Annotated in this window: 96 protein-coding genes, 6 pseudogenes and 1 other annotated feature (1 of these 103 only partly in view); of the genes and pseudogenes, 71 read left to right on the top strand and 31 right to left on the bottom strand. The window is 64.5% G+C overall.

All coding sequences use genetic code 11. From position 1 onward, the window contains the following. The first annotated feature begins 13 nt into the window (after positions 1-13). From phnD to PAA8504_RS09945, 5 genes are all read left to right on the top strand, one after another. Positions 14-928, top strand: a complete 915-nt coding sequence (phnD, locus tag PAA8504_RS09965) for a phosphonate ABC transporter substrate-binding protein (RefSeq protein WP_108894011.1) — start codon at positions 14-16, stop codon at positions 926-928. A gap of 67 nt (positions 929-995) precedes the next feature. Then, positions 996-1,871, top strand: a complete 876-nt coding sequence (gene phnE / locus PAA8504_RS09960) for a phosphonate ABC transporter, permease protein PhnE (protein WP_108894010.1) — start codon at positions 996-998, stop codon at positions 1,869-1,871. Beyond that, a complete protein-coding gene (phnE, locus tag PAA8504_RS09955; RefSeq protein ID WP_108894009.1) occupies positions 1,868-3,196 on the top strand; it encodes a phosphonate ABC transporter, permease protein PhnE in 1,329 nt (442 codons plus the stop codon). Before phnE (PAA8504_RS09960) ends, phnE (PAA8504_RS09955) begins: the two co-directional genes overlap by 4 nt. Further along, positions 3,196-3,816, top strand: coding sequence for an LbetaH domain-containing protein (locus PAA8504_RS09950; protein WP_108894008.1), 621 nt, complete (start codon positions 3,196-3,198; stop codon positions 3,814-3,816). Before phnE (PAA8504_RS09955) ends, PAA8504_RS09950 begins: the two co-directional genes overlap by 1 nt. Continuing rightward, positions 3,813-4,271, top strand: coding sequence for a GNAT family N-acetyltransferase (locus PAA8504_RS09945; protein ID WP_108894007.1), 459 nt, complete (start codon positions 3,813-3,815; stop codon positions 4,269-4,271). The genes PAA8504_RS09950 and PAA8504_RS09945 overlap by 4 nt, the downstream gene beginning before the upstream one ends. Here PAA8504_RS09945 and phnF read toward each other — a convergent pair. Then, positions 4,228-4,968, bottom strand: coding sequence for a phosphonate metabolism transcriptional regulator PhnF (gene phnF / locus PAA8504_RS09940; protein ID WP_108894006.1), 741 nt, complete (start codon positions 4,966-4,968; stop codon positions 4,228-4,230). The genes PAA8504_RS09945 and phnF overlap by 44 nt on opposite strands. Positions 4,969-5,049: 81 nt before the next feature. On the opposite strand from phnF, the gene phnG reads away from it, so the two are divergent. From phnG to phnN, 7 genes are read left to right on the top strand one after another with little or no spacing between them, the layout of a single operon-like run. Next, positions 5,050-5,505, top strand: a complete 456-nt coding sequence (gene phnG / locus PAA8504_RS09935; protein WP_108894005.1) for a phosphonate C-P lyase system protein PhnG — start codon at positions 5,050-5,052, stop codon at positions 5,503-5,505. After that, entirely contained in the window at positions 5,505-6,071 is a 567-nt protein-coding gene (gene phnH, locus PAA8504_RS09930) for a phosphonate C-P lyase system protein PhnH (RefSeq protein WP_108894004.1), read from the top strand. Before phnG ends, phnH begins: the two co-directional genes overlap by 1 nt. Further along, entirely contained in the window at positions 6,071-7,159 is a 1,089-nt protein-coding gene (locus tag PAA8504_RS09925) for a carbon-phosphorus lyase complex subunit (RefSeq protein WP_108894003.1), read from the top strand. Before phnH ends, PAA8504_RS09925 begins: the two co-directional genes overlap by 1 nt. After that, positions 7,156-8,007 (top strand): alpha-D-ribose 1-methylphosphonate 5-phosphate C-P-lyase PhnJ, encoded by an 852-nt coding sequence (locus PAA8504_RS09920; protein ID WP_108894002.1) that lies wholly within the window; start codon positions 7,156-7,158, stop codon positions 8,005-8,007. Before PAA8504_RS09925 ends, PAA8504_RS09920 begins: the two co-directional genes overlap by 4 nt. After that, entirely contained in the window at positions 8,004-8,774 is a 771-nt protein-coding gene (gene phnK / locus PAA8504_RS09915; RefSeq protein WP_108894001.1) for a phosphonate C-P lyase system protein PhnK, read from the top strand. Before PAA8504_RS09920 ends, phnK begins: the two co-directional genes overlap by 4 nt. Before the next feature lie 3 nt (positions 8,775-8,777). Continuing rightward, a complete protein-coding gene (gene phnL, locus PAA8504_RS09910) occupies positions 8,778-9,461 on the top strand; it encodes a phosphonate C-P lyase system protein PhnL (RefSeq protein WP_108894000.1) in 684 nt (227 codons plus the stop codon). Continuing rightward, positions 9,458-10,003, top strand: coding sequence for a phosphonate metabolism protein/1,5-bisphosphokinase (PRPP-forming) PhnN (gene phnN, locus PAA8504_RS09905; protein ID WP_108893999.1), 546 nt, complete (start codon positions 9,458-9,460; stop codon positions 10,001-10,003). Before phnL ends, phnN begins: the two co-directional genes overlap by 4 nt. Here phnN and PAA8504_RS09900 read toward each other — a convergent pair. Then, positions 9,985-10,656 (bottom strand): DUF1045 domain-containing protein, encoded by a 672-nt coding sequence (locus PAA8504_RS09900; protein WP_108893998.1) that lies wholly within the window; start codon positions 10,654-10,656, stop codon positions 9,985-9,987. The two genes, phnN and PAA8504_RS09900, sit on opposite strands and share 19 nt — an antisense overlap. Between PAA8504_RS09900 and PAA8504_RS09895 the strand changes: the two genes are divergently transcribed. From PAA8504_RS09895 to PAA8504_RS22285, 3 genes are all read left to right on the top strand, one after another. Then, the gene (locus PAA8504_RS09895) at positions 10,655-11,848 is read left to right on the top strand and encodes an alpha-D-ribose 1-methylphosphonate 5-triphosphate diphosphatase (RefSeq protein WP_108893997.1); all 1,194 of its coding nucleotides are present in this window, start codon (positions 10,655-10,657) and stop codon (positions 11,846-11,848) included. The two genes, PAA8504_RS09900 and PAA8504_RS09895, sit on opposite strands and share 2 nt — an antisense overlap. Positions 11,849-11,967: 119 nt before the next feature. After that, a complete protein-coding gene (locus PAA8504_RS22290; RefSeq protein ID WP_219928913.1) occupies positions 11,968-12,291 on the top strand; it encodes a hypothetical protein in 324 nt (107 codons plus the stop codon). After that, entirely contained in the window at positions 12,292-13,155 is an 864-nt protein-coding gene (locus PAA8504_RS22285) for a sensor histidine kinase (RefSeq protein WP_306419529.1), read from the top strand. Positions 13,156-13,297: 142 nt separating this feature from the next. On the opposite strand, the gene PAA8504_RS09885 is transcribed toward PAA8504_RS22285, so the two are convergent. Beyond that, complete coding sequence (locus PAA8504_RS09885; protein ID WP_245897581.1) at positions 13,298-14,542, bottom strand: mechanosensitive ion channel family protein; 1,245 nt, start codon at positions 14,540-14,542, stop codon at positions 13,298-13,300. A gap of 278 nt (positions 14,543-14,820) precedes the next feature. On the opposite strand from PAA8504_RS09885, the gene PAA8504_RS09880 reads away from it, so the two are divergent. Continuing rightward, positions 14,821-15,009, top strand: coding sequence for an ABC transporter permease family protein (locus tag PAA8504_RS09880; RefSeq protein WP_146190477.1), 189 nt, complete (start codon positions 14,821-14,823; stop codon positions 15,007-15,009). A gap of 470 nt (positions 15,010-15,479) precedes the next feature. Continuing rightward, a complete protein-coding gene (locus PAA8504_RS09875; protein ID WP_181375753.1) occupies positions 15,480-17,240 on the top strand; it encodes an ATP-binding protein in 1,761 nt (586 codons plus the stop codon). Between the two features lie 309 nt (positions 17,241-17,549). Here the strand turns inward: PAA8504_RS09875 and PAA8504_RS09870 are convergent, their stop codons facing one another. Next, a complete protein-coding gene (locus PAA8504_RS09870) occupies positions 17,550-18,431 on the bottom strand; it encodes an SDR family oxidoreductase (RefSeq protein WP_219928919.1) in 882 nt (293 codons plus the stop codon). 748 nt (positions 18,432-19,179) lie between these two features. On the opposite strand from PAA8504_RS09870, the gene otsB reads away from it, so the two are divergent. Together otsB and PAA8504_RS09860 are read left to right on the top strand one after the other, a co-directional pair. Further along, the gene (gene otsB / locus PAA8504_RS09865) at positions 19,180-19,905 is read left to right on the top strand and encodes a trehalose-phosphatase (protein WP_181375752.1); all 726 of its coding nucleotides are present in this window, start codon (positions 19,180-19,182) and stop codon (positions 19,903-19,905) included. Further along, complete coding sequence (locus PAA8504_RS09860) at positions 19,902-21,299, top strand: alpha,alpha-trehalose-phosphate synthase (UDP-forming) (RefSeq protein ID WP_108893991.1); 1,398 nt, start codon at positions 19,902-19,904, stop codon at positions 21,297-21,299. The genes otsB and PAA8504_RS09860 overlap by 4 nt, the downstream gene beginning before the upstream one ends. Before the next feature lie 142 nt (positions 21,300-21,441). Here PAA8504_RS09860 and PAA8504_RS09855 read toward each other — a convergent pair whose 3' ends face one another. The 3 genes from PAA8504_RS09855 to PAA8504_RS22450 form a co-directional block, all read right to left on the bottom strand. Next, on the bottom strand, positions 21,442-22,602 hold the full coding sequence (locus PAA8504_RS09855) for an alpha-hydroxy acid oxidase (RefSeq protein WP_108893990.1): 1,161 nt from the start codon (positions 22,600-22,602) through the stop codon (positions 21,442-21,444). A gap of 216 nt (positions 22,603-22,818) precedes the next feature. Beyond that, positions 22,819-23,421, bottom strand: a complete 603-nt coding sequence (locus PAA8504_RS22455; protein WP_306419528.1) for a LysR substrate-binding domain-containing protein — start codon at positions 23,419-23,421, stop codon at positions 22,819-22,821. A 15-nt stretch (positions 23,422-23,436) separates the two neighbouring features. Beyond that, positions 23,437-23,784 carry a LysR family transcriptional regulator gene (locus PAA8504_RS22450; protein ID WP_245897580.1) on the bottom strand — a complete coding sequence of 116 codons (348 nt, stop codon included), beginning with the start codon at positions 23,782-23,784 and terminating at the stop codon, positions 23,437-23,439. Positions 23,785-23,932: 148 nt separating this feature from the next. Between PAA8504_RS22450 and PAA8504_RS09845 the strand changes: the two genes are divergently transcribed. The 18 genes and pseudogenes from PAA8504_RS09845 to PAA8504_RS09760 all read left to right on the top strand — a co-directional run bounded on the left by PAA8504_RS09845 (position 23,933) and on the right by PAA8504_RS09760 (position 43,565). Next, positions 23,933-24,898, top strand: coding sequence for a VOC family protein (locus PAA8504_RS09845; RefSeq protein WP_108893989.1), 966 nt, complete (start codon positions 23,933-23,935; stop codon positions 24,896-24,898). 17 nt (positions 24,899-24,915) lie between these two features. Further along, positions 24,916-25,548: an alpha/beta hydrolase gene (locus PAA8504_RS09840; protein ID WP_108893988.1), complete on the top strand. Its 633-nt coding sequence runs from the start codon at positions 24,916-24,918 to the stop codon at positions 25,546-25,548. After that, complete coding sequence (locus PAA8504_RS09835; protein WP_108893987.1) at positions 25,545-26,612, top strand: maleylacetate reductase; 1,068 nt, start codon at positions 25,545-25,547, stop codon at positions 26,610-26,612. Before PAA8504_RS09840 ends, PAA8504_RS09835 begins: the two co-directional genes overlap by 4 nt. Positions 26,613-26,639: 27 nt before the next feature. After that, a complete protein-coding gene (locus PAA8504_RS09830) occupies positions 26,640-27,920 on the top strand; it encodes an ABC transporter substrate-binding protein (protein ID WP_108893986.1) in 1,281 nt (426 codons plus the stop codon). Between the two features lie 59 nt (positions 27,921-27,979). After that, a complete protein-coding gene (locus tag PAA8504_RS09825) occupies positions 27,980-28,702 on the top strand; it encodes an ABC transporter ATP-binding protein (protein ID WP_108893985.1) in 723 nt (240 codons plus the stop codon). Continuing rightward, positions 28,702-29,409: an ABC transporter ATP-binding protein gene (locus PAA8504_RS09820; protein ID WP_108893984.1), complete on the top strand. Its 708-nt coding sequence runs from the start codon at positions 28,702-28,704 to the stop codon at positions 29,407-29,409. Before PAA8504_RS09825 ends, PAA8504_RS09820 begins: the two co-directional genes overlap by 1 nt. Continuing rightward, positions 29,406-30,269 (top strand): branched-chain amino acid ABC transporter permease, encoded by an 864-nt coding sequence (locus PAA8504_RS09815; protein ID WP_108893983.1) that lies wholly within the window; start codon positions 29,406-29,408, stop codon positions 30,267-30,269. Before PAA8504_RS09820 ends, PAA8504_RS09815 begins: the two co-directional genes overlap by 4 nt. Further along, complete coding sequence (locus PAA8504_RS09810) at positions 30,269-31,333, top strand: branched-chain amino acid ABC transporter permease (protein ID WP_108893982.1); 1,065 nt, start codon at positions 30,269-30,271, stop codon at positions 31,331-31,333. Before PAA8504_RS09815 ends, PAA8504_RS09810 begins: the two co-directional genes overlap by 1 nt. Then, a complete protein-coding gene (locus PAA8504_RS09805; protein WP_108893981.1) occupies positions 31,326-33,113 on the top strand; it encodes an FAD-dependent oxidoreductase in 1,788 nt (595 codons plus the stop codon). The genes PAA8504_RS09810 and PAA8504_RS09805 overlap by 8 nt, the downstream gene beginning before the upstream one ends. Before the next feature lie 1,847 nt (positions 33,114-34,960). Next, positions 34,961-35,983 (top strand): LacI family DNA-binding transcriptional regulator, encoded by a 1,023-nt coding sequence (locus tag PAA8504_RS09795; protein ID WP_108893979.1) that lies wholly within the window; start codon positions 34,961-34,963, stop codon positions 35,981-35,983. Between the two features lie 138 nt (positions 35,984-36,121). Further along, positions 36,122-37,381, top strand: a complete 1,260-nt coding sequence (locus PAA8504_RS09790) for an ABC transporter substrate-binding protein (protein WP_219928911.1) — start codon at positions 36,122-36,124, stop codon at positions 37,379-37,381. 57 nt (positions 37,382-37,438) lie between these two features. Continuing rightward, positions 37,439-38,371, top strand: a complete 933-nt coding sequence (locus PAA8504_RS09785; protein WP_108893977.1) for a carbohydrate ABC transporter permease — start codon at positions 37,439-37,441, stop codon at positions 38,369-38,371. Further along, a complete protein-coding gene (locus PAA8504_RS09780) occupies positions 38,368-39,198 on the top strand; it encodes a carbohydrate ABC transporter permease (RefSeq protein ID WP_108893976.1) in 831 nt (276 codons plus the stop codon). Before PAA8504_RS09785 ends, PAA8504_RS09780 begins: the two co-directional genes overlap by 4 nt. A gap of 3 nt (positions 39,199-39,201) precedes the next feature. Beyond that, positions 39,202-40,842, top strand: coding sequence for a glycoside hydrolase family 43 protein (locus PAA8504_RS09775; RefSeq protein WP_108893975.1), 1,641 nt, complete (start codon positions 39,202-39,204; stop codon positions 40,840-40,842). Positions 40,843-40,927: 85 nt separating this feature from the next. Further along, a pseudogene (locus PAA8504_RS22950) lies at positions 40,928-41,257 on the top strand (ABC transporter ATP-binding protein); the annotation flags it as partial. A gap of 90 nt (positions 41,258-41,347) precedes the next feature. Next, complete coding sequence (locus PAA8504_RS22945; protein ID WP_442417779.1) at positions 41,348-41,845, top strand: TOBE domain-containing protein; 498 nt, start codon at positions 41,348-41,350, stop codon at positions 41,843-41,845. Beyond that, on the top strand, positions 41,842-42,912 hold the full coding sequence (locus PAA8504_RS09765) for a Gfo/Idh/MocA family protein (protein WP_108893973.1): 1,071 nt from the start codon (positions 41,842-41,844) through the stop codon (positions 42,910-42,912). The genes PAA8504_RS22945 and PAA8504_RS09765 overlap by 4 nt, the downstream gene beginning before the upstream one ends. Beyond that, positions 42,909-43,565 (top strand): ThuA domain-containing protein, encoded by a 657-nt coding sequence (locus PAA8504_RS09760; protein WP_108893972.1) that lies wholly within the window; start codon positions 42,909-42,911, stop codon positions 43,563-43,565. The genes PAA8504_RS09765 and PAA8504_RS09760 overlap by 4 nt, the downstream gene beginning before the upstream one ends. 103 nt (positions 43,566-43,668) lie before the next feature. On the opposite strand, the gene rarD is transcribed toward PAA8504_RS09760, so the two are convergent. From rarD to PAA8504_RS09715, 9 genes are all read right to left on the bottom strand, one after another. Next, complete coding sequence (gene rarD, locus PAA8504_RS09755; protein ID WP_108893971.1) at positions 43,669-44,580, bottom strand: EamA family transporter RarD; 912 nt, start codon at positions 44,578-44,580, stop codon at positions 43,669-43,671. Between the two features lie 267 nt (positions 44,581-44,847). Beyond that, on the bottom strand, positions 44,848-46,035 hold the full coding sequence (doeA, locus tag PAA8504_RS09750) for an ectoine hydrolase DoeA (RefSeq protein ID WP_108893970.1): 1,188 nt from the start codon (positions 46,033-46,035) through the stop codon (positions 44,848-44,850). Between the two features lie 3 nt (positions 46,036-46,038). Then, positions 46,039-47,031: an ectoine utilization protein EutC gene (gene eutC, locus PAA8504_RS09745; protein ID WP_108893969.1), complete on the bottom strand. Its 993-nt coding sequence runs from the start codon at positions 47,029-47,031 to the stop codon at positions 46,039-46,041. A gap of 5 nt (positions 47,032-47,036) precedes the next feature. Then, entirely contained in the window at positions 47,037-48,029 is a 993-nt protein-coding gene (eutB, locus tag PAA8504_RS09740; RefSeq protein ID WP_108893968.1) for a hydroxyectoine utilization dehydratase EutB, read from the bottom strand. Then, positions 48,026-48,802, bottom strand: a complete 777-nt coding sequence (locus PAA8504_RS09735; RefSeq protein WP_108893967.1) for an aspartate racemase/maleate isomerase family protein — start codon at positions 48,800-48,802, stop codon at positions 48,026-48,028. The genes eutB and PAA8504_RS09735 overlap by 4 nt, the downstream gene beginning before the upstream one ends. A 2-nt stretch (positions 48,803-48,804) precedes the next feature. Further along, entirely contained in the window at positions 48,805-49,248 is a 444-nt protein-coding gene (locus PAA8504_RS09730; RefSeq protein WP_306419527.1) for a universal stress protein, read from the bottom strand. Between the two features lie 5 nt (positions 49,249-49,253). Beyond that, positions 49,254-50,540, bottom strand: coding sequence for a TRAP transporter large permease (locus PAA8504_RS09725; RefSeq protein ID WP_108893966.1), 1,287 nt, complete (start codon positions 50,538-50,540; stop codon positions 49,254-49,256). A 3-nt stretch (positions 50,541-50,543) separates the two neighbouring features. Further along, entirely contained in the window at positions 50,544-51,170 is a 627-nt protein-coding gene (locus PAA8504_RS09720; RefSeq protein WP_370739684.1) for a TRAP transporter small permease, read from the bottom strand. Positions 51,171-51,231: 61 nt separating this feature from the next. Beyond that, positions 51,232-52,251 (bottom strand): TRAP transporter substrate-binding protein, encoded by a 1,020-nt coding sequence (locus PAA8504_RS09715; protein ID WP_108893965.1) that lies wholly within the window; start codon positions 52,249-52,251, stop codon positions 51,232-51,234. 343 nt (positions 52,252-52,594) lie between these two features. On the opposite strand from PAA8504_RS09715, the gene PAA8504_RS09710 reads away from it, so the two are divergent. From PAA8504_RS09710 to PAA8504_RS09700, 3 genes are all read left to right on the top strand, one after another. Beyond that, positions 52,595-53,089 carry an Lrp/AsnC family transcriptional regulator gene (locus PAA8504_RS09710; RefSeq protein ID WP_108894092.1) on the top strand — a complete coding sequence of 165 codons (495 nt, stop codon included), beginning with the start codon at positions 52,595-52,597 and terminating at the stop codon, positions 53,087-53,089. Positions 53,090-53,197: 108 nt separating this feature from the next. Further along, positions 53,198-54,682: an NAD-dependent succinate-semialdehyde dehydrogenase gene (locus PAA8504_RS09705; RefSeq protein ID WP_108893964.1), complete on the top strand. Its 1,485-nt coding sequence runs from the start codon at positions 53,198-53,200 to the stop codon at positions 54,680-54,682. 22 nt (positions 54,683-54,704) lie between these two features. Continuing rightward, positions 54,705-56,078: an aspartate aminotransferase family protein gene (locus tag PAA8504_RS09700; RefSeq protein ID WP_108894091.1), complete on the top strand. Its 1,374-nt coding sequence runs from the start codon at positions 54,705-54,707 to the stop codon at positions 56,076-56,078. A gap of 82 nt (positions 56,079-56,160) precedes the next feature. Here PAA8504_RS09700 and PAA8504_RS09695 read toward each other — a convergent pair whose 3' ends face one another. The 4 genes from PAA8504_RS09695 to PAA8504_RS09680 form a co-directional block, all read right to left on the bottom strand. Continuing rightward, positions 56,161-58,176, bottom strand: a complete 2,016-nt coding sequence (locus tag PAA8504_RS09695; protein WP_108893963.1) for a CocE/NonD family hydrolase — start codon at positions 58,174-58,176, stop codon at positions 56,161-56,163. Positions 58,177-58,239: 63 nt separating this feature from the next. Next, positions 58,240-59,538, bottom strand: coding sequence for an ATP-grasp domain-containing protein (locus tag PAA8504_RS09690; RefSeq protein ID WP_108893962.1), 1,299 nt, complete (start codon positions 59,536-59,538; stop codon positions 58,240-58,242). A 46-nt stretch (positions 59,539-59,584) separates the two neighbouring features. Further along, the gene (cphA, locus tag PAA8504_RS09685; protein ID WP_108893961.1) at positions 59,585-62,227 is read right to left on the bottom strand and encodes a cyanophycin synthetase; all 2,643 of its coding nucleotides are present in this window, start codon (positions 62,225-62,227) and stop codon (positions 59,585-59,587) included. Next, positions 62,214-63,074, bottom strand: a complete 861-nt coding sequence (locus PAA8504_RS09680) for a cyanophycinase (RefSeq protein WP_108893960.1) — start codon at positions 63,072-63,074, stop codon at positions 62,214-62,216. The genes cphA and PAA8504_RS09680 overlap by 14 nt, the downstream gene beginning before the upstream one ends. A 283-nt stretch (positions 63,075-63,357) precedes the next feature. On the opposite strand from PAA8504_RS09680, the gene PAA8504_RS22690 reads away from it, so the two are divergent. From PAA8504_RS22690 to PAA8504_RS09670, 3 genes are all read left to right on the top strand, one after another. Further along, the gene (locus PAA8504_RS22690) at positions 63,358-63,489 is read left to right on the top strand and encodes a hypothetical protein (RefSeq protein WP_281259940.1); all 132 of its coding nucleotides are present in this window, start codon (positions 63,358-63,360) and stop codon (positions 63,487-63,489) included. A 462-nt stretch (positions 63,490-63,951) separates the two neighbouring features. Continuing rightward, positions 63,952-66,120, top strand: coding sequence for a HAMP domain-containing methyl-accepting chemotaxis protein (locus PAA8504_RS09675; RefSeq protein ID WP_181375750.1), 2,169 nt, complete (start codon positions 63,952-63,954; stop codon positions 66,118-66,120). A gap of 640 nt (positions 66,121-66,760) precedes the next feature. Next, complete coding sequence (locus PAA8504_RS09670) at positions 66,761-67,081, top strand: hypothetical protein (protein WP_146190476.1); 321 nt, start codon at positions 66,761-66,763, stop codon at positions 67,079-67,081. Between the two features lie 502 nt (positions 67,082-67,583). On the opposite strand, the pseudogene PAA8504_RS09665 reads toward PAA8504_RS09670, so the two are convergent. Continuing rightward, positions 67,584-68,796, bottom strand: a pseudogene (locus PAA8504_RS09665) (transposase). A gap of 290 nt (positions 68,797-69,086) precedes the next feature. Then, a pseudogene (locus tag PAA8504_RS22445) lies at positions 69,087-69,224 on the bottom strand (IS110 family transposase); the annotation flags it as partial. A 97-nt stretch (positions 69,225-69,321) separates the two neighbouring features. On the opposite strand from PAA8504_RS22445, the pseudogene PAA8504_RS09655 reads away from it, so the two are divergent. Then, positions 69,322-70,624: pseudogene (locus tag PAA8504_RS09655) on the top strand (IS3 family transposase). Next, positions 69,643-69,766 (top strand) — a sequence feature (AL1L pseudoknot). It overlaps the preceding pseudogene by 124 nt. A 42-nt stretch (positions 70,625-70,666) precedes the next feature. Here PAA8504_RS09655 and PAA8504_RS09650 read toward each other — a convergent pair. From PAA8504_RS09650 to PAA8504_RS09620, 7 genes and pseudogenes are all read right to left on the bottom strand, one after another. After that, positions 70,667-71,579 (bottom strand): annotated as a pseudogene (locus PAA8504_RS09650) (IS110 family RNA-guided transposase); the annotation flags it as partial. Between the two features lie 182 nt (positions 71,580-71,761). Beyond that, positions 71,762-73,591 carry an AMP-dependent synthetase/ligase gene (locus tag PAA8504_RS09645; protein ID WP_245897579.1) on the bottom strand — a complete coding sequence of 610 codons (1,830 nt, stop codon included), beginning with the start codon at positions 73,589-73,591 and terminating at the stop codon, positions 71,762-71,764. Next, positions 73,579-74,388 (bottom strand): ABC transporter ATP-binding protein, encoded by an 810-nt coding sequence (locus PAA8504_RS09640; protein ID WP_108893957.1) that lies wholly within the window; start codon positions 74,386-74,388, stop codon positions 73,579-73,581. The genes PAA8504_RS09645 and PAA8504_RS09640 overlap by 13 nt, the downstream gene beginning before the upstream one ends. A gap of 1 nt (position 74,389) precedes the next feature. Next, positions 74,390-75,562, bottom strand: a complete 1,173-nt coding sequence (locus PAA8504_RS09635) for an ABC transporter substrate-binding protein (protein WP_108893956.1) — start codon at positions 75,560-75,562, stop codon at positions 74,390-74,392. Positions 75,563-75,585: 23 nt separating this feature from the next. Further along, the gene (locus PAA8504_RS09630; RefSeq protein WP_108893955.1) at positions 75,586-76,629 is read right to left on the bottom strand and encodes a branched-chain amino acid ABC transporter permease; all 1,044 of its coding nucleotides are present in this window, start codon (positions 76,627-76,629) and stop codon (positions 75,586-75,588) included. 4 nt (positions 76,630-76,633) lie between these two features. Beyond that, the gene (locus tag PAA8504_RS09625) at positions 76,634-77,515 is read right to left on the bottom strand and encodes a branched-chain amino acid ABC transporter permease (protein WP_108893954.1); all 882 of its coding nucleotides are present in this window, start codon (positions 77,513-77,515) and stop codon (positions 76,634-76,636) included. Beyond that, positions 77,512-78,333 carry an ABC transporter ATP-binding protein gene (locus PAA8504_RS09620; protein ID WP_245897578.1) on the bottom strand — a complete coding sequence of 274 codons (822 nt, stop codon included), beginning with the start codon at positions 78,331-78,333 and terminating at the stop codon, positions 77,512-77,514. The genes PAA8504_RS09625 and PAA8504_RS09620 overlap by 4 nt, the downstream gene beginning before the upstream one ends. 151 nt (positions 78,334-78,484) lie before the next feature. On the opposite strand from PAA8504_RS09620, the gene PAA8504_RS09615 reads away from it, so the two are divergent. From PAA8504_RS09615 to PAA8504_RS09555, 13 genes and pseudogenes are all read left to right on the top strand, one after another. Then, positions 78,485-79,156, top strand: a complete 672-nt coding sequence (locus PAA8504_RS09615; RefSeq protein ID WP_219928910.1) for a TetR/AcrR family transcriptional regulator — start codon at positions 78,485-78,487, stop codon at positions 79,154-79,156. A gap of 320 nt (positions 79,157-79,476) precedes the next feature. Continuing rightward, positions 79,477-80,583 carry a transporter substrate-binding protein gene (locus tag PAA8504_RS09610; RefSeq protein ID WP_181375749.1) on the top strand — a complete coding sequence of 369 codons (1,107 nt, stop codon included), beginning with the start codon at positions 79,477-79,479 and terminating at the stop codon, positions 80,581-80,583. Continuing rightward, complete coding sequence (locus PAA8504_RS09605; protein WP_108893951.1) at positions 80,580-81,167, top strand: ANTAR domain-containing response regulator; 588 nt, start codon at positions 80,580-80,582, stop codon at positions 81,165-81,167. The genes PAA8504_RS09610 and PAA8504_RS09605 overlap by 4 nt, the downstream gene beginning before the upstream one ends. Further along, the gene (locus PAA8504_RS09600) at positions 81,167-82,066 is read left to right on the top strand and encodes an ABC transporter permease (protein WP_108893950.1); all 900 of its coding nucleotides are present in this window, start codon (positions 81,167-81,169) and stop codon (positions 82,064-82,066) included. The genes PAA8504_RS09605 and PAA8504_RS09600 overlap by 1 nt, the downstream gene beginning before the upstream one ends. Beyond that, positions 82,066-82,986 carry an ABC transporter permease gene (locus tag PAA8504_RS09595; protein WP_108893949.1) on the top strand — a complete coding sequence of 307 codons (921 nt, stop codon included), beginning with the start codon at positions 82,066-82,068 and terminating at the stop codon, positions 82,984-82,986. The genes PAA8504_RS09600 and PAA8504_RS09595 overlap by 1 nt, the downstream gene beginning before the upstream one ends. Positions 82,987-83,006: 20 nt before the next feature. Further along, on the top strand, positions 83,007-84,620 hold the full coding sequence (locus tag PAA8504_RS09590; RefSeq protein WP_108893948.1) for an ABC transporter substrate-binding protein: 1,614 nt from the start codon (positions 83,007-83,009) through the stop codon (positions 84,618-84,620). Between the two features lie 6 nt (positions 84,621-84,626). Next, positions 84,627-85,568, top strand: coding sequence for an acetamidase/formamidase family protein (locus tag PAA8504_RS09585; RefSeq protein WP_108893947.1), 942 nt, complete (start codon positions 84,627-84,629; stop codon positions 85,566-85,568). Beyond that, a complete protein-coding gene (locus PAA8504_RS09580) occupies positions 85,565-87,349 on the top strand; it encodes an ABC transporter ATP-binding protein (RefSeq protein WP_108893946.1) in 1,785 nt (594 codons plus the stop codon). Before PAA8504_RS09585 ends, PAA8504_RS09580 begins: the two co-directional genes overlap by 4 nt. 64 nt (positions 87,350-87,413) lie before the next feature. Further along, positions 87,414-89,180 (top strand): dipeptide ABC transporter ATP-binding protein, encoded by a 1,767-nt coding sequence (locus tag PAA8504_RS09575; protein WP_181375758.1) that lies wholly within the window; start codon positions 87,414-87,416, stop codon positions 89,178-89,180. Next, positions 89,177-90,694, top strand: a pseudogene (locus PAA8504_RS22275) (ABC transporter substrate-binding protein). The gene PAA8504_RS09575 and the pseudogene PAA8504_RS22275 overlap by 4 nt, the downstream one beginning before the upstream one ends. 17 nt (positions 90,695-90,711) lie before the next feature. Next, complete coding sequence (locus PAA8504_RS09565; RefSeq protein WP_219928908.1) at positions 90,712-91,635, top strand: ABC transporter permease; 924 nt, start codon at positions 90,712-90,714, stop codon at positions 91,633-91,635. 4 nt (positions 91,636-91,639) lie between these two features. Then, a complete protein-coding gene (locus PAA8504_RS09560) occupies positions 91,640-92,482 on the top strand; it encodes an ABC transporter permease (RefSeq protein WP_108893944.1) in 843 nt (280 codons plus the stop codon). Further along, complete coding sequence (locus PAA8504_RS09555) at positions 92,479-94,197, top strand: M14 family metallopeptidase (RefSeq protein WP_108893943.1); 1,719 nt, start codon at positions 92,479-92,481, stop codon at positions 94,195-94,197. The genes PAA8504_RS09560 and PAA8504_RS09555 overlap by 4 nt, the downstream gene beginning before the upstream one ends. Positions 94,198-94,496: 299 nt before the next feature. On the opposite strand, the gene PAA8504_RS09550 is transcribed toward PAA8504_RS09555, so the two are convergent. Further along, a complete protein-coding gene (locus PAA8504_RS09550; RefSeq protein WP_108893942.1) occupies positions 94,497-95,981 on the bottom strand; it encodes a fused MFS/spermidine synthase in 1,485 nt (494 codons plus the stop codon). A 196-nt stretch (positions 95,982-96,177) separates the two neighbouring features. Between PAA8504_RS09550 and PAA8504_RS09545 the strand changes: the two genes are divergently transcribed. The 14 genes from PAA8504_RS09545 (at position 96,178) to PAA8504_RS09480 (ending at position 114,856) form a co-directional block, all read left to right on the top strand. Continuing rightward, on the top strand, positions 96,178-96,486 hold the full coding sequence (locus tag PAA8504_RS09545; RefSeq protein WP_146190475.1) for a hypothetical protein: 309 nt from the start codon (positions 96,178-96,180) through the stop codon (positions 96,484-96,486). A gap of 9 nt (positions 96,487-96,495) precedes the next feature. Beyond that, entirely contained in the window at positions 96,496-97,878 is a 1,383-nt protein-coding gene (locus PAA8504_RS22440; protein ID WP_108893940.1) for a methyl-accepting chemotaxis protein, read from the top strand. Between the two features lie 595 nt (positions 97,879-98,473). Next, the gene (locus tag PAA8504_RS09535) at positions 98,474-99,058 is read left to right on the top strand and encodes an ANTAR domain-containing response regulator (RefSeq protein ID WP_108893939.1); all 585 of its coding nucleotides are present in this window, start codon (positions 98,474-98,476) and stop codon (positions 99,056-99,058) included. Next, positions 99,055-100,227 carry an ABC transporter substrate-binding protein gene (locus PAA8504_RS09530; protein ID WP_108893938.1) on the top strand — a complete coding sequence of 391 codons (1,173 nt, stop codon included), beginning with the start codon at positions 99,055-99,057 and terminating at the stop codon, positions 100,225-100,227. The genes PAA8504_RS09535 and PAA8504_RS09530 overlap by 4 nt, the downstream gene beginning before the upstream one ends. 263 nt (positions 100,228-100,490) lie before the next feature. Continuing rightward, positions 100,491-101,858 carry a CmpA/NrtA family ABC transporter substrate-binding protein gene (locus PAA8504_RS09525; protein WP_108894087.1) on the top strand — a complete coding sequence of 456 codons (1,368 nt, stop codon included), beginning with the start codon at positions 100,491-100,493 and terminating at the stop codon, positions 101,856-101,858. Positions 101,859-101,934: 76 nt separating this feature from the next. Next, on the top strand, positions 101,935-103,017 hold the full coding sequence (locus PAA8504_RS09520; RefSeq protein ID WP_108893937.1) for an ABC transporter permease: 1,083 nt from the start codon (positions 101,935-101,937) through the stop codon (positions 103,015-103,017). 5 nt (positions 103,018-103,022) lie between these two features. Then, the gene (locus tag PAA8504_RS09515; RefSeq protein WP_108893936.1) at positions 103,023-104,693 is read left to right on the top strand and encodes an ABC transporter ATP-binding protein; all 1,671 of its coding nucleotides are present in this window, start codon (positions 103,023-103,025) and stop codon (positions 104,691-104,693) included. 5 nt (positions 104,694-104,698) lie between these two features. Next, positions 104,699-105,631 (top strand): GAF domain-containing protein, encoded by a 933-nt coding sequence (locus PAA8504_RS09510; protein ID WP_108893935.1) that lies wholly within the window; start codon positions 104,699-104,701, stop codon positions 105,629-105,631. 7 nt (positions 105,632-105,638) lie between these two features. Further along, positions 105,639-108,071, top strand: a complete 2,433-nt coding sequence (gene nirB, locus PAA8504_RS09505; protein WP_181375748.1) for a nitrite reductase large subunit NirB — start codon at positions 105,639-105,641, stop codon at positions 108,069-108,071. Beyond that, entirely contained in the window at positions 108,068-108,400 is a 333-nt protein-coding gene (gene nirD / locus PAA8504_RS09500; RefSeq protein WP_108893933.1) for a nitrite reductase small subunit NirD, read from the top strand. Before nirB ends, nirD begins: the two co-directional genes overlap by 4 nt. Beyond that, positions 108,397-110,997, top strand: coding sequence for a nitrate reductase (locus PAA8504_RS09495; protein WP_108893932.1), 2,601 nt, complete (start codon positions 108,397-108,399; stop codon positions 110,995-110,997). Before nirD ends, PAA8504_RS09495 begins: the two co-directional genes overlap by 4 nt. Further along, on the top strand, positions 110,994-111,965 hold the full coding sequence (locus tag PAA8504_RS09490; RefSeq protein WP_108893931.1) for a glycosyl transferase family protein: 972 nt from the start codon (positions 110,994-110,996) through the stop codon (positions 111,963-111,965). The genes PAA8504_RS09495 and PAA8504_RS09490 overlap by 4 nt, the downstream gene beginning before the upstream one ends. A gap of 12 nt (positions 111,966-111,977) precedes the next feature. Then, a complete protein-coding gene (gene cysG, locus PAA8504_RS09485) occupies positions 111,978-113,378 on the top strand; it encodes a siroheme synthase CysG (protein WP_108893930.1) in 1,401 nt (466 codons plus the stop codon). Between the two features lie 497 nt (positions 113,379-113,875). Then, positions 113,876-114,856 carry a chemotaxis protein CheB gene (locus PAA8504_RS09480; RefSeq protein WP_181375747.1) on the top strand — a complete coding sequence of 327 codons (981 nt, stop codon included), beginning with the start codon at positions 113,876-113,878 and terminating at the stop codon, positions 114,854-114,856. A gap of 116 nt (positions 114,857-114,972) precedes the next feature. Here the strand turns inward: PAA8504_RS09480 and PAA8504_RS09475 are convergent, their stop codons facing one another. Beyond that, positions 114,973-115,343 carry the end of a chemotaxis protein CheB gene (locus tag PAA8504_RS09475; protein WP_108893928.1) on the bottom strand. Its footprint extends 2,725 nt past the window's final position, so only the last 371 of its 3,096 coding nucleotides appear in the window; its start codon lies off the right edge, out of view; it ends in the stop codon at positions 114,973-114,975.

The raw sequence follows: 115,343 nt of genomic DNA, 5'->3' as shown, positions 1-115,343 counted from the left end.
AACGGAGAGACCGATGAAAAAGACCCTTGCCCTGGCGCTTGTCGCCACCACCGCCCTGGGCACCACCGCGTTCGCCCAGGAAGAGATTTCCGAGTTCCGCATCGGCATCCTCGGCGGCGAGAACGCCCAGGATCGCATGAACAGCTACCAGTGTCTGGCCGACTACACGACCGAGGCGCTGGGCGTGGAGACCAAGCTGTTCGCCCCCGCCGACTACAACGGCGTGATCCAGGGCCTGCTGGGCGGCACGATCGACATGGCGTGGCTGGGCGCCTCGGCCTATGCCGCCACCTTCCTGCAGGACCCCGAAGTAGTCGAGCCTGTGCTGATAAAGGTGAACCTCGACGGTTCGGTCGGCTATCACTCGATCGGGTTCGCCCGCGCCGACAGCGACATCGCCTCGCTCGAGGATATGGAAGGCAAGGTCTTCGGTTTCGGCGATCCCAACTCGACCTCGGGCTACCTGATCCCGTCGATCGAGATTCCGAAGGCGGGCGACGGAATTACGATGGAGCCGGGCGACTATTTCCAAGACGTCGTTTTCACCGGCGGTCACGAGCAGACCATCGTTGCGGTCGCCAACGGCGATATCGACGGCGGTGTGACCTGGGCCGACGGCCAGGGTAACTGGGAAGACGGCTATAACTCGGGTGCGCTGCGCAAGGCCGTGGATGCGGGTCTGGTCGACATGAACAACCTCGTCGAAATCTGGAAGTCCAACGTGATCCCCGAAGGCCCGGTCGTCCTGCGCTCGGCCCTGCCTGAAGAGGTGAAGACCACGATGACCGAGCTGGTCGACGGTCTTTACGACCAGGATCCCGATTGCGCCTACGGCGTCGCCGCGGGTGACACGCTGGGATTCCAGCCCGTGACCCACGAGATGTACGAAAGCATCATCGCCGCCCGTCAGTCCGTGATCGGCAACTGAACCATCTGACACCACCGACCGGCGGCCCGATCCAGGGCCGCCGGTTCTTCATTTTCGGGGGACGGGAATGACCGACGCAAGCCTCGGCTCCACGCCGCGCGGCCTGGACGCCATTCGCGACAGTTACATGGCGCAGGTCCACCGCCGCCGGCTGTATGGCGGTCTGGCGCTGCTGATCTTCGTCGTGCTGATGGCGTCGGGCTTCAACATCGCCGACGATCGCAACGCCGGCGGCTTCTGGAGTGGGCTGCACCAGATTGGCGACTATCCGGCCGATGTGCTGTCCGAGGCCTGGGAAAAGCGCGCGGAACTGCCGGGGCTGATCGTAAAGTTCTTCCCCGCCCTGGTGGAGACTGTCAACATCGCCGCCGTATCGACCCTGATCGGGGCCATCGGGGGGTTGTTCCTGTCGCTTCTGGGGACGCGGGGCCTGGCCAAGTGGCCGCGGCTGATCCCGCTGTTCCGCCGCATCTCGGACATGATGCGCGCGGTGCCTGAAATCGTGATCGCGCTTGTGCTGATCTTCGTGCTGGGGGGCGGGCCGGTGCCTGCGATGATCGCCATTGCGATCCATACCGCAGGCGCGCTGGGCAAGATGTTCTCGGAAGTGGCCGAGAACGCGGACCTCAAGCCCGTGGAGGGCCTCGCCTCGACCGGAGCCACGTGGTCGCAACGGATGCTTCTGGGCGTGCTCCCGCAGGTCGCGCCCAATTATGTCAGCTATGCCCTGCTGCGGTTCGAGATCAACATCCGCGCCTCTGCTATCCTTGGCTTCGTGGGCGCGGGGGGGCTGGGTTACGAGCTGCGCAACTCCATGGCCTGGGGGCCCGGCCGTTTCGACGAGGCCGCGGCGATCTTCATCCTGCTGTTCGGCACCATCGTCTTCTTCGACCAGCTTTCCAGCCGCTATCGCAATCGCCTTACGGAGGGGCAGGGCCAATGACCGCCATTGATCTGGGGGCCACCAATCTGGATGCCACCAAGCTGAACGCCGACAAGCTGTTCCAGCGCAAGCGGATGGGGGCATTCGCCATTCCGGTGGTGATCGCGATTTACCTCGTCTACATTTTCTTCGCCTTCGACGTTCCGGGCCTTGCCGGACGCGCCAACCTCAACAACGCCGTCACGCTGGCCTCGGACAGCTGGTCGTACAAGGTGCACGTGACGCGCGACAACCGCTCGGGCGACACCAGCTATGCGATCGAGGGGTCGCGCAAGGGGGCCTATCCCGAGGGTCAGCGCCCCGACTGGGTGTCGGGCGACGAGGTCATCACCATCGATCTGGGCGCGGACCATGTCGTGCGCTACCTGCCCGGCGCCCGGACCGAGATCGAGATCCCAGGCTTCCAGATGATCGAGGTGCGGGCTGAGGGGCGCAGCCTTGTCACCAACCTGCCCGAGGATGTGCCTGACTGGATTTCCGCCTCGGATCGGCGCATCGGCATCACCACGCCCGAGGGTCGCATCACGATGACCGGCGCGCGGACCGAGGTGTTCAACTATTTCCCCGGGTGGGAGCTGTTCTGGTTCACGCTCGACAGCCCCTATCACGGGAACGGGCTTGCCGCGATCCTGTTCGGCGACCGGATCGACCCGGACCGCCCCAACATCACTGGCGCGGTGTCGGACTGGTGGAACAACGCCATGTGGCGCCACAAGGACGTGGCCTGGGCGATCGGCGAGACTATCCTGATGGCGTTCCTGGGCACCATGGGGGCCGCCATCATCGCGTTGCCGCTGGCCTTCCTGGCCGCCCGGCGCTTCTCGCCCATCATGGTGTTGCGCGCCGCGACCCGCCGTCTGTTCGACTTCGTGCGGGGGGTAGACGCGCTGATCTGGACCGTGGTTCTGGCCCGCGCCTTCGGCCCCGGGCCGCTGACCGGGGCGCTGGCGATCCTGATCACCGACACCGGCACGTTCGGCAAGGTCTTCTCCGAGGCGCTGGAAAACGTCGACCAGAAGCAGATCGAGGGGATTTCCTCGACCGGAGCGAAGCCGCTTCAACGCTACCGCTTCGGCGTGATCCCGCAGGTCGTTCCGGTGCTGTTGTCGCAGATCCTGTATTTCCTGGAATCCAACACGCGATCGGCCACCATCATCGGTGCGATCACGGGCGGGGGCATCGGCCTGTTGCTGACCCAGGCGATCCAGACCCAGAACGACTGGGAGCAGGTGGCCTATTACATCGTGCTGATCGTGCTCATGGTGATGGTGATGGACTGGCTGTCGGCTTGGCTGCGGGGCAAGCTGATCGGACGCAGTACCTGATGGCACGGTTGAAAGAGGGGGCACCGTTCCTGCACCCGGACTGCGAGATCAGCGACAGCACGTTCGGCGCATATGTCGAAATCGGCCGCGGCAGCCGCGTGGCGCATTCGGTCTTCGGCGATTACAGCTATTGCGACCGCTACGCCGACGTCGCCAATGCGCGGATCGGCAAGTTCGCCAATATCGCGGCCTTCTCGCGCATCGGCGCGACGGACCATCCGTTGCACACCGCCGCGTGCCACCATTTCCTGTATCGCTCGGACGATTACTGGGACGACGCGGACCGCGACGACACCTTCTTCGACCACCGCAAATCCCGGATCGCGTGGATCGGCCACGACACCTGGATCGGCGCGGGTGCGATGATCAAGCCCGAGGTCACGCTGGGCCACGGTGCGGTCGTGGCTGCCGGGGCGATCGTGACGAAGGACGTTGATCCCTATACCATCGTGGCGGGCATCCCGGCGCGCCCCTTGCGTCCGCGCCAGCCGCCCGACATTGCCCGGCGCTTGATCGAGCTGGCATGGTGGGATTGGTCGCATGACGCCCTGCGGGACGCGTTACACGATTTCCGTACGCTGACGGCCGAAGCTTTCCTGGAAACCTACGAGGTCCGATGACCGGCGTCGAAACGACATTGCGTCCGGCCACGCGGGAGGATGCCGCGTATATCCTGCGCCTGGAAGACGCCGGAATGCGCAGCTATGCCAAAAAGCTTTGGGGCGCTTGGAAACCGTCAGCCACCCCCGAAACCCTGGCTCTGGCCGGGCATGAAGTGATCCGCGCGGCAGGGCGGGATGCGGGGTGCATCGCCTGCTCCTGGCACCCCGATCACCTGCGGATCCACAAGCTGTACGTTGCGCCCGCCTGTCGTGGTCAAGGGATCGGGGCCTCTGCGCTGGCATGCAAGCTTCGGGATGCCGCGGCGAAGAGACTGCCCGTCAGGCTTACGGTTCTGGCTACGAACCCCGAGGCCGCCCGGTTCTATGCGCGGGAAGGCCTGTGCGAGATCGCCCGCGATGCCGAGCGTATCATGTTCGAGTATCGTCCGGCCCCGCATCCAGGGTTAGAGTAACCCGATCCCCCGCGAACCACGTCCGGCCATACTCGACCGGCTGTCCCGCCTCGTCCACATTTACGCCCGACGTGCGAAGCAGCGGGTCGCCTTCGGTCAGTTGCAGGTGCAACGCCTGGGTTGCCGTGGCCCGGACGGCCGTCAGGCGGGTCGTGGCGCGGATGTAGTCGCGGACGCCCACCGCGCCCAGGGCTTCGGTCACGCTGCCGGTCTGTCGCAACGCGTCCCCAATTCTGGGCAGGCGGGTCAGGGGAAACAGGCTTTCGAATACGGCCATCGGCTGCCCATCGGCCAGCGACAGGCCGTGATAGGCGCAGACTGGATCTCCGGCGTCGATCTGCAGGGCCTTCGCCTCGCCCGGTGTGGCCGCACGCGCTTCCAGGTCCAGCACGCGCTTCTCGGGCCGGCGGCCCGCGGCGATGACGTTCTCGTGGAAGCGCACGCGCCGCCCGATGGGGTAGTCCGTGGGCGTGGCGGCGACGAACGCGCCGGAGCCGCGGCGGGTGCGGATCAATCCCTCGTCCACCAGGGCCGCGATGGCGTGGCGAACCGTGTGGCGGTTCACGCCGAACCTGTCGGCTAACGCCGCCTCGGTGGGCAGCTTGTCGCCGGGGCCATAGCGGCCTTCGGACAGGTCGGTGCGCAAGGCGTCCGCGATGGCCTTCCAGATCGGGGTCTTGGCTGAGCTGTCACGCAAGTATCACAAATCTCCTCTGTCGCGGGGCGGCGGATCTGGTAAGATGTGTATAGTTGTATAGTATACGGAAAAGTTGTCGAGATGAAAGACGGTTTCGACCAGAACGCCCCGCGAAAGTCCTGGATGGGGCTTCTTGCCAAGGCCCCGGAGGGGCGCGCGGCCGCCTTGCTGGACGGCGCGATGGCGCGCCCGTCCTTCACCTGGCTGCGCGCGCCGGAGATCGGCACCACCATGGTCCGCGCCCGCGCGGGCGGGACCGGCACGTCGTTCAACCTGGGCGAGGTCACGGTCACCCGCTGCGCCCTTACCCTGGAGGGCGGCCCGGTGGGCCATGCCTATATCCGGGGGCGGCGCAAGGCGGATGCCGAAGCTGCCGCGCTGATCGACGCGCTGATGCAGACGGATAGGGCAGGGGTCTTGCAGGCCGAGGTTCTGGACAGGCTGCACGCCGAGGCTGCCGCGGCCAAGGCCGACCGCGCGGGCAAGGCGGCGGCGACGAAGGTCGATTTCTTCACCATGGTCAGGGGAGAGGACTGATGCCCCAATCCCAAACGCTTTCCGGCGGCTTTGCCGATCCCGCACGCCAGTCGGCCCACGCGTTCCGCAGCGTGATGGAGGCGATGGCCCGCCCCGGCAGCCTGCACGACATAACCGGCGCGGAACCGCCCGCGTCGTTGTCGGTTGCGACCGGCGCGGTATTGCTGACGCTGTGCGACACGGACACGCCGGTCCACCTGGCCGGGGACGCGGATTGCGCCACGGTGCGCGACTGGATCGCCTTTCACACCGGCGCGCCCTTCTGCGGCCCCGCGGATTGCATGTTCGCCCTGGGCACGTGGCAGGCGCTGGCGCCCCTGTCGGCCTTTCCCACCGGGACCGCCCAGTATCCCGACCGGTCGGCCACCATGATCGTCGAGGTCCCGCAGCTTTCCGCGTCGGGCGCCACGCTGACCGGCCCCGGCATCAAGGACAACGCGTCCCTGTCGCTGCCTGAGACGCGGGCCTTCCGGGACAACCACGCGCTGTTCCCGTTGGGGCTGGACTTCATCTTCACAAGTGGCAGCCGCCTTGCCGCGCTGCCCCGTTCGACGGAGGTTCGCTGATGTATGTTGCCGTGAAAGGCGGAGAGCGAGCGATCGAGAACGCCCATGCCTGGCTGGCCGAGGAGCGTCGGGGCGATCCGGGCGTCGCCGAACTGGACGTCGCGCAGATCCGCCAGCAGCTCGGGCTGGCAGTCAATCGCGTCATGGCCGAGGGGTCGCTGTACGACCCCGACCTTGCCGCGCTGGCGATCAAGCAGGCGCGGGGCGACCTGATCGAGGCGATCTTCCTGATCCGCGCCTATCGCACCACGCTGCCCCGCTTCGGCGCGTCGACCCCCGTCGATACCGGGGCGATGGCCTGCGACCGCCGTATCTCGGCCACCTTCAAGGACCTGCCGGGCGGGCAGATACTGGGGCCGACCTTCGACTACACCCACCGCCTGCTGGATTTCAAACTCGCGGCCGAGGGCGAGGTGCCCGACGCGCCTAAGCGCGACGCGGATCTGGCCGACGTGCCCCACGTGACCGGGTTCCTGAACCGCGAGGGCCTGATCGAAGAGGCCCCGCAGGACGACACGCCGCCCCCCGACCTGACCCGCGAACCGCTTGAGATGCCCGCCGACCGCGCCCTGCGCTTGCAGGCCCTGGCGCGCGCGGACGAGGGGTTCACCCTGGGCCTGGCCTATTCCACGCAGCGCGGATACGCCCGCAACCACGCCTTCGTGGGCGAGCTGCGGATCGGGTCTGTCCCGGTCGAGATGGAGATCCCCGAGCTGGGCTTCGCGGTCGAGATCGGAGAGATCACCCTGACCGAATGCGAGACCGTGAACCAGTTCAAGGGCTCGAAGACCGAGCCGCCGCAATTCACTCGCGGTTACGGGCTGGTCTTCGGCCAGACCGAGCGCAAGGCGATCTCAATGGCGCTGGTGGACCGCGCCCTGCGGTGGGAGGAGCTGGGCGAAGACGATCAGGGTGCGCCCGCGCAGGACGCCGAATTCGTCCTTTATCACGCCGACAACATCCAGGCGACCGGGTTCCTCGAGCATATCAAGCTGCCCCATTACGTCGATTTCCAGTCCGAGCTTGAACTGGTGCGCAAGCTGCGCCGCGAGGCAGGGGCCCACCAGGTGCAGGAGGCCGCTGAATGACCGACTACAACTTCGCCTATCTCGACGAGCAGACAAAGCGGATGATCCGCCGCGCGATCCTGAAGGGGCTGGCGATCCCCGGCTACCAGGTGCCCTTCGCCAGCCGCGAGATGCCGATGCCTTATGGCTGGGGCACCGGGGGCATCCAGGTCTCGGCCGCGGTTCTGACGCCCGAAGATCGGTTCAAGGTCATCGACCAGGGCGCGGACGACACGACCAACGCCGTGTCGATCCGTACGTTCTTCGAACGCACCGCCGGGGTGAAGACGACCACCGCCACCGCCGAGGCGACGGTGATCCAGACCCGGCATCGCATCCCCGAGGCGCCCCTGACCGAAGGGCAGATCCTGGTCTATCAGGTGCCCATCCCCGAACCCCTGCGCTTTCTCGAGCCGCGCGAAAGCGAGACGCGCAAGATGCACAGCCTCGAGGAATACGGGCTGATGCACGTGAAGCTCTACGAGGACATCAGCCGCCACGGGCATATCGCCACCTCTTACGCCTACCCGGTGAAGGTCGAGGGGCGGTATGTCATGGACCCGTCCCCGATCCCCAAGTTCGACAATCCGAAACTGGGCGACATGGCGGCGATCCAGCTGTTCGGCGCGGGGCGGGAGCAACGCATCTACGCCCTGCCGCCCTACACGCAGGTCGTGTCGCTGGATTTCGAGGATCACCCGTTCGACCCTTCGCGCGCCGATCACCCCTGCGGCCTGTGCGGGGCCGAGGACAGTTACCTCGACGAGGTGATCGTGGACGACGCGGGCGGGCGGATGTTCGTCTGTTCCGACACCGACTATTGCAGTGCCCGCCAGGCCGCGGGCCATACCGGAAAGGATGCTGCATGACCCCGTTGCTGTCGGTTCAGGGCATCACCAAGCGGTACGGCGCGCATATCGGCTGCGCCGACGTGTCGTTCGACCTTTATCCGGGCGAGGTCATGGGGATTGTCGGCGAAAGCGGCTCGGGCAAGTCCACGCTTCTGAGTTGCCTTGCCGGGCACCTGACCCCGGACGCAGGGCAGGTGGTCTTCGACACCCGCGCGGACGGCCCGCGCGACACCGTCACCATGGCCGAGCCCGAGCGCCGGATGCTGGGCCGCACGGACTGGGCCTTCGTCCACCAGCACGCCCGGGACGGGTTGCGCATGGGCGTCAGCGCGGGCGGCAACGTGGGCGAGCGGCTGATGGCCGTGGGGGCGCGTCACTACGGGGATATCCGCAACAAGGCGACAGACTGGCTGGACCGTGTGGAGATCGACGCCGCCCGCGTGGACGACCGGCCCACGACCTTCTCGGGGGGGATGCAGCAGCGCCTGCAGATCGCGCGCAACCTGGTGACCGGCCCGCGGCTGGTGTTCATGGATGAGCCTACGGGTGGTCTGGATGTCTCGGTCCAGGCGCGGCTGCTGGACCTGCTGCGCGGGCTGGTCCGCGACATGGGCCTGTCGGCGATCATCGTCACCCACGACCTGGCAGTGGTGCGCCTACTGGCGGACCGACTGATGGTCATGAAATCGGGCCATGTTGTCGAGGCCGGGCTGACCGACCAAGTGCTGGACGATCCGCAGCACGCCTACAGCCAGCTTCTTGTCAGTTCCGTCCTGCAGGTGTGAGAGATGATCGAGTTAAGAAACGTGTCCAAGACCTTCACCCTGCACAATCAGGACAGTACGGTGATCGAGGTCGTCAACGATGTCTCCTTCACGGTCGGCCGGGGCGAATGCGTGGCGCTGACCGGGGCGTCAGGGGCGGGCAAGTCGACATTGATGCGGATGATCTACGGCAATTACCTGACGCAGGCGGGTGAGATCCGCATCGGCGATCTGAACCTTGTGCAAGCGAAACCGCGCGAGATCATCGCCCTCCGCCGCGAGGTGCTGGGGTATGTCAGCCAGTTCCTGCGGGTGGTTCCACGCGTGCCGACGCAGGACGTGGTGGCCGAACCGCTGCGTGCGGTCGGTGTGTCTGCTGAGGATGCGCAGGCGCGTGCGCAGGACTTGCTGACGCGCCTGAACATACCCGAACGGCTCTGGTCCCTGTCGCCCACCACCTTCTCGGGCGGCGAACAGCAGCGCGTGAACATCGCCCGGGGATTTGCCCATGCCTATCCTGCCATGCTGCTGGACGAACCCACCGCCAGCCTTGATGCTGCGAACCGCGAGGTCGTGCTGTCGCTGATCGAGGATGCCAAGGCGCGCGGGGCCGCGATCATCGGCATCTTCCATGACGAGGCCGCGCGGGCCCGTGTCTGTGACCGCGAGATCGACGTGGGCCGCTTCACGCCCGGACTAGCCGCATGACCGTCGGGCGCCTCATCGCGGTGGTCGGTCCGTCGGGCGTCGGCAAGGACAGCTTCATGGCCGGCCTTCGCGATGCGATCCCCGATCTGAACGTGGTGCGACGGGTGATCACGCGCGCGCCGGATTTGGGCGGCGAAGACTACGATGCCGTGACGGTGGACCAGTTCGACGAGATGGTCGCGAACGGTGATTTCGCGGTGCACTGGGGCGCGCACGGTCTGTATTACGGGATTCCGGATGCGGTGAGGACACGGTTGGCGGAAGGGGCCGATTGCCTCGTGAATTTCTCACGCCATTCCCTGACGGACGCAGCAGAGATCTTCCCGCGACTGACCGTTCTGAATATCACGGCTACGCCCGAAACCCTGATGCGCCGCCTGATCGCGCGCGGCCGTGAGCCCGAGGAGGAAATCGCCCGGCGGCTTGCGCGGGCCGAGAAACCCTTGCCCCAGGGGCTGGACGTGATCCACCTGTCCAACGATGGTCCCTTGAACCAGACGGTCGCCCGCGCGACCGCCTTGCTTCAGCCGGCTAGGGTGTAGCGATGGATCAGCTCGAACCGGCCGTCCTCACGCTCGCCGCACAGGGCGATCTGATCCACCACGAAGGGGTCGGGCAGCTTCGGCAAATGGCGCCCGGCCAGCTCCTTCCATGCCGAGATGGTGTCTTCGGGCAACTGTCCCGAGAGGGTCAGGTGGAAGCGGAATTCCTCCATCACGTATGGATAGCCCCACCGCGTCAGCAACACCTCCTGACGCTCGGTCAGGCCGGCGTTCCGCCGCCGGGCAAGATCGGCCGGGTCGGGCGAAGCGCGAAACGGGTCGAGGTCGCGAACGCAAGCCTCGGCCAGCCGTCGCAGCGGCCCCGCCTCGCCGCGCGGCGTCAGGGCCAGGAAGCGGCCGATCGCCGTCAGGTCCAGCCCAGTGCACGCGGCGGGTTCCAGCGACCCGGCAAGCGTCGAGGCCGCGGCCTTCAGATCCGCAACCGTTCGACCAGCCGCCAGGCGGAAGGGCGGCTTCAAAGTGCCATGGAACCCGTACTTGCGCGGTGTCATGGTGATGTCGCGCAAGGCGGGCAGATCGGGTTGGGGCACCTCGCAGCCGCGGGCGACGTCCCATCCCAGCCAGGTTCGGCCGAACGCCGCCAAGGGGCCCTCGGGCGGCACGTAATAGATTGCGAATCGAGAGTATGACATGAATTCCCTTTTTCCCGTTTCATCTGTGGCGAAGGCCCATGACAGCGATACGTCAGCCGATCTTTGCCTCGCCAATGCGCGACTGGTCCTGCCGGATCGGGTCATGACCGGCGCGCTGACGATCGAACGGGGCGTGATCTCAGGGATTGAGGAAGGGGACAACGTACCGACCGGTGCGGTGGATTGTGCGGGCGACCTGGTTTTGCCGGGCTTGGTGGAGCTGCACACCGACAACCTCGAGCGTCATATCGAACCGCGCCCCGATGTCGATTGGCCCCATCTGCCGGCCCTGATCGCCCACGATGCCGAACTGGCCTCGACCGGGATCACCACCGTCTTCGACGCCATGCGCGTCGGCTCGATCCACAGCGGCAAGGGACGCTATGTCGACTATGCCCGCAAACTGGCGGACGAGCTTCTGGCGGCCCGCGCGGCAGGTCTTCTGAAGATCAGCCACTTCCTGCATCTCAGGGCCGAGATCTGCTCGGAAACCCTGCTGGAGGAGCTTGCGGCGTTCGGGCCCGAAGACAGTGTCGGCATCGTCAGCCTGATGGATCACACCCCGGGCCAGCGGCAATTCCGCGACCTGTCTGCCTTGAAATCCTATGTCGCGAAGAAACGCGGTATGAATGACGCGGAGTTCGCCGAGCACGTGGAGGACCTGCTGAGCCTGCAACGGCGCTTCGGCAGCAAACACGAACAAGGCGCGGTCGCCGAGTCCGGCCGGCTGGGTGCCGTCCTTGCCAGCCACGACGACACCACGGCCGATCATGTCGCGACGTCCGCCGAAAACGGCGTCGGGTTTGCCGAGTTTCCAACGACGCTCGAAGCCGCCGAGGCCTGCCGCGCGCACGGGATTGCCGTGATGATGGGGGCGCCGAACCTGATCCGCGGTGGCTCTCACTCGGGCAATGTCGCGGCGGAACAGCTGGCAGGGGCGGACCTTCTGGACATCGTCTCGTCGGATTACGTCCCTTCGGCGCTGCTTCTGTCGGCCTTCCACCTGGCGGAAATATGGGGCGACCTGCCGCGCGCGATCAAGACGGTGACCAGCAACCCGGCCCGGGCCGCCGGCCTTGGGGATCGTGGCGCCTTGCAGGTGGGACGGCGAGGCGACGTCTTGCGACTGCGCCGGGTCGACCGGGCGCCGCTTCTGCGCGGCGTCTGGAGCCATGGTATTCGGGTCGGGTAACGCATGCCTGACGGCCCAGCTGGCGGTCCGGGGCACGGCTTGCGCCCCGACGGCATGCGTGGTTTGCGCATCCGAAGACTGAGGACTACTGTCCAGGCACGTCAAATCTGGAAAACTTGATGCTCGCCCCTGACGACCCCCATAGACTGGATATCCGGCAAATCAGCAGGATCCGCGAAGTGCCGGTGATCCTAGACGCATGTCGTGCGGCGACGGGCATGGGCTTTACGGCCGTCGCCCGCGTTACCGAGGATCGATGGATCACTTGCGCCTCTCTCGATCATGTCAGCTTCGGCCTGCTGCCCGGGGACGAGCTGGAGGTCCGGTCGACCATTTGCCAGGAGGTGCGCACCTGCCGCGATGCCATCACGATCCCGGATGTCGACGCGAGCGAGGTCTACAAGGACCACGACACCCCGCGCCGCTATGGGTTCAAAAGCTAGATCTCTGTCCCGATCTTCCGAACCGACGGCAGCTTTTGGGGCACGCTCTGCGCCATCGACCCGGAACCGCGGACGATCACACCGGAGACGCACACCACCTTCCGGCTTTTCGCCCAGCTCATCGCGCTCGAGCTGGACCGGAATGAAGAGCTGGAAGCAGGCCAAGCGGCTCTCGCAACCGAACGTGATACCGCCCGCCTGAGGGAGGAGTTCATCGCGGTCGTGGGGCACGATCTGAGAAATCCGATCGGCGCAGTCTCGGCCGGCTTGCGGATGCTGTCGCAGGACGGCACTGACGCCCGACGCGCAGCTATCCTGATCCCCGAGATGCAACGCTCGCTCACGCGGGCGAACCAGATCATCACTAACCTGATGGATTTCGCCCGCGGTCGGTTGGGCGGCGGGATCGAGATAGTGGCTCCGCGTCCGGTCGACCTTGACCCGGTCTTTCGCGGCGTCGCGAACGAGATCTCGCAGTTCTCGACGCAGCCCATCGAATGCATGATCGACCTGCCGCAGCAGATCCGCGCCGATCCAATGTGGCTCGGGCAGCTTCTGTCGAACCTTCTGGGCAACGCGGTCACCCATGGCGAGCCGGGTAAGCCGATCCGGCTTGAAGCTATGACCCGGGACGGAATGCTGCGCGTCGCCGTGACCAACCAGGGCGAGCCGATCGCGGACGCGGACAAGGCTTCGCTGTTTCAACCAGTCTCGCGCGGGCGCGACACGGAGAGCCTTCAGGGGCTTGGCCGGGGACTGTATATCGCGTCCGAAATCGCCCGCGCCCATGACGGGCGGATCGATCTGGAGTCCTCGGTTTCGGGCTCGACAACCTTCGCTTTCACGATGCCGGCACGGCGCTAGCTCCGCCCGGCCACCGACTTGCCGGCCGTATCGTTGGGACGTGGCCGGCAAACCGCCCCCGGGCGCCCTCAATCCTCAGAGCCGTATTCCCGATGATCGAGGGCGGGCCTTGCCGGTACCGTCGGACATGTGCCAATCGACGCTACTCGCGCGGAGCGTCCGGTTCGAGGAGGTCATCCCCACCCTGGCGTTCGGCCGCAACGAGGGGGATCAGCGCCTGTTCCTCGGATTGGCTTGCGGGTTGGTCGGCAATCTCGGCCGGTGGGGGTTTGGCCTCGGTCTTTGGTCGGCTCGGTGGTTCGGAGACTGCCGGGATGCCTTTTGTGCCTTCGAGGCGAATTCGGTAGGTCGTATCGGGGATCGACACGCCGGCCGCTTCGATGGCGTCCTTGACCAGACGGATGGCGTCACCGCGTGCAGAGAAGAAGCCGGTCGTCTCCTGGTCGATCCAGCCTGTCACACGCAGGATCGCGCCGGACTCGTTGACGTTTTCGATCCAGACCAGTTCCTCGGGTTTATCGAGAACGAAGGGCATTGCCCTGAGGGCGCCCTGCGCCAACAGCCGGGTCGCCTCGAGGTCGGCATCGGGGTCGATGCCGATGTCGAACGTGAACCGGCGCGCCGGGTTCTGGCTGTAATTCACGATGCGCCCCTTGAAGACCGAGGCGTTGGGAATCCGGATGTGGTTCCCGTCCAGCGATAGAAGGATCGTTGCCCGGGAGGTAAGCCGGATCACGCGCCCCAGATCGCCTTCGATCTCGACGAGGTCGTTGGGACGGAACGGCTGGCGCAGGCTGAGCATGATCGAGGAGACGAAGTTCTCGACCGTGTCTCGGACCGCGAAGCCGATCGCCAGCCCGACGATGCCTGCAGCCCCTAGAATGGTCCCGAGAAGGGCGACCGCGCCCAGAAGATCGAGGGCGACCACGATACCGGCGATCACGCAGGCGGCCCGGAAGGCCTGGCGATAGATCCCCGCGATGAATGCGTTCGGCGCCAGTCGATCCCAGAATTGGCGCCGCGACAGAAGAACGCCCAAGGCGACGATCGCCATGAAGATCACGGCGGCGAGAAAGAACAAGGGAAGACGCGCGAGGAACTGATCGGCCCTGGCGCGGAACCGCTGGAATGCCGGGTCGATCTGTTGGGACAGGTCGTCCAGCGCCGCAAGCTGGTTCCTGACGGCGACGACGCCTTCGATGCGTTCGGCAATGCCGACGACCTCCGCGCTCACCGAAGGATCCGCGATGTCGCCGTCCAGGGTGACGACGCCTGCCTGAACGGCCACCGCAATTTCGGAACGATCCAGCGCGGCCAGTATGGCTCTCAGGCGGTTGGCTATTGCCGCGTCCGACGGCGCATTCGCGACGGACAGGGTACTGGGCACCGGCCCGTCATCTTGCGCGAACACAGGGGCGCCCAGGGCGGCCAGGAGACAGATTAGAAGGAGAAAGCCCCGCACCATGAAACAGCGTTATCGAACCTTTGCGCCGTTATCCATCCGCTTCCGGCGCCTCATGCGGGACGCGCGATGGGCCTCGGCGGCGGCGATGATCCTGTTCACGATCATAGCGGTCATCGCCGTGCTCCAGTTCCGCCTGCTTCGGGAACGGGCGACGGGATCGCGTCCTGCAATATCTCGCGCTGGCTTTCGTGGCAGTCCTGATGCTGCTACCGTTCGGGGACATGTTTACCGGCGCACTGCGCGGGCGCGAAGACATCTTCGCCGCGCCGCCCAACTACTTCCCCGGCTACCCCCAATGGAACGTCTACGCTCGCGTCTTTGACAAGTTGCCAATGGGACGCTGGTTTTTCGACTTGATCGTTGTGACCACGATCATCACCGCGCTTTAGGTCGCCACCTCGGTCATGGCAGGCTACGCGCTGGCGAAATACGAGTTCGCGGGCCACGACGGTATCTTCCGCCTGGTGATCGGCGCGTAGATGTTGCCGTTCTCCTGTTCATCATTCCGATCTTCTTTCTGCTCGCTTCGTTCCCCTGACCGGCGACATCGGACTGACGCAGTTCTGCGACTGAGGTCTTCCGGGAACCTATGCAGCGCTCGTGCTGCCGTTCCTCGTCACGTGGTACGGCGTCTTCCTGATGCGCCGGTTCTTCGTTATCGCGCCGGACGACGTCATAGAAGCGCCCCGGCTGGATGGATTCGGCGCGTGCGAGACGGCGCATTTGTGGGAGGGCCGAACCGGGCCATGTCGCGACAAGGTGGGGCCGGCGGGCGGACGTTTATCCCGTTGATTTCCTTGGCCCCACAGACGTGTTGGCATTCACCGGATGTAAATGATTCCGCATGCATGTAAGCGGAATGTTCGCATCCATCCGCTCAGACGTGGCCCGAACCCAGGACGCACTGCTTCGGCAAGCGCGCCATCTCAACCATGATTTCGGACCACGTGCGGTCACGCTGTCGCTTTGTACCGTGCTGGCCGCGACGATCGTTTCTCTCCAGTGGCTCGTGGCGAGCCTGGGTGTGTTCCTGCTGACGGAACTCTCACAATACGCCCTTTATACCCGGATCTCGCGGGGCCGCGCGATGTGGGAGCGTCAAGCCTACGTCATCAACGCCTTTTTCGCGGGGATCATCTTCACCGGTTTTCCAATGGTGATCTGGTATAGCGGAACCGGTGCCGGTTACGTCATGGGGCTGGGGGTGATGGTGACGGCCATCATGCATTGCATGCTGATCAGAACCCATCACGTAGGCGTCTGTCTGGCGACCCTTGCCCCGCTTGTCACCGGGCTTGGGGTCATGGTGATTGCGCTGATCACAGATCTTGACCTCGCGCCTTCCACTGCGGTCGCGCCGATCCAGACCCAACAGAACCTTCTGGTCTCCGGGCTGTTCTGCTTTCTCTGTCTGGGCTACCTGACATGCACCGGCATCGATCAGAACCACATCCACCGGGGTATGGCGCAGGCCCTTGCCGAGGCCGAGGCTGCGAGCCGGACAAAAGACCGGTTCCTTGCATCCATGAGCCACGAAATTCGGACGCCCTTGAACGGGATCCTGGGAATTGCACAGGTGAACCGCGACGCTGCGCGAAATGCCCAGGACACGGAACTGGCCGAGACGCTTTTGTCTTCCGGCTTGATCCTGAAAAGCATGGTCGACGATATCCTGGATCACGCCAAGATCGAGGCGGGAAAGATGACCTTCGATCCTGCACCGATGGATATGCGACAGCTCTGCGCCGTGCTTGTGCGGCTGTTCCACGCAGAGGCGAAGGAGAAGGGGATCGACCTTGTCATCGACATTCCTGAAGATTTCCCCGCGACGATCGTTGCCGATCGGTTGAGGCTGCACCAGATCCTCGCCAATCTGGTGTCGAATGCGGTAAAGTTCACGCCCTCGGGCGAGGTCCGGATTGCGGTGTCCTTCGATCCTGCGGAGGACGGATCGGCGAACGTGAAAGTGGTCGTCAGCGATACCGGAAAAGGCCTGTCCGACGCCGAGATCGACGTCTTGTTCGACGCATTCACACAGATCGGGGACCAGACCGAGCTTGCAGTCAAGGGTACGGGGCTGGGCCTTCCCATTTCGCGCGGTCTCGCAACTCTGATGGGCGGCACTCTATCGGTCACGTCGCGCCAAGGCGATGGGGCGCAATTCACGCTGACCTTCCCAGCGAAATCCATGGCTGCCATGGCCCTTCGACCGGAACGCCAGAACACGGTTTCGTCCATGGCTCTGGACGGTATGTCGATCCTCGTTGCCGAAGATAATCGCACAAATCGTTTTATCGTGCGATCTTTCCTGAAAGACACCGGCGCCTTGCTGACCGAAGCCGAGAACGGGGCGATCGCTGTCGAGCTTGCCCAGCAGACACGTTTCGACGTGATCCTTCTGGACATGCGCATGCCTGTGATGGACGGGGAAACCGCGTTCCGAAGGCTTCGGGACGAAGGCATTTCTGCCCCGATCATTGCGCTTACGGCGAACGCGATGCCCGAACATCGCGCGCGGTATATCGAAATGGGGATGAACGACTATCTATCCAAACCGCTCAGCAAAAAGGCCCTCCTCGACGTCCTGATCCGGTCTCTGCCGGCCGAAGTTGCGGCCTGAAGTGCCAGTTATTCCATAGTCCTTCGGGCGATGCGTCCACTCCACGAACGACGAAAGGCATCGGGGTGGCCTGTCATTCAAATCTCGGCGTGTCACGCTGGCCCACCCATTTTCTGCGGCTGCGGCGAGCTAAGGCGCGTTGGAAGGCCAGGTCATCCAAGGCTGGGGCGGCGCAGCTATGAGGCGGTGGAACATGCGGCGCGGGTTTGTTCGGTAAACACCGGCTGATAAACCGGGCGTCCAAGCTCGGCGGCGGGCATCGTATGGCCGGAAGACGGCGCGGCGGCCGTCTTCCGGTTCCGAGCTGGGTCAGCTCGCTGGTTGCGGGCTGCCGCCCGTGGCCCCGAAGACCTGACCGGTCGAATAGCTCAGAGCTGGGTCCGCGGCCATGACGTAAAGCGGCGCGAGTTCCACCGGCTGGCCGGCACGGCCAATAGGGGTGCTTGAGCCGAATTCGACGAGGTTCTCCATCTTCTGCCCGCCTGCGACCTGCAGAGGTGTCCAGATCGGCCCCGGTGTCACCGAATTTACGCGGATCCCGCGCGACGCAAGCTGCTTGGCCAGCGTGTCCGTGAAAGACAGGATGGCCGACTTGGTCATCGAATAATCTATGAGGATTTCCGGCGGGTTTGCCGCGACAGTGCTCGAAGTATTGATGATCGACGCACCCGGATTCAGATGCGGCAGGGCCGCCTTGGTCAGCCAGAACATGGCATAGAGATTGGTCTTCATCGTCTGGTCGAATTGTTCGTCCGACAGCTCTTCAAGCCCCGGCACCCATTGCTGATATGCCGCGTTATTGACGAGGATATCGAGACCGCCGAGTTCCTCGACCACTTTTTCGGGCAGGCCGGTCGTATAGCCCTTGTCCCGCAGATCCCCGGGAAATGCCGCAAAGGCGCGACCTTCGCGTTCGACGACCCGCTTGACGTCCTGGGCATCGGGTTCTTCCTCGGGCAGGTATGCGATGGCGACGTCAGCGCCCTCTTTCGCGAAGGCGATCGCGGCGGCACGTCCGATCCCGCTGTCGCCCCCGGTGATCAACGCGCGCTTGCCGCTGAGCCGTCCGCTGCCTTGATAACTTTCCTCTCCGTGATCCGGACGCGGGTCCATTTCCTGCGCGAGGCCGGGCCAGGGTTGCTCCTGCCTAGGATAAGGCGGTCTGGGGAAATCAGCGGCTTGCCGCGTCATGGGCGCGCTGTCACTGCCGGATTGGTTGGCCTGGGCGAACGCCGGGCCAGAGGCAGCAGCAGCACCCGTTACGGCGGCGCCGGCCATAAGTGCGCGGCGGGTTGGATCAAACTCGGTCATTGGTTACTTCCTTACACTTCGAACTTATGAGGCCTCTGGCGCCCTTCGCTAGCGGGACGGATGAACACCCGAAACGGATAGAACCCCCAGCCCGGCATCCTGTGCCCAAGAACGTCATCGGTCGGTTGGGCAATGGACAAGCGCTCGCCCCGGTTCCGGACGGGAATGTCAAAGCAATCGTGAGGTGACGCGGGGGAGAAGCTTGCTATGCGCCGCAAGCCATAGGCTTATCCGCCGCCGTTTGGCGATCCAGATCAGACCCGTGCGGTATCGTACAGTCCGGCAAACGACCGTTGGACCCGTAACTTTTCAGCGGGTGGGGCGTTGTCGAACCAGACCGGAAAAGTGACGAGTGTTTTATGCGGTTGGTTCGGTTGTCAGGAAACGCGGCTGCGTGTCCAGCTGACGGAGCGGCGCGTTCCGAGGCCTGTGTTTCAACTCGGCTCGACCTGAATTCGTTGAAGAAAATGCCAATCGCAAACGCCGAACGCAGGCCTCTGACCACTGTCGGACTCTCGTGATCGTTCACGAGACGAGTCCGGCGGACGGGATGTGGGAAAGAAAAGTGACCTAAGGGAGAAGGATCATCACCCGTAGTAGCATGACCCATCAAAACGACGCGTCAGCGATGCCGGCCTTGGACCATGCTGCGCTGTTTCTCGATTTCGACGGGACGCTGGTGGATATCGCATCGCGACCGGACGGGGTCACGTTGGCCTCTGGAATGGAGGATGTCCTCGGCGCATTGCATCGCCGTACGAACGGGCGGGTCGCCATCGTGTCGGGACGCAGGCTGGATCAGCTGGAACAGATCATGCCGAGTTTCCAGGGCGTGTTGATCGGATCCCATGGTGCGGAATCGCGGATCGGCGGTGTCCACGAGATCGCCGCCGATGGCGACCGTGCGGCGTTTCTGGCCACGCGTGACATGCTGCGGGCCTGGGTCGGGTATCACGAGGGCGTCCTTCTGGAAGAGAAACCTGTTTCCCTCGTCCTGCACTATCGCCAGGCGCCGGAGGAGGAGGGCAATTGCACCGGTATCCTCGCCGCTCTGTCTCAGGTCCTGCCCGGGTTCGCGGTGCGTCCGTCCAAGATGGCCATGGAGCTGATGCCCCAGAACGTCTCGAAGAAAGAAGCGGTTTTGGGGCTTCTGAAGGACTGGACCGACAGGACCCCGGTCGCAATTGGTGATGACCGCACCGACGAGGACATGTTCGCCGCAGCCGAGTCGTGCGGTGGCTTCGGCATCAAGGTGGGCGAAGGGGAAACGTCCGCGCAGATGCGTCTGGACGGGGTCGAAGAGGTCCACGCGTTGTTGAAAAATTGGCTGGAAACGCCGGAGGATTTGTCATGACGGGTCGGCTGATCGTTCTGTCCAATCGCATCCCGACGGATAAGCCGCCCGCGGGGGGACTTGTCGTCGCCATCCACGAATTGCTGGCCGAGCGCGGCGGCCTCTGGATCGGATCGGGGGATGAATTCGTCCAGACGCCGTCGGACTCCTTCCGGCCCCTCGAAGGCGGAGAAGGTTACGACAAGGCGGCCTTCGACCTGACCGAGTCTGAGCACGAGACTTTCTATCTGGGATACGCGAACTCGGTCCTCTGGCCCCTTTGCCACCATCGGACCGACCTCATCGCGCTGGATCGCAAATATGCCGAGGGCTATGCGGCGGTGAACGCGCGCGTCGCCCGGATGCTGTCGGAAATCCTCACCCCCGAGGACGTCATCTGGGTCCACGATTATCATTTTCTGCCCATCGCACTGGAGCTGCGCAAGCTTGGCGTTGCTGCGCGGATCGGATTGTTCCTGCACATCCCGTTTCCTACGGGCCCGGACATCCAGGCTTTGCCCGAACGGGAGGCGTTTTATCACTGGTTTGCCGCCTTCGACCTGGTCGGCCTTCAGACGGAGGCGGACGTTGCCCGGTGCCTTGACGGATATCGCGCGCACCGATCCGGGGAAATGTTGATGAATGGCCGTATGAAGTTCCGCAGCCGGGTGTTCGAGGTTCGGTCCTTCCCCATCGGCATCGACGTCAAGACCTTCGCCGAGACGGCAGCGAAGCCCCTGACGCATGATCCGGTCCACATAAGGGCCGACGCCAAGCTCATCCTCGGCGTCGACCGGTTGGATTACTCGAAGGGCATCCCCCACCGTTTCCGCGGATTCGGAACATGGTTGGAAAAACGTGGTCCGGACTCGCCGCGGGGCACCCTGATCCAGATTACGCCGCCGTCCCGAGAGACGGTTCCGGCCTATCAGGCCATCGCGCGCGAGCTTGAAGCACTGGTCGGGAACCTCAATGGCCGCTACGGCGAGCTTGACTGGACGCCGATCCGCCTGATCGAACGCGGTGTCCCGCGCGAGACCTTGGCACCTCTCTACCGGCTGGCCGATATCGCCCTCGTTACTCCGCTGGCCGATGGAATGAACCTTGTCGCGAAAGAGTTCGTGGCCGCGCAGGATCCCGAAAACCCGGGCGTTCTGATCCTGTCCCGCTCGGCCGGGGCGGCGGAGCAGATGACCGAGGCCCTTATCGTGAACCCGCATGATGCCGAGGAAGTCGGGGATGCCATTGAACGTGCGTTCAAGATGCCGCTCGAGGAACGGAAGACCCGCCACGCGGCCCTCTTTCAGGTCGTGCAGGATAGCGACATCTTCGACTGGGGAACCCGGTATCTGGACCGTCTGAACAAGGTGGAACGGGCGTTGGATCCAGCCAAGAGGCTTCCCCCCGGGCCATGATCCGGGCTTTATCGGGAGGGCAGGTGGATCTGGAGCAGGCGCGAAAAGTCACCGGGTAGGGGTGGCGCCGAACCGGATCAGCAGATGCATCCTGGCCTGAACGCTGCGCAGCTTCTCGGCGTGAACCTGAATGGCGACGGGGCTACGGCAGGCCACCCTGACGAAAGCGTAGATTGTCCCGGTCCAACTGATCGATCCGCGTGCGACCCATCAGGCGCATGTCGCGGATCAACTCGTCCCGCATGAGGCCCATGGCGCGTTCCACCCCCTGTTGACCGGCGGCGGCCAGGGGGAAAAGGTAGTAGCGGCCAAGCCCGACGGCCTTTGCCCCGAGGGACAGGGCCTTGAGCACATGGCTGCCGCGTGTGACGCCGGAATCCAGCATGACGTCCAGCCTGTCACCCGCGGCCTGGACGATTTCTTCCAGTTGATCGAAGGGCGCGCGCGACCCGTCAAGCTGCCGCCCCCCGTGGTTGGAAATTACGACCCCGGCACAGCCGATCTCGGCCGCGCGTACGGCATCTTCCGCGGACATGATCCCCTTCAGGCAGAAAGGGCCACCCCACAGATCGACCATCTCGGCAACGTCGTCCCAGTTCATCGCGGGGTCCAGCATCTCGGTAAAATACTGGCCGATCGAGGCGGTGCCGCTGCCCATGTTCACGTGTTCGTCCAGTTGCGGCAGCGAGAACTTCTCGTGGCGCACATAATTGATCCCCCAAGCCGGCTTCAGCACGAACTGGCTGAGACCCTTGGCGTTGAGGCGGAAGGGGATCGAGAAGCCGGTGCGCTTGTCGCGCTCGCGGTTGCCGCCCGTTATGCTGTCGACGGTCAGCATCATGACCTCGACCCCGGCCTCCTTGGCGCGCTGCATCATGGCGCGGTTCAGGCCGCGATCCTTGTGAAAGTAGAACTGGTAAACCTGCGGGTTCGAATGCTTTTTCCGCAGTTCTTCCAGGCTGACGGTACCCAGGGACGACACACCGAACATGGTCCCGAACTTGGCGGCGGCCGCGCCCACGGCGCGTTCTCCGTCGTGGTGGAACAGGCGTTGCAGGGCGGTGGGCGAACAATATACGGGCAGGTCGAGTTTCTGCCCCATGACGGTCACCGAAAGGTCCACGTCCTTCACACCGCGCAGGACGTTGGGGATCAGGTCGACCTCGCCGAAGCTGGCGGCGTTGCGGGCATAGGTCGTCTCGTCATCGGCGGCGCCATCGATATAGTCAAAGATCGGAGAGGGCAGGCGCTTCTGGGCGAGGCGGCGAAAGTCCCTGAAGTTATGGCAGTCTTTCAGTCTCATTGCGTGCTCCCTCTCGAATCCTTCTGCGCGGTCTCAAAGCCCCCTAAGCCTTTCGGGATCTGGGGGCGTCATGACGTGGCCGGTTCGTTCCTGATACCCCTCCATCGACAGAAGGGCACGCCCTTGAAGTACAGATGCCCGTAGTCGACACCTCGACTGTGCCGCGCTGGGGTGACCTGCATGTCGGGCGCCAGGAAAACGGACCCGTCCTGCGCGCTAATCCCTGTTGTCATTGCGGCCCCAGACAATCGAGGTCTGATGCCGCTCGATCAGGAACCGCAGAAGGTCGAACTTGCGCATGATGTGCCTCGCGAGCTTGTCCGCCGCCGGGAGCGGGCTTTCACTGGCGGCGCGTAAAATTCCGAGAGAGCGTGGTGGCTGCGGGATCTGTAGCGGAAGGACCGTGATCTGCCGGTCCTTGCGGTGTGCGAAGACGACCGAGTGGGGCAGGATCGTGAGGGCATCGGTCTCTTCAAGGTAGTTGAAGACCGACAGCAACGAGCCGCCCGAGTATCGGATGCTCACCTCGGGCAGGCCGATGGAAAGCAACAGCGCGTGCAGATCCGCCAGCAGCGGAGAGCCGGGCAGGGGGGCGATCCACGGGAAGTCAAGCAGGTCGTCGGTGGACAGTTTCTTTCGTCGCAGAAGCGGGTGGCCGATCCGGCAGGCGATAATGTTGCGGGCGGCTAGGATAGGGGTGAACTGAAAGCCGCGCGCGGCATCCACGATGCCGAGCGGGCAGATCGCGAGGTCGAGCTGGTTCGAGGCGATGCCCTTCTCGAGATCATGAAGGTTGCCGTAGCCCTGTTCGATGCGGATCTCGGGTTCCAGCCGTTAGAATTCGCCGATCATGACGCTGATGAAGGCGTCCATGAAGAACGGCACGCCCGCGATGCGGATCGTTCCGACCGAGCCGGCGCGGAACTTGGCCACGGTCTCTGACGCCTGGCGGGAGGCTTCGAGGATGACGCGGCCATGATGCGCAAGTTGCGCGCCGATCAGGGTCGGCTCCAGTGGACGGCGGCCCGGTCGAAAAAGCGGCTCGCCCACGCGTATCTCCAGCGCCGAGAGCGTGCGCGAGACCGCCGGTTGCGACAGGCCCAACCGGGCCGCCCCGGCCGTGACGCCGCCCGCGTCGACGACGGCGGCAAGTTGGGCGAGGTGCTTCTCCTCCAGCTTCATAGCGATTTGCTATATTGATGGGCGAAATAATGATAGTTCTTTTGCCGGGTTCCCATAACGTCGGTGGCGGGAGGACATTGGTTGCGCCGCGCAGGTTCTGTGCGCGCAACCCGTGCCGGAGATCGAACGGAACGGGAGGGAGGCGAGCATGGACCAGATCAAGGGGTTCCATCATCTGACGATGAGCACCGACGGCGCTCAGGAGGACTATGATTTTTTCACAAAGACCCTGGCGCTTTACTCGATAAAGCGGACGGTCCTCTTCGACGGCACCATACCGGTATATCACTTGTATTACGGCTCGAAGGGGGGGGACGAGTCGACGATCATCACGACCTTCCCGTTCCGCAAGCCGGGCGTCTACGGGCGGCGCGGTACGAACCAGTCCAAGATCGTCCAGCAGGCGATCCCGGTGGGTGCGTCCGAGTTCTGGGTCAACCGTCTGGGCGAGCACGGGATCGAGGCGACGCGAAGCAACCGCTTCGGGATCGACCGCGTCGATTTCCGGCATCCGTCGGGGATCGAGTTGCAGCTGGTCGAGAACCCGAGCGATGACCGCCAGCCCATCGTGAACGAGGAGGCCGGTGTCGGCGCCGACCACGCGATCAAGGGGATCTATGGCGGGGTCGTGGCCGTGACGGATCGCACAGCGATGGACGATTTCCTGACCATCGCGCTGCCGTTGAAGAAGATGGCCGATGACGAGAACGGAATGGCCTACGAGGTGCCCAACGCGAACGGGCCCACCAGCGTTGTCGAGGTGACCGAGATCCGCGACGAAGCCCAAGGGACATGGACGCTTTCTGGCGGGACGATCCACCACTTCGCGCTGAACACTGGCGATGAGGAGAACCAGATGAACCTGCGCGCCCATATCGAGGGGCTGGGGTTCACCGACATCTCCGAGCAGAAGGACCGGATGTATTTCAAGTCCTGCTACGTGCGCAGCCCCGGCGGCGCGTTGTTCGAACTGGCGTGGACCGTGCCCGAGGGCTGGGCGCGGGACGAACCTGCCGACGCGATCGGCCAGACGCTGGTGTTCCCGCCCTGGTTCGAGGGCCGCAAGCAGGAACTGATCGAGGGGCTGGAGCCGGCCAGCTTCCAGGACGCCTGACTGCGGTGGCCAATCCAATGACATCGGGAGCCCAGGCCGATCGGGCCCGGGCAGTCGCCGTGGTGCTGCACGGCCGGGGTCAGGAGCCTGCGTACATGCGCGAAGCGCTCCTCTCGCGATTATCGGCGGAGTCCGTGCGCTATGTGCTACCCGATGCACCGGGACAAAGCTGGTATGATGCGAAGGCGGTCGACCCGCCGACGCCTGAAACCGAGACGCAGCTGAGCGATGCGCTGGGCCGCGTTGCCGAGGCGGTGGCGGTCGCGCGATCGGAATGTGCCGGTGTGCCGCTGGTTTTGATCGGGTTCTCGCAAGGGGCGTGCCTCGTGGCCGAGTATCTGATGCGCGGGGACAGGGCGGATATGGCGGCGATGCTGACGGGCTGCCGGGTCGGGGCTGTGAGCGATGCGCTTCCGACGGCGCAGCTCGACGGGATGCCGATCTATTGCGCGAACGGGAACACCGATCCGTGGATCCCGCCCTGGGCGTTCGACAAAGCCGTTGCGGGGTTCGTGGCGATGGGCGCGCGGGTGAGGAGCGACGTTTTCCCGGGCCGACCGCACGAAATATCAGCGGGCGAGATCGCCGAGATCGACAGGATGCTTGTCTCGCTCTGCGAGGGTCGGCCGGTGTTCGGGCCGGCGCCATGAGCGTGCGTCTTTCCGATTTCACTTTTCCCGGTATCCCGACCCGGGTGGTCTTCGGCAGTGGGACGCTTTCGCAGGTCGGCGACGAGATCGTGCGGCTCGGGCACGCGCGTGCGCTGGTCCTCACGACGGACGGTCAGGCCGAAGCGGGGCAGGCGCTGGCGGACGAGCTTGGGGGCCTCGCGGTCGGCACCTTCGCGCAGGCCCAGATGCACACCCCGGTGGCGGTGACGGCGCGTGCGCTGGAGGATGTCAAAGGCAGGGACGCGGATTGTGTCGTTTCGCTGGGTGGCGGATCGACCGTGGGCCTTGGAAAGGCCATCGCCAGCCGCGTGGGGTGCGGGCATGTCGCCGTGCCGACGACCTATGCGGGCTCGGAAATGACGGATATTCTGGGCGAAACCGAGAACGGAGAGAAGACCACCCGGCGGGACGCGTCTATCCGGCCCGATGCGGTTGTCTACGATGTCGATCTCACGCTGAGCCTTCCGGTTAATCTGTCGGTGACTTCCGCCCTCAACGCCGCGGCGCATGCGGTGGAGGGGCTTTACGCGCCGGACGCCAATCCGATCACGAGCCTGATGTCCCTAGAGGCACTGGCCGCGTTTTGCGATGCGCTGCCGAAGCTGCGCGACCAGCCGAAGGATCCGGACCTTCGGGCGCGGCTGCTCTATGCGGCGTGGCTGTGTTCCACGGTGCTTGGAAGCGTGTCGATGTCGCTGCATCACAAGCTGGCGCATGTGCTGGGCGGATCGTTCGATATGCCCCATGCAGAAACGCATGCGATCCTGTTGCCGCATAGCGCGGGCTTCAACGCGGGCGGAACCGAACTGCTTGACCCTGTCGCCGAGTTATTCGGCGGATCGGTAGGCGGCGGGCTGTGGGATCTGGCGCGGCGCAGCGGCGCGCCCCTGCGACTGGCTGATCTGGGGCTGAGAGAGGCCGATCTCGACCGCGCCGCGTCCATCGCGCTGAAGAACTCGTACGACAATCCCCGGCCCTTCGACGAGGCTGATATCCGGGACTTGCTGCAGGCCGCCTGGGAGGGGACACGGCCCGCCGCATAAATCGCACACTTTGGGAGGAGTAGAGACATGTTGACCAGAAGACGCCTGCTGAAATCCGCCGCCGCCACGGGGCTGGTGACGTCCGCGAGCGGGTTGGCCGCTCCGGCCATCGCCCAGAACGCGCCGGTGCGCATCGGCTATGTCAGTCCGCAGACCGGCCCCCTTGCGGGGTTCGCAGAAGCCGATGCGTTTACCATCGACACGTTCAACCGCATCGCGTCCGAACAGGGCCTCAATGTCGAAGTGATCGTCAAGGACAGCCAGTCCAACCCGAACCGCGCCGCCGACGTGGCGCAGGAGGCGATCATCGACGACGAGATCCACCTGATGCTGGTGGCCTCGACGCCGGAAACGACGAACCCGGTCACGACGGTGGCCGAGAGCGAGGGCATCCCCACGATCTCGACCATGGCGCCGTGGCAGCCTTGGTTCATCGGCCAGCAGGGCAATCCCGGTGATCCGGGCAGCTGGCGCCCCTTCGAATATGCGTTCCACTACTTCTGGGGGCTGGAGGACGTCATCGCCGTCTTCACCAACATGTGGAACCAGCTTGATACCAACAAGGTGGTGGCGGGGCTTTTCCCCAACGACGCGGACGGCAATGCCTGGGGCGATCCGAACACCGGCGTGGCGCCGGGCTTCGCACAGGATGGCTACGAGACCGTCGATCCGGGGCGCTATCAGAACCTCACCGACGATTTCACCGCGCAGATCAATGCGTTCAAGCAGGCCAACGCGGATATTGTGACTGGCGTGGTGATCCCGCCGGACTTCACCACGTTCCGAAATCAGGCCAGCCAGCAAGGCTTCAACCCGAAGGCCATCACGGTGGCCAAGGCGATCCTGTTCCCGCAATCGGTAGAGACGCTGGGAGAAGCGGGGCACAATCTCAGCTCCGAGGTTTGGTGGTCGGCGAACCACCCGTTCACCTCGTCGCTCACCGGTCAGGGTTGCAGGGAACTGGCGGACGCCTTCACCGAGTCGACGGGGCGGCCCTGGACGCAGCCGATCGGCTTCATCCATTCGCTCTTCGAGGTGGCCGCGGACGTGGTGCAGCGCGCGGAGGATCCGACGGAGTGGGATCAATTGGCGGAGGCCATCGCGGCAACGAACCTCGACACCATCGTCGGGCATGTGGAGTGGAACGGCGCGGGCGTGCCGGATTTCGCAGCACAGAACGTGTGCAAGACGCCGCTTGTCGGGGGGCAATGGCGGCGGGGCGACGACGGGACGTTCGAGCTGGTCGTGGTGGACAACGAGACGGCGCCCGACATCCCCACGCAAGGCGAGATGCAGCCGCTGAGCTGAGGCTGTCCGCCCGCCCGGAATGATTTCGGGCGGGCCACATTTTGGGGGGAAACTTTGGTATGTCTGCGATCCTGTCGCTTCAGAACGTCAGCAAGAGCTTTGGCGCCCTGACCGTGACCGACGACGTGACCTTCGAAGTGCCGCGGGGCCAAGCGCTCGGGATCATCGGGCCCAATGGCGCGGGCAAGTCGACGCTGTTCAACCTGATCACCGGCAACCTCGCGCCGGATTCGGGGCATATCTCGTATGACGGCCGCGACGTGACCCGGGTGCCACCCATGCAGCGCTGCCTGTCTGGGATTGGGCGGTCGTTCCAGATTCCACAACCCTTCGACCGGTTGACGGTGTTCGAGAATCTGCTGGTCTCCGCCACCCACGGGCGCGGCCGGTCGGAGCACGAGGTGGAACAGGATTGCGCCGCGGTGCTGGAGCGAACGGAGCTGATCAAGGTCGCCAACCGCGCATCGGGCACGCTGACCCTGCTTCAGCGCAAGCGGCTGGAGCTGGCACGGGCGATGGCGACGCGGCCGAAGCTGCTGCTCCTCGACGAAATCGCCGGCGGCCTGACCGAGGGCGAATGTGTGGCCTTGGTCGACACGATCCGCGCGATCCATGCCGAGGGAGTGACGATCATCTGGATCGAGCATGTGCTGCACGCGCTCAATCGCGTGGTGGAGCGGCTGCTGGTGCTGGATTTCGGGCGGATCATCGGCATTGGCGAGCCGGACGAAATCATGGCCAGCCGTGAGGTGCGTGAAATCTATCTGGGGATCGAGGTTTGATGTCACTTCTGGAAACCCGCGATCTGACCGGCTTCTATGGTGATTTTCAGGCGTTGTTCGGTGTCGATATCACCTTGTCGGAGGGGGAAACCGTAGCCGTGATCGGGGCCAACGGCGCGGGAAAAACGACGTTGATGCGATCAATCTCGGGCGTGATCACACAGGCGCCGGGCATGGTTCGGTTCGACGGGCGAGAGATCGGGGCCTTGCCGCCCGACGAGATCATGGCCCTCGGGATCGCAGTGGTGCCCGAGGGCCGCAAGCTCTTTCCTTCACTGTCGGTGGAGGAGAACCTGATGATGGGCTGTCACCGCCGCAAGGTTGCGGGCCCGTGGTCGCTGGACACTGTCTATGGGTTGTTCCCGATCCTGAAGGAGCGGCGGCATCAGCCCGGTACGGCGCTGTCGGGCGGACAGCAGCAGATGGTCTCGATCGGGCGGGCGCTGATGTCGAACCCGCGCGTGCTGCTCTGCGACGAGATCAGCCTTGGCCTCGCTCCGGTGGTGATCAAGGACATCTACGCAGCCTTCCCGCAGATCCGCGAAACCGGCGCGAGCGTCGTGGTGGTCGAGCAGGATGTGGGCCAGGCGATGAAGGTGGCCGACCGGGTTTATTGCATGATGGAGGGGCGGGTGACGCTGTCGGGGCGCCCGAGCGACCTAAGCCGCGAAGCCATTCACGACGCCTATTTCGGGGCCGCGGCATGATCTGGGTCGATACCGTTCTGCAGGGCGTGCTGCTCGGGGGGCTCTACGCGCTTTTCGCGTTGGGTCTGAGCCTGGTCTTCGGGATCATGCGGCTGGTGAACCTTGCCCATGGCGATCTGATCGTTCTGGCTGCTTACCTGATCCTCATGCTGGTAACCCTTCTGGGACTCGGCCCGTTCGTCGCGGCGCTGATCGCGCTGCCGGTAATGTTCGCCGTCGGATGGGTGCTGCAACGGCTTGTCCTGAACCGTGTGCTGGGGCCAGATATCCTGCCGCCGCTTCTGGTCACCTTCGGCCTTTCGGTCGTTTTGCAGAATGCGCTGCAGGAGGGGTTCTCCGCAGACAGTCGGCGCATTCCGGCGGGCTGGTTGGAGACCGCGTCCGTGCCTGTGGGGCCGATCTCGCTGGGGGTCATGCCGCTATTGACGTTTGGGTCAGCCATCCTCGTGACGCTGGCGTTGCAATTCGTGTTCTACCGCACCGCGCTGGGACGGGCGTTTCGCGCGACGTCCGACGATCCAGTGACGGCCAGCCTCATGGGTGTGAAACCGGCTTCGGTCTTTGCGATGGCCACGGGCATCGCCATGGTTGTCGTAACCATCGCGGCGCTGTATCTGGGGACACGGGCGAATTTCGATCCGACCACGGGCCCCGCACGCCTGATCTATGCCTTCGAGGCGGTGATCATCGGGGGGCTCGGGTCGCTTTGGGGGACGCTGGCGGGGGGCATCATCATTGGCGTGGCCCAGACGGTGGGCGCGAAAATCAACCCCGAGTGGCAAATCCTCGCGGGCCATGTGGCCTTTCTGGTCGTGCTGCTGGTGCGCCCGCGTGGCCTGTTTCCCAGGGCGTTCGACTGATGGCCGGGTATACCGTCACCACGCGCACCCGCGCCTCGCAGATCGCGGCTGCCTTTGCGCTGGTCCTTCTGATCGTCGCGATCCTGCTACCGGCCTTCGCGTCGCGGTCGCTGATCCAGGATCTGTTCTTCATCCTGACCATGCTGACGCTGGCGCAGTACTGGAACCTTCTGGCCGGATATGGCGGGCTGGTAAGCGTCGGGCAGCAGGCCTTCGTAGGTTTCGGGGCGTATTCGCTGTTTGGTGGCGCGATCCTGTGGGGGCTGAACCCCATCGCCGGGCTGCTTCTCGCGGGGGTGGCGGCGCTGATCATCGCCGTGCCCACCGCGTTCTTCGCGTTCCGATTGCAGGGCGCATACTTCGCCATCGGCACATGGGTCGTGGCCGAGGTCGTCCGGCTCAGCGTGGCCCAGTGGAAAGCAGTCGGCGGCGGCACCGGAACGTCCCTGCCGCGCGATGCGCGCGACGCCATGTGGGGCGCCGAGTGGATCGAAATCGCGTTCGATACACGGTCCTCGGCCGCGCGCGATATCCTGGCCTACTGGCTGGCGCTCTTGCTGGCCGTGGCGACGATCGGCGGTATCTACTGGTTCCTGCGCACCAAGCGCGGGCTTGCCCTCGCCGCGTTGCGTGACAACGTCGAAGCGGCGCGCTCGGTAGGTGTGGATTCCGAGAGGATGAAATGGGTGGTCTTCCTCGTCGCGGCCTTTGGCACCGGCATCGCGGGTGGCCTGATCTTCCTGCAAAACGGCCGCATCAGCCCCGACAGTGCGTTCTCGGTGATCGACTGGACCGCCTTCGTGATCTTCATCGTCGTGATCGGCGGCATCGGTACGATCGAGGGCCCGATCCTTGGCGTCCTGATCTTTTTCGGGCTTCAGACGCTGCTGGCGGATTTCGGATCATGGTACCTGATGGTGCTGGGCGGACTGGGCATCGTGGTGATGCTCTTCGCACCGGGCGGGCTGTGGGGGCTATTGTCGGACCGGACCGGCCTGCGTTTGTTCCCGATCCAAAGGCGCTTGGAGCGCCGCGCAACAATCGAGGAGAACAGCGATGGCTGAGATCGAAACGGATGTTCTGATTGTCGGAACTGGCCCGGCCGGCGGTGCCGCGGCGGCGCTTCTTTCGAGCTATGGGATCGAGAACGTCGCGATCAACCGCTACCGTTGGCTGGCCAACACGCCGCGCGCGCATATCACGAACCAGCGCACCATGGAGGTGCTGCGCGACCTGGGCCCCGAAGTCGAGGCCGAGGCCTATATGCACGCCACCGAGGGCGACCTGATCGGGAACAACGTCTTCTGCGAAAGCCTCGCAGGCGAAGAACTCGGACGGATGCTGTCCTGGGGCAACAACCCCGAAAGCCGGGCCGAGCACCTGCGATCATCGCCGTGTCAGATGAACGACCTGCCGCAGACCTACATGGAGCCGCTTCTGTTCAAGACCGCCTGTTCGCGCGGCACTCAGGCGCGGATGCAGACCGAGTATCTAGGCCATGTCGAGGATGAGACGGGCGTCACCACAACCTGCCGCGACCGCCTGACAGGCCGCGAGTTCGAAGTCCGCTCGAAATACCTCGTCGGCGCGGATGGTGGCAATTCTGCCGTGGCTGAGACATGCGGCCTGCCTTTCGAGGGGCAGATGGGCGTCGGCGGCTCGATGAACATCCTGTTCCGCGCGGATCTCACGCGCTTCGTCGCGCATCGCCCTTCGGTCCTCTACTGGGTCATGCAGCCCGGGGCGAATGTCGGCGGCATCGGCATGGGTCTCGTGCGCATGGTTCGGCCCTGGAATGAATGGTTGATCGTCTGGGGCTACGACATCAACGAGCCTGCCCCCGAAGTGACGCCCGAGCTGGCCACCGAAGTCGCGCGGCAGCTCGTCGGGGACCCCGAGCTTGAGATTGAGCTTCTTTCGGCCAACACGTGGACCGTCAACAACATGTACGCGACCCATATGCAGACCGACCGGGTCTTCATTATGGGCGACGCGGCGCACAGGCATCCGCCATCGAACGGGCTCGGCTCGAACACCTCGATCCAGGACGCCTACAACCTCGCGTGGAAACTCGCGCATGTCCTCAAGGGCGCGGCAGGGCCGGGCTTGCTGAACAGCTATTCAGCAGAACGCGCACCCGTCGCCAAGCAGATCGTCACCCGCGCCAACCAGTCCATCGGTGAATTCGGCCCTATCTTTGAGGCACTGGGTCTGACCGACAGCACCGATCCGGAAGTGATGCAGGAGAACATGGAGAAACGCGGCGAGGACGGTCCAGCTGCCGAAGCCCAGCGCGCCGCGTTGCGGAAGGCCATCGCGTTCAAGAAATACGAATTCGACTGTCACGGCGTTGAGATGAACCAGCGCTATGACAGCGAAGCACTGGTCCGCGACGGCCAGCCCGACCCCGGCTTCGAGCGAGACGCCGAACTGCATTACCAGCCGACCACTTGGCCCGGCGCGCGCCTGCCGCATTGCTGGCTGTTCGCGGCGGACGGTACCCGTGTCTCCACGCTCGACCTTGCAGGCAAGGGGCGCTGGTCGATCTTCACCGGCATCGGCGGCGAAGCCTGGGCAGAGGCGGCCAAAGCGGTCGCCCGTGACATGGGAATCGCCATAGACACCCACATGATCGGGCCGCGCCGCGCGATCGAGGATCATCTTGGCGATTGGGCGCGCCTGCGCGAGACCACCGACACCGGCGCGGTGATGACCCGCCCCGACCAGCATGTCTGCTTCCGTGCCCCCGAGATGGCAGACAACCCCGAGGGCGAATTGCGTCGCGCCCTGTCGGCGATCCTCCAGCCCGCCGAGGCCGAGACCTCCCACGCCGCGGCAGATTAAGGACCGCACCAGGGCCCACGCGATCAAACAGCGCTGTTTCAAGAGAACTGGGCGGGGTGGGCATCGCCCGCGATGCGCAATCAGAAGGCGCGCGGCTGAAAAGGTGATGGACGGGCGTTTGCGCCATCTTAATGTCGCAATGAAGGAGATCGAGCTCACTCATAGGGACTGGCCGCAGGCGATCCCGTTCCTCATCGACAGCGGCCGGATGTGTAGAATGGCAGCAGGAATACGTCCTACCAGCCCTGATCCTCGGCATCTCGATGGCGGTCAGCGGGCGCATTCTCGAGGTCGACGGTACTCCCACACCAGATGCGGATGCGGTCGCCCCGGGCGCTTGGTCCCTCCCTCCGTTCGTTTTGGAAAATACTCAGGCGGTTGTGGTTTGGTCTGCGACGAACTTGTGTGGCGAACAAATCTTCAACCGTGACTGCGGGTGGCTGTTGTTAAAGCCCTCGAACCACCCGGCGATCAATTCGGGGACTCTGCCTGTTGCCACAAGGCCGTAGTCGCCTTTCAGCGTCTTCACGAATGGCGTGAAATCGGCCAATCATGGCGGCAGGATAAAGTAGCTTGCGCAGATACCGTTTGCCCACCGTGGATATCCGCTCAAGTCTTACTTTCCCGCGCCAGAATGGGCCCGCGGCGTCAGTCCGAGCTAGGCCGCGTCGTCGCACGCGCCGCGAAAGGCGGCCATGTCGGGCGTAGTGGCGGTAAACGGCCGGACGAGGTTGCGTCCGCCCCGGGCACCGTTGCCAGCCAGCGTGCCAGCTCAACTTCGCCCCGCATTTCGCCGATCCGCGCGGAACGCGCTAGAGCCTGTGTGTCGTGTGCCTGGCATGCCAACACGCCGGAGGCCAAACACTCCGCAGGGTACATTGCGGGCCGCTTCGAGCAGACGGTAAACCCCATGAGTACCTTCGCCCTGACGGCCCCACCTTGCCCATATGCGAACGGATGGCGTTTATGGTTGGCGCTCTCTGCTGAACCGAAAAATCCCGCGCGCTGCGCCATTGGAGTGGCGTGATCGGGCAGCGCCGCCTGACGGTCAAAACTGCCCCGGCTTGCCCGGAGAGCGTTTCGTTCAACGGGTCATGCCACCTTGTCGCTGAGCTTGGGCTGTTCAAGATGCCGTCGCTCAGCCCCTACCGGCGGGATGCAGCCTGTCGAACTCAAGGGCCGATACTCGTTGTACGAATCCAACGGGTGGAAGGGCTTCCATTCAACCTCCTGAATGGTTTTCCGGGGCCCGAGCTGTTTCATGACCTCGGTCTTGAACAGACCGATGCCGGTTTCCGCGAGCGCGTTATCAAATAGGACACCCAGCGTGCCGGCGGGTGGATCGACCTATACAATCGCCAGCCGTTCGGAGGACTCGATGCAAAGATGTCGCGATCTGCGGTCCGAGCGATGGATCCTAAAGCCGGCAGATTCTCGCAAAGAACAAGGTGATCGAGAAGGGGGCAGCTCTGAGGGTATTCAGGGCCGATCGTAAGGTGACGCAGTACTAAGCCAGCGGATTGACATTATCTTTGGAGAGGTTCCCAGTGGACGGCGCAACATCTGATGGGGAAGCAAGCACCCCGGCGGCCCGGACTTGCGAGTCGGTGCGCGAGAGCCAGTCGGTCGATTGCAGAGCAGGTGCATCGCCAGACGACCATCTATGCCAAAGCGGTTTTCTGCGGCTTGGAAGCTGGGCGCTTATGACCCTCAGGGGGCCGAGCGTGCGATAACCTTGCCCGACGCCGAACGAACGGTTTTCCGCGCCACGGCGGTTCGGTTTGCGCACCCGAACCCATCTGTGCAAGAAACCTCTTCTATGCTGTAGGTTGGTCAATGAGGTTCGAATGACACGATCAACCATCCACGACGTTGCGCGCGTCGCGAATGTTAGTCTTTCAACCGTAGACCGTGTCCTGAATGGTCGAAACTGTGTCCGTCCGGCAACCCGGGAGAAAGTCGAGGAAGCCGTTCGGACCCTGGGATATGTGCGAAACAGCGCGGCCGCGAACCTGTCCCGAAAGCGCAGGCTACGCTTTCTGTTTCTTCTGCCCAGCGGCGCCAACAGCTTCATGCGGAACCTCGAGGAGGAAGTTGTTTGCTACGCCCGTCCCCTGGCTGCCGACGGGATCGATGTTGTGGTTCAGGTCGTGCCGCCATTCGACGGAGGTGCGCTGTGCCGGGAACTTGACGCCATGCAGCCGGGCAGTTTCGACGGTGTGGCCTTCGTGGCGGTGGATTCCCCCGAGGTCAGGGACGCCGTGAAACGGTTGCGGCACGGGAACTTGCCGGTCGTCACGCTGGTGTCAGATTTACCTGCGGAACTGCGGACGCATTTCATTGGCATCGACAATATCTGGGCCGGACGAACGGCGGGTCGGCTTCTTGGCCGGTTTTGTGGCGCGGCCCGGGGCAAGATCGCCGTGGTTGCGGGGGCGATGATGATGCAAGATCATGCGGCGCGCTACTCCGGTTTCCGTCAGGTATTGGCCGAAGATTTCCCTCACCTCGAGGCCTTGCCTCCGATCGAAGCGCTGGACGATGCGGAAAGGGCGGAGGCGGGCCTGAGCGCTCTGTTGCAATCGACGGACGACGTAGTCGGAATTTACAGCTTGGGCGCTGGCAATCGCGGGGTCGTCGCCGCTTTGCGAAAGCTCGAGGATGTCCCTCCCGTCGTGGTCCATGAACTGACCGAACATTCCCGGCGCTGGTTGCTTGCGGGGACGATCGATGCGGTCATTCGCCAGGATCCCGCCCGCGAGGCGCGTTCGGCGGTTCGCACGCTACTCTCGATGTCGCAGGGCAAACCGTTCCACAAGGAAGAGAATTGCGTCGGGATCGAGATCTTTCTCCGCGACAATCTTCCCTGAACCCGCATCCGGATCGGGCGTCCGGCTTCCTTTTTTAGTTGAGCCTTACCGAAGGTCCCCCTTTCCCCCGTCAAAAAATGAGGTACGTTAGTCAGAGTTCAGGCGGGCATAAAGCCGCCAAACATGGGAGGAGATTCGATGAAACTGTATGCAACCACCGCGCTTGCCGTGACCTTGGGCGCCGGGGCGGCCTACGCCCAGCAAACGGAGGTCAATATCCTCCGCGTGCAGCCGAGCGACGAGGAACAGGCGTTCTATGCGGAGGTCGAAGAGGCCTATGAGGCCCAGAATTCTGACGTGGACGTCGTGTTCGAATACATCGCCAATGAGGCTTACAAATCGAAGCTGCCCACGCTGCTTCAGTCGAATGCACGGCCCGACATCTTCTATTCATGGGGCGGCGAAACCCTGCGCGAGCAGGCAGAGGCCGGCTTCCTTCGTCCGATCGGCGATGTGGTCGGTGAAGAAATGCTGGCTTCTTTCCCCGACGCTGCGCTGAATGCTTACACCGTGGACGATTCACTGGTCGGTCTTCCGCTCTACGCGACCGAGGTTGTTTTCTGGGTCAACACCGACCTGACCGAAGAAGCAGGCGTCGATCACGAATCTATCGAGACGTGGGACGATTTTCTGCAAGCAGTCCAGACCCTGAAAGACGCCGGAATTACGCCGATCGTCGCGGGCGGCCAGGACAAATGGCCGGTGCACTTCTACTGGAGCTATCTTGCCCTTCGTGAAGGGGGGCCCGATGTCGTGACCACGGCCATGTCGGGCGAGGGAGGCGGCTTCGAGAACGAAGCGTTCGTCGCCGCGGGCCGGGATCTGGAAGAGCTCGTTGCGCTCGAGCCGTTCCAGCCCGGCGTGATGGGCACGACCTACGAGACCGCGTCGGGCATGTTCGCCGACGGCCAAGGCGCGTTCCACCTGATGGGCGACTGGGACTACCTTCCGATGCGCGGCCGGGCCACTGACGGGGTTGGGTTGTCGGACGAACAGCTTGCGATCATGGCGTTTCCGACGATATCCGATCCGGTGACCGAAGGTGGCGATGGCGCGACCCTTGGCGGGATCAACGGCTGGGCGGTCACGGCCGATGCCTCGGACGCTGCGGTCGATTTCCTGACCTTCATGTTGAATCGCGAAAACCAGGAAACGGTGGCCGAGCGCGGGATCTTCATCCCGATCGTCGAAGGGGCCGACGAGGCGCTTCCCAACGCGTTCTTCCAGCAGGTGGCGCAGGATATCTCAGAGTCCGACTACCACCAGATCTTCCTCGATCAGTTCCTCGGGGCTTCGGTCGGTGCGACCGTCAACGACGTGTCGGCGGACCTGATCGCGGGGGCCACGACGCCTGAGGAAGCGGCCGCGCGGGTCCAGGAGGCTTGGGACTTCCGCTGAACCATTCGGCGCGCCCCGACCGGGGCGCGCCCCACGCGACTCCGGGGAGGAGATTCGATGTCCGACACTACGCTGCCGCCGGATCGCCGGCAGGCATTCTCTGACCGTGTGCGACGTGCCGCGACGAACGGGCGTCTGACTGCGGGCCTGATCCTGCTTCCGCCGGCGCTGATCCTGTTTACCCTTTTCGTGATCCTGCCCCTGGGCGAGTCTGGCCTTTATGCCTTCTATGACTGGAACGGCTATGGTGCCCCGCAGGACTTCGTCGGCTTGCGGAATTTCGAGCAGATGTTCGGGCACTCGGTGTTTTCGATCGCGGTCTGGAACACGGTGAAGATCATCCTGATCTCCTTGCTGATCCAGATGCCCTTGGCGCTGCTTCTGGCGCTGCTGATCTACCGCAAGACGCCGACCAACGCGGTCTTCCGGCTGATCTTCTTTGTCCCCTACATCATGGCCGAAGTCGCGGCCGGCCTGATCTGGAGCTTCGTGTTCGACGGCAATTACGGCGTCACGGCGTCCATCGCCACGACCCTCGGGATCGAACGGTTCTTCGTCCTCGCCGACCGCGAACTGGCCTTTTACGCGGTCATGGTCGTGATCGTCTGGAAGTATTTCGGCTTCCACATGATGATCTACATCGCCGCCCTGCAAGGCGTGCCGGATGACCAGATCGAGGCCGCGCAGATCGAAGGAGCCAGCCGCCCCCAGATCGTGCGCCACGTACAGGTTCCGCACATCAAACCTGCCATCGCAGTCAGCGCCTTCTTCGCCATCATCGGCGCGTTACAGGTGTTCGACGTCATCATCCCTCTGACGAATGGCGGCCCGTCGAACCAGACCCACACCATCGTCACCTATCTCTACGAGTTCGGGCTGACGCGTCTGCGTATCGGCTATGGCAGCGCGGTCGGCGTGGTGCTGTTCATCGTCGCCGTGCTGGTGGCTGTGTTCTATCAGCGTATCTTCATGAAGAAAGGGACGGCATGACCGGTCCGCATGTCTGGCGCAACGTCGCGCGGCTTACTCTTCTGGTGATCGTGGCCAGCTTCGTGCTTGCCCCCCTCTGGGCGACCGTGATGGGCGGGTTCAAGACCAACGCCGAAATCCGCACCGCCGCCTTCGCCGTGCCGGAGGCGTTCAATATCGAGTTCTACGGCGCGATCCTGAGCGATCCGGCGTTCTGGCGCTATCTCGGCAACTCGATGCTGATCTCGTCCGCGGCGGTGATCCTGACGCTGATTGTCGGGTCGGCGGCCGCCTATGTCTTCGCGCAGATCAAGTTCTTCGGCTCGAACTTCCTGTTCTCCTATCTGCTGCTCGGGCTGATGTTCCCCTTTGCCACCGCGATCCTGCCGCTGTTCATCAAGATCCGCGACATCGGCCTGCTCGACACCTATTGGGCCGTCATTCTTCCCCAGACGGCCTTCGGCCTCAGCCTTGCCATCCTTCTGTTCCGCACCTTCTTCGCGCAGCTGCCGAAGGAACTGTTCGAGGCTGCCTATATCGACGGGTGCGGCTACGTCCGCTTTTTCATCATGTTCACTCTGCCGCTCTCGACACCGATCCTGGCCACAGTGGGCGTATTCGTCTTCGTGCAAAGCTGGAACAATTTCCTTCTGCCGCTCGTGGTGCTGAACTCGCGCGAAGTGTTCACCTGGCCGTTGGGGATGATGCAGTACCGCGGCGAATACGTGACCCAGTGGAACCAGACCCTGGCCTTCGTGACGCTGTCGCTGGTGCCCGCTGTCGTCTTCTTCCTTGCCGCCCAGAAATACATTGTTGCCGGTCTAACCGGTGGCGCCGTGAAAGGCTGACCCTTGAAGATTACCAATCCGATCCTGCCCGGCTTCAATCCCGATCCGTCCATCGTCCGTGTGGGCAAGGATTACTACATCGCGACATCCACCTTCGAATGGTATCCGGGCGTCCAGATCCACCACTCTCGCGATCTGAAGAACTGGTCGCTGGCGGTGCGGCCCCTCGACCGCGCCGCACAGCTCGACCTGAGGGGCGACCCGGACTCGGGTGGGGTCTGGGCCCCGTGTCTGACCTATGCCGACGGTCAGTTCTGGCTGATCTATACGGATGTGAAGCGCCGCGACGGGGCGTGGAAAGACAGCCACAACTATCTTGTCACCGCGCCCGCGATCGAAGGACCGTGGTCCGATCCGGTCTACCTGAACTCCTCGGGGTTCGATCCATCGCTGTTCCACGGCGAAGACGGGCGCAAGTGGCTGATGAACATGATCTGGAACCACAATCATGAAGGCGGCGACCGGTTCGGCGGGATCGTGATGCAGGAATATTCGGTCAGTCAAGGCCGCTTGGTGGGCGAAGTGCACAACATCTATCGCGGCACGGACCACAAGCTGGTCGAGGGTCCGCACCTCTATCGGCGCGACGGGTGGTACTACCTGCTGACGGCTGAGGGTGGCACGGGCTATGACCACGCTGTGACGATGGCGCGCTCACGCGACCTGTTCGGCCCCTACGAGACCGACCCCGCCAAGCATGTGCTGACGGCCAAGGACACTGGTCCCGACCACCTGCTCCAGCGCGCCGGCCATGCCGATATCGTCGAGACCCAGACGGGTGAGCACTTCATGGTTCATCTCTGCTCGCGCCCGCTGCCCGAGACGCGCACCGCGGTGACTGGTGCGGGGATCCATGCTGACGACGTGCGCCGCTCGCCGCTGGGGCGCGAGACGGCGATCCAGCGGCTGATCTGGGACGAGGGCGAGTTCCCCCGCCTTGCGCATGGCGGCAACGCCCCCGCCGCCGAGATCGATGGCCCGGACCTGGCCGAGGCGCCGGTTCCCATCATCCCCGCCCGCCGCACGTTCGAGGGCGGCCTGCCCCCCGAATTTCAGTGGCTGCGCAACCCCCATTGCGACCGCCTGTTTTCGGTCACCGAGCGACCCGGTGTCCTGCGGTTGTTCGGTCGCGAAAGCCCCGGCTCGCAGTTCGAACACGCGCTGGTCGCACGCCGGCAGGATGCGCTGGCCTATACCGCCGAGACCGAGCTTGAGATGACCCCGGATGACTATCAGCATTTCGCCGGGCTGATCGCCTGGTACGGGCGCAACAAGTTCCATTATCTGGCCGTGACCGCCGACGAGGCGGGGGAACGCAATCTGACGATCTACAGCTGTGCCGCCGACTGGCCCGACGCCGCGATCGAATATCCGATCAAGCCAGTTCCGCTGCCGCCGGAAGGCGGTATCCGCCTGGGTTGCGACGTCGACGGGTCCGAATTGCGGTTTCGCTATGCCGTCGGGGATGGCAACTGGATCGACGCCGGCGTGACTCTCGACCAGTCCGCGATCTCGGACGAGGCCGGGAACGGTCCGGGCAACAATTTCACCGGCGCATTCATTGGTATGTGCGCCCACGATACCTCGGGGCGCGGCCGCCCCGCCGATTTCCTGTCGTTTACCTATGAGGCCCGGAATGGCTGAAGTTCGCCTCGAAAACGTGACCAAGTCCTTCGGGAAACTCACGGTCATCCCGGACATTTCGCTGACCGTGCCGGACAAGTCCTTCACCGTGCTTGTAGGACCATCGGGCTGCGGAAAATCCACGCTGTTGCGGCTGATCGCCGGGCTGGAACGCCCCACCAGCGGCACGATCCGCATCGGGGGCGACGACGTGACCGATGACGAGCCGTCGAAGCGGGGCATCTCGATGGTGTTCCAGTCCTACGCGCTTTATCCGCACATGTCCGTGGCCCGGAATATCGATTTCGGTCTGCGTATCTCGAACATGCCGACCGAAGAGCGTGAGAAGCGTCTGGCCGAGGCGGCGAGGATCCTCGCGCTTGAGGATTATCTGGACCGGAAGCCGTCCGAGCTTTCGGGCGGGCAACGCCAGCGCGTGGCGATCGGGCGGTCGATCGTCCGCAACCCAAAGGTGTTCCTGTTCGACGAGCCCCTGTCGAACCTTGACGCAGCGCTGAGGACGCAGATGCGCGTGGAACTGGCCGAGCTGCACCATTCCATCGATTCCACGATGATCTACGTGACCCACGACCAAGTAGAGGCTATGACGCTGGCCGACCAGATCGTCGTGATGAACAAGGGCCGGATCGAACAGATCGGATCGCCCATGGACCTCTATGACACGCCCGCCTCCGTCTTCGTGGCGGGGTTCATCGGGTCGCCGAAGATGAACCTGTTACCGGGCAAAGCGCTTGGCCGACCGGACATCGCCACGGTCGGCATCCGCCCCGAGGATCTGGAGGTCACGGAGAACGACGGGTGGGACACGAAGGCCCGCGTGGTCGAGACGCTGGGGTCGGACACCATCGCCTATGTCCGCGTCGAGGATGTCGGCGAGATGACCGTTCGGCTTCCCGGCCACATCCGTTTGAAGGACGGTGATCGGCTCAAGCTGCGCGCCGACCCTGAGCGTCAGCATCACTTCGACGAGGATGGACGCCGCATCGAACGGACCGACGTATGACCGGGGTAGGTATCGTCGGCTGCGGTGTCATCAGCGGTATCTACCTCGACAACGTCGCGCGGTTGCCGGGCCTTGATCTGCGCGCGGTGGCCGATGCGAAGCCCTCCGTCGCGAAGGCGGTCGGGAAGGCGAGGCAGGTGCCTGCGCTGTCCGTGGATGACCTGCTGGCCCGGGAGGACATCGACATCGTCGTCAATCTGACGATCCCGGCGGCCCATGCGCCGGTCGGGCGAAAGGTGTTGGAGGCGGGCAAGCACCTTTACCTGGAAAAGCCCCTTTCGGCGACCCTTGCCGAGGCGCAGGACCTGACGCAGATGGCCGCGGATCGTGGGCTTCGGATCGGGTGTGCGCCCGACACATTCATGGGCGGGGGGCACCAGACCGCCCGCGCGGCACTTGATTCCGGGCGGATCGGACGCGCCATTGGTGGCAGCGCGACGATGATGGTCGCCGGTCATGAGCGTTGGCATCCCTCTCCGGATTTCTACTACAGCGACCCCGGCGGCGGGGCCCTGATGGATATGGGACCCTATTACCTGACTGCGCTGATCAATCTGCTTGGCCCCGTGCGCGAGGTCGCCTCCCTTGCAACCCGACCCCGCACCGAGCGACGTATTGCAACCGGGGATCGCGCGGGCGAGAGCGTCTCGGTGGAGGTCGACACTCATCTGCTGGGTCTTCTGGCCTTCGAGCAGGGTGCATTGGTGCAGATGGCGATGAGCTTCGATGTGCAGGCGCATTGGCACAGCCCGTTGGAAATCTATGGCACCGACGGCTCCATGCGATTGCCCGACCCCAATCGTTTCGATGGCGAGGTCGGTTTCGGCGATGGCAGCGTCATGGCAGCTTCGGATCGGGCCTACGGCGCCGATAATTGGCGCGGGATCGGGTTGGCCGACATGGCCGAGGCGATCGGCAAGGATCGCGATCATCGGGCCAGCGGCGCTTTGGCGCTTCACGTCCTTGAGGTCATCGACGCCCTGCATCGCGCCGCCGAGGCGCGGCGAACCATCCCAATCACTAGCGACTGTATCAGGCCGCAGATACTGGAAAGAGAACTGACATGAGTGACGCACGCGCGCTTATTTTCTGGGGCGGGTGGAAGGGTCACGACCCCGAGGCCTGCGCCAGTATCGTCTCGGACATCCTCCGGGCAGAGGGAATGGAAGTCACCTCGGTCGAGGGGGCCGATATCCTGCAATCGGAGGATCTGGACCGTTATGCGCTGATCGTTCCAATGGTCACTCAGGTCGCCTCGGACAAGGAAGGCGTCGACCGCCTGTGCGCCGCAGTTCGGGGTGGCGTGGGGCTGGGCGGATTTCATGGCGGAATGGGCGATGCGTTTCGCGACGCGCCGGCCTATCAGTTCATGGTGGGCGGCCAGTGGGTCGCACACCCGGGCGACTTCATCGATTACCGCATCGAGGTCACGCGCCCCGACCATCCGATCATGAACGGCATCGACAGTTTCGACTACCACTCAGAGCAATACTTCATGCATGTTGATCCGGGCAACGAGGTCCTGGCCACGACCACGTTCACGGGCGAGCACGCGCCGGAGACTGCGGGCACGACGATGCCTGTGGTCTGGACCCGGACCTTCGGAACGGGACGCGTCTTTTATTCCAGTCTTGGGCATGACTCGAAGGAGCTGTCGGAGCCGGCAGGCCGCGAGATCCTGCGTCGGGGTCTGGTCTGGGCCACCCGGACGGAACGCTAGGTCAAGACCCGGCAGCGATCAGGGGCGGGCCCTGATCGAGGTCCTTCTCATCGTCGCAAGAACGGTGTCCCCCGACTTTGGGTCGGCCGCGATCGCGACTTGATCATTGCGCGGGGCGCGCTGTGGTCCGCCGACGGGCCCGCGCGCTTCCGAACAAGGACCACGAATACACCGCCAGCGCGGACCAGATGAAAGCAAATCCGATCAATTGCCACGCGCCAAAGGGCTCTCCGAACAGGAAGACCGCCGTGAGGAAGATAAGGGTGGGCACGATGTATTGCAGGATGCCGATGGTCGCGTAATGCAAAAGCCGCGCCCCCGCCGCATAGAGGATGAGGGGGGCTGCCGTCAGCGGGCCTGCCCCGATCAGCAGCAGCATGTCCCAGCTTGTATGCTGGAACGGCCCGCCTTCCGGCAGGAGGAGCAAGAGCGCAAACGCGGGAATGGCCAGTATCAGCACCTCGAGCGTGAACCCTTCGGTCGCGCCCACGGGCACGACCTTGCGGAGCAGTCCGTAGGTCCCGAATGACCCGGCCAGTACGAGCGATATCCAGGGCAGGCTGCCGGCTTTCGCCGTCATGATCGCGACGCCAACCACGGCAAGCGCGATCGCGATGCCCTGGGTCCGGTTCGGCCGTTCAGCCAGGAAGACCGCCCCGAGCACGACGTTGACCAACGGATTGATGTAGTATCCCAGCGCCGCTGCCAGGGCCTGCCCCGAGATGATCGCATACACGTAGACCCCCCAGTTGATCGAGATCAGCGCCGCGGTCAGCGAAGCCAGCGCCACCGTTCGCGGATCGCGCAGATGCCGGCCGAAATTTCGCAGGATCCCTTGCCACCAAAGCAGAAGGATCCCGCATGGGATTGCCCAGATCACCCTGTGCCCGACGATTTCCAGCGCTGAGACATGCGACAGGGCCTTCATGTACAGCGGCAGGCACAGCCCCCAGATGCCATATGCTCCGATGGCGTATGCAAGGCCGCGCGGCACATTGGAATCGGAGGATGGCATGGGGCGGCCCTTTCGAAGCAACGCATGTCCATAATTCCGTGCCCCTCCGACGCGCAACCGCCTTTTACGGTGCGGCTGGCCCAGCAGATGTCCGCCGCCGGTATGGTCGGGATTCTGGAAGGCCGCTCGGTTTTCGGCGCGGTTGCGGGGGTGTGCAGGCGATGGAAGGGTGGGGCGAATGCCTGATGACCGGCGACGGTCGTGTAAATGGCCCGGCGCGCGCGCTTACCGGACCATGAGGGTTTCACGAAGACAGGCGGTTCGGAATCAGCTCTTTACGAGTAACTTCCGGGGAACGTCGGCGAAGCACTCCGGGGCGCCGTCTGTGATAGCGATGCTCTCGGTGATCTCGAACCCGAAATTGTCCAGCCACAGGCCGGTCATGAAATGGAAGGTCATGCCGGGCTGCAAGACCGTCTTGTCTCCGGGGCGAAGCGAGCAGGTGCGTTCGCCCCAATCAGGCGGATAGCTGAGTCCGATCGGGTAGCCGGTGCGATTGTTCTTGGTGATGCCCCACTTGCGCAGAACGTCGAAGAAGGCGTTGGCAATATCCTCGCAGGTATTCCCGGCCCGCGCGGCCTCGAGCCCCATTTCCATCCCTTCCAGCACGGCTTTCTCGGCGTCCAGAAACTGTTGCGTCGGCTTGCCCAGAAAGATCGTGCGCGACAGCGGGCAGTGATAGCGGCGGAAGCAGCCGGCGATCTCGAAGAAGGTGCCTTCGCCGGTCTTCATCGGCTTGTCGTCCCAAGTCAAATGGGGCGCTGCGGCGTCGGTGCCCGAGGGCAGCAGCGGCACGATGGCGGGATAATCGCCGCCGAAGCCCCAGTCCTCGTCATAGCGCAGGGCGGCGTCATAGATGTCGGCGACAAGATCGCATTTCCGCATCCCCGGCTCGACCTTTTCGGCGATGCGGGCGTGCATCCGTTCGACGATGCGGGCGGCCTTGCGCATATGGTTCAGTTCGGCTTCGGACTTGATCCCGCGTTGCCAGTTCACGAGGCCGGTGATGTCGACCAGCTCGTTCGCGAGGCCATCCGACAGCGCACGGTAGCCGCGGGCCGAGAACCAGTAATTGTCCATCTCCACGCCGATCCGGCCGGTATGCCAGGCGCGTTCGGTCAGCTTGGCGGCAAGGTAGTCCATCGGGTGCCGTTCGGTGGACTGTACGAAGTAGTCCGGATAGCTGATCATGTCGGCTTCGGCCATGTAGGTGGTCCGAATTGCGCCTTGTGCGTCCTGTTCGCGGCCGAACCACACAGGCTCGCCCGTAGGGCCGATGATCACCGCCTGGTGGACGTAGAAAGACCAGCCGTCATAGCCGGTCAGCCACGCCATGTTCGACGGGTCCGAGGTGATGAGAACGTCGATGCCCGCTTTCTCCATCGCGGCGCGGGTGCGGGCCAAGCGGTTTTCGTATTCGGCATCGGTAAAGCGGAAGGTGTCGATAATCGCCATGATCTAGCTTTCGAAAAGGGTGCCGGCCCTTGCGTCGCGGGCGCGGCGGACTGCGTGGTTTGCGATCGCCGTGTCCTGAACGCCGGTCCCGGTCAGGTCTGCGATGGTGATCTGCTCATCCGAGCGACGTCCGGGCGATGTGCCGGCGATGATGTCGCCCAGTTCGGGATAGGCCCGGTCCGCGGGGATAAGTCCGGCGGCAATGGCCGCGTGCAGCTCGCCCAGGGTGCGGGTCTGGGACAGGCGGTCGGGCACGTAGAGGTCGGCGCGCGACAGGCATTCGGGGTCGAGCTCGGACTTGCCGTGCTGATCCGATCCCATGGCGGTTACGTGCTGCCCCGGGCGCAACCAGTCTGCGTGCAGGATCGGTGTCGTCGAGGGCGTGGTCGTCACGATCACATCGGCAGCCATGACGGCGGCTTCTGCATCCGCAGTCGCGCCGACCTCGATCCCGAGGGCGTCGGAAAGCTGTTGCGCCGCGGCCTCGGCCTTCGACAGATCGCGCGCCCAGATCGTGGCGCGCTGAATCGGGCGAACGAGGCAGAGGGCGGTCAGTTGCAGGTGCGCCTGCATCCCGGCCCCGAGGATGGCGGCGGTCTGCGCATCCGGGCGGGCCAGGTGGCGCGCGGCGACGGCCCCTGCGGCGGCGGTCCTGATATCTGTCAGATACCCGTTGTCGAGCAGCAGCGCTTCGACCTGACCAGTCCGGGCTGACAGCAGCATCATCAGGCCAGAGGTCGAGGGAAGGCCGATCTTGGGATTGTCGAAGAACCCGGGCGAGACCTTGATGGCGAAGCCCGGCAGGCCGGGAACGAACGCGGTCTTCACGTCGACCTCGCCATTCGCAGGCTCAATGGCCATCGACAGGATCGGCGGCATCACGACCGACCCCGCCGCGAGGGTGCGGAACGCATCCTCGATCACGTCCACGATCTCGGTGTCGAGGGTCACGAGGCCCCTCAGATCGGCCTCCGACAGCAGGGTGATCCGGGGCATCGCGCTTATCCTGCCTCTTGCATCAGATCCACATGCTCGCCCGAGATCAGGCGATAGTGCAAATCCATATCGATGCTGGCACCGGTCAGGATCGTGGCGACAGGCCCGTCGGGGCGCACATGATCGTGCAGCAAGGCCGAGATCCCAACGACGCCGCCCCCTTCGACGATCTGCCGTTCGTGACGATACGCATGGCGCACGCCATCGGCGATCTCTTTCTCGCTGAGCAGCACGACCTCGTCCACGAGGGAGCGGACCATCTGGAACGTATGGCGGTTGCCCAGCCCGATCCCGCCACCGAGCGAGTCGGCTAGCGTCGGAAGCTCTTCGACTGCCACGGGCTTTCCCGCCGCCAGACTGGCATGCATCGCCGCCCCGCGGGTCATTGTGATGCCGATCACCCTGATGTCGGGTTTGCGCGCCTTCAGCGCGGCGGCCACGCCCGAGATCAGCCCACCGCCCGAAAGCTGGACCAGGGCCACCTGCAGATCGGGCACGTCTTCCAGCAACTCCAGCCCCAGCGTCCCTTGCCCCGCGATCACCCGTGCATCGTCGAAGGGCGGGACCATCACCATGCCGTCTTCGCGGACGAGGCGGTCGACCTCTTCCTGGGCGTCGTCCTGGCTGCGGCCAACAATACGGATCTCGGCGCCTTCGCTGGCGATGGCGTCGACCTTGTTCTTCGGGACCAGCGCGGACATGCAGATCACGCACCTCACCCCGGCGCGCCGTGCGGCAAAGGCGAGGGCCCGCCCGTGATTGCCGGTCGAGGCTCCGGTGACGCCCCGCGCGCGTTCTGCTTCGGACAACTGTTCGACGGCGTTCGTGGCGCCCCGCATCTTGAAGCTGCCGGTGAACTGGTGATGTTCGAACTTCAAATGCACCGGCTGCCCTGTCGCCTCAGTGAGGAAGGCAGATGGCTCGACCGGTGTCCGACGGATGAGGCCCTTGATCCGGTCGCGCGCCGCCTCGATTTCAGCGATGCCTACATGGCTCATGCGGCACCGGCCGTCGCAAGTGGCACAGTCGAGAGACGTCCATACCCGTCGGGCATTGGCCAGCCTGCCATTTGAAGCATCTGCCAAAGGCTGGCCTGGTTCGAGGTCAGCAGCGGCTTTCCCAGCCGCGCCTCGATCTCGGCGATGACGCCCAGGGCGGGCATGGATGTGCAGGAAATGAACATCGCCTCTGCCTCCGACGTATCGGCGGCCAGGGCGGCGGAAACAATTGTATCGGCCGAAAGCCGGGCGATGTCGCGGTCGTCGGCCATGTCGAGGCAGCATGTCCGGACCACATCCATCCCGGCGGCGGTGAAATATTCAGCTACAGGCCGCGTCGTCTCTTTCAGATAGGGCGCCAGCAACACGATGCGCCGGACGCGCAGCGCGGCGAACCCCGTAAGGGCGGCACGCGCCGGTGTGATCACCGGAACCCCCGGGCGCACGCTTGCCATCGCGTCGTCGATGACCGCGTCGCCCAATGTGATTGCGGCGGAGGTGCACCCAAAGCAGATTGCGGCCAGATTCATCCCGGGCACCAGAAGGTCCGCGGTTCGGCTGAGGTCGGGAAGCATGGCGCGCAGATTGGCCGGGGTCGTGGGGTTCTGGAACGCGATCCGGGCGACGTGCAAGGCCATGCCGTCGTGGGGCAGCACCCGCGCCGCGTCCCGTTCGAAGGTCAGGTCGGTGGAAAGAGCCACAAGCCCCAACCGCGTGACGGATTCGTCCGTGTCGAGGCGCACGCCCCCGAGTGTTTCGATCCGCGATGACATCCTCAGACCACCAGCACGGGGCAACTCGCCAGCCCGGAAACCTTGTGCGACACGCTGCCAAGCAGGTAATTCTCGATCGAGCCGAGGCCGCGGCTGCCAATCACGATCAGGTCGACGTCATGCTTTTCGGCGAAGTCGATCAGCGTCCGGGCGGGCGGGCCGGATTTGACGAAGCCACGGGCCCGCGCCGCGCCATGATCCAGTGCCATCGCCTTCCCGAACTCGGCTGTTTCCTTGGCGTAACTGCTCATCGCGTCGTCGATGGAGCCGGGATCCGAAGCTCTGACCATGGATAGCGAGGCTTCGAGCATACTGTAGTGCCGGAAGATCGTCAGCACCGAGAGCTCGGCGTCGCACAGCGCCGCGATCTCGGCTGCCTTTTCCACGGCACGCGCGGCGTTCTTGGAACCGTCGTAGCCGACGAGGATATTGGAGAACATGCTCATGCCACTTACCCCGCGAAGGCCAGGTCGCGCAGGAACAGCGCGATCTGCGGGAAGTAGATCAGCGCAACCGCAACCCCCAGCAGGATGACGATGAAGGGCGGCGTGCCACGGATGACCTCGATATAGGGACGTTTGAAGACCGCGATCGCCGTGAAGATGTCGCATCCGAAGGGGGGCGTGGCCGACCCGATGGCTACCTGAAGCGTGATGATCGTGCCGACGAGCACCGGGTCGAGGCCCGTGCTTTGCACCACGGGCGCGAAGATAGGCACCAGGATCAGGATCACCACGATGGGATCGACGAACATGCAGCCGATGAAGAACGCGATCGAGATCACGAAAAGCACCGCGATCGGCCCCATCTCGGAAATGCCGATCCCGGAAAGGATCGCCTGCGGGATCTGTGCGAACGAGATCACCCAGGAGAAGGCCGCGCCGGCCGCGACCAGGATGAACACCACCGCCGTGATCAGGCCGGTGGATTTCGCGGTCTCGTAGACGCCCTTGAGGCTGAGCGATCGGAAGACGATCACTTCGAGGATCAGCGCGTAGAGGACGCAGGCCGCCGCGGCTTCGGTGGGCGAGAATATCCCGCCATAGATGCCGCCGATGATGATGGCCGGAAAGCCCAACGGCCAGAGCGCTCCCTGAACCGCGCGGCCGCGTTCGGCCCAGCTTGATTTTGGCTCGGTCGGAACGTCATGACGCCGGGCGTAGATTATGCTGTAGATCGAGAACAGCACAAGGATCAGCAGGCCCGGGCCGATGCCGGCGATGAAAAGCTCGGCGATGGAGGTGCCCGAGACGACGCCGTAGATGATCATCCCGATGGAAGGTGGGATCAGGAACGCGATGTCGGCCGAATTGATGATCAGCGCCAGCACGAAGCTGTCCTTGTACCCGGCCTTCAGCATCCGCGGTCTCAGCGGAGAGCCGACCGCGACGACGGTAGCCTGGGTCGAACCCGAGACGGCGCCGAACATGGTGCAGGCCGCGGCGGTCGAGACGGCGAGGCCGCCGCGCACGTGGCCCACGAAGGCCATCACCATGTCGATCAGGCGGCCGGCGGATTGACCCCGGGTCATGATGTCGGCCGCGAAGATGAACATCGGCACCGCGATCAGCGATGCGGGCCGGATCCCGGCGATCATCTGCTGGATCATGGTCTCCATCTGGCCGAAGCCGCCGAACATGGTGACGAACCCGACAGCGGCGCCGACCAGAAGCGGGATCATCATCGGAAAGCCCAGAAGGAGCAGTACGATCATGATCGAGAACAGGGTGGCTGCCATCGCTCAGACCTCCCGCTCTTCGTCGGTGCCGTAGCCTTCCAGAACGTTGGTCGACAGGTAGATGTCGTCCTCGACGATGTTCTTGTAGGCGGTCAGTGCGTACTGGATGCCCGTCAGCGTGAAGCCGAGCGGCGCCCAGATCAACGTCCACCAGACGGGGATCTGCAACGAAGGCAACAATCGGCCTTGCCCGGCCGAGGTTCGGATGAAGCCGAACGCGTACCACGCCAGGCCGAACATGCAGAGCGCCGTGACCGAGGCGATCAGGATCATCATCACCTTGCGGCCCCGGGGCGGTAACGTGTCGTAGATCGCCGACATCCGGATATGCCGTCCGTGCCGCGCGGCATAGCTGATGCCCGCGAAGGTGATCAGGATGATCAGGATCCGGTTGAGCTCTTCGGAAAAGAAGATGCTGGAGCCGAAGACATAGCGCCCGACGACATTCGCGACCGTGTTCGCCGCCATGAGAAGAACCCCCGCCGCGAGCAGGACCGCCTCGATCCGGGCGACCATGAGGTCGATCGTACCCAGCACGCCCGGCAGCGCCGAGGTGTCATCAAGGGTGTCCGTCGTATCAGTGGTGGTTGTCTGGGTCTCGTCGTGGGCAGGATCGGGGGGCCTGGTCAAATCGCGCGCTCCTGGAAAGAAGTGCCGGGCGGAGTATTCCCCGCCCGGTGCCGTGAAGAGCTTAGCCCGAGGTCGCCTGACGCGCGTCTTCGAGGTCCTGCTTCATCTGGTCGAGGATCTCCTGACCGCTGTCGCCGGCCATGCCGATGAACTCTTCTTCCACCTGGCTCGCGGTATCCATGAAGGGCTGCCGCTCTTCTTCGGAAAGGATGTTGATTTCCATCTCCGGCTTGGCCTCGCGGATTTTGTCCAGGCTCTCTTCCTGAAGGCCCTGCTGGTATTCCAGGATATATTCGAACGCCGCGTCGGTGGCGTTCTGGATGACCTGCTGATCCTCTTCGGGCAGGCCGTCATAGAACTGCTTGTTGGCCATCACCGCGGTGGTGAAGTTATTGTGGCCGATGCAGGTGATGACGTCGGTCACTTCGTACATCTTGGTGGACTCGAGGAAGAAGCCCGGGTTCTCCTGGCCCTGAATGATGCCGGTCTGAAGCGCGCCATAGACCTCTCCCCACGGCAGGGGGGTGGGGACGGCGCCGAAGGCCTCGTAGCTTTCGACCAGAAGCGGGTTGGTCATGACCCGGAACTTCACCTCGTTGAGGTCCTCGGGGCTGTGTACGGGTTCCTGCGTGGTCATGCAGACCTCGCCTTCAGGGAACATGGTCAGCAGCTCCAGCCCCTGTTCGGCATAAAGCTCGGGAAACATCTCGTTGATGGCGACCGAGTTGCGGAAGAACTCGAACAGCGTGTCCTGGTCCTGCGGCAGCAGGTAGGGGACGAAGAAGACCTGCGCCTCGGGGATCAGGGCGCCGGTGAAGCCGGGCGACTGGTCGACGAATTGCAGGATGCCGGCTTGGGCCTGTTCCATGGTGTCGGCGCTTTCGCCCAAGGTGCCGAACGGGAACAGCTGAACCTCGTGGTCGGAGTTGGCTTCGACCTCTTCCTTGAACTTCTGCGCGTACTTTCCCTGGACCTCCTCCATGGCCTCCTCGAACGCATAGCGCCAAGTATCGGCGCTGACGGCGGGGGCGGCGAGGCAAAACGTAAGTGCCGTACCCACGAAAATATTTTGGGTTCGCATCGTTGAACTTCCTTCCTGTTCTGGCTCGGACATCCGATCCGGCATAAGGAGCCAACCGAACGCCGGTTTGGCCGGCGGACCGCACGGATTGCGGGACCGCTCGGCTCGCGAAGAGCGTTTAAGCACGCTTCGGCGTTATTGGCCCAAGTGTGTTTCGCCGAACACACAACGTCAATTCCTTAAATGCCAAGAAAAAATCTGACGCAGGATGCAGGGGGTGAAGCTTCCCAGGTGCCCGTATGATGTGCGCCCTGCCGCAGAAATGGCCGCAAACGGTCGGATGAACGCCGGCTCGGCGCCGGCGAGATTGACAATTCCGGGCCTTGTCGCGACGGTGCGGCTCATGCGCAGGTTCGCCCTCGATGATCGGGATATCGGCATTCTTTCGGTTCTTTCCCGCGAAGGACGCATCTCCAAGGTCGCCTTGGCCGCGCGGGTCAATCTGTCGCCTACTCCCTGCTGGGAACGGCTGCGCAAACTCGAAGACGCAGGCCTGATCCGTGGCTACAGGGCCGACGTGTCGCTTGCGCATCTGGGCCCCCATGTCTCGGTTTTTGTCACGGTCGAGCTGGAAAGCCACCGCGCGGAGAGCTTTCAGGCGTTCGAACGTGCGGTTTCGGTGTATGACGAGGTCGTGGCGTGCTGGGCCATCGGTGGCGGGTACGACTATCTGATGCAGGTCGTGACCCGGGATGTCCCCGGATATCAGACACTGATGGACGAGATGCTGGCCGCGCGGATCGGCCTGAAGCGCTATTTCAGTTATATCGTGACCAAAGAGGTGAAGAGCGGCCCGCCGCCCTTCGGCTTGATCCACGCCGCCCAACCGAAAGATTGACGCCGGGCTGACTTAAGTTCGGAGGAATCCTCTGCCGTTGGCTCGGCGACAGAGTAAGTCTCTGTGCGGATCGTCTATCATAACGCGAAATGGCAAACGGAGAATCCGATGACACAGGTCGCACAGCCGCAGGTCGAATCCGATCTGACGCGCTCGCTGGAGGATGCCGCGCTGTTCGTGACGCGCGGGCGCATTGGCGGTGACTGGATCCCCGCAGAGACAAGTTTTTCCGTGACCGACCCTGCGACCGGACACGAGATCGCACGGGTGGCGCAGATGTCGGCGGAGCAGGCGAGGCAGGCCGTGGACGTGGCCCACGCGGCTTTCGACACCTGGTCCGTATCCCTGCCGCAGGAGCGCGCGAGGGTTTTGCATGCGTGGTATCGCGGCATGCTGGAGCACCGCGAGGATCTGGCCCGGATCATGACCGCCGAACAGGGCAAGCCACTGTCGGAATCGCGTGGCGAGATCGACTATGCTGCGTCTTTCCTTGAGTTCTATGCCGAGGAGGCGCGCCGCCCGAACATCGAGGGGGTCACCTCGCACCTGAAGGATGCAGAGGTCGAATTGTGGCGCGAGCCGGTGGGCGTGGCTGCGCTGGTGACACCGTGGAATTTCCCCTCGGCGATGATCACTCGCAAGGCGGCCGCGGCGATTGCCGCGGGCTGTACCACGGTGGTCCACCCTTCGGCCGAGACGCCGCTATCGGCGCTCGCGCTGGCCGAATTGGCCCGTCGCGCGGGCCTGCCGGACGGGGTCTTCAACGTCGTGACCGGTGCCGCGCCCGAGATCGTGAGCGCCTGGACCGCCGACGCGCGTGTCAGGGCACTGTCGTTCACCGGATCGACCGAGGTGGGGCGGCTGCTTTACCGCCAATCGGCCGACACGGTGAAGCGCCTTGTGCTCGAGCTTGGGGGACATGCGCCTTTCCTGGTTTTCGCCGATGCCGACATGGACCGCGCGGTGGACGAGGCCGTGAAAGCGAAGTTCGCGACCTCGGGGCAGGATTGCCTGGGCGCCAACCGGTTCCTCGTCGAACGATCGGTCTACGACACCTTTTGCGAACGGTTCGCAAAGGCCGCGCGCGCGCTGACGCTTGGGCCGGGCTGCGACGATCGCGACCTTGGGCCTATGATGAACGAAAAGGCCGTGGCCAAGCAGGAAGAGCACGTCGCCGACGCGCTCGATCGCGGCGCGAAGCTTCTCTGCGGGGGCGAGCGGGACGGGCAGGGGCCGCTGTTCTACCCGCCGACGGTGTTGGTGGACGTGCCGGCGGAAGCGAAGGTCATGCACGAAGAAACCTTCGGGCCGGTCGCCGCCATCGCACCCTTCGATACGGAAGCCGAGGCGTTGAAGCGCGCCAACGCGACCGAGTACGGCCTGATCGCCTACCTTCATACCCAGGACCCGCGCCGCATCTATCGCGCCAGCCGGGCACTGCAGTTCGGCATGGTGGCGGTCAACCGAACCAAGGTCACCGGAGCGCCGATCCCCTTCGGCGGAATGAAGCAATCCGGCCTGTCCCGCGAGGGCGCCCGCCACGGGCTCGAGGCCTTCACCGACATCAAATACGTCTGCCGCGACTGGGCATAGGAAAGAGACTGACATGAACAAGATGCTGACGAACGACCAACTCGCCCAGTGGGATCGCGAGAGCTTCTTCCACCCCTCGACCCACCTTGCGCAATTCGCCCGCGGCGAGGCCCCGCAGCGGATCGTGACCGGAGGCGAGGGTGTGTTCATCGAGGACCGCGACGGCAACCGGCTGCTTGACGCCTTCGCGGGTCTCTATTGCGTCAATGTCGGCTACGGGCGGACCGAGATTGCCGAGGCGATCTCGAAGCAAGCTCACGAGTTGGCCTATTACCACGCCTATGTCGGCCACGGCACCGAGGCCGCGATCACGCTTGCGCATATGGTGCTGGAGCGGGCACCGGCCAACATGTCCAAGGTCTATTTCGGCCTCTCGGGGTCCGACGCGAACGAGACGAACATCAAGCTGGTCTGGTACTACAACAACATCCTCGGCCGGCCCGAGAAGAAGAAGATCATCTCGCGCTGGCGCGGCTATCACGGCTCGGGGCTGATGACCGGGTCGCTGACGGGCCTGGGCCTGTTTCACAAGAAGTTCGACCTTCCCCTTGCGCAAGTGATCCACACCGAGGCGCCGTACTATTTCCGTCGCCCCGATGCTGAGATGACCGAAGCGCAGTTCACCGCCCATTGCGTGGCCGAACTCGAGGCGCTGATCGATCGCGAGGGCGCCGACACCATCGCCGCCTTCATCGGCGAGCCGGTCCTGGGCACGGGCGGCCTCGTACCCCCGCCCGAAGGGTATTGGGCGGCGATTCAGGAGGTGCTGAAGAAGCACGACATCCTGCTGATCGCGGACGAGGTCGTCACGGGTTTCGGGCGGCTTGGGTCGATGACCGGCTCGGAGCATTACGGGATCGAGCCGGACCTGATGACCATCGCCAAGGGTCTGACCTCGGCCTACGCACCGCTATCGGGCTCGATCGTGGGCGAACGGATGTGGAAGGTGCTCGAACGCGGAACCGACGAGAACGGCGCGTTCGGCCACGGCTGGACGTACTCGGCCCACCCGATCGGCGCGGCGGCTGGTGTTGCCAACCTGAAGCTCGTCGACAGCCTGGGTCTCGTGGACAATGCGGGTGTGGTCGGCGCCTATCTCAACGCGCAAATGACCGAAGCGCTGGGCGAACATTCCCGCGTTGGCGATGTGCGTGGCGAGGGGATGATGTGCGCCGTCGAGCTGGTCGAGGACCGGCAGGCGCGACGCCATTACGAACAGCCCGGCAAGACAGCCGGTGCCATCGTGGCGAAGATGGTCGAAAAGGGCGTGATCGCCCGCGCCATGCCGCAGGGCGACATCCTTGGGTTCGCGCCGCCGCTGTGCCTGAGCCAGGCCGAAGCCGATCGCATCGTCGAGGTCACGGCGGACTCGATCCGCGAAGTTCTGGGCGACTGATCGCACACATGGAAAGGGCGCCCGGTCTTTCGGGCGCCCTTTCTGCGAAGGCTGGCTGGCCGGGACCCCCATGGGGCTGAGTTCAGGCGTGGTTTCGCGCGATCGACACGGACCACTCATGCTCTCGTTCAAGGGTATCCCCTTCCCACGCGCGTAAGGTTGCGGCGATATGGAAGAAATCCGCGTCGCAGGTCAGGCGGGTATGTGTCTCGGTCCGCACAGACCAGCCGTCGCGGGCCATCTCGTGGATCCAGGTTGCCTCGCCCTCGGCTGACTGCGGATCGGGTGGAAGGACCGAGTAGCGCTCGGACCCTTCGGCTGAATGGAAGAACTGCTGCGGCTCGATGGTCGCTGCACCCTCGTGGTCGCGGATTTCGAACGTCATGCGGCCGGTGTCCATATCCTCGGTTACGCGCCATTCCGAACGCGGCGGCGTGTGGACCACTAGGTCCAGGGGAGTCCCGGCGCGGGGCGGCGGGAAGTCGGGCATCCGCGGGCCGGAGTCCGAGCGTAGCGGTAGCATCAGATCCGACTGTTCCGTCAGGACCGTCAACGTCACGGGTTCAGGGACGGGCCAGGCGATCGGGAAGTAATTCGTGGACAGGGACAGTCGCAGGCGATGCCCGGCGGGCACGGTCTGTGCGACGGGTTTGAACATCAGCTCGACCGTCATGTCCTCGCCCGGAACGGTCGGCGATGGCGTCTCGTGCCCGTCGCGATGGGACAGGTTCAGCAAGCCATAGGCGATCCGGGTTGCCGTGCCGTCGGGGGCGACGTCGACAAGACGGGCGGTGATCTGCGCGACCGGGCGGTCGACCCGGCAGGTCAGGTGCAGGCGGGCGTCGCCGACGAGGTAGAGGTCTTGGTCCAGCGGGGCCGTCTGAAAGGTAAGACTGCCGGAATCGTCGCGCCTTTGATCGCTCGGCTGATCGCCCGGATGCGCGTAGGAGCACCATTTACCCCCCTGCGACCCGACCCAGAGAGGCGACGAGACGGACAGTTCTCCGCCCGTGCCTTGCGCGTCGCGGACTAGAGTCCCTCCCGCGCCAAGGCCGAACCGAGTCGCGGTGACGTTCGGCGACGGCCATGCGGGCTCGGCGATCCAGTGTCCTTCGCGTTCGGCATAGTGGCTGCGGGGTTCCGCGTGGTCTTGCAGGAACAGGCGCAGGGGCGGTTCGTCCATGATGCCGGTGTCCTGGCCCTTCAGCCAGTGATCCCACCACCGCGTCTCTTCCGACAGCCAGTCGATCGCGGGGCCGGGTGCCCCGAGATGCGGATAGCGGTGGGACCAGGGGCCGACGATCCCCTTGGCCGGACCACGCAGGTTCTCGACCAGGCGCAGGACCGCGCGGCAATACCCGTCGGCCCAGCCGGACACGGCGTAGACCGGAATCTGGATGTCGTCCCAGTTCTCGCAGACCGAGCCGTGTTTCCAGAACGCGTCGCGCGTCTGGTGCTTCAACCAAGTCTCCAGCCACAGGCCGGACTCGTCGAGGCGCCGGTGCCACATCTCGCGCCACCGCTCGCCCACATGGGCCGGGTCGGGCGGCAGGGTGTTGATGCCGAACATGATCGAGGCCCAGGACAGCTGTTCGACCAGCGGCACCCCGCCCATGTAATGGATGTCGTCCGCATAGCGGTCGTCGGTCGAACAAATCGTCACGACGGCTTTCAGCGCAGGGGGACGCAGGGCGGCCAGTTGCAGCCCGTTGAACCCGCCCCACGAGATGCCGACGATGCCGACGCCACCGTCGCACCAGGCCTGATCGGCGATCCAGGCGATGACGTCGCACCCGTCGGCCAGTTCGATCTCGGTATACTCGTCCTTCATCACACCTTCGGACTCGCCTGTTCCGCGCAGATCGACCCGAACATAGGCGTAGTCACGCGACGCCAGCCAAGGCGCGCGGGCGGCGTCACGCTCCAGCGTCTTGTCGTTCTTGCGGTAGGGGATGTATTCGAGGATCGCGGGCACCGGCGCGCTGTCAGCCCCCTCGGGCATCCAGATCCGCGCGGCAAGCCGGGTGCCGTCGGGCATCGGAATCTCGGCGTGCTCCAGTTCCCGGACCGGGCGCGGCAGGTCGGTATCAATCTTCATGGGCGTGCCTTTGATGTTCGCAACAGCAACCGCTTGGCCGCCCGAGGGCTGGCACCGGGGGTGTCAGTCCAGGATGTCGGTGAATTCGTAATTCAGGCGTTTCATCACTTGCTCGTAGTTCCACAGAAGCTTTGAGCCGGTGCTCGCCCCCATCCATAGCGACGCCACGGCGAAGCTGTAGGCGTCCTGTTCGGGCAGCTCGGACAGCTGCATTCCCTTGCGGACGTTCGACACGATGCGGGTGCCGTCCACCTGTTCGGCCGCCACTTCGATCTCGGCCCGGGACGGGGTGCGGGCGACCGTCGCGTCGCGGAAGAAGACGCGATAGAAGAACTCGGCCGCCACCTTCTGCGATCCCTCGCGATGGGGCATGTCGGGTTTGCGGCCGAGACCCAGATCGACCGTTACCTGCTGGTGACTGACGCCATCGACCATCTCGAAGAGGTCGCAATGGGATTGGGCGATGCGCGTGTTGATCTCCAGCAGCCAAATCTTGTTCTCAACCTCGTCCCAGAAATACTCGATGTTGAAGCCGGCATTGTCGTAGCCGATATGCGTCATCACCTTGCGAGAGATCTCCCACATCTGCTCCTGCACAGGCCGGGGCAGGTTCGAGGGGTAGAGGTAGTAGAAGAAGCTGAGGACCTGCGGATAGCGGATCGAATCCACGGTCCCGTACAGCGTTACCTCGCCATCGTGGACATAGCCTTCGACGGTGCATTGCCGCCCGCCGATCACCCGTTCGGCCATGCAGTAGTGCCCCTCGACGCTTCGGATGTCGTCGGGCAGGTTGGCTTGCGACAGAACGTGGTCGAAGGGTTCGCCGATGGACCGGATCTCGGCGCGCAGCTTCTCGGTCGCGTAGGCGAAGTCTTCGGGGCTGTCGATCCGGAAGCCCAGGCGCGAACCCGACGACTTGATCGGCTTGACGAAGAACGGAAAGCGCAGGCCCGCTTCGCCGATCTTAGACAGGGCGTCGTCGTCGAACGGGTCGAACGCGGTGAAGTTGGGCGTATGGTCCGGCACGATCTCGGCCATGACGCTGCGCGACCAGAACTTGTGCTCGCACTTCAGCAGGCTTTCAAGCGACGCGTTCCTCGTTCCGTATTTCGCGCAAAGAAGTGGCAGCATGGTCGAAACCGGGAAGTCCATATAGCCTACGATCGCGTCGATCGAGCCGTCGAACGCGTCTAGCGTCGCTTCGGCCTCGGCCAGCATGGCGGGGATATCGAATTCCTGCGTCTCGTAGACCTGCGCAGGCGTCAGCAGGGGATGAAAAACGACGTCCTCGACCCCCCGCAGGCTGGTCAGCCGCTCGGCGTTGTGGTCGTTCAGGCCGACCACGAAAACGTTCTTCGTCATATCCGTTCCTCTGCTTCTGCGCCGCAGTCAGGTGCCTGCGCGGCGTTCAGGGCTGTGCGAGTTCGGCTTGGTGCGGAAAGCTGCGTCCCTTGAGCCGTCGCGTCGCACCGTCGATGTCGTCGACGAGCAGCAGCAGGAAGTCGCCCCGTTGCGCCGCGTCAATTGCGCGGTCGGTGGCCGCGTGCTCGTCGTGGATCGTCTCGACCTCGCAGGACGTGTCCGCCTGGGCGGCGCCTTCGTGGATCAGCTTCGCCGTCTCTCCAGGCGCGCGGCCGCGTGCGTCGGTCTCGTAGACGAACAGCAGGTCGCACATGCCCGCCAGCTCGGCCCCCAGCGCGACGAGATCCTCGTCGCGGCGGTTTCCGGGGGCTGTGGCGACGCCGATCCGGCGCTGCGTGGCCAGCCCGTTCACCAAGGGCCGCAGCGCCTTGAGCGCGGGCACGTTGTGGCCGTAGTCGATCAGGCACTTCACGCCGTCGGCTTCGAAATAGTTGGTGCGTCCCGGCATCTGGGCGGGCGTCGGGTGGAAGGTTAGAAGCCCCGCACGAATGTCGTCGATCTCGATCCCGTGGGCGGTGGCGGCGGCGGCGGCTGCCATAGCGTTCTGCACGTTGAACGGTGCGTGCCCTTCGAAGGCGATGGGCACGTCATTGACCGCGCAGATCTCCACCGTCACCCTGCCGCGCAGCATGACGATCTTGCCGTTCTTCACCGCGAACACCATCCCCAGCTCGCTCAGGTGCTGCGTCAGCGCGGGGTTCTCGGGGTCCATCGTGAAATAGATGATCTCGCCCCGGGCCCAGTGCGTGCCCTGGTCCATCACCAGCGGATCGTCGGCGTTCAGGACGCAATACCCTCCCTCGCGCCGGACCGCATCGACGACAACCGTCTTGCAGCGCGCAAGCTCCTCGAGCGTGTGGATGTCGCGTTCGCCCAGATGGTCCGACGCGATATTGAGCAGCACACCCACGTCGCATTCGTCAAAGCCAAGACCGCGCCGCATGATCCCGCCGCGCGCAACCTCGAGCACCGCGTGCTCGACCGTCGGTTCGCGCAGAACTGCCTGCGCGGCAGCAGGGCCGGAATAGTCGCCGCGCAGGATCACGTGGTTGTCGATCTCCACCGTGCCGGTGCAGCCCATGCCGACGGAGCGGCCGGCCTGCCGCAGGATATGCGACGTCAGGCGCGTGGTGGTGGTCTTGCCGTTGGTGCCGGTGATCGCGGTGATCGGGATGCGCCCGTTATCGGTCGGATCGGGGAAAAGCATGTCGACGATGTGCTGGCCCACCGGGCGCGGCGTGCCATGGGTGGGCGACATGTGCATTCGGAAGCCCGGGCCGGCATTGACCTCGACCACACCCGCGGACTGGTTTTCCAGCGGCTCGGACAGCGTTTCGGCCAGAAGGTCGATGCCGATCACGTCCAGCCCGACCAAGCGGCCGATCCGCTCCATCGCGAAGCGCACTTCGGGATGAACGTCGTCGGTCAGGTCGCTCGCCGTGCCGCCGGTCGAGATATTCGCGGTCGACTTGAGGAACGCAAGCTCGCCCTCGGGGAGGACGGTGTCGAGCGTCAGTCCGGCCTGCTCCAGCATCCGGTGGGTCTGTTCATCGACATGGATCTGGGTCAGCAGGTTCTCGTGGCCCACGCCGCGCCGGGGGTCCTCGTTCTCGCGGTTGATCAGCTGCTGGATGGTGCTCTGCCCGTCGCCCTGGACATGCGCCGGCCGGCGGCGCGCGGCGGCGACCAGCTTGCCCCCGATCACCAGCATCCGGTGATCTTCACCCTTGATGTAGCTTTCGACGATCACGCCGTCGGTCCCTTCGCGCAGCCGGGCCACGGCCGCGTCGTAGCCGGACTGGAGATCTTCCATCGTCGTGATGTCGGTGGTCACGCCGCGCCCGTGATTGCCCGACAGCGGCTTTGTCACGACCGGCCAGCCGATCCAATCGGCAGCCTCGCGCGCCTCCTCGAACGAATAGCAGGTCTGGCCTCTCGGGACCGGTACGCCGGCGTCGCCCAGGATCTGCTTGGTCCAGTCCTTGTCGTCCGCGATCGAGTGGCCGATGATCCCCGAGGCGTCGGTGACGGTCGCCTGAAAGCGCCGCTGTTTGATGCCGTGGCCAAGCTGGGTGTAGCTGGTGCCTTCGGTCAAGTTGTAGGCCGGAATACCCCGGTCCCGCGCAGCCGCGACGATAGAGCCAGTCGACGGCCCGAGCGCGTTGGCGTCGCGCACTTCCTTCAGCCGGTCGATATGGGGCTGAAGGTCGACATCTTCGCCGTCGTAGATCTGCTTGGCAATCTCGACCGCGGCTGTGCCCGCGGCAAGGCCCGTCGCCTCATCGCGGTAGCGGTAGACGACATTGTAGATGCCGGGATCATAGCTGTCGACGGTCTTGCCATAACCGACCGAGAACCCGACGAGGTTCTGCAGTTCGATCGCCAGATGCTCGACCAAATGACCGGCATAAGTGCCGCCCCGCACCCTTTGCAGGAACCCGCCAGCTTCCCCAACGGAACACCGATGCTCGTAAAGCGAAGGGATCAGCGTTTCCAGGCGTTCGGCCATGCCCGCAACCTTGTCGCTGGGCCGCTGTTCCAGCTCCTCGATGTCGAGGCGCATGTAGAGGGCCTGATAGCGGCTGTAATAGTTCGGACCGCGCAGGGCACGGTGTTCAAGGATATGCATCGCTTTGCTCCAGGCTCATTTGCGCGAGTTCGTTTGGTCCGAGGACTCGCTTCTCCCGGAGATTGTAACCATACCCGCTGATGAGGGCATGCATGGTGACGTTGTGGACGGTGACGGCCTCTCCATCATGAAGATCGAAGACGTTCGACCCCGTGATCGAGGAACTGTCGACCAGGATCACGTGACCGGGGCCGATGGCGCGGATCACGTCCCCTTCGAACAGCACGGCTGCATCTTCGCCCAATCCGACGCCGAGCTGCCCGGGGTTGGTTGCCCCCACTTCCATCAGCCGCGAGAAGCGGCCGCGTTGAAGGAAATGGGTGTCGATGATCACCCCGTCCACAAACCCGAAGCCCGCGGCCATCTTCACCGCGCCCTTGCGCAGGCTGTCATCGGGCGATCCGCCATAGACCATGGTCTGCGACTGGCAGGCCGCGCCGGCGCTGGTCCCCGCCACAACAGCGCCTTGGGCGTGCCGCGCGCGGATTTTGGCCAACGTTGCCGAGCCACCGAACACGTTGGTCAGCCGCATCTGGTCGCCGCCCGAAATGAAGATCACGTCGGCGCGCCCGATCATGTCGACGAAGACGTCAGCGGCGGCATCGGCGCGGTCCCGCACGCGGATATCCAGAACCTCGGCGGCGCCAAGGGTCTCGAAGGTTTCTTTGTAGCCCTCGAAGACCACGTCCGGAATTGCGCTTGCCGTGGTGATCACACCCACAACCGGGGCAGCCTTTCCCGACCAGCCGATGACGCGCCTGAGGATATCCGCCTCGTCCGACTTGTCCTCTGCGCCGCCGATCGCGACGAGCGGTCCGGGGGCCGTCACTTTCGCGGGCATGTTCATTTTTGGGCCTCCAAGGTTCAGGATAGCCTAGATTTTGCGGTTCATTTTGACAACATTTGGTCAAGATTATCCGTATGTGCGGCATATTCTTTGCGCGGTGTGCTTTTCCCGGTCATCGTGCACAGTGTCCGAGCAGCGGGCGTTCATGTCGTTGCACCCGAACGTCGGATTTACCGGGACCCTCGCTCGACTCGGCCTTGGCCGATAAATTCGGTTGGACCCAGACGTCCGATGCCGTCCTGCACACTCGGCTCCTTATGGCCGAAGACGCCAAGAGTCGAGGATGCTGGGCGATTTCGGCCGGATCAGACGTTTCAACACGCGTATCGCCCTCAGATCACGGGTGAGCGAGGTCTCGTGGCGCGCTACTTGGGTCGCGCCCTTTCCATCGACCGAGATGCACAAGCTGGTTTGACGCCGGTGGCCCGCGGAGGCTCGGGGCGTGAACTGGCTGTCCAATCGTGTCAGCCGTAATTTCAGGCTGGCCTAGATCGGCAACAGGGGATCGCGACGGATGCTGCCGATTGTTTGCATCAAGTTCGATGGGCTTTTCCTCCGACCGATACCACTCCACGCCAGGTTCTCAACGGAGGATTAATAATCGGCCTGTACCTACGAAATCGACCAAAGGCGGGAGCCAGTAATGTAAAATCGGGGCACATGTAGGGTCGGGTCGGAATTCAGTCCATCCTGCAAGCCTTGGGCTTGCAGGATGTCTATCGCCGGTCTGGGGCCCCGACAAATTAGGCCGGTACTTTGTTTGGTGCCGGTCCGTGCAAGTGGGATGAACACTAAGCGCCGCACTGCGCCATCGAAAACTGATGTCGCGTCGAAACCATAAATTCGAATAACTCAAGGAATTATCACGACCATGGGAATGACAATTAAGACCAGACTTATTGCCGTTTTCGCAGTGTTGATCGCACTGCTCGGCCTCTCAAGCTTCATCGCCCTGAACCAGGCGGGACGTCTGAATGCCGAGATTGCCGAAATCACCGAAGAGTTCGCTTACCGGCAAGAGCTCAGCCTCGATATGAAGGCTAGCGCTGCCGAAACGGTCAACTTCGTCAAGGGATACTTGATGGCGAAAAACCGAGGCGATGCTGAAGTTTATGCCGCGCGCGTTGATGAGCAAATCGCACGTGTCGAACAAGCCCAGAACAGCCTCGCTCCTTTGCTGCGCACCGAAGAATCCCGCACGATCTTGGAACATTTCACAGTTGATTGGGGGGAGTTTCTCGCCATCGAGGGAGAGCTTCGACAGTTCGGCCTGGAAAACACAGGTATCAGAGCCACGGAAATCAGCATCACCGAGATGGAACCCGCGTTCGCGGACCTGATGACTAGCCTCGACGCTGTCATCATGCCCGCCCGAGAGCAACTTTTGAATGATGCGACACCGGACCGTGATCTGGTCGCGCTCGAAGCAGCACTTGACCGCGGCATGGACGACGTTCGCGAGATCCAGGCGCTTCACACGGACATGCTGGTAGACGCGACCCAAGAATCGCGGGACGCAAACGCCGAAATGATCGCCGCCGCCGAAGCTCGTTTCGCGCAGCAAATCGAGACTGCAGCGTCGGTCGCTCCGTCCGGCTTTCGTATCCCGCTGCAGCAGATCGAAGCTGACTGGGACGCTTACAGCGATACCTTCGAGCGGTTTGTGGCAACGGTGATTCAAAGCACTAACGAGCGTGCACATGAAACGATGATCACGGAACTCGAGCCCGCCTTCGTTGAGGCCTTCGAAGATGCCGATGAGATGGCCGAGCGGGCGTCTGCCCTCATGGACGAGGCAGCAAAGCAAGCGGAAACCCTTTATCACAATGCCACACGTCTGCTGATCACCGTGGGCGCCGTGGCTGCGGCGATCGCCATCGCGGCTGCCTTCTGGCTTGCCGTTACGATCTCTCGCGGGCTCTCCCACGCCGTCACCGTCGTCAAGGAAGTCGCACGCGGTAATCTCGACGTCGATGCCAAAACTACAAGCCGGGATGAGATCGGCGTTCTGCTCAATGCGATGGACGAGATGGTCGGGGACCTCAAAAGGATGAGCCGCGCCGCCGAAAGCATCTCGAAGGGCGATTTGCGGGCCGAGGTTACGCCGCGTTCCGATGACGACCGGCTTGGCATCTCGTTGCGCGACATGGTGATCAAGCTGCGCGAAGTGATTTCGAACGCCAGCGCCAGTGCGACCTATGTGGCCGAAGGGGCAGGGAACATGTCCACCACCGCCGAGCAGCTCTCTGCGGGCTCCAGTCAGCAGGCCGCGGCGGCGCAAGAGGCCAGTGCCTCGATCGAGGAGATGACCGCCAACATCCGACAGAATGCGGACAATGCCGGTCAGACCGAGAAAATCGCCAACCAGTCAGCCGAAGAAGCCAAGAAGTCCGGTGAGGCCGTCGCGAGTGCGGTCCAGTCGATGAAATCGATTGCCGACAAGATCAACATCATCCAGGAAATTGCCCGCCAGACGGATCTTCTTGCACTCAACGCGGCGGTGGAAGCGGCACGCGCCGGCTCGCACGGCAAGGGGTTCGCGGTAGTGGCTTCTGAAGTGCGCAAACTTGCCGAACGCAGTCAGTTGGCTGCGACGGAAATTCGCCAGCTTTCCGCCGAGACCGTCGACGTGTCGGGCGAGGCTGGGCGAATGCTGGAAACGCTCGTTCCGAACATTCAGCGCACTGCGGATCTTGTGCAGGAAATCTCTGCCTCGACCCGCGAGCAGAATATCGGTGCCGAGCAGATCAACCAGGCAATCCGCGAACTCGACAAGGTCATCCAGCAGAACGCGAATGCCGCAGAGGAGTCCGCCGCAACCAGCCAGGAACTTGCCGCGCAGTCCCAGCAATTGACGACTACGATCTCGTTTTTCGAGCTGGACGATGCTGCCAAACGGCCAGCAGCCCAAGCAAAGCCCAGGGTCGTGGCCTCTGATGCCAAGCCGGCCGAGGTGCAAAAGCCCGCAAAGGACATCGAGGCATTCGACCTTGATCTATCGTCCGAGGAGTTCTCCGACGCGGATTTCCGGCGCTACGGAACTTGATCCACGCAAGTCGCGGAGCGACGATACCGAAGCCGGGGAAGGCGGATGCCTTCCCCGGCCTGCTGGTTGCAGACCTTATGTACGCTGCCCCAAAGTTGATCGCGCCTTTCCGAGCGCTCGACAGTTTTAAATACGCATTTACAAATTTGCCCTTTGGCCGGGACAGGCCTTTTCGCGAGAGCTTTAATGCACTGACGCCTAAGTCGTAGGCCGCTCCCCTGTGGGTGAACCAGCCAGACGGGTTGAATTGATCCCAGCGGGCTTTCACAGGAAGAAAGCCCGTGTCCGAACACCACCGGAAGCTGCTTGCGCCGCGCCGCATTCAATTTTCGGGAGGTCGCGAGTGCTATGGCGGCAACACGCTACTTGCTTTCAGCCGCCACCATGACCTTTCGCGCAACCTGCTCCGCACCTAGATCGAGAAAGCCGATGGCCAGTACGAAGTCCGGATCCCGGCGCTCGATCGGCTGGCCGGGCGCCAAGCCCTCGAGATCGATTTTTCGAAGGCGGCTCGGACGCTCGCCAAGAAGCGGACCTATATCAGGGAGTGCCGACCGCGCGGTCTGTCGATCCGGCAAAGCAGCTGACGGGCCTCGCACGGTTCAGCTTCTATGCCGATCCCAGTTCCAAACCCGTTGACATGGCGATCATCGAGGAAATTCGGGCGATCGCCCCCGAGTTCGAAGGCTACGGCCATCGCCGCGGCGATGCCGACCTCCGCCACAGGGACATGGTCGTCAACTCGAGGAAAGCGCAACGGCCCATGAAGGAGAACGACCTGGATCCGCGCGGAAGGTGGCGTTTTGTCCACACGTCCGACATTGATCACCGCAACCCGATCTGTCCGTTCATCGCCAGGGGGGTCGAAGTTCATGGCCTCGACCGGCTTTGGGTCGCAGACCTGACCTCCATTAACATCGCCGAAGGCTTTTCCTGTGCGCCGCTCGACCATTGTTCTTGAACCAATTGCGAACAAGGTCTGGCATCATCGATGCCTGGTCACGACGCGTCATCGGTCACAGCATCGATGCCCGCCTAGAGGTCAGAGCGTTCGAGACCGCGATTGCTGATCGCCGCCCCTTGCCAGGCTGCGTCTTTCATACGAACCGTGGTGTGGAGTACGCGTACAAGCCGCAGTGAGGTACTGCTGCCGAACATGGCCGCTCCGAGCCGCTGCGGCACTCCATACGACAACGCGCAGGCGGCGCGCGCTTTAAGAAGACGCTGAAGGTAGATGACATCTATTCGATGGAGTACAAAACCTACGAGGAGATCGCCCTAGGTGTTTCCCGTTTCATCGAAACCTAAAACACGCGTCGCCGTCGCTCAGCCTTGGGGTATCTCAACCCCGCCCAGTTCGAGGACCGCCACGCCCACGGTCAAAACCGCTGCGTGATCCTGTCCACCCGGGCCATGTTGCCCAAAGCAGCTGCTAATTTGACTTCCCCTTTCCCCAGACACACTTACCCCACGGCCTTTGTGATGGGTATGCCGAGTGCGGTATACCTGTTCATGATGGCGATGCGGACCTGGATCCCGGCGACTTGGCGGTCGTAGTCCCGTGCCATGAGGCGCTGCCCCATCAGCTTCACGCAGTTCATCCGCTGACCGGCAGGGCATTGCGCAACAATGCCCCGAGAGGTTTTGTCTCGGCACGGCTTCGGCGGTGGTATCCACTCCAGTTTCGCCAGATCGCTCGCTTAACGTATTTCGACGCTCGCATAGCTTCGCTAAGTGGCGAGCCTTCTGCGCCATTGGTCCGAGGACAATGGCGAGCGCACTGGCCGTGGTCGGCTTCCAGGGCTTGGCATTTTCGCGGGGCGGAATGACGGCGTGGGCGCCTCTATCCGCGATGGCATCGTGGCAATTGCGCGTGTCATAGGCGCCGTCCGTTGCCCGGCAGGCGATTGCGAAGCAATCTGCCGAGAGAGGGCGGTGACGCTACCGACCTCCTGCGCAGATGGGATCTGGCTGATCAAATCAGGTAGCACGTTTGCGACGCGCTCGAACCTGTGGCGCGCCGCCCCTCACCGTCGCCGATGTGGTTCCTGTCCATTGGCTCTTTCGGACCAGTGGCATTCGCCAGTGAACCCTCGACCGACCGGATTTCCGGCGTCCGCTCGTCGATCCCGAGGTGGATCTTGCGCCGGACGCGTCGTTTGGAGCCGCCATGCTTGTGCGCGTGCCATTTGTTACCCGCAGGCGATTGCCAAGCAATCTGCCGAGAGGGCGCCTTCGCCCTTGACCTTGATCCCAGTGCTGTCGACCAGCAGGTGCAACGGGCCTTTGGAGCCGCGATAGGGGATGATCACGGCGAGGATCTTCTCGCTCCTCTCGGCAGCATCTTGCAGATGCGCCTGCCGGGCAAAGGACGTGACAGGGTGCTGAAATCTGGCACCGTCCAGTCCAAGCCGACCAGCTTCAACAGGCTCTCCACGTCTGGCGCAACGCCATGCCGAACAACACCTTCATGGTGAGACAGGTCTGGACGGCGGCATCTCAGTAGGTCTGCCGGCGGCCGAGCTTGCCGTTGGGCGCAGCGTCCCTCGTCATCTCGGGGTCAAACCAGATCGTCAGCGCGCCCCGGCGTTTGAACGCCTCGTTTTAGGCTGGCCAGTTCGTCGTCTTGTAGCTCGGGGTGATGGGTCTGCATGCGCACCAGCTACCATGCTGCATTCACCCCATGAATCCCTCTGCTTCTGTACAAGATGTATAACCGCCCCATACGCAAGAGGGATCTTCGGAGCTTGGTCTGACGCGCTGTCGAGTGCTGACATGTATCCGGCCTCTTGATGCGGCGTCTCACATGCCGCTAGCTCGTGTGGTGGTCGAGGATCAGGTCCAGATCAAAGCCGCCTGCTCAAGGGCACTTTGTTGCACTCTGGTCACCCCATCGCGTGTCACGAGTGCTGCGCCGTACGTCTCCTTGCCCTTTTACGCTCCGACGTTCCCCGATCGACGACGATCTATGCCGCCGTGACCGGAGCCTTGTAGACGCCGCCGCGGGCCATGAGAGCCCAGACGATCCGTGCCAATTTGTTCGCCAACGCCACCCGCACCAGCATCCCTGGCTTGCGCGCGAGCAGCCCGCCGAGCCACGTCCCCCGGCTGCGCCATCGGGTCCGTCTGCCGCTTGATGACGACGCTGTTTGAACCGCCTCGGCTTGCCCGGAGAGCAAAACTCTCAAAGGATTGCTTTCTATGGACAGGAAGGAGGACACGACGAGCCCGTACCGGGCCGAGTTCCGCGAGCGGGCTGTCCAGATGGTTGCGGACCATCTCGATGGCTACAGCACTTTGACGGCGGCGGTGCGCGACATTGCCCAGAAGCTTGGCTGCTCCGCGGATAGCTTGCGGGTCTGGTACAAGAAAGCCCAGCGTGACGTGGGCAAGGAAGCCGGCCCGACCAGCGCAGAGAAGGCCCGGATAAAGGAGCTGGAGCGCGAGGTGCGCGAACTGCGCCAGGCGAACGAGATCCTGAAGACGGCCAGAGCGTATTTTGCCCCCGCTCTCACACATGCAAGCATGTGTTGCCGCGCAGCGGGACGGAGCTCGACCGCCCGTTCCGCAAATGACTGCATTCATTGATGATTTCCGGGAGGAGTTCGGGGTCGAGCCGATCTGTCGCGTGCTGCCGATCGCCCCGTCCACTTACTATGAGCAGAAGGCGATCGCCCGGGACCCTTCGCGGGCGTCCAAACGCGTCCGGCGCGATGATGCGCTACGAGAGAAGATCCGGAGGGTCTGCTCGGACAATCGCGGACTCTACGGCGCCCGCAAGGTTTGGCATGTTCTGAGGCGTGAGGGCGTTGCTCAGGCCGATGGCGCGCCAATGACAGCTGTCGCGCGCTGTACGGTGGAACGGTTGATGCGCGAGATGGGCCTGCAGGGCGTGGTGCGCGGCAAGAAGGTAATAACGACGAACCCGGACGCGGCGCGGCCCTGTCCGGACGACAAGGTCAACCGCGCCTTCCATGCCGACCGGCCGAACCAACTGTGGGTATCGGATTTCACGTATGTCCCGACTTGGTCGGGGACCGTCTACGTCGCGTTTGTCATCGACGTATTCGCCCGTCGGGTCGTGGGCTGGCGGGTATCGACCTCGATGACCAGCCAGTTTGTCCTCGATGCACTCGAGCAGGCGCTACGGCAAAGAAAGCCCATAGGGAACAAGAGCTTGATCCATCATTCGGACCGCGGATCGCAATATCTCTCCATCAAGTACCCTGAACGCCTGGCAGATGCAGAGGTCGATCCATCCGTCGGCACGGTGGGTGACCCATACGATAACGCGCTCGCGGAAAGCGTCATCGGCCCGTTCAAGACCGAGGTCGTCAAGCAGCTCGGACCCTGGAAAACCATGCAGGCGGTCGAATGGGAGACCTTCCATTGGGCGGATTGGTACAACCAGCATCGGCTCTTGGGCTCGATAGGTTACATCCCGCCGGCAGAAGCTGAGCGACGACATCTTGAACAGCCCCAACCCCGCGATAAGGCCGCCTGACCCGTTGAACGAAACGCTCTCCGATAAAGCCGGGGCGGTTCAGTTGGCCCCTAGGATCAAGAGCCGCCTGAGGGAGCGCTCGCCCATCCTGGTCGTCGCGCCGAGCCGCTGCTTGCCCGCGGTCGAGTGCTGCCGAGGCGTGAGGCCGAGCCAGGCGGCGAAGTCGCGGGCACGCCGGAAGTGCTCTGGCGGCGGGGCGAGCGTGGCGAGCGCCGTAGCGATCAGCGGGCCGATCCCAGGGATCGTCATCAGCCGCCGTGCCACCTCGTCCTCCCGCGCCCGACGCGCGATCTCCGCGTCGAGCTCGCTGATCCGTTCGTCAAGGTGACGCAGTCCGTCCACCAGGACCTTCTACGTCGCCCGCGCCGTCTCCAGCAAAGCGTCGTAGTCTGTCTCGACCAGATCAATCAGGCGGCGGGCGTTACACGCTCCCTCGGGCACGACTTCCCCGAACTCGGTCAGATGGCCTCGCGTCACGCCGAAGGCGTGCTTTCAGCACGACGCGTGGATCGTCTGCGTGCGTGGCCGGATCAGCAGCTTGCGCACCCGGAACACCGTCGCGGCGCTCTGCTTCTCCTCACTCTTCACCGGCACGAAGCTCATGTTCGGCCGCCGCGCCGCTTCGCAGATCGCTTCCGCATCGTTCGTCGGCTTGTGCGGCTGCACCGCAGCCACGGTCCTCCTCACCATCGTTCTTCTGCCGCCGCACGAGCAGTTTGACGTAGGTCGGCGGGATCAGCCGGACCTCGTGCCCCAGCTTGCCGATCTCACGACCCCAGTAATGGGCACCCCCGCAGGCTTCCATCGCCACCGTGCAGGACCTCAACCAGGGCAGAAATTCGAGTACCTGTTCCCGCAGCTTGCGCCGGAGCAACATGCATCCAGACGCGTCCGACCCGTGAAGCTGAAACACATTTTTCGCCAGATCGAGCCCGACCGTGATAATCTCCGACATGACCACTCCCTCCTGTGGATCATTGCTGACCCACCTTGGCACACCAGATGCCGTCGGGGGGCGGTCACATCATCCAAGCCCTTCGTAACTAAACTAAAAGGACCGCAAAGTTCTAGAAAGCTGCGGCTACCTCCTCGTCCAATCTGACGGCTAGGGTTTGTCAAATATACAATCGCCGAAAGTCAGGCGTAGAGGCGCTCGATCTCGCCCGCGTATCTCTCGGCGATGCTGGCTCGACGGACCTTCATTGTGGCGGTCACTTCGCCGTCGTCGTGATCCAGCTCCTTCGTCAGAAGATGGAACTTGCGGATGTTCGACACCGTGGCGAGCTGCGCGTTCGACCGGGCAACCTCGGTCTCGACCAGATCGCGGACCTTGGGGTGTTCGGCCAAGCTGCGGAACGTGGTATAGCTGATGCCTTGTTCCTCGGCCCATTTTGCGGTGGTCTCGTGGTCGATCTGGATCAGGGCCGAGACGAACTTGCGCGCTTCTCCGATTACGATGCATTCCTTTATATAGGGGCTCGCCTTCACCTTGTTCTCGATCTCGGACGGTGACAGGTTCTTGCCGCCCGCGGTGATCATGATGTCCTTCATGCGGTCCACGACGCGGTACTGGCCGTCCGCGACCGCGAAAACGTCACCGGTGTGCAACCAGCCGCCGCGGATGGTGTCGCGGGTCGCTTCGTCGTTCTTGTAGTAGCCCGCGAAGACCAGATCGCCCTTCAGCAGAAGCTCTCCGGTATCGTCGAGCCGTATTTCGGCGTTGGCGACAGGCTCGCCGACCGCGCCGGGGACGAGGCGGTCGGGGCGTTGGCCGACGATCACGCAGGACGTCTCGGTCGCGCCATAGACCTCGACCAGGGGGATGCCGATGGTGCGGAAGAACGCGACGATATCGGGCGGGATTGGGGCGGCCCCGGTCATCGCCAGCCGAACGCGCCGCAGCCCGACGAAGTTCTGAAGCGCGCGGAAGACGAGGATATACCACAGGAAAAAGCGCAGGCGTGCGCCCAAGGGGCGTTGCGCGACCGGGGTGGTCGCCATTGGTGCCGAGTCCGCCAGAGCGCGTTCGTACAGCTTGCGGCGCCAGCCGCCCGCTTCGATCATGCCGATATGGATCGCGGCGTGCAGCTTTTCCCAGATGCGGGGAACGCCAAGGAACACGGTGGGGGCGACCTCGCGCAGATCCTCCTGAACCGTGCGCAGCGACTCGCCGAAATTGACGAGGCTGGCGTGGTAGGTCGGCACCATCATCGTCGTCATCTGTTCGGCGACGTGGCACAGCGGCAGGTACGACAGATGGCTGTCGCCCGCGTTCATGCCCAACCGGTCCGTCACCGCGATCGCCTGCGCGCGCAGGTTGCGGTAGGTCAGCATCGCGCCCTTCGGCTTGCCGGTCGATCCGGAGGTGTAGATCATCAGCGCGATGTCATCGAGGGTCTGGCGCGCCAGCACGTCCTTGACCAGATCGGGCGTTTGGGTTCGATCCTCGCGGCCCTGCGCCTCCATCTCGGCGAAGGACAAGATAAGGTCCTCGGGCAGATCGTCGGGATAGCTGCGCATTCCCTTGGTCTCGATCACCACGATGCGGCGCAGGCGGGGCAGTTGGTCGCGGGTTTCCAGCACCTTGTCGACCTGTTCCTGATCCTCGCAGACCACGATCTCGGCATCCGCGTGGCCCAGAACATAGGCAACCTCGGGCGCGGGGGAGGTGGGATAGACCCCGACCGCGATCGCCCCGCCAAGGCCGGACCCCATCTGGGCCAGCACCCACTCGATCCGGTTCTCGGACAGAATGGCGACATGCCCCCGCTCGGACAGGCCGAGCCAGCGCAGCCCGTGGGCCACGTCGGCGGCCCGGTTGAAATAGCCCGCCCAGGTCGTCACCTGCCAGATGCCGAAATCTTTCTGGCGGATGGCCTTGCGGTCGGGGTGGCGGTGCGCGTTCTCGCGCAGCATCTGGGGCAGGGTCAGCTCTGGAAGATCGGGCAAAGGCATCAGGACAGCCACCGCTTGCGTCGTTTGTAATGCTTGATGTCGCGATAGCTGCGTTCCCGGTCGCCGCCGGTTCCGAGGTAGAATTCCCGCACGTCCTGATCGGCCAGAAGCCGGTCGGTCGGACCGTCGAGCTGAATGCGTCCGCTTTCCATGATATACCCGTACTGCGCCACGGCGAAGGCGACGGCGGCGTTCTGTTCGACCAGCAGCATCGACACGCCGGTCTGGCGGCTGATCTTGCCGATGATCGTGAAGATCTCTTCGACCAGCTGGGGCGACAGGCCAAGCGACGGCTCGTCCAGCAGGATCAGCTTGGGGTCGGCGACAAGCGCGCGGCCGATTGCCAGCATCTGCTGTTCGCCCCCCGACAGATACCCCGCCAGCGCCTTGCGCCTCTCATGCAGGCGGGGGAAATACTCGTAGACCGCGTCGAACCCATTGGGACGCTTTTCCGCGCGACCCGTGGTCGCGAAGGTGGCCGCGGTCAGGTTCTCTTCCACGGTCAGATCCTCGAAGACGCGGCGGCCTTCCATGACGTGAAACAGCCCCCGCCGCACCAGCGCATGCGGGGATTGTCCCTTGGTATCCATGCCGTCGAAGCGGATGCGACCCGCGGTCAGGTCCCCGTTCTCGAGGAACAGCAGACGCGAGACCGCCTTCAGCGTCGAGGATTTCCCCGCGCCGTTCGAGCCCAGAAGCGTGACCACCTGTCCGCGCGGCACCGTCAGGGACAAGCCCTTCAGCACCTGCACGGAGCGGTTGTAGACCAGCTCGATATTCTCGATCTCGAGGATCGCATCCGTCGACATGTCAGTCTTCCAGTTCGATCCAGTCCGACACCGGCTCCATCTGGCCGCTCTCGGCGTTGAACTCGTACACCCGGCCGAAGGGTACCGCGTTGCCCTTGACCGAGACGGGGACCCCGATGATGCCCCCGGTGTCGAACTCCTCGATCGAGGACAGCGCGGATTTCAGCGTGTCGCCGTTCAGCTCCGCGCCGTTGGCCACGGCACGCCGGGCGGCTTCCGTCATCAGCATCGCGCTGAAGAAACCCTGCATGTAGCCTGTGGCCTGATACTCGGGCCGCATCTCGCGGATGCGGTCGAGCATGGGGGCCTCTTCCTCGTCGTAGTAATAACGATAGGGCATCACGCCCAGAAAGCCGTCAGCTGCTTCGCCGACCGATTGCCAAAGCGAGCTGTCCATCGACCAGAACGTGCCCATGAATTGCGTGTCGAGACCAAGCTCGCGGATCTGACTGACGAATTCCGGGATCGGCGACAGGACGTAGCCGTGGAAGATGATGTAGTCGGGGCGCGACCGGCGCAGGCGCAGCACCTCGGTCGAGACGTCGGCAGCACCCGGCGGGGTGATGATCTCTTCCACGACCTCAAGGCCCAGCTCGGACGCGCGTTCTTTCGTCGTCTCGATCGGGTCGCGCCCGAACTCGGTGTCGGAATTGACCAGCGCGATGCTGGCGCCGGGATTTTCGTCGGCGATGTATTCCAGAAGGATGCCGACCTGCTGGATGTAGTCGGGGCCGGGGATGAAGATGTAGGGGAATTCCTCGGGGTCGTTCAGCTCGGACGCGAAGGACGCGCCGCCCATGATCATGTCGCCGCGCCGCTGAAGCTCGGGCGCGATGGTCTTGGCGAACCCGGTGCTGTCGCCGTAATACATGTCGATGTCATTCTGGCTGGTCAGCTGATTGAAGACCGCGACCGACTGGTTCACCTCGTATCCGGTATCTTCGTACACGAACTCGATCTGGCGCCCGTCGATGCCGCCTTCCTCGTTCGCGATCTCGAAATAGTCGGACATGCCTTTCTCGATGGCGATGCCCGCGAACGCGAAGACCCCGGTCAGCGGCAAAGAGCCCCCGACCACGATGCTGTCGTCCTGTGCGGCCAGCGGTGCGCCGACCATCGTCAGGGCCGTGGCCCCGGCAAGCGCGGCCATTCCGGCCCTTCTGGTGATGTTCATGTCTTCTCCTCCCTTGGGTGTTGTCATGTGCGGAACGGCCACAGCCGGAAGAACCGGCGGATGCGATCCACGATCTCGGTCAGGCCGCGCGGCTCGAGGATCAGGAACCCCACGATCAGCGCGCCGAAGACGATGGTGCGGACCGGCGACAGTAGGGTTGCGGCGTCCGGCACGAAGACCGAGGCGAGGTCGACCACCACGCGCAGAAGCTCAGGGGTCAGGGTCATGAAGACCGCGCCCAGGATACCTCCCAGGATCGTGCCCATGCCGCCCACGATGATCGCCGCCAGAAGGAAGATCGAGGTCAGGAACGGGAAACTCTCAGGCGTCACGACCCGGAACAGGTAGGCCCAAAGGCCGCCCGCGATCCCGGCATAGAAGGACGCGATGGCGAAGCTCATCAGCTTGTAGCGCAAAAGCGGGATGCCCAGCACCTCGGCCGAGATGTCGCGGTCGCGGATCGCGATGAAGGCCCGCCCGATCCGGGTGCGGAACAGGTTCGCCGCGCCCCAGACCAGCAGGACCGCGAACGGCATGATCAGCCAGTACAGCCGGTCGTAGGTCGCCAGTTCGATCCCGAAGACCGTCGCGGGGGCCAAAGTCGCCCCGGAGTTTCCGTTCGTCACCGCCGTCCAGTTCACGAAGACGAAATGCAGTATGAACGACGCCGCGATGGTCGCGATGGCCAGGTACAGGCCCTTCACCCGGAGGCTGGGCAGGCCGACGACAAGCCCGATGGCCGCCGCAATCACGCCCCCTGCGAGGATGTTCAGAAGGAAAGGCGTGCCCAGGCTCCTTTCAAGATAGGCCACTGTATAGGCCCCCACGGCCATGAACGCCGCCTGTCCCAGGCTGACCTGCCCGGTATAACCGGTCAGCACGTTCAGGCCCGTGGCCGAGATCACGTTGATCATCGCAAGGCACGCCAAATACAGCCAGTAATTCGACAGGACGAAGGGCGCCGCGATCAGGGCGATGACGAAAATCGTCATCCAGACCCGTTGGGGCGCGGTCGTCAGCAGCGCCTCGTCGGCGGGATAGCTTTCCTTTGCGGTGCCGATGATCATGGGGTTACAGCCTTTCGATCTCGTGGGTGCCGAACAGGCCGTAGGGGCGCAGCATCAGCGCGAAGATCATGATGCCGAAGGTCACGACATTGGTGTATTCGCCGCCCACATAGGTGCTGGTCCAGGACTGGATCATGCCCAGCGCGAGGCCCCCGATCAGCGCCCCCAGCACCGAGTCGAGCCCGCCCACGATCACCACGACCAGCGCGGACAATCCGAACACCCCCATGACCGGAGAGATCCCCCCGATCGCCCCCAGCAGAAGGCCCGCGCCCGCAGCGGTTGCGCCGCCGATGACCCACGCGGCCGAGTAGACGCCGGGCACGTTGATCCCGCAGGAATAGGCGGCAGCCTGATCGGTCGCGGTGGCACGAAGCGCTACGCCGCCGCGCCAGAAGCGGAACAGGATCAGGAACAGCCCGATGACGATCGCCGCCGTCACGAAAGCGACCGCGATCTTGCGCGAGACATAGGCCTCGCCCAGGAACAGCGGCGAGGTGTCGATGAAGGCGGGTAGGGCGCGCGGATCGGTGCCCCAGACCAATTCGACAAGGCCCACGATGACCGAGCCAAGCCCCACGGTCACCATGAAGACCGAGATCGCGCTTTCCCCCAGCATGGGGCGGATCAGCCCACGCTCGACGATGCCGCCGACCAGCCCGCCGCCGATGATCGCCAGCGGAATCGCGATCCAGGCCGATAGCCCCCACCCGGCCGCGAAAGCGAAAAAGAGGTAGGCGCCCAGCATCAGCATCTCGCCCACGGCAAGGTTCACCACGCGCGTCGCCTTGTAGATCAGCACATAGGCCAGCGCCGTCAGTGCGAGCAGCGCGCCGGACCCCAGCCCGGCCAGCGTCACTTCCAGAAAGAACAACCACTCGCTCATGACGCCATCTCGCGCTCGATCCGTTTGACGAGGGCCTGGGGATCGCCGCTGCCCAGATACGCCTCGGCGACGCGTGGGTCGTTCTGCACGGTTTTTGGCGTTCCGCTGGCGATCACCTCGCCGAAATTCAGGACGGTCACGTGATCCGAGATGTCCATGACAAGGCCCATGTCGTGTTCGACCATGACGATGGTCGTGCCCCATTCCTCCTTCACGTCCAGGATGAAGCGGGCCATGTCCTCGGTCTCTTCCCGGTTCATGCCGGCCACCGGCTCGTCCAGCAGCAGCACGCGCGGCTGCATCGCCAGCGCCCGCGCCAGCTCGACCCGTTTCTGCAAGCCGTAGGACAGGACCGAGACGGATTTGTTGCGGATGTGGTCGATCTCGAGGAAGTCGATGATCCGCTCTTCGACCTCGCGGCGCAGCGCCTCCTCCTCGCGCTTGGCGGGACCGGCATAGAAGAACGCCTGCAACAGATTGGTCTTCATGTAGGCGTGGCGCCCCAGCTTGATGTTGTCGAGGACGGTCATGCCGTGAAACAGCGCGATGTTCTGGAACGACCGCGCAAGGCCTCGGGCCGCGCGGGCCGGGGGGCGCACTTTCGTAATGTCCTCGCCATCCAGGACAATCCTGCCAGCGGTGGGGCGATAGAATCCGGTGATGCAGTTGAACACCGAGGTCTTGCCGGCCCCGTTCGGCCCGATCACGGCGGTGATTGATCCCGCCTCGGCGGTGAACGAGGCGTCGTTCAGCGCGCGCACGCCACCAAAGGTCAGCGTGACTCCTTGTACATCAAGGCGCGCCGGCCCCTTGGACATCATTGCCTTGCCCGGGACGATTGCCCCCGGGGTTCGTGCGTCGCGACCATGGCTCCTCCCTCCGCGCGGGTCTTCACCACGCGTTGACCTGGATGTTACTCACGGGTAAAAAATTGACGCAAGAGAAGATTTCGAGAAGGAGCGCGTCGGGGTGAGCACGAATTCCGCGCCGGACGAAGGATCGCCCTGGCCCAAGAAGACCGACCGGACCCGCAGCCGCGCCTTGAAACGCGAGGCGGTGATGACCATGGCCGTGCGGTTCTTCAATGAAAAGGGGTTTCACGCCACCTCTCTGGATGACGTCGCCAAGGCGTTGAACGTCACCAAGCCAACCATCTATCACTACTTTCGCAACAAGGATGAAATCCTGTTCGAATGCGTGGTGCAGGGCCTTCACTCCATCGCTGACGCGGCCGGGCGGGTCGAAGCGCAGGGCGGCACCGGGTTGGAGCGTCTGAAGTCGCTGGCCTACATGTACGCGATCTGCATGACGCAGGACTTCTGTATCTGCATCTCCCGCACCGCCGACCACGAATTGTCGCCCGCCTCGCGGGCGCGGTTCCGGGCGCTGAAGCGCGAGATCGACCAGACGATGCGACAGGTGATCCGGGACGGGATCGCGGACGGAACGATCGCGCCTGAAAGCGAACGGATGATCTCGTTCACTCTGGCGGGCGCGCTGAACTGGATCGCCCGCTGGTTCGATCCCGAGGGGCCGATGTCGCGCGAAGAGGTGGCGCAGTCGGTCGTGTCCATCCTCATGAACGGTGTCGCGGCAGAGGCGGGCCGAGGGACCCCCGTTCGGGCACCCGAGTCTTCTTGAGTTCGGGCTTTATGCGCCGCCCACTCGATGACCGCAGGCCGCCCGTGATCCTGAACATCCGCGGGCCGTTCGGGTAAAACCACGAGTTCGTCGCGCGAACCTGCTGCTGCGGCGCCGTCCGAGGCGTCATGGCCTCAAAAAACTGCCCGAAAATTAGGCGCGCCGTGAACGGAGACGCCGAGGCTCGGACCCCTCTGGACAGACGGCACCGATCCGCGCAGTGTTGTCCAAACGGCCGGATCGTCGGCCAAGGGCAATCGGGCCCCGCATTTCCTCGGCGCAATCGGGGGTGCGGGGCTTTTTTCGTTCACGGGGGTGCCATGACGCTCAGGCTCGGTCTGATTTTCTCGACCACGGGCAGCTATGCCGCGCTGGGGCAAGGTGCGCTGGCGGGCGCGCTGGGCGCGATCGAAGCGCTGAAGGACACCGTCGAGATCGAGCCGTCCATATGCGATCCTGGGGGCGACGTGACCCGGTACGAGAGCATGGCGTCCGAACTTCTGGACGACGGCGTGCGCCACATCGTCGGTGCCATCACGTCCTGGAGCCGGAAGGAGATGATCCCGGTTCTTGAACGCAAGGACGGCCTTTTGTGGTATCCGTGTCCCTACGAGGGGTTCGAGTGTAACGACCACGTCGTTTATCTGGGCGCGGCGCCGAACCACCACGTCGTGCCAGCCATCGATTGGATCGCAGACAGCGGCATGCGCAGCGCGTATCTGGTTGGGTCGAATTACGTCTGGGGATGGGAGACGCTGCGCCTCGCGCGGGATCGGTTGCAGGCCGCCGGGGTCGAAATCGTGGGCGAGCGTTACGTGCCGCTCGGCTCGACCGAGCATGCCCATGTCGTCGAAGAAATCGTGGCCACCGGCGCGGACTGTGTTTGCAACAGCTTGATTGGTCCGTCGAACAGCACCTTCCTGCGCGACCTCATGGCGCGCGATCCCGCGCGGCGCGGACGAGACGGGCATGTCGTCAGCTTCAACCAGACCGAGGCCGACCTCGACACGCTGGGGTCCGCCGCTGACGGGCTTCTGTCGGCAGGTGCGTTCTTCGAGGAAGATGCCGACCCCGCGCTGGTCGATGCCGCCGCGCGCTTCGCGCCGAACGCCCGCGTTTCCGCCTTCCTCGCCAGTGCATATGCCGCGGTCGAGATCTTCGCGGCGGCGGCCCGGACGGCCGGAACGGACGCCCCCCGCAAGGTCTTCGCGGCCGCTTCGGCGCATCCACACCTAACCGCGATGGGTGAGATGCGCATCGACCCGGTGATGCGCCACGCCGCGCTTGCCCCGCGTCTTGCGCTGGCAAAGGACGGGGCGTTCCGCGTGATCGACCGTGCACCGGCCACGATCCCCGCCGATCCTTATCTTGCCCATCAAAGGCAGGCCGATAGGCCCCGCCGTCCCAATCTGAAGGTTGTGACATGACGCAATTTCCCCTGCACAACTTCGCCGGTCTGACCGCCCTGGTCCTGCACCGCTCGGAAGAGCCGGTGCGCCGGGTCGTCGAACGCTGCGACCGTCTGGGCATCCGCGCGATCCCCCATACCGGCGATCTCGACCTTGGGACCGCCGAGCAGGCGGACATGATCATCCTCGACATCGACACCGGGCATGACGGGCAACTGCCTTGGGACGCAGGCCGCGCGCCGGTGCCACTGATCGGGCTGATCGGGTCAGAAAGCCCGGGGCGTTTGGCTTGGGCGTTGGGGCAGGGGGTCGATGCGTACCTTCCGCTTTCGGCGCTGGGCAACCTGTTCTCGGCACTCGTCATCGCGCACGAGACCTTTGCCCGCAAAACGCAGCGGTCCGAACAGGATCGCGACGTGGCCCGCCAGCGCGCGGGCCGGCTGGACGTGATCCGGGCGGTTCTGGCGCTGATGCCCGACTGCGGCGACGAGGCCTTGGCACTGAAGCAGTTGCGCGCGATGGCCATGGTCGAGCAAATTTCGCTCGAGGACGCCGCCGCCCGGCTTCTGACCGAGCGGCAGCCTTCCAGGATGGGCGGCTGATGAGCGTGGCAACCGATCCCGCCGCAAGACCGCGCAAGCCGTCGCGGGCCCGCGTGGTGCTGGGCGAATTGCTGCGCCGCCCGCGCGCTGCCTTCGGGCTGATCATCATCGCGCTGATGGTCTTCGCCGCCGTGTTCGCCCCGTGGATCATGCCGCAGGATCCGTTCGCGCAAAGCTTCGACGGCCTCGATCTCATGGGCGCGCCTTTGCCGCCCGGCGGGGACTACCTTCTGGGCACCGACCTTCTGGGGCGCGATCTGGCCTCGCGCCTGATCCTCGGGACGCGCACCTCGCTGATCATCGGCGTGGTGGCCAACGGCATCGCGGTTCTGCTGGGTGCGGGCGTGGGCATCACGGCGGGCTATTTCGGCGGCTGGACGGCGGCGATCCTGATGCGCTTCACCGACCTGATGATGGCGTTCCCGGCGCTACTGCTTGCCATCGTGCTGGCGGCGATCTTCCAGCCTTCGTTGATGATCGTGGCCCTTGTCATCGCCATGGTGAACTGGGTGCAGATGAGCCGGGTGATCTATACCGAAACGCGCAGCCTGGCCGAGCGCGAGTTCATCCAGGTCCAGCGCGCCATCGGCTCGGGCCCGATCCGCATTTTGTTCAAGCACCTGCTGCCGCACCTGTTGTCGTCGATCATCGTGTTCGGAACGCTGGGGATTTCCACGACCGTTCTGCTGGAGGCGACGCTCAGCTACCTCGGCGTCGGGGTGCAGCCGCCGATGCCGTCCTGGGGCAACATCATCTTCGAGAACCAGACCTATTTCTCGACCGCGCCGTGGCTGGTGTTCTTCCCGGGCCTGCTGATCGTGCTTCTGGCGCTGGGCTTCAACCTCGTGGGCGACGCGCTGCGCGACATCCTCGACCCGACTTTGAAGGGGCGGCACTGATGTGGGGCTATCTTCTGCGCCGCCTGTTCGAAAGCGCGCTGATCCTTCTGGGGATCACCTTCGTGACCTTCATCCTGCTGTACCTCGTCCCTGCCGATCCTGCACGCCAGATCGCAGGGCGGTCCGCCACGGCGGAAACGGTCGCCAACATCCGCGACCAGCTTGGCCTGAACGACCCACTGTTCGTGCAGTACTGGCGCTATCTGGCGGGGCTGTTCCAGGGCGACATGGGCCGGTCCTACCTGCAACGGGCCGAGGTGGCGTCGCTGATCATGGCGCGTCTGCCAGCCAGCCTGATGCTGATGGTCACCGCCATCGTGACTGAGCTGATCATCGGCCTGACCATCGGCGTCGTCGCCGCCCTGCGCCGCAACAAGCCCGCCGACCATTCGCTGATGATCTTTTCGTTCGTGGCGATCTCGGCCCCGCAATTCGTGATCGGCATCCTGCTTCTTTACGTCTTTGCCGTACAGCTGGGCTGGTTCCCCATCGGCGGTTACGGCACCTGGGCGCATTTCGTGCTGCCCTCGGTCACGCTGGGGCTGCTGGGGGCGGGGTGGTACAGCCGGATGATGCGGTCCTCGATGATCGAGGTGCTGAATCAGGACCTCGTGCGCACCGCCCGGGCCAAGGGTTTGTCGAAACTGCGCATCGTCACCCGGCACGTCATGCCGAACGCGATCCTGCCGATCATCGCGATGATCGGGATCGATATCGGCCTCTTCATGTCCGGTATCGTCGTCGTCGAAAGCGTCTTCGGATGGCCTGGGATCGGCCAGCTTGCCTGGCAGGCCATCCAGCGCGTCGACATCCCCGTGATCATGGGGGTCACCATGGTCTCGGCCACCGCCATCGTTCTCGGCAATCTTCTTGCCGACCTGGTGGCGCCCCTGATCGATCCCAGAATTAAAACAAAATGACCAACAGTGGAGATAACCCAATGAAGAAACTGCTTCTTTCCTCGGCGATTGCCCTGACGGCCACCGGCGCACTTGCCCAAGTCGACCAGGACGCGCCACAGGGCGGCGAGATGGTCGTCACCTATCAGGACGATGTGGCAACGCTGGACCCGGCGATCGGCTACGACTGGCAGAACTGGTCGATGATCAAGTCGCTCTTCGACGGGCTGATGGGCTACGAACCCGGCACGACCACCCTGCGCAACGAGCTGGCCGAAAGCCACGAGATCAGCGAGGACGGCCTGACCCACACCTTCACGCTGAAGGACGGGATCATGTTCCACAACGGGCGCGAGGTCACGGCCGAGGATGTGAAGTATTCGTTGGAACGGGTCACCGACCCCGAAACGCGCAGCCCCGGCGCCGGCTTCTTTTCGATGATCGACGGGTTCGACACGTGGAACGCGGGCGAGGGCGAAGGCCTGTCCGGCGTCTCGGTGACCGACGACAAGACGGTCGAGATCACGCTGTCGCGCCCCGATGCCACCTTCGGCCATGTCATGGCGCTGAACTTCGCCTCCATCGTGCCGCAGGAAGCCGTGGAAGAAGCGGGCGAGGATTTCGGACGCCAGCCCGTCGGCTCGGGCGCGTTCCAGCTGGCCGAGTGGACGCCGGGCCAGCGCCTCGTCTTCGAGGCGTTCGAGGACTATCACCGCGCCGGTGTGCCGAAGCTGGATCAGGTCACGTTCAACATCGGCCTCGACCCGACCGTGGCACTGCTGCGCCTTCAGAACGGTGACGCGGACGTGCCCGGCGACGGCATCCCGCCCGCGCAGTTCCTTCAAGTCGTGAACGACGCCGAATACGAGGACCAGATCGTCGAGGGCGGCCAGCTTCAGACCGGCTATATCACCATGAACACGCAGATGGCGCCGTTCGACAATGTCGACGTCCGCAAGGCCGTGAACATGGCGATCAACAAGGACCGCATCGTCCAGATGATCAACAATCGCGCGGTCCCCGCCAACCAGCCGCTGCCGCCGACCATGCCCGGCTATGCCGAGGATTACGAAGGCTATGCCTACGACCCCGAGGCCGCGCAGCAGATGCTGGCGGATGCGGGCTTCGCCGACGGGTTCGACACCGAGCTTTATGTGATGAACGTCGATCCCAACCCGCGCATCGCGCAGGCCATCCAGCAGGACCTGAGCCAGATCGGCATCAATGCCGAGATCCGCAGCCTTGCCCAGGCCAACGTGATCGCCGCGGGCGGTGAAGAGGATCAAGCCCCGATGATCTGGTCGGGCGGCATGGCCTGGATCGCGGACTTCCCCGATCCGTCGAACTTCTACGGCCCGATCCTGGGCTGCGCGGGCGCCACGCCCGGCGGCTGGAACTGGTCGTGGTACTGCAACGAAGACATCGACCAGCGCGCGGCCGAGGCCGATGCCATGGTCGGCGACGAGGACGGCCGTGAAGAGGCGTGGCGCCAGATCTACCTCGACATCATGGAGGATGCGCCCTGGGTGCCGGTCTTCAACGAGCAGCGCTTCACCCTGCATTCGAACAATGTCACGGGCGACGACAGCCTGTTCGTCGATCCGGTCCATATCCCGGTGAACTACGACTACATCTACTCGACCGAGGCGCAGTAATTTCCGATGTGCAAGAATTGCGATTACACGATCCACGGCCATCACCATCACGGGTGGGATCATTCGATCCCACCTGCTGAAACGGTGGCGCCCGGCAGTCGGCTGCATTTTCAGTGCCTCGACAGCTCGGGCGGGCAGTTCACGAAGGACAGCACTTCGGCTGACGTGCCGTCGCTGGACTTCGGCAAGATCAACCCGGTCACCGGTCCCGTCTATGTCGACGGGGCCGAGCCGGGGGACGTGCTGACGATTCAGATCGAGGCGTTCCACCCCTCGGGCTTCGGGTGGACCGCGAACATTCCCGGCTTCGGCCTGCTGGCCGATCAGTTCAAAGACCCGCATCTGAAGGTCTGGGACTACAACCCCGACACGCTGGACCCGGCGCTGTTTTCCGACATCGCCAAGGTGCCGCTGAAGCCTTTCGCCGGCACCATCGGCCTCGCCCCGGCAGAACCTGGCCTGCATTCGGTCGTGCCGCCCCGGCGGATGGGCGGGAACCTCGATATCCGCGATCTGGCGGCGGGGACGACCCTGTATCTGCCGGTCGAGGTGGCGGGGGCGCTGTTCTCGATCGGGGACACCCACGCGGCGCAAGGCGATGGTGAGGTCTGCGGGACGGCGATCGAGTCGCCCATGGATGTCGAGGTCACGCTTGACCTCGTGAAGCAGGAAAAGCTCGCCTTCCCGCGCTTCACCACGCCGGGGCCGGTGACGCGGCATCTGGACGCCAAGGGCTATGAGGTGACCACCGGCATCGGACCCGACATGATGAGCGGCGCGAAGGATGCCGTGTCGGCCATGGTAGACCTTCTTTGCAAGGATCACGGCTTCTCGGCCGAGGATGCGTATCTGCTGTGCTCGGTCGCGGGCGATTTGCGAATTTCCGAGATCGTGGACATGCCGAACTGGGTCGTGTCCTTCTACTTCCCGCGGATCGTGCTGGGATGACCGAAACGCGTGAAACCGGAGGGGGCGGCACACGGCCCCTCCTGACCGTTCGGGACCTGTCCGTGCAGGTCGCGACCGAGGCGGGGGCGAAGACCGTGCTCGATCGCCTGTCCTTTGATCTGACGGGGGGCGAGACGCTGGCGCTGGCCGGGGAAAGCGGGTCGGGCAAATCGATGACCGCGCTGGCGATCATGGGGCTTTTGCCGAAACCCATGGCACGGGTCTCGGGCGGGGCCATCAAGCTGGGCGAAACCGACCTGACGGCGATGGACGAACGCGGCTATCGCAAGATCCGCTCGGCCCGGGTTGCGATGATCTTTCAGGAGCCGATGACCTCGCTCAATCCGTTGATGACGGTGGAACGGCAATTGATCGAGGTGCTACTGGAACACGAGGTCTGCCGACGGTCCGAGGCGCCGAAGCAGGCGCTGAGGCTTTTGAAGGATGTGCGGCTGACTGAACCCGAACGGCGGCTGAAACAATATCCCCACGAACTGTCGGGTGGCATGCGCCAGCGCGTGATGATCGCCATCGCTCTGGCTTGCGACCCCGAAATCCTGATCGCGGATGAACCGACGACCGCGCTGGACGTGACCGTGCAGGCCGAGATCCTGGATCTGATCCGCACGTTGCAGGCCGAACATGGCACCGCCGTCCTGATGATCACCCACGACATGGGCGTCGTGGCCGAGATGGCCGACCGCGTCATCGTCCTGCGCCACGGCCGGCAGGAGGAAGCGGCCCCGGTCCGGGAGCTGTTCGCCGCGCCACAGACCGACTATGCGCGGACGCTGCTAGCCGCCGTTCCGCGGCTCGGCTCAGCTCCGGCGCGGCCGCAGGCCGAGGCGCGCAAGAAGATCGTCGAGGTCGACGACCTGAGCGTCCGGTTCGACATCACCGGCGGCATCCTCAACCGCACAATCGCGCGGGTCCATGCCGTTGAGAATGTCTCGTTCCACATCAGGGAACGCGAAACCCTGGCACTGGTGGGCGAGTCCGGCTGCGGGAAATCGACCATCGGCAAGGCGCTTCTGGGGCTGGTTCCGTGGGACGGTTCGATCCGCGTGGACGGCGTGCAGACCCGCGGCCGGTCCCGCGCGATGATGCACCCCGTTCTGCGCGACATCCAGATGGTGTTCCAGGATCCCGGCGCGTCGATGGATGCGCGCATGACCGTGGGCGAACAGGTGATCGAGCCCATGCGCGTGCACGGGCTGGCCCGCGGCAGCGAACTGCAGGACCGGGCCGAATGGCTGTTCAAGCGCGTCGGGCTGTCACCCGACATGCTGTCGCGCTATCCTCACGAGTTCTCCGGGGGGCAACGCCAACGGGTCTGTATCGCGCGGGCCCTGTCCCTGTCGCCCAAGGTGATCGTCGCGGACGAAAGCGTCTCGGCGTTGGACGTCAGCGTCCAGGCGCAGGTTCTGGACCTGCTTCAGGAACTGCAGGAGGAAGATGGGTTGTCCTATCTCTTCATCAGCCACGACATGGCCGTGATCGACCGGGTTGCCGATCGCGTCATGGTCATGCGGTTGGGCCAGGTGATGGAGGAAGGGCCGCGCGACGCGGTCCTGCGCGATCCGCAACACCCCTATACCAAGCGTCTTCTGGCGGCCGTCCCGGTGCCCGATCCGACCCGCTCGCGCCCCGCGATGCCCGATGCCGCCGGAATCGAGGAGGCCAGCCCCATCTTCCCCGTTGGACAGTCGCCCCAGCGGATCGCATTGCACGATCTGCGACAGGGACACCGTGTCGCCCGCGTGGCCGCCACCACACCATGACCGGCGGGGGTGCCATTCTTCAGGTGGAGGACCTGTCCATCTCGCCTTCGGCGACACTTCAGCGGTGCGGAACCTGTCCTTCCGCGTCCCCCGTGGAGGCACCCTTGCCATCGTCGGCGAAAGCGGATCGGGCAAATCGGTCACCTCGCTGGCCGCGATGGGTCTGCTCAAATTCACCGGCGGGCGGGTCACATCGGGTCGAATCACGCTGAACGGCCCCGATGGCTCGACCGAGATCACCAGTGCCTCGGAAAACGTCCTGCGTCGGATCCGCGGCAACCGGGTCTCGATGATTTTCCAGGAACCGATGAGCTCGCTCGACCCGGTCTTCACCGTGGGCAACCAGATCACCGAGGCCCTGAAACTTCACCGGGGCATGACCAGCCGCACGGCGAAGGACGAGGCGGCGCGGCTTCTCGACCTCGTGCGGATGCCGAACGCGCGCCAGCAGCTCGACCGCTATCCGCACCAGCTTTCGGGGGGCATGCGCCAGCGGGTGATGATCGCGATGGCCGTCTCGTGCCGGCCTGACCTGCTGATCGCGGACGAGCAGACGACGGCGCTCGACGTGACGATTCAGGCGCAAATCCTGCAGATCATCCGCGACATGCAGGCCGAATTCGGCACCTCGGCCATCTTCATCAGCCACGACATGGGGGTCGTGTCGCAGATGGCCGACGAGATCGTGGTGATGCAGGGCGGCCGGATGATGGAGACGGGCAGGGCGCGCGACGTGATCCTGACCCCGTCAGACGACTATACCCGCGCCCTGATGGCGGCGGTGCCCCGGATCGGCGCGATGACCGGCCGCGATGCCCCGCGGCCCTTCCCGCTGCTGGGCGAAGAGGACATCGCGGCGGATCACGCGGTGCCCGAGCAGGCCGAGCCGCTGGTCAAGCTTGAAGGTGTCACGACGCGCTACGACGTGACCTCGGGCCTTCTGGGGCGGGTGACGCACCGGGTCCACGCGGCCGAGGATATCTCGTTCCAGATCGCGCTGGGCGAGACGCTGGCGCTGGTGGGGGAATCGGGCAGCGGCAAGTCGACCGTCGGCAGGACTCTGCAACACCTGGTCGCCCCGGTTTCGGGGTGGATCCTGTATCGCGGGACGGATATCCTGTCGCTTGACCCGGAAAAACGCGCCCGTTTCAAGCGCGAGATCCAGTACGTCTTCCAGGATCCGGTCGGCTCGCTGAACCCGCGGCGCACGGTGCGCCAAAGCCTGATCGAGCCAATGCGCGTCCACAACCTGCTGACCGACCCCGACCGGCAGGTGGCCGAGCTGCTTCAGGCGGTGAACCTGCCGTCCGAACATGCCGATCGCTATCCCCACGAATTCTCGGACGGGCAGCGTCAGCGGATCTGTATTGCCCGAGCCCTGGCGGTCGATCCTGGCCTCATCATCGCGGACGAAACGGTATCGGCGTTGGACGTCAGCGTTCAGGCCCAGGTCATCAACCTGATGATGCGGCTTCAGGCGGAACGGGGGTTGGCCTACCTGTTCATCAGTCTTGACATGGCGGTGGTCGAACGGGTCAGCCACCGCGTCGCGGTCATGTATCTGGGCGAGATCGTCGAGATCGGGACACGCCGCCAGATCTTCGAAAATCCTCAGCATCCCTACACAAAGCGGCTATTGAAAGCGGTCCCCGTCATGGATCCCGACACGCGGCCCGAGCGGGTCGATCTGTCGGGCGATATCCCCGGCCCGGTCCGCCCGGTCGGAAATCCGCGCAGACCGCACGGCTTCGTCGAGATCGCGTCGGGGCACATGATGGCCGACGACCATCAACTTTTCGAACAAGAGCAACAGGGAGAAATTCAAGCATGACCAGAACCATGAAAGCCTTGCTGACCGCCACGGCCTTGGCCGGGGTCGGACTGCCTGCGTTCGCCGATGGCACGCTGACGGTCGCGCAGCGCCAGGCCCCGCAGAACTGGGACCCGGTGGACACGTTCCTGCTGGCCTGGGGCGGAATCGCCAGTAACATCTTCGACGGCCTCGTGCGCCGCGACGAGAACCTGGAACTGCAACCGGGCCTCGCCACGGGGTGGGAAACGCTCGATGACGGGATGCGATATCGGTTCACACTGCGCGCAGGCGTGACCTTCCACAACGGCGAGCCCTTCGACACCGAAGCGGTAACATACACCTTTGACCGCCTGCTGGGCGAACAAGGCGCGCAAGGGCCGCAGCAATCGAACTATACCACCATCGACCGGGTCGAGGTCGTCGACGACACTACCGTCGACATCCACATGGCCCAGCTCGACCCGGTGATCCTGACGAAGCTGTCAGGTTACGGCGCCATGATCGAGCCGCACGACTATATCGAAGAGAACGGCGAAGATCATTTCGACCTGAACCCGGTCGGGGCCGGCCCCTTCCAGTTCGTGAGCTAAGACCAAGGCTCGCGCCTGACGCTGGAGGCTTATCCCGACTATTTCGAAGGCGCGCCGGAGCTTGACGAGCTGATGTTCCGCTTCATCCGCGAGGACTCGACACGCCTGGCCGAGCTTCAGTCGGGATCCGTCGATATCGTCAACAACCTTGCCTATTCGGCGATCCCCACGGTCGAAGGCGACCCGAACCTCGAGATCATGTCGGTTCCGGGGCCGACCATCTATTCGCTGGCGCTTAAGACAGCCGAACCAGCGGCCACCGCGGATGTGCGCGTCCGCCGCGCGCTGAACATGGCGGTGGACAAGCAGGCCCTGATCGACGCGTTCCTCGGGGGGCGTGGTTTGCCGATCTCGCAGCTTCAGGGTGACCAGTCCTTCGGCTATGCCCCCGACCTGACGGGATACGACTACGACCCCGAACAGGCCCGAGCGCTTCTGGACGAGGCCGGCGTGCCGGAAGGGGCCAAGATGACCATCGACTACCGGGCCGGAAACTCGACCTTCAACGAGGTCGCGCAGGCGCTGACAGGGTTCTTCGGGCAGGTAGGGTTGAACGTCGGCCTGAACCCGATTGGGGACGGCGTCTTCCTCAACGAGATTGTCCCCGAGGGGCGCACGAACGAGATGTTCCAGTTTAGCTGGGGCGGCTGGACCTTCGATTTAGACAACACCGCCTACCTGTCCTACCACAACGGCGAGAAGCGGAACCCCTACGGCACTTCGGACGAGATGAACGCCCTTCTCGAAGAGCAACGCGAGACTTCGGAAGTAGAGGAACGTGAGGCGATCCTGCGGGACGTCACACGGCTGGCCCATGAAGAGGCGTATCATATCCCGCTCTATGTCGAGGATCAGATCTACGCGGTCTCGAACCGGGTCGAGAACTTCGTGCCGGCCCCCGACATCCGCCTGCGTCTGGTGGACGTTGCCGTAACCGAGTGACGCCTTCGGAGTGATCCATGCCGATTTTGGGATACATCGCCAAGCGCGGTCTTCAGGCCATCTTCGTGGTCGTCGCGGTCACGCTTTTCATCTCGTTCGCGATCCGCCTGACAGGCGATCCTGCGGTGATGATGCGGGAAAGCGCCAACGTGACCCCCGAGGATCTGGAGCGCGTGCGCGAAGGTCTTGGGCTGAACCGGCCGTTCCTTGTCCAGTACTGGGACTTCCTGTCGGGGCTGGTCACCGGGGACCTTGGCGCAAGCTTCTTCCGCGGCCCCATCGCGCCCTTGGTCAGCGACGCGCTGGGGGCTACGGTCCTGCTGGCCCTGACGTCTTTGGTCGTATCCCTGATCATCTCGATCCCGCTTGGCGTCTATGCGGCGCGGCACCGGGGCAGCGTGTCGGATCAGATCATCCGCCTCCTGTCGCTGACAGGGCTGTCATTCCCGAATTTCTGGCTGGGAATCGTGCTGATTTTGATCTTCTCGGTCTCATTGCGCTGGCTGCCCGCGTCCGATTTCCGCAGCCCGGCATCGCTGATCATGCCGGCGGTGACCATCGGCGTGATCCTGACCGCGACCAACCTGCGCATCGTGCGCACCACGATGCTGGACACGCTGAACCAGCAATTCATCATGGTCGCCCGTGCCAAGGGTCTCAGCGAACGGTCGGTCATCTACAAGCACGCGCTTCGGAACTCGTCGATCGCGCTGGTGACCTATCTGGGCCTTCAGTTCGGATCGCTGATGGGCGGGCTCGTCGTGGTCGAACTGGTGTTCAACTGGCCCGGCATGGGCACGCTGGCGGTCGAGGCCATCGCGCAGCGCGACTATCCGATCTTGCAGACCGTGATCTCGTTCCTGGCGATCATGATCGTTGCCGTGAACCTTCTAGTGGACCTCGTCTACATGGCGCTCGACCCGCGCATCCGACTGGAGTGATCCGATGAGCGCTTTCAAGAGTTTCGAATTCGTCGCCGGGATCGTCCTGATCGCCCTGATCGCCCTGATCGCCCTGATCGGCGGCGCGGTGCTGCTGTCGCCGCTGCTGTTTCCCGGCGGCGGCACGGCGCAATCTTTGGTCGACCGTCTGACACCGCCGTTCCAGACTTGGGAGTATCCGCTGGGAACCGATCCGCTGGGACGGGACATTCTGGCGCGTGTCGTGGTGGGGGGGCGTGTCTCTTTCTTCGTGGGGATCTCCTCGGCCATCGGGGCGGTCGCCATCGGCACCGTCGTCGGCCTGTTCGCGGGATATTATCGCGGCGTCTGGGATACGTTTCTGATGCGCTTTGCCGATATCCAGCTGGCCCTGCCGTTCATCCTTCTGGCGATCACGGTGATCGCGATCATCGGGCCGGGCCTTGACCGGATCATCTTTCTGATGATCGTCGCGCAATGGGTGCAATACGCGCGCCTCATCCGCGGATCCGTCCTGTCGCTGCGACGGGCGGAGTACGTGCAGGCGGCCCAATGCTATGGCCTGCGCGATCGAGCAATCCTGTTCAAGCATATCCTGCCGAACGCGATGGGGCCGCTGGTGATCGTGGGCACGCCGAACGTGGCGACGAACATCCTTCTGGAAAGCAGCCTGACCTTCCTCGGCCTCGGGATCGACCCGCTGATCCCCAGCTGGGGCGGGATGCTGGCGGGCGGGCGCAACTACATCCAGACCGCGCCCTGGGTGACGATCTTCCCGGGGCTGGCCATCATGCTGACGGTCCTTGGTCTGAACCTGCTGGGCGACTGGTTGCGCGACCGCCTCGACCCGCTGGGGCGGACCACATGATCCCGACAGACGAAACCTTCCCCCGTACGCTCGACGCGCTGCCTGAAAACGCGCAGACTGTATGGCTGTTCGAAAGCTTGCCAGCGCGCCGTGCGGCGGAGCATCTGGCGCGCCAGTCGGGTCGATCCTTGCGCGTCCGGTCGGCCTACAAGACCCTGCTTCACGACGTGATCGAGGACGGTCTGCTGGCCGACGCCCCCCGGGCGACGATCAGGTATCCCGTGATCGAAGGCTGCCCCGAGGATCGCTTCCGTCTGGAATGCTACCCCCTTCATGCCCTTTTCGACGGGTGCGAGATCGACTTCGTTCCCTCGCCGCACGACGGATCGGGCCTGCCGGAATACCGGGTCGAGACGCCTTGCGCCACCACGTCCGTTCCCGTCCCGGTGCGATGGACCCAGGATGAAGACGGGCAGCCGATCCTTGCGGGCTGCGGGTGGGCCACCGACGGTGCCGGGGCAGGGTACCACCTTCTGACGGAGTACGAAGCCATCTTCGCCCGCGCCTGCGAGGCAATCCGATCCTTGCCCCTTGATCCATTGGATCCCGCCGAACCGGACGGGCCGTTCTTCGACCGCCTGGATATCGACGCGGTGATCCCAGCCGAGGACATGCGGCTTCCCGTGGGTCACGAGTGTATTTCCCTCGCCGAGGCTTTGCACGAAGACCTTTATTTCGCCGCGCTCGAAATCTTCCGCCACCGACTAGGCCTCGGACCCGAGGAACGGTCGGTCAAGTTCGGGCAGGTCGTCCCCCGGATCGTCATGGGTCCGACACCGCGCCTTTCGATGCGGCTGACTTCAGGTGCAGCTACCGACGAAGCGGAGGATACGATACGTCCAGAACTGGACGGCGCGACGCACTGGCTGACGCCTGCGGCCATCGGCGCGCATCTCGACGCCCTGGGCGGCACCTTGTTCACGGCCCGATCCCGGCAGGGCCGGGCGGTGCGGGGCACGTTCGTCGCGGGCAGCGGGCCGGGACGGCTTGCGATCTCGGCCGGTCAGCACGCCAACGAAAGCTCTCCGATCATCGGCGCCTTGCGCGCCGCACGCGATCTGGCGGCCGAGGGGGCGGTCAGTTTTACGCTGAACCCGCTGGAAAATCCCGACGGCTACGCCGTGTTCCAAGAGCTTTGCCGAACACATCCCAACCACATGCACCATGCTGCGCGGTATACCTCCGGCGGGGCCGACCTCAGCCACGGCGGGGGCATGCACGAAAGCGCCATCCGGGATTTGGCGCGCGCCAATCTTGCCGCCGAGGTGCACGTCAACCTTCACGGTTACCCTTCGCACGAATGGACCCGTCCCCTGTCGGGCTACATTCCCCGCGGGTTCGGTCAATGGACTATCCCCAAGGGGTTCTTCCTGATCCTGCGACACGCCCCGGGCCGGGCCGGACTGGCGCGACAGGTCCTGGAGGTCGCCTTGGCCGCCCTGACGAACCTGCCCGAACTGGTGCGCCAGAACCGACGGATGCTGGGCCTCTATGATCGCTATGTCTCTCACCGTGCATTCGAGCTGCACGCGGACAGCATTCCGTTCACCGTGACGGAGACGGAAGACGAGCCCTATCCCGTGACGCTGATCACCGAAGCCCCGGACGAGACGATCTACGGCGAGGACTTCCGGATCGCCCATCAAGGGCAATATGCCGTGGTTTGCGCTGTCGCCGACATGCTTGACCAGAGGGGCAGAGGAGCGTTCGCCTAGGGCTATCCCGACCTTCTCCCGAAGCGCCTCCGCAGACCGGTTGCACAGCTGTCATCGCACCCTCTCGCCGGCGCATTTGCCGGAAGTTTCACCACCTGTCAGGTGCGATCCAAGTCAACATAACCTTCCAGATGAATTCGTACCTCGCCATGAACATCATTCTGATGGCGGCACTGCGGTTTGGGCGAACTGTGCTGCGCATCTGTTCTTGGGCCGGGAACGGGGTGGCTTGGGCAGTGACCGACGGAGCGGGCTATTGCGGACCGCTCGGCGTGCGATAAGCCGGTGTCCGGGGGCTGCTACCGATGGCCCACCCAACCCCTGTCGTCCGTGAAGGCCCGGCCGGGCGAGATTTCGGTTCGCGCGTATCCTTCGGGCAAGGTGTCCAGCGCAGCCAACGGCGCGCCGGAGGCCGCAAGGACCAGGTTCGCCCGGCCGAACGCATTGGTATCGCCCTGAACGGCCTCCACATGGGGATAGAGGTCGGCGAGGATTGCATGAACCCCACGCGCAAGCGGACCGTCAGGCGTGTCGATCAGGTTCACATACACGGGGCCGTCGACGATCTGGCGAAGCCGCGTGAAGGTCTCGCGCGTGACCAGATGGGCCGGAACGGAACTCGAGGAGAATGCGTCCATTACCGCGGCGTCGAAGCGGCGGTCCGTCTCGTTCAGAAAGACGCGTCCATCCGCATGAACGATGCCCAGGCGTGCCGTTTCGCTTTCGCCGGCGTTTTCGGCATCATAGCCGGTACGCTCGATCATATCGCCCGCGCGCGGCATGTGCCGGCGTACCACCTTTGTCACGAGCGGGTCGATTTCGACGGTGATCGCCTCGGCCCCCGGGCGGGAGGCAAGAAGGCGGGTGGGCAGCGTGTATCCGCCCCCGCCGACGAACAGAACCGACGGGTCAGCGCCCAGATCGTGGTCCATCCGGGTCCAAATCCATTGCGTATAGGAGAGGGCAAGCTCGGATCGCTCTTCGTCCGCATCTTCCAGCACGGCAGGTTCGGCCGCTTGCAGCGTTCGGTCGGAGAATAGCCGGATATCGCCCCCCCGGGGGGCAACATGAATGCAGGACAGTCCGGATTCATATTGGCACAGCGGACCGCCGGCCACGCCGGCCAATACGACGAAGGCCGCCGCCGCGACCACCACGCCGCCAGGTGGCCCGGGCGTGCGCACCGTCTCGCCAGTTTCGCGGCCAGTCGTATCGCAGCGAACGAACGCCAGGCAAAGGAGGGCGGCCCCGCCGCAGACCGCGAAGGTCGCTGCCGAGCCGAGCAAGGGCAGGGCCACGAACCCCGCCAGAACCGCGCCGAGGATGGCCCCCAGGGACCCGGCCGCCAGCACCACACCCAGGGACGAGCCCTCGCGGCCCGGACGGGCCTCGATCGCCCGTTTTGCAAGATATGGCGAGGGCAGTGTGACGAAGACCGAAGCGGGGAAGAAGGCCAGCACGACGCTGAGCAGCATTCCCCCGGTGCCCCGTGCGCCCCAGGCGTGAACCAGTCCCAATGCCGTGGGCGACAAGGCCATCAGAACAGCCGTGGCGACCAACGCACCGCGCACCGTGCCGACCGCGTCCTGGCGTTCCTGCTCAGCCACGAACCCACCCCATGCACTGCCCAGTGAGAAGCCTGCCAACACTGTCGCGATGACCGATGTCCAGGTCAGCAGTGACGTCCCGAAGAATGGGGCAAGCACCCGTCCGGCGGCAATCTCGTATGTCAGTCCAAGGGCGGACAGAACGAGTATCAGGCCGATCGTGATCCAGAACTGCATTCTCGGTTCCTCGGCTGACGTTACGGCGGAGAATTTGGCCATCTTCGATAGGGCTTTTGTCCCAAGCCGGCGTCCGAAGGAAGCATCGCTCGCGCAAACGTGGTCGTCCGGGCCAAATCGGTCCTCGTCGCGCGAATGCTTGGATCCCGTTAGGGCGGCATTAATCCGTATGTGGTCCAGTTGACCCATGAGAAGGATGTCAAAGTGGGTCCGATACTTGCCGCTTGTCGGCGTTTTGACGATCGGCATTGGTACACCGCTTGGGATTCTGATCGGGCAGAACGCCCCGGTGCCTGGCGCGCCCGTTCTTGTGCTGGCCGCGCCCTGGACCAGTGCGGATCGTGTTGCGGCTTCTGCATCCGCATATGTGATCCTGCCGGGCCGTGTTCCATTCGTTGGTCTGGTTTATTCGCAAGTGCCTGATTTTCAGGAATACCTAAGGCAATCCGGTGCGTGGCTTGTCCTCGACGGACGTTTGTCGCGCGCTTTCTGTGTCACGATCTAGGAAATTGTAATGACAAAACCTGTTGCATCGGAAATCGCATCGATGCCCCTGAAGCTTCGCGCGATGCTCGCCTTCTGCTGGCTGCACGTCCCGCTCGTCTTGACGATCGCATTGCTCAGGGACGGGAACTGGGTCCTTCCCGTGGCCGCGTCCCTTGCCCTCTCGGGGCTAGCGACGTTGGACCTCTACCTTTCGCAAGTCCGCGGGCGGGTTACGCTTGCATGCGCGCTGATCGCGCAACCTGCGATCCTTGTGGGTGTGATGGCGGGACATGCGTGGCAGGTCGACATGCACATGTATTTCTTTGCCATGCTGGCGATCTTGTCATTGCTGTTCGACGCCCGGGCGCTGCTTGCGGCGGCCGCGATCGTTGCAGTCCATCACCTGGGCCTGAATTTTGCGCTGCCCGAACTGATCTATCCCGGGGGAACGAACCTTGAGCGTACGATCGTCCACGCCGTCGTTCTGATCGTCGAGACGGCCGGGCTTTGTGCGATGGTCATCGGGCATCATCGACAAGCAGAGGACATCCGTATCGCACAGAAGCGGGCGTTGGAGACGTCCGAAGCAGCTCGGGTCGAACAGGCCGAAGCAAACGACAAGATCTCAAGAATGCTCAACGCAGCCAAGAGCGGCATCGGCGCGATCGAGGAGAACAGCGCGCAGCTCAGCACGGTCGCGAACGAGATGGCCGAGGGTGCGCGGCGTCAGTCCGGGTCTGTCCAGGCGGCATCCTCTTCGATCGAGGAAATCAGCGCCTCGATCCGCAGCACGGCCGAGGATGTGTCCGCGACCGAACGCAGTTCGGCCAAGGCACTGAAAAGCGCGCGCCTTGCCGAAAGCACGGTGGCCAGTGCTGTGACCGCGATGCAGGACATCGCCCGGAAGATCGTAGTGATCCAGGATATCGCCCGTCAGACCGATCTGTTGGCGCTGAACGCCGCAGTCGAAGCCGCGCGGGCGGGCTCGCATGGCCGCGGGTTCGCTGTCGTAGCGGCCGAGGTCCGTAAACTGGCCGAGCGCGCGCGGGACGCTTCGGCCGAGATCTCGGCACTTTCCGGAAACACGATGGAAGTCTCGACCGAAGCGGGTGCGATGCTGGCCGAGCTTTTGCCGGAAATCGACCGCACCGCGGACGCCAACCGGAATATATCGGCCGCGATGCGCGAACAGACCATCGGGTCCGAGCAAATTCGAACGGCCATTGCCGAGCTTCAACGCGTGATCGAGCAGAACGATGGCCTCGCCTCGCAGGCAGCAGAAGCGGCGAACGATCTTGCCCGGCAATCCGAGGAACTGAACGCTCTCGTCGCTACCGAGAACTCGGTCGAAACGACCCCGGCTCCATCGGCCGAGAAGAGGACGCCCGTACCTTTGCGCGACGCTGCGTAAGCCATGGATGCGTCTGACGCCAAGGGCGTATCGATCCCTTTCGTGTGCTCCTGTGCGGTAACGGAAATTCCGTGACACCGCGACCGCACGGGGCACCAACTGGAAACTGCGGCGTTCCGGCAAATACCGGAACCCGGCCGGGGTGCTTACCATGATCACCCACGGGACGTAATGGGGGAGCAGGCAACGTCCGAAAAACGAATTCCTGCAATATAACGGGAAAGCCCGAGTCCGGCAGTCAAGCACGCACATGATCGTAGGGGCTTTGTTGAAGGTCCGGGCGGGGGCCACTGGCAGCTGTAGCTGAACAGCAGCGAGGGACCGCCTGATCAAAGGCATCGCGCCGGTTGATGACCCCTGTGGGGGACCGTTTGCTCCGGCGCGGGACCTGCGCGGATCAACGGATTGAGGACGACCACAGGATCGTCGTGAGCGAACCCCGCCGGCCCGACCTAAACGTGCCTTTCGCCATAAGCGTGGCGTTTGGGCGATGCAGGGGTGCCAAGGCTAAAATCTACGCAAATACAATGACCGAACCGTACCCGGACCAGAACACCTTGAGGTCGCTTGCGCGCCACTGCTGTTCAATAAGGCCATGCTCGATCCGCTTACCATTGTCGTCGTCGAACCTGATCCCGAGCGGGCGCGCCTTATCGTCGATGCTTTGACGGACGCCACGGATTACCGGGTTCACGTCATCGCAGAGCGGGCAGCGCTCGCGCGTCAGATCGTGCAGCGCAAACCTGACCTGGTGTTGATCGACGTGGCTGATCCGTCCCGGGACGTGATCGAGGAACTCACGCTGGCCAGCGGACCGCTCGACCGGCCCGTCGCGCTTTTCGTGGACCGCAGCGATGAAGGCCTGTCCACGGCCGCCATCGAGGCGGGCCTGTCGGCGTATGTCGTGGATGGCCTGACGCCCGCGCGGGTCAAGCCGGTGCTGGACGCGGCCATCGCGCGCTTTCGCCTGATGCAGCGAATGCGCGCGGAACTGGCCGAGACGAAACGCGCGCTGGAAGAGCGCAAGGTGATCGACCGCGCAAAGGGGCTTTTGATGCGCGCGCGCGGCATTCCCGAAGACGAGGCCTATGCTCTGCTTCGGCGGACCGCGATGGATCAGGGGCGTCGGGTTGCCGACGTGGCCGAGGCGCTGGTCACGGCGGCGGGGCTTCTGGGGTGAGGGCCGCGACGCTGGAGATCGGGTTCGTACCCCTCGTCGATGCCGCGCCGTTGGTCGTCGCGCACGAAATGGGGTTCGCCGCCGAGGAAGGGATCGCGCTGGAGTTCCGCCGCGCGCCGTCGTGGTCCTCGGCCCGGGACGCGTTGTCCTTCGGGCAGGTCGCCGCGGCGCATATGCTCGCCCCGGTTCCCGTGGCCATGGCGTTGGGCCTGGGCGGGGGTGGCGCCGCGATCGACGCGGTCTCGGTGCTGTCGGTGAACGGCACGGTGGTCGGGGTCAGCACCGCTCTTGCAGACCGGATGCGCGATGCGGGCCATGAGTTCGACTTCACGGACGCCCATGCCGCGGGCCGCGCACTGATCGCCGCTGCGCCCGAACCCCTGCGCATCGGGGTGCCGTTTCCGTTTTCGATGCATGCGGAACTGGTCTTCTACTGGTTGTCCGCGTTAGGCCGACCCAGTCCGCAAAGCCTGTCCATCCGCACCGTCCCACCCCCGCTGATGGCTGATGCGATCCGCGCCGGAGAGATCGACGCGTTCTGCGTGGGCGAGCCCTGGGGATCGAAGGCGGTCGAGGGCGGCGTGGGGGAGCTTCTGTTGCCGGGTTGCGCGATCTGGGCCTCGGCGCCGGAAAAGGTGCTCGCGATGCGCCGCGACTGGGCGGAGGCCGAGCCGGACTTGTCCGGCCGCCTGATCCGCGCGGTCTGGCGGGCGGGGCGCTGGCTCGATACCGCGGACGGTCGGTCCCTGGCGGCCGAGCTTCTTTCGCGCCGGGCGTATCTGGACATCGCCCCAGACCTGATCGAGCGGGCGCTGACCGGTCGCCTGATCCGTGCCCCGTCGGGCCAAAGCCAAACCGCCCCACGTTTCGTTGCTTTCCACGAGGGCGGGGCGAACTTCCCCTGGCGCAGCCAGGCGGCTTGGATCGGGGGTCAACTTGCCGCGCGCACGGGGCTGGACCGACGTCGTGCGGTCGGTGCCGCCTCGTCCGTGTTCCGCAGCGACCTCTACCGGGCGGCGCTGAAGCAGACGGCCGCGGACCTTCCCGCCGCCTCCTCCCGCGTTGAGGGAGCGCTGGGGGTCGATTCTTCCGTCGCTGGGGTTCGAGGGCAGACGACATTGTGGCGCAATGCCTTTTTTGACGGTGGCACGTTCGATCCGGCGTTATGACAATGCCTTGTTCTTGAGCAGGGGGCGAAAACGATGCCGCATTGCGGCGCATTCGCCATGTAGCACGACGAATTCTGTTTCAGACCCCGGCGGCGGGGTGCATGAACGAAGTGCGACAGGCAACGGGGCCGGTCGCGACCGAACACCCGAACGACCGGGATGATGAGCAAAGCCGCTCGACCCCTTGCCAGACAGGCGAGGTGCGTCAGCGGCTTTTTGCGTGTTTGGCCGGCCCCTATGCCGGCCCGAATTGGGACGACGACATGAAACAATTCCTGCTCGGCCTAGCCGCCACCACATGCCTTACCAGCCCCGCCCTCGCGCAGATGCTGGAGCTGGAGAAGGACCAGCTGACCCTCGGTTTCATCAAGCTGACCGACATGGCCCCGCTCGCCGTCGCGTACGAGCAGGGGTATTTTCTGGACGAGGGGCTGTTCGTCACGCTCGAGGCGCAGGCCAACTGGAAGGTGCTGCTGGACGGGGTCATCGACGGCACGCTGGACGGTGCGCACATGCTGGCCGGTCAGCCGCTGGCCGCGACCATCGGCTACGGCACCGAGGCGCATATCGTCACGCCCTTCTCCATGGACCTGAACGGCAACGGCATCACGGTGTCGAACGAGGTCTGGGACATGATGAAACCCAATATCCCGGAAAACGCCGACGGACTGCCGCAGCATCCGATCAGCGCAGAGGCGCTGGTGCCCGTGGTCAAGCAGTTCAACCAGAATGGCGAGGCGTTCAAGATGGGCATGGTGTTCCCCGTCTCGACCCACAATTACGAACTGCGCTACTGGCTGGCCGCGGGTGGTCTGAATCCCGGCTTTTACGGCGACGGCGACGCGACGGGCCAGATCGGCGCGGACGTGTTGCTGTCCGTCACGCCCCCGCCGCAGATGCCTGCGACGCTCGAGGCCGGGACGATCCACGGCTATTGCGTAGGTGAACCCTGGAACCAGCAGGCGGTGTTCAAGGGCATCGGGGTCCCGGTCATCACCGATTACGAGATTTGGAAGAACAACCCCGAAAAGGTCTTCGGCATCACTGCCGAGTTCGCCGAGGAAAACCCGAACACCACGCTGGCGCTGACCAAGGCGCTGATCCGCGCCGCCATCTGGCTGGACGAGAACGATAATGCCAACCGCGAGGAAGCGGTCGCGATCCTTGCCCGGCCCGAATATGTCGGCGCGGACGAAGAGGTCATTGCCAATTCGATGACCGGCACCTTCGAGTACGAGAAGGGCGACGTCCGCGAAGTCCCCGATTTCAACGTCTTCTTCCGCTACAACGCGACCTATCCCTTCTACTCCGACGCGGTGTGGTACCTCACGCAGATGCGCCGCTGGGGACAGATCGCCGAGGCCAAGGACGACCAGTGGTATTTCGACACTGCCGAGTCCGTCTATCGCCCCGACATCTACCTCGAAGCCGCGCGGATGCTGGTGGACGAGGGGATGGCGCCCGAGGACGGCTTCCCGTGGGACACCGACGGCTACAAGGAACCGACCCCGGCCGAGGATATCATCGACGGCCTGGCCTATGACGGGCGCAACCCGACCGGCTACCTCGAAAGCCTGAGCATTGGCCTGAAAGACGGACAGACCGTCACCGGGTCCGGCGTCGAGGGCTGACCGCCCCACGATCCCGGGGAGGTGCGCGGTCGCCGCGGACCTCCCCCCAGATGTCATCGACAAACCGGAGATCCCCATGACCGCCGTCGATCCCAACGCCATGGAAGCCCAGCACCGCGAGGCGCGCCGCGCCCGGTGGTTCACCCGCATCAACAAGGCCGATGCCTGGTTCAACGTCTTCGGGCTTTCGTTCCTGACCCCCTTGCTGCGGGCCGCCGCGGGCGACAATCCCAAAGGCCAGCTGTCCGAGATCTGGCGCCTTCTGGGCGTGCCGCTTCTGGCGATCATGGGATTCCTAGCGCTGTGGGCGATACTGGCGCCGCAGGTTCAGACGTCACTGGGGGCCGTGCCGGGGCCTGCGCAAGTGTGGCAGGAAGCGCAGGGCCTGCATGCCGATGCCGTGCGCACCGGCGAACAGCGCGCCCGGTTCGAGGAGATGGTCGCCTTGCGCAACGAGCGACTTGTGGAGGCCGGCAGGGGCGACGAGGTCAGCGCCGTGGCCTATACCGGCGCACCGTCCTTCTACCAACAGATCCGGACCTCTATCGGGACGGTGTTCTTCGGGTTCCTGATCGCCACCGCCGTCGCCGTCCCACTGGGGATCGCAGCCGGTCTGTCGCCCACCGCCAACGCCGCGCTGAACCCGATCATCCAGATCTTCAAGCCGGTCAGTCCGCTGGCCTGGCTGCCCATCGTCACCATGATCGTTTCGGCCGTTTACGCCACGAATGACGGGCTGTTCGCCAAGTCGTTCCTGGTCTCGGCCATCACGGTCACGCTCTGCTCGCTCTGGCCGACGCTGATCAACACCGCGCTTGGGGTCGCGTCGATCGACAAGGATTTGGTGAACGTCTCGAAGGTGCTGAAGATGAACACCTACACCAAGATCACCAAGCTGGTGCTGCCTTCGGCCCTGCCGCTGATCTTCACCGGTCTGCGCCTGTCGCTGGGAGTCGGCTGGATGGTCCTGATCGCCGCCGAGATGCTGGCCCAGAACCCCGGCCTGGGCAAGTTCGTCTGGGACGAGTTCCAGAACGGCAGTTCGTCCTCGCTCGCGCGGATCATGGTGGCTGTGTTCACCATCGGCATCATCGGCTTCCTTCTGGACCGCCTGATGTTCGCGATCCAGGCGGCCTTCACCTTCACGAACCAGCGGTGAGCGGTATGGGTATCCTGACATTCCAAGGCGTCCACAAAAGCTATGGCGAAACGCCGGTGCTCAAGGGCATCGATTTGACCGTGGCCGAGGGCGAGTTCCTAGTCCTGCTTGGGTTTTCGGGCACCGGCAAGACGACCCTCATCAACCTCATGGCGGGGTTGGAGGCGCCTACCAGGGGCCACGTCACCTACAAGGACAAGCCCGTCACCGGACCGGGGCCGGAACGGGGCGTGATCTTTCAAAGCTATTCGCTAATGCCGTGGCTGACCGTCACCGGCAACGTGCGCCTGGCGGTGGACACGGTCTTTCCGAGCCTTCCCACGAAGGAGAAGGAGTCCAAGGTCGCCCATTACGTGAAGATGGTGGGCCTTGGGCATGCTGCCGGACGCCGCCCCGCCGAATTGTCGGGCGGGATGCGCCAACGGGTGAACGTGGCCCGCGCGCTTGCCATGAACCCCGACCTTCTGCTTCTGGACGAGCCGCTGTCTGCGCTCGACGCGCTGACCCGCGCCAATCTGGCCGACGAGATCGAGGCGATCTGGCAGCACGAAAAGCAGACCTGTGTGCTGATCACCAACGATGTGGACGAGGCCATAGTTCTGGCCGACCGGATCATCGCCCTGACCCCCGAGGGGACGCTGGGGCGCGAGTTCACCGTCGGAATCCCCCGCCCGCGCGAGCGGGGGGCGATGAACCACCACGAGGGCTTCAAGCGCCTGCGCGCTGACATCACCGGCTATCTGATGGATGTCGGGATCAAGACCGAGGCGGGGGGCAAGAAGGCCCTGCCGAACGTGACCCCGATCCACGGCCTTCCCAAGGTCCAGAAGGACGCCCGCGACGGCCTGATAGACGAGCGGTTCGTAGATTTCTCGCAGTTGCACAAGGTGTATCCCACGCCCAAGGGTCCGCTGACGGTGGTCGAGGATTTCGACCTGAAGATGAACCGGGGCGAGTTCATTTCGCTGATCGGCCATTCGGGATGCGGCAAGTCCACCGTCCTGACCATGGCTGCCGGCCTGAACGAGATTTCCAAGGGTGCGATCAAGCTGGACGGGCGGCACGTGACGGGCGCCGACCCCGAGCGTGCAGTCGTGTTCCAGTCACCTTCGCTGTTTCCGTGGCTGACCGCGAAGGAGAACGTCGCCATTGGCGTCGACAAGGTCTATCCGCGCGCCAGCCGCGCCGAACGGCAGGACGTCGTGGAATACTACCTCGAACGGGTGGGCCTCGGCGACGCGATGGACAGGCCCGCGACCGATCTGTCCAACGGCATGAAGCAGCGAGTGGGCATCGCCCGGGCCTTCGCCCTGTCGCCCAAGCTGCTGCTTCTGGACGAACCGTTCGGCATGCTCGACAGCCTCACCCGGTGGGAGTTGCAAGAGGTGCTGATGGAGGTCTGGGACCGCACGAAGGTCACCGCGATCTGCGTCACGCACGATGTGGACGAGGCGATCCTGCTGGCCGACCGCGTGGTGATGATGACCAACGGCCCGCAGGCGACCATCGGCAAGATCGTCGACGTGGACTTGCCGCGCCCGCGCAGCCGCAAGGCGCTGCTGGAGCATCCTGACTACTATCTATACCGCGAGCAGGTGCTGAATTTCCTCGAGGAATACGAGCACGGCGCGCGCCCCAAATCGCAACCGGCCAAATCGGCCATCGCAGCGGAATGAGCGCCATGGACACCGTTCTGGAAACGACCCGCACCTTCGTCGAGGTGGCCGAGGTCTGGATCCCCGAAGGCGGCCGGCTGGTGCTGTCGGGTGGCGTTTACGGGCCCCACTCGGCCTTCGCCGACGCCTCGCGCCAGGAAAGTTTTGCCAAGGGTGAAGGTCTTCCCGGCAAGGCGTGGGCCGAGGCGCGCCCGGTCGTGCTGAAAGGCTTCGACGGATCCTATTTCAAGCGCGCCGAGGCCGCACGCGCGGTCGGTCTGACCAGTGCCGTCGCGGTGCCGGTCTTTGCCGGGCAGTCCCTGAAGGCTGTGCTTGTGGTGCTTTGCGCCGACGACGCCGTGCGCACCGGCGCGATCGAGGTCTGGGCCGAAGCCGACGGAGTGCTGAGCTTGGATGACGGGTATTACGGGGCCGCGACGCATTTCGAATGGGTCAGCCAGCACACCCGGTTCCCGCGCGGGCAAGGGCTTCCGGGCGGGGTCTGGGCGGCGCAGACGCCGATCCTGATGCGTGATCTGGGGTCCGGATACCGCTTTGTCCGCGCCGAAAGCGCGGGCCAGGCGGGATTGACCACAGGCCTCGGCCTGCCCGTGCCGGTCCCGGGGGGGCAGACCTATGTTCTGACGTTGCTGTCGGCCCGGGGAACCCCCATCGCACGGCGTTTCGAAATCTGGGACGCCCGCGCCGCACGAACAGGACCGCGCGGAACAGCCCGCCTGATCGACGGCATCTGCGAACGCGAGGGGCCGCTCTGGGACCCCGAGAATGCCGGGAACGAGCGCATCGCCCATGCCTGGGAAGGCCCGGTGGGCCGGGTGCTGGCCACCGGTCTGCCGGTCACCGAAACGGGGGCCGCGGCGGGCGACTACGCGATGATGGTTGGCCTGCCGATCCACCGGGGCGGCGAGCTTGCCCATGTTGTAGCCTGGTATTGCTGAGGAGCGGATGATGGAAAGACTTGTGGTCATTGGCGCGGGCATGGCCTCGGGCCGCCTGCTGGAGCATCTGTTCGAGGCCGCCCCCGAAAAGTTCGAGGTCACGTTGTTCAACGCCGAACCGCGCGGCAACTACAACCGCATCATGCTATCGCCGGTCCTGTCAGGAGAGAAGAGCTATGCCGAGATCGTCACCCATGACGACGATTGGTACGCGGCACACGGCGTGACTTGCCGGTTTGGCGAGCGGATCCGGCGGATCGACCGTGACCGCCGCGTGGTGGTCGGCACGACCGGCGAGGTGCCGTATGACCGGCTGGTGATCGCCACCGGCTCGGACCCCTTCATCGTGCCGTGCCCCGGGCATGACCTCGACGGAGTGATCGCCTATCGCGACCTCGACGACACCAACCGGATGATCGACCAGCCGCAAGGCGCTCGCGCCGTGGTGATCGGCGGCGGTCTGCTGGGGCTGGAAGCCGCCGCGGGCCTGCGCCTGCGCGGTATGGAGGTGACGGTCCTTCACCTCGCCGGACACCTGATGGAGCGTCAGCTGGATCCTGCGGCGGGATATCTTCTGCGCGCCGATCTGGAGCGGCGGGGGATCACCGTGATGACCCAGGCATCCACCAAGTGCATCCGGGGGGACGGCAAGGTCGAGACGGTCGAGCTTGAGGACGGCACGGTTCTGCCGGCCGATCTGGTCGTCATGGCTGTCGGCATCCGACCGGCCGTCGCGCTGGCCAGGGACGCCGGGCTGACGGTCGGCCGTGCCATCGAGGTCGACGCGCAGATGCAGACCTCGGACCCGGACGTCTTTGCGCTGGGCGAATGCGTGGAATTTACGGGGCAGCTCTTCGGCCTTGTCGCCCCCCTCTATGACCAGGCCAAGGTGCTGGCTGCGACGCTTCTGGGGCAGGAGGCCGCGTTCGCCCCGAAGCAGCTGTCCACCAAGCTCAAGGTGACAGGTTGCGACCTATTCAGCGCCGGCGATTTCGCCGAAGGCCCGGGGCGCGAGGACATCGTCTTCCGCGACCCCGCCCGCGGCATCTACAAGAGGCTGGTGGTCGAGGATGACCGGCTGGTCGGCGCGGTGATGTATGGCGACACGGCCGACGGCAACTGGTTCTTTGGTCTGATCAAGGACGGCACCGATGTCTCCGAGATGCGTGAGACGCTGATCTTCGGACCCGCGTACCAAGGGGGGGCTGCGGCGGACCCTATGGCCGCCGTTGCAGCCTTGCCGGCTGACGCAGAGATCTGCGGCTGCAACGGCGTCTGCAAGGGTCAGATCGTCAGCGCCATCGAAGGGGGGGCGACCGACCTCGGCGCAGTGCGCGCGCAGACCAAGGCCAGCGCGTCCTGCGGGACCTGCACGGGGCTTGTCGAACAGGTCCTGGCCGCCACGCTGGGCGAGGCCTTCGCGATGCCCGCCGCACAGCCCGTCTGCGGCTGCACCGACCTGTCCCACGAGGACGTGCGCCGCCTGATCAAGGCGCAGGAACTGAAATCGCAACCCGCGGTCTGGCAGGAACTGGGATGGCGCACCCCGAACGGCTGCCACGTTTGCCGCCCGGCGGTGAACTTCTACCTGTTGGCCGACTGGCCGCTGGAATATCTGGACGACCCGCAAAGCCGCTTCGTGAATGAACGCAAGCACGCCAACATCCAGAAGGACGGCACGTTCAGCGTCGTGCCGCGGATGTGGGGCGGGATCACCTCGGCCGCCGAACTGCGCGCCATCGCCGACGCGGCCGAGAAATACGACGTGCCCACGGTCAAGGTCACCGGCGGCCAGCGCATCGACCTTCTGGGCGTGAAGGGCGAGGATCTGCCCGCCATGTGGGCCGATCTGAACGCGGCCGGCCTGGTTTCGGGGCATGCCTATTCCAAGGGACTGCGTACGGTGAAGACTTGCGTGGGCACCGATCACTGCCGGTTCGGAACGCAGGATTCGACGGGCCTGGGCATCCGTCTGGAAAGGCGGCTGTGGGGGTCGTGGACGCCGCACAAGGTGAAGCTCGCCGTTTCGGGCTGCCCCCGCAACTGCGCCGAGGCGACCTGCAAGGATGTGGGCATCGTATGCGTGGATTCAGGCTTCGAGATCGGAGTCGGCGGTGCCGCGGGCATGGACGTGAAGGAGGTCGAGCGCCTGGTCAAGGTCGCGACCGAGGACGAGGCTGTGGAATGGACCGTCGCCTTCGTTCAGCTTTACCGCGAACACGCCAAGTATCTGGACCGGCCCTACAAGTGGCTGTCGAAGGTGGGGCTTGACTGGGTCAAGGAAACCCTCTCGGACGCTGCCACCCGCACGGCACTGGTCGAGCGGTTCGACCTTTCCCAGACGATCTACCAGACCGACCCCTGGGCGGAACTGGCGGTGCGCGAGAAGGCGCGCGCCTTCGCCCCCATCGCAGACCTGACACTGGAGGCCGCCGAATGAGCTGGATCGACATCGGTGCGCTGGACGACATCCCCCTGCGCGGTGCGCGCGTGGTCAAGACGCCGGCGGGCTGCGTGGCGCTGTTCCGCACCGCCGGGGCCGAGGTCTTCGCCACCTCGAACACCTGCGCCCACAAGGGTGGTCCGTTGGCCGAAGGGATCGTCCACGACCGTAAGGTGACCTGTCCGCTGCACAACTGGGTGTGGTCGCTCGAAACCGGCGAGGCGCAAGGCGCGGACGAGGGGCGCATCGCCACCTATCCCGTCCGCGTTGAGGGGGGACGGATCCTCATCGATGCCGAGGCGGTCGGCAAGCGGAGCGCGGCGTGAGCGAGGTCCGCTCTACCTGTCCCTATTGCGGGGTGGGCTGCGGCGTGATCCTGACGCCGGACGGAGAGGGGTTGAGCGTGCGCGGCGATCCCGACCATCCGGCCAATCGCGGGCGGCTGTGCTCGAAGGGATCGGCGCTGGCCGAGACGGTCGGAGCCGAGGGGCGCCTCCTTGCCCCCCGGATCGGCGGGCACGAGACCGACTGGGACACGGCGCTGGACCGCGTCGCGGACCGTTTCGCCGCGACCATCGCCGAACACGGTCCCGACAGCGTCGCCTTCTATGCCTCCGGCCAGATGCTGACCGAGGATTACTACGTCGCCAACAAGTTCATGAAGGGCTTCGTCGGCACCGCCAATATCGATACCAACTCGCGGCTGTGCATGGCGTCTACCGTGGCGGGGCACAAGCGCGCCTTCGGCACCGACACTGTGCCCGGCACCTACGAGGACCTGGACCAGGCCGATCTGGTGGTGCTGGTCGGGTCGAACCTGGCATGGTGCCACCCCGTCCTGCACCAGCGCGTCTTGGCCGCAAAGGCCGCGCGGGGTACGAAGATCATTGTCGTCGATCCGCGGCGCACCGCCACCTGCGACGGGGCCGACCTGCACCTGCCATTGCACATCGGGTCCGACGTGGCGTTGTTCAACGCGCTGCTTCGCGAGATCGCGGAGACCGGCGCGTTCGACCCGGGTTATGTTGACCGTGTTGACGGCTTGGAAGCGGCGCTCGCCGCCGCCCGCACGGACAGCTTGGAACCGACAGGCCTTGCCCCTGATTTGGTGGACCGGTTCTTCCGGTTATGGATCGGGACGGACAAGGTCGTCACCGTGTTCAGCCAGGGTGTGAACCAGTCCAGTAGCGGCACCGACAAGGTGAACGCGATCCTCAACTGCCACCTTGCCACAGGGCGGATCGGCAAGCCCGGGCAGGGGCCGCTGTCGGTCACCGGGCAGCCAAATGCGATGGGGGGGCGCGAAGTCGGCGGCCTGTCAAACACGCTGGCGTGTCACCTGGATATCGAGGTTCCGGCCCACCGTGCCGCCGTCGCCGAGTTCTGGGACGCGCCGCGCCTAGCCAGCGCCCCGGGGCTGAAGGCAGTCGAGATGTTTCGCGCCGTGGCCTCGGGGCGGATCAAGGCGCTTTGGATCATGCATACGAACCCCGCCGCGACGCTGCCCGAGGCCGACGCCGTGCGCGCGGCCATCGCTGCCTGCGACTTCACCGTCGTGTCCGACATCACCGCCGACACGGACACGGCGCGATTGGCCGATGTGCTGTTGCCCGCCGCCGCCTGGGCCGAAAAGGACGGCACGGTCACCAATTCCGACCGGACAATCTCGCGCCAGCGCGCGGCGCTTGCCGGGCCGGGCCGGGCCCGTCCCGACTGGTGGCACGTGGCCCAGGTCGCCCGACGGATGGGCCATAAAGCGGCCTTCGACTACGACGGCCCGGCAGAGATCTTCCGCGAGCATGCCGCGCTGTCGGGCATCGCTGGCGGGTTCGGACGGGATTTCGATATCTCTGCCTTGGCAGACCTGTCGGACGGGGCCTATGCCGATCTGGCTCCGACGCGCTGGCCGGTGGCCGCGAAGCGCGGGGGGCGGTTCTTCGCGGATGGTCGGTCGTTCCACGCGGACGGTCGGATGCGCATGGTCCCCGTCACATGGCGGGCACCGGCCGCGAAACATGAACCGCGTTTTCCGTTCCGGCTGAATACGGGCCGGGTCCGCGATCACTGGCACACGATGACCCGCACAGGACGCTCGGCGCGATTGTCGGCCCACTTGGCCGAGCCCTTCGTCGAAATCCATCCCTGCGATGCCGCACGGCTTGGCATCGCGGCCGATACGCTGGTCGACCTGTCCGCGCCCACGGGCCGCGCCATCCTGCGCGCCACGGTGACGGACGCGGTCCAGCCCGGCACGCTTTTCGCGCCGATGCACTGGACCGGTGAAACAGCGCCTTCGGGCCGGATCGATGCGCTGGTGGCGGGTGCGACCGATCCGGTATCCGGCCAGCCGGAAAGCAAGGCGTCCGTCTGCGCCGCACGTCCCTTCGCCGCTGCATGGTACGGGTTCGCCGTCTCGGCCGCACCTATGGCTCCCTCTTGCGATTACTGGGCCGTGGCGCGCAGTGCCACGGGCTGGCGGGCCGAGCTGGCCGGGCGCGACGCGCCGCAAGACTGGGAGGCTGCGGCGCGTACGTTGTTCGACCTACCGGCCGCCGAAGCCCAGGTTCTCAGCGACCCCGCCCGCGGCATCGCCCGGCTGGCGTTCCGGGAAGAGGGTCGCCTTGCAGCGGCGCTTTTCGTCGGGCCGGGTCCGCTTGGCCTGATGCGGGACTATCTGGCGACGCTTCCTGAAATCGACCCGCTGACCGGCCGCGCCCCGGCCGACCGGCCCGATCCGGGGCCGATCCTGTGTTCGTGTTTCGGGGTGGGGGTGAACACGATCCTGACCGCGATCGAGACCGACGGCCTTTTATCGGTCGAGGCGGTGGGCGTCGCCCTTTCGGCAGGAACCAATTGCGGCTCGTGCCGGCCCGAGATCGCGGCCCTGCTGGCACCGGCGCAAGGACGGGAGGCCGCGGAATGAGCTTGGCGCCCTTCGTCCAGATCCTCGGTCGGGGGCAGGGCCGCGCACGGTCCATGACACGCGACGAAGCCGAGGCGGCGATGACCGCGATGCTGGCCGAAGGCGCCGCGCCCGAAGCCGTGGGCGCGATCCTGATGCTGATGCGGATGAAGGGCGAGACGGCAGACGAGATCGCGGGCTTTGCCGCAGCCGCCCACGCCGCGCTTCCCCCCTGGTCGGGCACCCGCCCCGCGCTGGACTGGCCCAGCTATGCCGCGGGGCGCACGCGAGGGCTGCCGTGGTTCCTGCTGGCCGCGCGGCTTGTCGCGGATGCGGGCGTGCCCGTGCTGCTGCATGGCTGGAATAGCCACCAGGGCACCCGGGCGTCGGTCCGTGCGGCGCTGCCGGTGCTGGGCCTGCGCCCCGCTGAATGCATGGCCGAGGCCGCATGGCACCTTGGCACCGACGGGATCGCCTACCTGCCGCTGGAAACGATGGCCCCCGGCGTGATGGCCCTGCTGCGCCTGCGCGATACGCTGGGGTTGCGGTCATGCGTGAATACGGTGTGCAGGATGCTGAACCCGGGCGGCGCGCCAGCCGCCGTCCAAGGCGTTTTCCATCCGCCCTATCGGGAGCTTCAGGCCGATGCGGGCATGCATCTGGGCTTGGATCGATTGAGCGTTCTGAAGGGCGGCGGCGGCGAGTTCGAGCATCACCCGGGAAAGGAGATTGCCCTGTTCGGCCTGCGGGAGGGGCGGCCTTGGACCGGCGCCGCGCCCCAGGTGCTGGACGCCCATCGCCGCCTTGCGGACGCGCCGTCCGATCCAGCTGCCCTTGGCGCGATCTGGCGGGGCGACCTGCGGGACGAGTTTGCCGAGGCCATCGTGCTGTCGACAGCGGCGCTTGCCCTGGATGCGGCCGGGATCGACGCGCCCGGGCGCACGGCCCAGGCGCTGTGGCAGGACCGCGCGCGAAACCTCGTGGCGTAAGAAAGGCTACCGATGCACAGTTTTCCCATGTTCATCCGCACCACCGGGCGCCGCGTCATCATCGCGGGCGGTGGCGAGCAGGCGGCGCAGAAGGCGCGGTTGGTGACCAAGACCGATGCGACGCTGGTCTTTGCCGCCCCCGAACTGGACCCCGAGCTTGCTGCGCTGGTCGCTGCCGGACGGGCCGTTCATCATGCCCAACCGATAACAGCCCGGGTGTTCGAGGGGGCCGCCATGGCTTTCGTCGCGGCGGGCTGCCCCGGCATCGACGCATGCCTGCACGCGTTGGCACAGGCCGTGCGCTGCCCGGTGAATGTGGTGGATCAGCCGGCGCTTTGCGACCTGACGACGCCTTCAATCGTGGATCGCGATCCGGTTGTGGTGGCCATCGGAACAGACGGGACCGCGCCTGTCCTGGCCCGGCAGATCAAGACGCAGGTCGAACAGATGCTCCCGCCGACCCTGGGTGGGCTTGCGGCCTTCGCGGGCCGGATGCGGGACGCCGTCGCAGGTCGGGTGCCAAAGGAAGGCCGCAGGGCGTTCTGGCGCTGGGTCTTTGCCGAAGAACCCCGCGCCGCATGGACACGCGGGGCCGAGCGGGAGGCGGCGCGAACGATCAAGAAGGCTGTGGCCGCGGGCGGGGCGCCGGACATCGGGACGGCGGGGTGTATCGCTTACGTGGGGGCCGGACCGGGCGCGCGCGATCTTTTGACCATGCGCGCCGTGCAACGCCTGCAAGAGGCGGACGTCATATTCTTCGACCGGCTGGTCGGGGAAGATGTCCTGGAACTTGCGCGCCGCGACGCCGAACGGGTCTTCGTCGGGAAGGTCGTCGGGGCTCACGCTTGGCCGCAGGACCGGATCAACGCCGCCGTGGTCGCCGAGGCGCGCAAGGGTCGCCGCGTGGTGCGGCTGAAATCCGGAGATCCGGGGATCTTCGGGCGGCTCGAAGAAGAGCTGCGCGCCGCCCGAAAGGCCGGTATCGCGTTCGAGATCGTCCCCGGCGTCACCGCTGCCTGTGCCGCTGCGGCGTCGCTGGGCCAATCCCTTACCTGCCGGGGAGAGACCGACACGCTCGTGCTGGCAACAGCCCGCCATCGCGACGACGGTGCCATCGCGGACATCGAATGCCGGGTTCAGCCTGGAACGACCCTTGCCATATACATGGGCGTCTCTGCCGCGGCGTACCTGTCCGAACGCTTGCTGGCCAAGGGCATCTTGCCGGGAACAAAGGTCGAAGTGGTCGCGGACGCCTCAAGGCATGGGGAAAAGCGCCTTTGCACCCAACTGGACGGCATGGCCGGGGACATTCAGGCGGCGGGGATCACCGGTTGCGCCGTGATCTTCGTCAGGACTGGGTATGACCGGACCATCAGTGTCGATGCACCCCATGCGGAACTCAGGCGCGCGTGATACGGATGCGGCAAGGGTCGATCAGACTGGACCTTCCGCATGAGCGCGGCCTTCCTTAAAGGCAGACCCCAGCCCAATCGCCGCGCAGTTGGCGGCGATTTGCCAAGTCGGACGAAGATTCGGCCACCCTATCCAGCAGTTCACCGTCGCGGACGGATTTCGTCAGGCGTGTCACCGGCACAAGGTTGTCGGGGATCGCCACCGTCGTGGCGGTGTACCCGGTCAGGAAGGCTGTCGGAATGCCATGCAGTTTCAGGCGACGCGCAGGCCTTTCCTACGCGGGCAACAACAGCTTGGAAATCTGTTGGATCGTCGCCAGCGTGTTCTTCGCGCGACCTCGCGCAAAGCTTCCAGCCCGGCGGCCAAAGCGCCTGTGCCGCCTGCCGGGGACGTGTCCTGTCGTGCTATCGAACATAGGCTCTCGGGTGGAAAACCCGGATCATGATGTTACGTCGTATCGTATGACAACTGTATGCAGTACGGGCCCCGACGCAAATGTGGTCGATACCGTCGTTGTTGGCGGATCGGCGGGCGGTTTCAATGCCTTGCGCGCCCTTCTTTCGGAACTGCCTGCGGATTTTCCGGCAGCTATGGTGGTTTGCCTGCATCAGCCGGTCCAAGCGCATCTGCGCTTCGCCGAAAGTTTGGCATCCCACAGCCGGATGCCGATCGAAACGGCCGAGGACGGCCGCGCCATCGATCCCGGCAAGGTGTATATCGCGGGGCCCGACCGGCATCTGATGATCGGGGCGGACCACCTTCATCTGCGCCGCGGTGCGCACGAGAACAACTTCCGCCCCGCGATCGATCCGTTGTTCCGCTCGGCCGCGGTCTACCGCGGGCCCCGGGCCGTCGGCGTGATCCTGTCCGGTCTGATGGATGACGGTGCGGCCGGGGCCCGTGCCCTCTCGCGCACCGGCGGACAGATCGTGGTGCAGTCGCCGGAGACGACCGAATTCCCGGACATGCCCCAGGCGACGCTGGATGCGGTGCCGTCTGCGCGGGACGTGGCTCTGGGCGATCTTGCTGCAACGCTGGTCGATCTTGTCGGCGCATCATGCGCCGATCAGGGCAAGGTTCCCTGGGACATCGGCATGGAACTGAAGATCACGTCGCTGGAGGGGTCGGACATGGAAAGCGAACGCAAGCTCGGGACCCTCTCGCCTTTCAACTGCCCCCATTGCAACGGGGTCCTGTGGGAGATCGAGGATGGCCCATTGACCCGCTTCAGGTGCCACACCGGTCATGCCTATTCTATCCAGGCCCTCAATGACGCCCAGGAAGAAGCGCTGGACGCGGGCCTGTTCAATGCGCTGCGGGCGCACAGGGGGCGCGCCGAACTGGTCCGCAAGATCGCACGCTCTACGCGCAACAAGACGTCGCGGAAAACGCTTGAGGCCCGGGCCGAACGGATCCGGGAGGATACCGAATTGCTGGAACGGATCATCACGCGTCGGTCCGGCGCGCCCCGGGCCTAGCAAGGGGGCCGGCGCCAGGATTCGCAAGCTTGTCCGCCGCGGGAACGGTGAATGACCAGGGGGCGGACCGGGCGATGGACGTCGATCCTGAGGGGCCGCCACAACCGGCCGCCCCTTCAATCCTTCAGGGGAAAACTAAGCTTCAGGACAAGGCCATCGGGTCGGAAATCCGTTTCGATCTCCCCCTCCATCTGCGATCGCACCTGCCCCTCGATCAGGACAAGGCCGAACCCCTTTTCGGCCGGGGCATTCACCAAGGGGCCGCCCTGTTCGACCCAGGTAAGGTGGGCCTGTCCATCCTTGACCTCCCAGGCGACGTTGACGCGACCGGCGATTTCGGAAAGGGCCCCGTATTTCGCCGCGTTGGTTGCCATCTCGTGAACGATCATACCCAGCGAAAGCGCATGCTCGGGCGTCAGGTGCAACGCCGGTCCTTCCGCGGTGACACGGTCGGCCCCGAAGACCTCGACCTCGGCATGCAAGAGGT

The sequence above is a fragment of the Palleronia abyssalis genome, from assembly GCF_900302445.1.
Taxonomy (GTDB): domain Bacteria; phylum Pseudomonadota; class Alphaproteobacteria; order Rhodobacterales; family Rhodobacteraceae; genus Palleronia; species Palleronia abyssalis.
This window is presented reverse-complemented; position numbering and strand designations above follow the sequence as displayed.

Excerpts from the sequence above, each read along its gene's own strand:
- PAA8504_RS09785 (WP_108893977.1), top strand. The coding sequence starts at position 37,439 with ATGTCCGACACTACGCTGCCGCCGGATCGCCGGCAGGCATTCTCTGAC.
- PAA8504_RS09545 (WP_146190475.1), top strand. The coding sequence starts at position 96,178 with ATGTCAAAGTGGGTCCGATACTTGCCGCTTGTCGGCGTTTTGACGATC.
- PAA8504_RS09860 (WP_108893991.1), top strand. The coding sequence starts at position 19,902 with ATGACGGGTCGGCTGATCGTTCTGTCCAATCGCATCCCGACGGATAAG.
- PAA8504_RS09640 (WP_108893957.1), bottom strand. The coding sequence starts at position 74,388 with ATGTCGACGGATGCGATCCTCGAGATCGAGAATATCGAGCTGGTCTAC.
- PAA8504_RS09895 (WP_108893997.1), top strand. The coding sequence starts at position 10,655 with ATGAATTCCCTTTTTCCCGTTTCATCTGTGGCGAAGGCCCATGACAGC.
- phnL (WP_108894000.1), top strand. The coding sequence starts at position 8,778 with ATGATCGAGTTAAGAAACGTGTCCAAGACCTTCACCCTGCACAATCAG.
- PAA8504_RS09535 (WP_108893939.1), top strand. The coding sequence starts at position 98,474 with ATGCTCGATCCGCTTACCATTGTCGTCGTCGAACCTGATCCCGAGCGG.
- PAA8504_RS09765 (WP_108893973.1), top strand. The coding sequence starts at position 41,842 with ATGACCGGGGTAGGTATCGTCGGCTGCGGTGTCATCAGCGGTATCTAC.
- PAA8504_RS09630 (WP_108893955.1), bottom strand. The coding sequence starts at position 76,629 with ATGATCATCGGCACCGCAAAGGAAAGCTATCCCGCCGACGAGGCGCTG.
- PAA8504_RS09900 (WP_108893998.1), bottom strand. The coding sequence starts at position 10,656 with ATGTCATACTCTCGATTCGCAATCTATTACGTGCCGCCCGAGGGCCCC.
- PAA8504_RS22945 (WP_442417779.1), top strand. The coding sequence starts at position 41,348 with ATGCGCGTGGAACTGGCCGAGCTGCACCATTCCATCGATTCCACGATG.
- phnH (WP_108894004.1), top strand. The coding sequence starts at position 5,505 with ATGCCCCAATCCCAAACGCTTTCCGGCGGCTTTGCCGATCCCGCACGC.
- rarD (WP_108893971.1), bottom strand. The coding sequence starts at position 44,580 with ATGCCATCCTCCGATTCCAATGTGCCGCGCGGCCTTGCATACGCCATC.
- otsB (WP_181375752.1), top strand. The coding sequence starts at position 19,180 with ATGCCGGCCTTGGACCATGCTGCGCTGTTTCTCGATTTCGACGGGACG.
- PAA8504_RS09525 (WP_108894087.1), top strand. The coding sequence starts at position 100,491 with ATGAAACAATTCCTGCTCGGCCTAGCCGCCACCACATGCCTTACCAGC.
- PAA8504_RS09815 (WP_108893983.1), top strand. The coding sequence starts at position 29,406 with ATGATCTGGGTCGATACCGTTCTGCAGGGCGTGCTGCTCGGGGGGCTC.
- PAA8504_RS09845 (WP_108893989.1), top strand. The coding sequence starts at position 23,933 with ATGGACCAGATCAAGGGGTTCCATCATCTGACGATGAGCACCGACGGC.
- PAA8504_RS09605 (WP_108893951.1), top strand. The coding sequence starts at position 80,580 with ATGACGCAATTTCCCCTGCACAACTTCGCCGGTCTGACCGCCCTGGTC.
- PAA8504_RS09795 (WP_108893979.1), top strand. The coding sequence starts at position 34,961 with ATGACACGATCAACCATCCACGACGTTGCGCGCGTCGCGAATGTTAGT.
- PAA8504_RS09590 (WP_108893948.1), top strand. The coding sequence starts at position 83,007 with ATGAAGAAACTGCTTCTTTCCTCGGCGATTGCCCTGACGGCCACCGGC.
- PAA8504_RS09780 (WP_108893976.1), top strand. The coding sequence starts at position 38,368 with ATGACCGGTCCGCATGTCTGGCGCAACGTCGCGCGGCTTACTCTTCTG.
- PAA8504_RS09715 (WP_108893965.1), bottom strand. The coding sequence starts at position 52,251 with ATGCGAACCCAAAATATTTTCGTGGGTACGGCACTTACGTTTTGCCTC.
- PAA8504_RS09695 (WP_108893963.1), bottom strand. The coding sequence starts at position 58,176 with ATGAAGATTGATACCGACCTGCCGCGCCCGGTCCGGGAACTGGAGCAC.
- PAA8504_RS09580 (WP_108893946.1), top strand. The coding sequence starts at position 85,565 with ATGACCGAAACGCGTGAAACCGGAGGGGGCGGCACACGGCCCCTCCTG.
- PAA8504_RS09945 (WP_108894007.1), top strand. The coding sequence starts at position 3,813 with ATGACCGGCGTCGAAACGACATTGCGTCCGGCCACGCGGGAGGATGCC.
- nirB (WP_181375748.1), top strand. The coding sequence starts at position 105,639 with ATGATGGAAAGACTTGTGGTCATTGGCGCGGGCATGGCCTCGGGCCGC.
- PAA8504_RS09625 (WP_108893954.1), bottom strand. The coding sequence starts at position 77,515 with ATGAGCGAGTGGTTGTTCTTTCTGGAAGTGACGCTGGCCGGGCTGGGG.
- PAA8504_RS09880 (WP_146190477.1), top strand. The coding sequence starts at position 14,821 with ATGCTGCTACCGTTCGGGGACATGTTTACCGGCGCACTGCGCGGGCGC.
- phnD (WP_108894011.1), top strand. The coding sequence starts at position 14 with ATGAAAAAGACCCTTGCCCTGGCGCTTGTCGCCACCACCGCCCTGGGC.
- phnN (WP_108893999.1), top strand. The coding sequence starts at position 9,458 with ATGACCGTCGGGCGCCTCATCGCGGTGGTCGGTCCGTCGGGCGTCGGC.
- PAA8504_RS09705 (WP_108893964.1), top strand. The coding sequence starts at position 53,198 with ATGACACAGGTCGCACAGCCGCAGGTCGAATCCGATCTGACGCGCTCG.
- doeA (WP_108893970.1), bottom strand. The coding sequence starts at position 46,035 with ATGGCGATTATCGACACCTTCCGCTTTACCGATGCCGAATACGAAAAC.
- PAA8504_RS09820 (WP_108893984.1), top strand. The coding sequence starts at position 28,702 with ATGTCACTTCTGGAAACCCGCGATCTGACCGGCTTCTATGGTGATTTT.
- PAA8504_RS09510 (WP_108893935.1), top strand. The coding sequence starts at position 104,699 with ATGGACACCGTTCTGGAAACGACCCGCACCTTCGTCGAGGTGGCCGAG.
- PAA8504_RS09610 (WP_181375749.1), top strand. The coding sequence starts at position 79,477 with ATGACGCTCAGGCTCGGTCTGATTTTCTCGACCACGGGCAGCTATGCC.
- phnE (WP_108894010.1), top strand. The coding sequence starts at position 996 with ATGACCGACGCAAGCCTCGGCTCCACGCCGCGCGGCCTGGACGCCATT.
- PAA8504_RS09520 (WP_108893937.1), top strand. The coding sequence starts at position 101,935 with ATGACCGCCGTCGATCCCAACGCCATGGAAGCCCAGCACCGCGAGGCG.
- phnE (WP_108894009.1), top strand. The coding sequence starts at position 1,868 with ATGACCGCCATTGATCTGGGGGCCACCAATCTGGATGCCACCAAGCTG.
- phnK (WP_108894001.1), top strand. The coding sequence starts at position 8,004 with ATGACCCCGTTGCTGTCGGTTCAGGGCATCACCAAGCGGTACGGCGCG.
- PAA8504_RS09675 (WP_181375750.1), top strand. The coding sequence starts at position 63,952 with ATGACAATTAAGACCAGACTTATTGCCGTTTTCGCAGTGTTGATCGCA.
- eutB (WP_108893968.1), bottom strand. The coding sequence starts at position 48,029 with ATGAGCCATGTAGGCATCGCTGAAATCGAGGCGGCGCGCGACCGGATC.
- PAA8504_RS09490 (WP_108893931.1), top strand. The coding sequence starts at position 110,994 with ATGAGCTTGGCGCCCTTCGTCCAGATCCTCGGTCGGGGGCAGGGCCGC.
- PAA8504_RS09840 (WP_108893988.1), top strand. The coding sequence starts at position 24,916 with ATGACATCGGGAGCCCAGGCCGATCGGGCCCGGGCAGTCGCCGTGGTG.
- PAA8504_RS09735 (WP_108893967.1), bottom strand. The coding sequence starts at position 48,802 with ATGTCATCGCGGATCGAAACACTCGGGGGCGTGCGCCTCGACACGGAC.
- cphA (WP_108893961.1), bottom strand. The coding sequence starts at position 62,227 with ATGCATATCCTTGAACACCGTGCCCTGCGCGGTCCGAACTATTACAGC.
- PAA8504_RS09585 (WP_108893947.1), top strand. The coding sequence starts at position 84,627 with ATGTGCAAGAATTGCGATTACACGATCCACGGCCATCACCATCACGGG.
- PAA8504_RS09950 (WP_108894008.1), top strand. The coding sequence starts at position 3,196 with ATGGCACGGTTGAAAGAGGGGGCACCGTTCCTGCACCCGGACTGCGAG.
- PAA8504_RS09515 (WP_108893936.1), top strand. The coding sequence starts at position 103,023 with ATGGGTATCCTGACATTCCAAGGCGTCCACAAAAGCTATGGCGAAACG.
- PAA8504_RS09925 (WP_108894003.1), top strand. The coding sequence starts at position 6,071 with ATGTATGTTGCCGTGAAAGGCGGAGAGCGAGCGATCGAGAACGCCCAT.
- PAA8504_RS09730 (WP_306419527.1), bottom strand. The coding sequence starts at position 49,248 with ATGAGCATGTTCTCCAATATCCTCGTCGGCTACGACGGTTCCAAGAAC.
- PAA8504_RS09565 (WP_219928908.1), top strand. The coding sequence starts at position 90,712 with ATGCCGATTTTGGGATACATCGCCAAGCGCGGTCTTCAGGCCATCTTC.
- cysG (WP_108893930.1), top strand. The coding sequence starts at position 111,978 with ATGCACAGTTTTCCCATGTTCATCCGCACCACCGGGCGCCGCGTCATC.
- PAA8504_RS09635 (WP_108893956.1), bottom strand. The coding sequence starts at position 75,562 with ATGAACATCACCAGAAGGGCCGGAATGGCCGCGCTTGCCGGGGCCACG.
- PAA8504_RS09870 (WP_219928919.1), bottom strand. The coding sequence starts at position 18,431 with ATGACGCGGCAAGCCGCTGATTTCCCCAGACCGCCTTATCCTAGGCAG.
- PAA8504_RS09805 (WP_108893981.1), top strand. The coding sequence starts at position 31,326 with ATGGCTGAGATCGAAACGGATGTTCTGATTGTCGGAACTGGCCCGGCC.
- PAA8504_RS09920 (WP_108894002.1), top strand. The coding sequence starts at position 7,156 with ATGACCGACTACAACTTCGCCTATCTCGACGAGCAGACAAAGCGGATG.
- PAA8504_RS22440 (WP_108893940.1), top strand. The coding sequence starts at position 96,496 with ATGACAAAACCTGTTGCATCGGAAATCGCATCGATGCCCCTGAAGCTT.
- PAA8504_RS22450 (WP_245897580.1), bottom strand. The coding sequence starts at position 23,784 with ATGAAGCTGGAGGAGAAGCACCTCGCCCAACTTGCCGCCGTCGTCGAC.
- PAA8504_RS09700 (WP_108894091.1), top strand. The coding sequence starts at position 54,705 with ATGCTGACGAACGACCAACTCGCCCAGTGGGATCGCGAGAGCTTCTTC.
- PAA8504_RS22290 (WP_219928913.1), top strand. The coding sequence starts at position 11,968 with ATGCTCGCCCCTGACGACCCCCATAGACTGGATATCCGGCAAATCAGC.
- PAA8504_RS09620 (WP_245897578.1), bottom strand. The coding sequence starts at position 78,333 with ATGTCCAAGGGGCCGGCGCGCCTTGATGTACAAGGAGTCACGCTGACC.
- PAA8504_RS22690 (WP_281259940.1), top strand. The coding sequence starts at position 63,358 with ATGCTGGGCGATTTCGGCCGGATCAGACGTTTCAACACGCGTATCGCC.
- PAA8504_RS09855 (WP_108893990.1), bottom strand. The coding sequence starts at position 22,602 with ATGAGACTGAAAGACTGCCATAACTTCAGGGACTTTCGCCGCCTCGCC.
- PAA8504_RS09680 (WP_108893960.1), bottom strand. The coding sequence starts at position 63,074 with ATGAACATGCCCGCGAAAGTGACGGCCCCCGGACCGCTCGTCGCGATC.
- PAA8504_RS09555 (WP_108893943.1), top strand. The coding sequence starts at position 92,479 with ATGATCCCGACAGACGAAACCTTCCCCCGTACGCTCGACGCGCTGCCT.
- PAA8504_RS09790 (WP_219928911.1), top strand. The coding sequence starts at position 36,122 with ATGAAACTGTATGCAACCACCGCGCTTGCCGTGACCTTGGGCGCCGGG.
- PAA8504_RS09600 (WP_108893950.1), top strand. The coding sequence starts at position 81,167 with ATGAGCGTGGCAACCGATCCCGCCGCAAGACCGCGCAAGCCGTCGCGG.
- eutC (WP_108893969.1), bottom strand. The coding sequence starts at position 47,031 with ATGCCCCGGATCACCCTGCTGTCGGAGGCCGATCTGAGGGGCCTCGTG.
- PAA8504_RS09710 (WP_108894092.1), top strand. The coding sequence starts at position 52,595 with ATGCGCAGGTTCGCCCTCGATGATCGGGATATCGGCATTCTTTCGGTT.
- PAA8504_RS09835 (WP_108893987.1), top strand. The coding sequence starts at position 25,545 with ATGAGCGTGCGTCTTTCCGATTTCACTTTTCCCGGTATCCCGACCCGG.
- PAA8504_RS09550 (WP_108893942.1), bottom strand. The coding sequence starts at position 95,981 with ATGCAGTTCTGGATCACGATCGGCCTGATACTCGTTCTGTCCGCCCTT.
- PAA8504_RS09875 (WP_181375753.1), top strand. The coding sequence starts at position 15,480 with ATGTTCGCATCCATCCGCTCAGACGTGGCCCGAACCCAGGACGCACTG.
- nirD (WP_108893933.1), top strand. The coding sequence starts at position 108,068 with ATGAGCTGGATCGACATCGGTGCGCTGGACGACATCCCCCTGCGCGGT.
- phnG (WP_108894005.1), top strand. The coding sequence starts at position 5,050 with ATGAAAGACGGTTTCGACCAGAACGCCCCGCGAAAGTCCTGGATGGGG.
- PAA8504_RS09560 (WP_108893944.1), top strand. The coding sequence starts at position 91,640 with ATGAGCGCTTTCAAGAGTTTCGAATTCGTCGCCGGGATCGTCCTGATC.
- PAA8504_RS09670 (WP_146190476.1), top strand. The coding sequence starts at position 66,761 with ATGGCGATCATCGAGGAAATTCGGGCGATCGCCCCCGAGTTCGAAGGC.
- PAA8504_RS09595 (WP_108893949.1), top strand. The coding sequence starts at position 82,066 with ATGTGGGGCTATCTTCTGCGCCGCCTGTTCGAAAGCGCGCTGATCCTT.
- PAA8504_RS09825 (WP_108893985.1), top strand. The coding sequence starts at position 27,980 with ATGTCTGCGATCCTGTCGCTTCAGAACGTCAGCAAGAGCTTTGGCGCC.
- PAA8504_RS09830 (WP_108893986.1), top strand. The coding sequence starts at position 26,640 with ATGTTGACCAGAAGACGCCTGCTGAAATCCGCCGCCGCCACGGGGCTG.
- PAA8504_RS09760 (WP_108893972.1), top strand. The coding sequence starts at position 42,909 with ATGAGTGACGCACGCGCGCTTATTTTCTGGGGCGGGTGGAAGGGTCAC.
- PAA8504_RS09690 (WP_108893962.1), bottom strand. The coding sequence starts at position 59,538 with ATGACGAAGAACGTTTTCGTGGTCGGCCTGAACGACCACAACGCCGAG.
- PAA8504_RS09810 (WP_108893982.1), top strand. The coding sequence starts at position 30,269 with ATGGCCGGGTATACCGTCACCACGCGCACCCGCGCCTCGCAGATCGCG.
- PAA8504_RS09725 (WP_108893966.1), bottom strand. The coding sequence starts at position 50,540 with ATGGCAGCCACCCTGTTCTCGATCATGATCGTACTGCTCCTTCTGGGC.